This is a genomic window from Acidovorax sp., assembly GCF_027492855.1.
Taxonomy (GTDB): Bacteria; Pseudomonadota; Gammaproteobacteria; order Burkholderiales; family Burkholderiaceae_C; genus Acidovorax.
In genome coordinates, this window is record NZ_JAPUDY010000099.1 from 55,359 (window position 1) to 168,078 (window position 112,720).

Annotated in this window: 103 protein-coding genes (2 of these 103 only partly in view); 40 read left to right on the forward strand and 63 right to left on the reverse strand. The window is 64.3% G+C overall.

Features of this window, described 5'->3' with window-relative positions:
• Both Q0105_RS18575 and Q0105_RS18580 read right to left on the reverse strand, forming a co-directional pair.
• On the reverse strand, positions 1-172 hold the beginning of the coding sequence (locus Q0105_RS18575; protein WP_298213825.1) for a tripartite tricarboxylate transporter substrate binding protein. It extends 878 nt beyond the left edge of the window; only the first 172 of its 1,050 coding nucleotides appear in the window; its start codon is at positions 170-172; its stop codon lies off the left edge, out of view.
• A gap of 111 nt (positions 173-283) precedes the next feature.
• Positions 284-1,204, reverse strand: coding sequence for a LysR family transcriptional regulator (locus Q0105_RS18580; protein WP_298213827.1), 921 nt, complete (start codon positions 1,202-1,204; stop codon positions 284-286).
• Between the two features lie 82 nt (positions 1,205-1,286).
• Between Q0105_RS18580 and Q0105_RS18585 the strand changes: the two genes are divergently transcribed.
• From Q0105_RS18585 to Q0105_RS18610, 6 genes are read left to right on the forward strand one after another with little or no spacing between them, the layout of a single operon-like run.
• Entirely contained in the window at positions 1,287-3,413 is a 2,127-nt protein-coding gene (locus Q0105_RS18585) for a xanthine dehydrogenase family protein molybdopterin-binding subunit (protein WP_298213829.1), read from the forward strand.
• Between the two features lie 27 nt (positions 3,414-3,440).
• Entirely contained in the window at positions 3,441-4,421 is a 981-nt protein-coding gene (locus tag Q0105_RS18590) for a dihydrodipicolinate synthase family protein (RefSeq protein WP_298213832.1), read from the forward strand.
• Between the two features lie 25 nt (positions 4,422-4,446).
• Positions 4,447-4,941, forward strand: coding sequence for a (2Fe-2S)-binding protein (locus tag Q0105_RS18595; protein WP_298213834.1), 495 nt, complete (start codon positions 4,447-4,449; stop codon positions 4,939-4,941).
• Positions 4,938-6,398: an FAD binding domain-containing protein gene (locus Q0105_RS18600; protein WP_298213835.1), complete on the forward strand. Its 1,461-nt coding sequence runs from the start codon at positions 4,938-4,940 to the stop codon at positions 6,396-6,398. Before Q0105_RS18595 ends, Q0105_RS18600 begins: the two co-directional genes overlap by 4 nt.
• A gap of 20 nt (positions 6,399-6,418) precedes the next feature.
• On the forward strand, positions 6,419-7,027 hold the full coding sequence (locus tag Q0105_RS18605; protein WP_298213837.1) for a 3-hydroxyanthranilate 3,4-dioxygenase: 609 nt from the start codon (positions 6,419-6,421) through the stop codon (positions 7,025-7,027).
• Between the two features lie 5 nt (positions 7,028-7,032).
• The gene (locus Q0105_RS18610) at positions 7,033-7,857 is read left to right on the forward strand and encodes an aspartate dehydrogenase (RefSeq protein WP_298214442.1); all 825 of its coding nucleotides are present in this window, start codon (positions 7,033-7,035) and stop codon (positions 7,855-7,857) included.
• A gap of 15 nt (positions 7,858-7,872) precedes the next feature.
• Here Q0105_RS18610 and Q0105_RS18615 read toward each other — a convergent pair whose 3' ends face one another.
• On the reverse strand, positions 7,873-8,334 hold the full coding sequence (locus tag Q0105_RS18615) for an Lrp/AsnC family transcriptional regulator (protein WP_298213839.1): 462 nt from the start codon (positions 8,332-8,334) through the stop codon (positions 7,873-7,875).
• A gap of 97 nt (positions 8,335-8,431) precedes the next feature.
• Here Q0105_RS18615 and Q0105_RS18620 point away from each other — a divergent pair, with 97 nt between their 5' ends.
• Positions 8,432-9,400 carry an EamA family transporter gene (locus Q0105_RS18620; RefSeq protein ID WP_298213841.1) on the forward strand — a complete coding sequence of 323 codons (969 nt, stop codon included), beginning with the start codon at positions 8,432-8,434 and terminating at the stop codon, positions 9,398-9,400.
• Here the strand turns inward: Q0105_RS18620 and Q0105_RS18625 are convergent.
• The 6 genes from Q0105_RS18625 to Q0105_RS18650 all read right to left on the reverse strand — a co-directional run bounded on the left by Q0105_RS18625 (position 9,345) and on the right by Q0105_RS18650 (position 16,448).
• Positions 9,345-9,740, reverse strand: coding sequence for a RidA family protein (locus Q0105_RS18625; RefSeq protein ID WP_298213843.1), 396 nt, complete (start codon positions 9,738-9,740; stop codon positions 9,345-9,347). The two genes, Q0105_RS18620 and Q0105_RS18625, sit on opposite strands and share 56 nt — an antisense overlap.
• 2 nt (positions 9,741-9,742) lie before the next feature.
• Positions 9,743-11,383: an AMP-binding protein gene (locus Q0105_RS18630; RefSeq protein ID WP_298213845.1), complete on the reverse strand. Its 1,641-nt coding sequence runs from the start codon at positions 11,381-11,383 to the stop codon at positions 9,743-9,745.
• 4 nt (positions 11,384-11,387) lie between these two features.
• On the reverse strand, positions 11,388-12,593 hold the full coding sequence (locus Q0105_RS18635) for an acyl-CoA dehydrogenase family protein (RefSeq protein WP_298213847.1): 1,206 nt from the start codon (positions 12,591-12,593) through the stop codon (positions 11,388-11,390).
• Between the two features lie 161 nt (positions 12,594-12,754).
• Positions 12,755-13,609, reverse strand: a complete 855-nt coding sequence (locus Q0105_RS18640; protein WP_298213850.1) for an enoyl-CoA hydratase family protein — start codon at positions 13,607-13,609, stop codon at positions 12,755-12,757.
• Complete coding sequence (locus Q0105_RS18645; RefSeq protein ID WP_298213852.1) at positions 13,606-14,085, reverse strand: MarR family transcriptional regulator; 480 nt, start codon at positions 14,083-14,085, stop codon at positions 13,606-13,608. The genes Q0105_RS18640 and Q0105_RS18645 overlap by 4 nt, the downstream gene beginning before the upstream one ends.
• Positions 14,086-14,087: 2 nt before the next feature.
• The gene (locus tag Q0105_RS18650; RefSeq protein ID WP_298213854.1) at positions 14,088-16,448 is read right to left on the reverse strand and encodes a bifunctional salicylyl-CoA 5-hydroxylase/oxidoreductase; all 2,361 of its coding nucleotides are present in this window, start codon (positions 16,446-16,448) and stop codon (positions 14,088-14,090) included.
• A 240-nt stretch (positions 16,449-16,688) separates the two neighbouring features.
• Between Q0105_RS18650 and Q0105_RS18655 the strand changes: the two genes are divergently transcribed.
• Positions 16,689-17,027: a DUF1840 domain-containing protein gene (locus tag Q0105_RS18655; RefSeq protein ID WP_298213856.1), complete on the forward strand. Its 339-nt coding sequence runs from the start codon at positions 16,689-16,691 to the stop codon at positions 17,025-17,027.
• Positions 17,028-17,081: 54 nt separating this feature from the next.
• Here Q0105_RS18655 and Q0105_RS18660 read toward each other — a convergent pair whose 3' ends face one another.
• The 9 genes from Q0105_RS18660 to Q0105_RS18700 form a co-directional block, all read right to left on the reverse strand.
• Entirely contained in the window at positions 17,082-18,137 is a 1,056-nt protein-coding gene (locus tag Q0105_RS18660; protein ID WP_298213858.1) for a tripartite tricarboxylate transporter substrate binding protein, read from the reverse strand.
• A 213-nt stretch (positions 18,138-18,350) separates the two neighbouring features.
• Positions 18,351-19,337 carry a tripartite tricarboxylate transporter substrate-binding protein gene (locus Q0105_RS18665; RefSeq protein ID WP_298213860.1) on the reverse strand — a complete coding sequence of 329 codons (987 nt, stop codon included), beginning with the start codon at positions 19,335-19,337 and terminating at the stop codon, positions 18,351-18,353.
• 251 nt (positions 19,338-19,588) lie between these two features.
• On the reverse strand, positions 19,589-20,836 hold the full coding sequence (locus Q0105_RS18670; protein WP_298213861.1) for an AMP-binding protein: 1,248 nt from the start codon (positions 20,834-20,836) through the stop codon (positions 19,589-19,591).
• A gap of 163 nt (positions 20,837-20,999) precedes the next feature.
• Positions 21,000-21,812, reverse strand: coding sequence for an ABC transporter ATP-binding protein (locus Q0105_RS18675; RefSeq protein ID WP_298213863.1), 813 nt, complete (start codon positions 21,810-21,812; stop codon positions 21,000-21,002).
• A 221-nt stretch (positions 21,813-22,033) separates the two neighbouring features.
• The gene (locus tag Q0105_RS18680; RefSeq protein ID WP_298213865.1) at positions 22,034-23,362 is read right to left on the reverse strand and encodes an ABC transporter substrate-binding protein; all 1,329 of its coding nucleotides are present in this window, start codon (positions 23,360-23,362) and stop codon (positions 22,034-22,036) included.
• A gap of 126 nt (positions 23,363-23,488) precedes the next feature.
• Entirely contained in the window at positions 23,489-24,565 is a 1,077-nt protein-coding gene (locus Q0105_RS18685) for a branched-chain amino acid ABC transporter permease (protein ID WP_298213867.1), read from the reverse strand.
• Positions 24,566-24,715: 150 nt separating this feature from the next.
• Entirely contained in the window at positions 24,716-25,645 is a 930-nt protein-coding gene (locus tag Q0105_RS18690) for a branched-chain amino acid ABC transporter permease (protein WP_298213869.1), read from the reverse strand.
• A gap of 15 nt (positions 25,646-25,660) precedes the next feature.
• The gene (locus tag Q0105_RS18695) at positions 25,661-26,446 is read right to left on the reverse strand and encodes an ABC transporter ATP-binding protein (RefSeq protein ID WP_298213872.1); all 786 of its coding nucleotides are present in this window, start codon (positions 26,444-26,446) and stop codon (positions 25,661-25,663) included.
• A 6-nt stretch (positions 26,447-26,452) separates the two neighbouring features.
• Positions 26,453-28,399: an AMP-binding protein gene (locus Q0105_RS18700; protein ID WP_298213874.1), complete on the reverse strand. Its 1,947-nt coding sequence runs from the start codon at positions 28,397-28,399 to the stop codon at positions 26,453-26,455.
• Between the two features lie 245 nt (positions 28,400-28,644).
• On the opposite strand from Q0105_RS18700, the gene Q0105_RS18705 reads away from it, so the two are divergent.
• Both Q0105_RS18705 and Q0105_RS18710 read left to right on the forward strand, forming a co-directional pair.
• Positions 28,645-30,330: an AAA family ATPase gene (locus Q0105_RS18705; protein WP_298213876.1), complete on the forward strand. Its 1,686-nt coding sequence runs from the start codon at positions 28,645-28,647 to the stop codon at positions 30,328-30,330.
• Between the two features lie 5 nt (positions 30,331-30,335).
• Positions 30,336-31,079 (forward strand): general secretion pathway protein GspB, encoded by a 744-nt coding sequence (locus Q0105_RS18710; protein WP_298213878.1) that lies wholly within the window; start codon positions 30,336-30,338, stop codon positions 31,077-31,079.
• A 98-nt stretch (positions 31,080-31,177) separates the two neighbouring features.
• Here the strand turns inward: Q0105_RS18710 and Q0105_RS18715 are convergent, their stop codons facing one another.
• Complete coding sequence (locus Q0105_RS18715) at positions 31,178-32,371, reverse strand: ABC transporter substrate-binding protein (RefSeq protein WP_298213880.1); 1,194 nt, start codon at positions 32,369-32,371, stop codon at positions 31,178-31,180.
• A 197-nt stretch (positions 32,372-32,568) separates the two neighbouring features.
• On the opposite strand from Q0105_RS18715, the gene Q0105_RS18720 reads away from it, so the two are divergent.
• Positions 32,569-33,291 carry a Crp/Fnr family transcriptional regulator gene (locus Q0105_RS18720; RefSeq protein WP_298213882.1) on the forward strand — a complete coding sequence of 241 codons (723 nt, stop codon included), beginning with the start codon at positions 32,569-32,571 and terminating at the stop codon, positions 33,289-33,291.
• Here Q0105_RS18720 and Q0105_RS18725 read toward each other — a convergent pair.
• Complete coding sequence (locus Q0105_RS18725; protein ID WP_298213884.1) at positions 33,273-34,949, reverse strand: methyl-accepting chemotaxis protein; 1,677 nt, start codon at positions 34,947-34,949, stop codon at positions 33,273-33,275. The two genes, Q0105_RS18720 and Q0105_RS18725, sit on opposite strands and share 19 nt — an antisense overlap.
• Positions 34,950-35,342: 393 nt before the next feature.
• On the opposite strand from Q0105_RS18725, the gene Q0105_RS18730 reads away from it, so the two are divergent.
• The 6 genes from Q0105_RS18730 to Q0105_RS18755 all read left to right on the forward strand — a co-directional run bounded on the left by Q0105_RS18730 (position 35,343) and on the right by Q0105_RS18755 (position 42,773).
• The gene (locus tag Q0105_RS18730) at positions 35,343-36,239 is read left to right on the forward strand and encodes a DUF4394 domain-containing protein (RefSeq protein WP_298213886.1); all 897 of its coding nucleotides are present in this window, start codon (positions 35,343-35,345) and stop codon (positions 36,237-36,239) included.
• Positions 36,236-36,874, forward strand: a complete 639-nt coding sequence (locus tag Q0105_RS18735; protein WP_298213889.1) for a methylamine utilization protein — start codon at positions 36,236-36,238, stop codon at positions 36,872-36,874. Before Q0105_RS18730 ends, Q0105_RS18735 begins: the two co-directional genes overlap by 4 nt.
• A complete protein-coding gene (locus Q0105_RS18740) occupies positions 36,871-39,207 on the forward strand; it encodes an EAL domain-containing protein (RefSeq protein ID WP_298213891.1) in 2,337 nt (778 codons plus the stop codon). The genes Q0105_RS18735 and Q0105_RS18740 overlap by 4 nt, the downstream gene beginning before the upstream one ends.
• A gap of 94 nt (positions 39,208-39,301) precedes the next feature.
• Entirely contained in the window at positions 39,302-40,402 is a 1,101-nt protein-coding gene (locus Q0105_RS18745; RefSeq protein ID WP_298213892.1) for a pseudouridine synthase, read from the forward strand.
• 55 nt (positions 40,403-40,457) lie between these two features.
• Positions 40,458-41,735: an alpha/beta hydrolase gene (locus Q0105_RS18750; RefSeq protein WP_298213894.1), complete on the forward strand. Its 1,278-nt coding sequence runs from the start codon at positions 40,458-40,460 to the stop codon at positions 41,733-41,735.
• 102 nt (positions 41,736-41,837) lie between these two features.
• The gene (locus Q0105_RS18755) at positions 41,838-42,773 is read left to right on the forward strand and encodes an exopolyphosphatase (RefSeq protein WP_298213896.1); all 936 of its coding nucleotides are present in this window, start codon (positions 41,838-41,840) and stop codon (positions 42,771-42,773) included.
• A 26-nt stretch (positions 42,774-42,799) separates the two neighbouring features.
• Here the strand turns inward: Q0105_RS18755 and aqpZ are convergent, their stop codons facing one another.
• Entirely contained in the window at positions 42,800-43,495 is a 696-nt protein-coding gene (gene aqpZ / locus Q0105_RS18760; RefSeq protein WP_298213898.1) for an aquaporin Z, read from the reverse strand.
• 295 nt (positions 43,496-43,790) lie between these two features.
• Here aqpZ and htpG point away from each other — a divergent pair, with 295 nt between their 5' ends.
• The 4 genes from htpG (at position 43,791) to Q0105_RS18780 (ending at position 51,191) form a co-directional block, all read left to right on the forward strand.
• Complete coding sequence (gene htpG, locus Q0105_RS18765) at positions 43,791-45,761, forward strand: molecular chaperone HtpG (RefSeq protein ID WP_298213900.1); 1,971 nt, start codon at positions 43,791-43,793, stop codon at positions 45,759-45,761.
• Between the two features lie 695 nt (positions 45,762-46,456).
• The gene (locus Q0105_RS18770) at positions 46,457-49,849 is read left to right on the forward strand and encodes an IPTL-CTERM sorting domain-containing protein (RefSeq protein ID WP_298213902.1); all 3,393 of its coding nucleotides are present in this window, start codon (positions 46,457-46,459) and stop codon (positions 49,847-49,849) included.
• 168 nt (positions 49,850-50,017) lie between these two features.
• Positions 50,018-50,536, forward strand: coding sequence for an exosortase H (gene xrtH / locus Q0105_RS18775; protein WP_298213904.1), 519 nt, complete (start codon positions 50,018-50,020; stop codon positions 50,534-50,536).
• Positions 50,537-50,573: 37 nt separating this feature from the next.
• Positions 50,574-51,191 carry an exosortase H-associated membrane protein gene (locus Q0105_RS18780; protein ID WP_298213907.1) on the forward strand — a complete coding sequence of 206 codons (618 nt, stop codon included), beginning with the start codon at positions 50,574-50,576 and terminating at the stop codon, positions 51,189-51,191.
• A 78-nt stretch (positions 51,192-51,269) separates the two neighbouring features.
• On the opposite strand, the gene Q0105_RS18785 is transcribed toward Q0105_RS18780, so the two are convergent.
• The 4 genes from Q0105_RS18785 to Q0105_RS18800 form a co-directional block, all read right to left on the reverse strand.
• Positions 51,270-52,082: a response regulator transcription factor gene (locus Q0105_RS18785; protein WP_298213909.1), complete on the reverse strand. Its 813-nt coding sequence runs from the start codon at positions 52,080-52,082 to the stop codon at positions 51,270-51,272.
• A gap of 176 nt (positions 52,083-52,258) precedes the next feature.
• Positions 52,259-53,296, reverse strand: coding sequence for a serine/threonine protein kinase (locus Q0105_RS18790; protein ID WP_298213910.1), 1,038 nt, complete (start codon positions 53,294-53,296; stop codon positions 52,259-52,261).
• Positions 53,297-53,362: 66 nt separating this feature from the next.
• A complete protein-coding gene (locus Q0105_RS18795; RefSeq protein WP_298213912.1) occupies positions 53,363-54,694 on the reverse strand; it encodes an InlB B-repeat-containing protein in 1,332 nt (443 codons plus the stop codon).
• Between the two features lie 145 nt (positions 54,695-54,839).
• The gene (locus Q0105_RS18800; RefSeq protein WP_298213914.1) at positions 54,840-56,771 is read right to left on the reverse strand and encodes a sensor histidine kinase; all 1,932 of its coding nucleotides are present in this window, start codon (positions 56,769-56,771) and stop codon (positions 54,840-54,842) included.
• Between the two features lie 40 nt (positions 56,772-56,811).
• Between Q0105_RS18800 and Q0105_RS18805 the strand changes: the two genes are divergently transcribed.
• On the forward strand, positions 56,812-57,495 hold the full coding sequence (locus Q0105_RS18805; protein ID WP_298213916.1) for a response regulator transcription factor: 684 nt from the start codon (positions 56,812-56,814) through the stop codon (positions 57,493-57,495).
• A 198-nt stretch (positions 57,496-57,693) separates the two neighbouring features.
• On the opposite strand, the gene Q0105_RS18810 is transcribed toward Q0105_RS18805, so the two are convergent.
• Positions 57,694-59,145, reverse strand: coding sequence for a PLP-dependent aminotransferase family protein (locus Q0105_RS18810; protein WP_298213919.1), 1,452 nt, complete (start codon positions 59,143-59,145; stop codon positions 57,694-57,696).
• Positions 59,146-59,516: 371 nt separating this feature from the next.
• On the opposite strand from Q0105_RS18810, the gene Q0105_RS18815 reads away from it, so the two are divergent.
• Positions 59,517-59,996 (forward strand): cupin domain-containing protein, encoded by a 480-nt coding sequence (locus Q0105_RS18815; RefSeq protein WP_298213921.1) that lies wholly within the window; start codon positions 59,517-59,519, stop codon positions 59,994-59,996.
• 279 nt (positions 59,997-60,275) lie between these two features.
• Here the strand turns inward: Q0105_RS18815 and Q0105_RS18820 are convergent, their stop codons facing one another.
• From Q0105_RS18820 to Q0105_RS18840, 5 genes are all read right to left on the reverse strand, one after another.
• On the reverse strand, positions 60,276-61,082 hold the full coding sequence (locus tag Q0105_RS18820) for an outer membrane protein OmpK (RefSeq protein WP_298213923.1): 807 nt from the start codon (positions 61,080-61,082) through the stop codon (positions 60,276-60,278).
• A gap of 150 nt (positions 61,083-61,232) precedes the next feature.
• Entirely contained in the window at positions 61,233-62,276 is a 1,044-nt protein-coding gene (locus Q0105_RS18825) for a hypothetical protein (protein WP_298213925.1), read from the reverse strand.
• 492 nt (positions 62,277-62,768) lie between these two features.
• Positions 62,769-63,404 (reverse strand): molybdopterin-dependent oxidoreductase, encoded by a 636-nt coding sequence (locus Q0105_RS18830; protein WP_298213927.1) that lies wholly within the window; start codon positions 63,402-63,404, stop codon positions 62,769-62,771.
• Positions 63,405-63,487: 83 nt separating this feature from the next.
• Positions 63,488-63,985 (reverse strand): cytochrome b/b6 domain-containing protein, encoded by a 498-nt coding sequence (locus Q0105_RS18835; protein ID WP_298213929.1) that lies wholly within the window; start codon positions 63,983-63,985, stop codon positions 63,488-63,490.
• 52 nt (positions 63,986-64,037) lie between these two features.
• Positions 64,038-64,640 (reverse strand): hypothetical protein, encoded by a 603-nt coding sequence (locus Q0105_RS18840; RefSeq protein ID WP_298213931.1) that lies wholly within the window; start codon positions 64,638-64,640, stop codon positions 64,038-64,040.
• Between the two features lie 391 nt (positions 64,641-65,031).
• Here Q0105_RS18840 and Q0105_RS18845 point away from each other — a divergent pair, with 391 nt between their 5' ends.
• Positions 65,032-66,495, forward strand: a complete 1,464-nt coding sequence (locus Q0105_RS18845; RefSeq protein ID WP_298213933.1) for an HD domain-containing phosphohydrolase — start codon at positions 65,032-65,034, stop codon at positions 66,493-66,495.
• Positions 66,496-66,597: 102 nt separating this feature from the next.
• Here the strand turns inward: Q0105_RS18845 and Q0105_RS18850 are convergent, their stop codons facing one another.
• From Q0105_RS18850 to Q0105_RS18860, 3 genes are all read right to left on the reverse strand, one after another.
• The gene (locus Q0105_RS18850; protein ID WP_298213935.1) at positions 66,598-68,112 is read right to left on the reverse strand and encodes an FAD-binding oxidoreductase; all 1,515 of its coding nucleotides are present in this window, start codon (positions 68,110-68,112) and stop codon (positions 66,598-66,600) included.
• Positions 68,113-68,145: 33 nt separating this feature from the next.
• Positions 68,146-69,021 (reverse strand): alpha/beta hydrolase, encoded by an 876-nt coding sequence (locus tag Q0105_RS18855; protein ID WP_298213937.1) that lies wholly within the window; start codon positions 69,019-69,021, stop codon positions 68,146-68,148.
• A 202-nt stretch (positions 69,022-69,223) separates the two neighbouring features.
• Positions 69,224-69,688 carry a pyridoxamine 5'-phosphate oxidase family protein gene (locus Q0105_RS18860; RefSeq protein WP_298213939.1) on the reverse strand — a complete coding sequence of 155 codons (465 nt, stop codon included), beginning with the start codon at positions 69,686-69,688 and terminating at the stop codon, positions 69,224-69,226.
• 151 nt (positions 69,689-69,839) lie between these two features.
• Between Q0105_RS18860 and Q0105_RS18865 the strand changes: the two genes are divergently transcribed.
• Positions 69,840-69,962, forward strand: a complete 123-nt coding sequence (locus Q0105_RS18865; protein WP_298213941.1) for a hypothetical protein — start codon at positions 69,840-69,842, stop codon at positions 69,960-69,962.
• A gap of 42 nt (positions 69,963-70,004) precedes the next feature.
• Here Q0105_RS18865 and Q0105_RS18870 read toward each other — a convergent pair whose 3' ends face one another.
• The 5 genes from Q0105_RS18870 to Q0105_RS18890 all read right to left on the reverse strand — a co-directional run bounded on the left by Q0105_RS18870 (position 70,005) and on the right by Q0105_RS18890 (position 74,440).
• On the reverse strand, positions 70,005-71,459 hold the full coding sequence (locus tag Q0105_RS18870) for a bifunctional serine/threonine-protein kinase/universal stress protein (protein WP_298213943.1): 1,455 nt from the start codon (positions 71,457-71,459) through the stop codon (positions 70,005-70,007).
• On the reverse strand, positions 71,456-72,217 hold the full coding sequence (locus Q0105_RS18875) for a metallophosphoesterase family protein (RefSeq protein WP_298213945.1): 762 nt from the start codon (positions 72,215-72,217) through the stop codon (positions 71,456-71,458). The genes Q0105_RS18870 and Q0105_RS18875 overlap by 4 nt, the downstream gene beginning before the upstream one ends.
• 197 nt (positions 72,218-72,414) lie before the next feature.
• Positions 72,415-72,831 carry an organic hydroperoxide resistance protein gene (locus tag Q0105_RS18880; protein WP_298213947.1) on the reverse strand — a complete coding sequence of 139 codons (417 nt, stop codon included), beginning with the start codon at positions 72,829-72,831 and terminating at the stop codon, positions 72,415-72,417.
• Between the two features lie 76 nt (positions 72,832-72,907).
• Positions 72,908-73,369 carry a MarR family transcriptional regulator gene (locus Q0105_RS18885; protein ID WP_298213949.1) on the reverse strand — a complete coding sequence of 154 codons (462 nt, stop codon included), beginning with the start codon at positions 73,367-73,369 and terminating at the stop codon, positions 72,908-72,910.
• 222 nt (positions 73,370-73,591) lie between these two features.
• The gene (locus tag Q0105_RS18890) at positions 73,592-74,440 is read right to left on the reverse strand and encodes a 3-hydroxybutyryl-CoA dehydrogenase (protein ID WP_298213951.1); all 849 of its coding nucleotides are present in this window, start codon (positions 74,438-74,440) and stop codon (positions 73,592-73,594) included.
• 116 nt (positions 74,441-74,556) lie between these two features.
• Here Q0105_RS18890 and Q0105_RS18895 point away from each other — a divergent pair, with 116 nt between their 5' ends.
• Complete coding sequence (locus Q0105_RS18895) at positions 74,557-76,146, forward strand: GMC family oxidoreductase N-terminal domain-containing protein (RefSeq protein ID WP_298213953.1); 1,590 nt, start codon at positions 74,557-74,559, stop codon at positions 76,144-76,146.
• A gap of 15 nt (positions 76,147-76,161) precedes the next feature.
• Here Q0105_RS18895 and Q0105_RS18900 read toward each other — a convergent pair whose 3' ends face one another.
• Positions 76,162-77,010, reverse strand: coding sequence for an ABC transporter permease (locus Q0105_RS18900; protein ID WP_298213955.1), 849 nt, complete (start codon positions 77,008-77,010; stop codon positions 76,162-76,164).
• 101 nt (positions 77,011-77,111) lie between these two features.
• Here Q0105_RS18900 and purT point away from each other — a divergent pair, with 101 nt between their 5' ends.
• Complete coding sequence (gene purT / locus Q0105_RS18905; protein WP_298213957.1) at positions 77,112-78,314, forward strand: formate-dependent phosphoribosylglycinamide formyltransferase; 1,203 nt, start codon at positions 77,112-77,114, stop codon at positions 78,312-78,314.
• A gap of 69 nt (positions 78,315-78,383) precedes the next feature.
• On the opposite strand, the gene Q0105_RS18910 is transcribed toward purT, so the two are convergent.
• The 4 genes from Q0105_RS18910 to Q0105_RS18925 all read right to left on the reverse strand — a co-directional run bounded on the left by Q0105_RS18910 (position 78,384) and on the right by Q0105_RS18925 (position 84,142).
• On the reverse strand, positions 78,384-79,325 hold the full coding sequence (locus tag Q0105_RS18910; protein ID WP_298213959.1) for an ATP-binding cassette domain-containing protein: 942 nt from the start codon (positions 79,323-79,325) through the stop codon (positions 78,384-78,386).
• A 62-nt stretch (positions 79,326-79,387) separates the two neighbouring features.
• Positions 79,388-80,527, reverse strand: a complete 1,140-nt coding sequence (locus Q0105_RS18915) for a GGDEF domain-containing protein (protein WP_298213961.1) — start codon at positions 80,525-80,527, stop codon at positions 79,388-79,390.
• A gap of 23 nt (positions 80,528-80,550) precedes the next feature.
• Positions 80,551-82,032 (reverse strand): AMP nucleosidase, encoded by a 1,482-nt coding sequence (locus tag Q0105_RS18920; RefSeq protein ID WP_298213963.1) that lies wholly within the window; start codon positions 82,030-82,032, stop codon positions 80,551-80,553.
• 46 nt (positions 82,033-82,078) lie between these two features.
• Positions 82,079-84,142: a bifunctional diguanylate cyclase/phosphodiesterase gene (locus Q0105_RS18925; RefSeq protein WP_298213965.1), complete on the reverse strand. Its 2,064-nt coding sequence runs from the start codon at positions 84,140-84,142 to the stop codon at positions 82,079-82,081.
• Between the two features lie 94 nt (positions 84,143-84,236).
• On the opposite strand from Q0105_RS18925, the gene dbpA reads away from it, so the two are divergent.
• Positions 84,237-85,655, forward strand: a complete 1,419-nt coding sequence (gene dbpA, locus Q0105_RS18930; RefSeq protein ID WP_298213967.1) for an ATP-dependent RNA helicase DbpA — start codon at positions 84,237-84,239, stop codon at positions 85,653-85,655.
• Positions 85,656-85,725: 70 nt separating this feature from the next.
• Here dbpA and Q0105_RS18935 read toward each other — a convergent pair whose 3' ends face one another.
• The 4 genes from Q0105_RS18935 to Q0105_RS18950 all read right to left on the reverse strand — a co-directional run bounded on the left by Q0105_RS18935 (position 85,726) and on the right by Q0105_RS18950 (position 89,223).
• A complete protein-coding gene (locus Q0105_RS18935; RefSeq protein WP_298213969.1) occupies positions 85,726-86,415 on the reverse strand; it encodes an ankyrin repeat domain-containing protein in 690 nt (229 codons plus the stop codon).
• Between the two features lie 16 nt (positions 86,416-86,431).
• Positions 86,432-86,926 carry a heme-binding protein gene (locus tag Q0105_RS18940; RefSeq protein ID WP_298213972.1) on the reverse strand — a complete coding sequence of 165 codons (495 nt, stop codon included), beginning with the start codon at positions 86,924-86,926 and terminating at the stop codon, positions 86,432-86,434.
• 132 nt (positions 86,927-87,058) lie between these two features.
• A complete protein-coding gene (locus Q0105_RS18945; protein WP_298213974.1) occupies positions 87,059-87,688 on the reverse strand; it encodes a response regulator in 630 nt (209 codons plus the stop codon).
• Positions 87,685-89,223, reverse strand: a complete 1,539-nt coding sequence (locus Q0105_RS18950; RefSeq protein WP_298213976.1) for an ATP-binding protein — start codon at positions 89,221-89,223, stop codon at positions 87,685-87,687. Before Q0105_RS18950 ends, Q0105_RS18945 begins: the two co-directional genes overlap by 4 nt.
• Positions 89,224-89,331: 108 nt before the next feature.
• Between Q0105_RS18950 and Q0105_RS18955 the strand changes: the two genes are divergently transcribed.
• The 3 genes from Q0105_RS18955 (at position 89,332) to Q0105_RS18965 (ending at position 92,138) form a co-directional block, all read left to right on the forward strand.
• Positions 89,332-90,282 (forward strand): cation diffusion facilitator family transporter, encoded by a 951-nt coding sequence (locus Q0105_RS18955; RefSeq protein ID WP_298213978.1) that lies wholly within the window; start codon positions 89,332-89,334, stop codon positions 90,280-90,282.
• Complete coding sequence (dtd, locus tag Q0105_RS18960; RefSeq protein WP_298213980.1) at positions 90,279-90,734, forward strand: D-aminoacyl-tRNA deacylase; 456 nt, start codon at positions 90,279-90,281, stop codon at positions 90,732-90,734. The genes Q0105_RS18955 and dtd overlap by 4 nt, the downstream gene beginning before the upstream one ends.
• 207 nt (positions 90,735-90,941) lie before the next feature.
• Positions 90,942-92,138: an MFS transporter gene (locus tag Q0105_RS18965; protein WP_298214444.1), complete on the forward strand. Its 1,197-nt coding sequence runs from the start codon at positions 90,942-90,944 to the stop codon at positions 92,136-92,138.
• A 4-nt stretch (positions 92,139-92,142) separates the two neighbouring features.
• On the opposite strand, the gene Q0105_RS18970 is transcribed toward Q0105_RS18965, so the two are convergent.
• From Q0105_RS18970 to Q0105_RS18980, 3 genes are all read right to left on the reverse strand, one after another.
• A complete protein-coding gene (locus tag Q0105_RS18970) occupies positions 92,143-92,892 on the reverse strand; it encodes a sulfite exporter TauE/SafE family protein (RefSeq protein WP_298213982.1) in 750 nt (249 codons plus the stop codon).
• 151 nt (positions 92,893-93,043) lie between these two features.
• Complete coding sequence (locus tag Q0105_RS18975; RefSeq protein ID WP_298213983.1) at positions 93,044-93,460, reverse strand: DoxX family protein; 417 nt, start codon at positions 93,458-93,460, stop codon at positions 93,044-93,046.
• 67 nt (positions 93,461-93,527) lie between these two features.
• The gene (locus Q0105_RS18980; protein WP_298213985.1) at positions 93,528-94,520 is read right to left on the reverse strand and encodes a tripartite tricarboxylate transporter substrate binding protein; all 993 of its coding nucleotides are present in this window, start codon (positions 94,518-94,520) and stop codon (positions 93,528-93,530) included.
• Positions 94,521-94,638: 118 nt separating this feature from the next.
• Between Q0105_RS18980 and Q0105_RS18985 the strand changes: the two genes are divergently transcribed.
• Positions 94,639-95,541 (forward strand): LysR family transcriptional regulator, encoded by a 903-nt coding sequence (locus Q0105_RS18985; RefSeq protein WP_298213986.1) that lies wholly within the window; start codon positions 94,639-94,641, stop codon positions 95,539-95,541.
• Between the two features lie 30 nt (positions 95,542-95,571).
• Here Q0105_RS18985 and ybeY read toward each other — a convergent pair whose 3' ends face one another.
• Entirely contained in the window at positions 95,572-96,054 is a 483-nt protein-coding gene (gene ybeY / locus Q0105_RS18990) for an rRNA maturation RNase YbeY (protein ID WP_298213988.1), read from the reverse strand.
• 60 nt (positions 96,055-96,114) lie between these two features.
• A complete protein-coding gene (locus tag Q0105_RS18995; RefSeq protein WP_298213990.1) occupies positions 96,115-97,071 on the reverse strand; it encodes a PhoH family protein in 957 nt (318 codons plus the stop codon).
• 81 nt (positions 97,072-97,152) lie between these two features.
• Between Q0105_RS18995 and ruvA the strand changes: the two genes are divergently transcribed.
• A complete protein-coding gene (gene ruvA / locus Q0105_RS19000) occupies positions 97,153-97,728 on the forward strand; it encodes a Holliday junction branch migration protein RuvA (protein ID WP_298213992.1) in 576 nt (191 codons plus the stop codon).
• 22 nt (positions 97,729-97,750) lie between these two features.
• Here ruvA and Q0105_RS19005 read toward each other — a convergent pair whose 3' ends face one another.
• Positions 97,751-97,909, reverse strand: a complete 159-nt coding sequence (locus Q0105_RS19005; protein WP_298213995.1) for a hypothetical protein — start codon at positions 97,907-97,909, stop codon at positions 97,751-97,753.
• 152 nt (positions 97,910-98,061) lie between these two features.
• Between Q0105_RS19005 and Q0105_RS19010 the strand changes: the two genes are divergently transcribed.
• Together Q0105_RS19010 and ruvB are read left to right on the forward strand one after the other, a co-directional pair.
• Positions 98,062-99,249, forward strand: a complete 1,188-nt coding sequence (locus tag Q0105_RS19010) for a trypsin-like peptidase domain-containing protein (protein WP_298213997.1) — start codon at positions 98,062-98,064, stop codon at positions 99,247-99,249.
• 15 nt (positions 99,250-99,264) lie between these two features.
• Positions 99,265-100,326 carry a Holliday junction branch migration DNA helicase RuvB gene (gene ruvB / locus Q0105_RS19015; RefSeq protein ID WP_298213999.1) on the forward strand — a complete coding sequence of 354 codons (1,062 nt, stop codon included), beginning with the start codon at positions 99,265-99,267 and terminating at the stop codon, positions 100,324-100,326.
• Here the strand turns inward: ruvB and Q0105_RS19020 are convergent.
• From Q0105_RS19020 to ttcA, 4 genes are all read right to left on the reverse strand, one after another.
• Positions 100,283-102,085, reverse strand: coding sequence for a lysoplasmalogenase family protein (locus Q0105_RS19020; protein ID WP_298214001.1), 1,803 nt, complete (start codon positions 102,083-102,085; stop codon positions 100,283-100,285). The genes ruvB and Q0105_RS19020 overlap by 44 nt on opposite strands.
• A gap of 116 nt (positions 102,086-102,201) precedes the next feature.
• Positions 102,202-102,843, reverse strand: a complete 642-nt coding sequence (locus tag Q0105_RS19025) for a histidine phosphatase family protein (protein WP_298214003.1) — start codon at positions 102,841-102,843, stop codon at positions 102,202-102,204.
• Between the two features lie 40 nt (positions 102,844-102,883).
• Positions 102,884-103,495 carry a DUF4136 domain-containing protein gene (locus Q0105_RS19030; RefSeq protein WP_298214446.1) on the reverse strand — a complete coding sequence of 204 codons (612 nt, stop codon included), beginning with the start codon at positions 103,493-103,495 and terminating at the stop codon, positions 102,884-102,886.
• A gap of 61 nt (positions 103,496-103,556) precedes the next feature.
• Complete coding sequence (gene ttcA / locus Q0105_RS19035; protein ID WP_298214005.1) at positions 103,557-104,498, reverse strand: tRNA 2-thiocytidine(32) synthetase TtcA; 942 nt, start codon at positions 104,496-104,498, stop codon at positions 103,557-103,559.
• Positions 104,499-104,606: 108 nt separating this feature from the next.
• On the opposite strand from ttcA, the gene Q0105_RS19040 reads away from it, so the two are divergent.
• Positions 104,607-105,905: a TIGR03118 family protein gene (locus Q0105_RS19040; RefSeq protein WP_298214006.1), complete on the forward strand. Its 1,299-nt coding sequence runs from the start codon at positions 104,607-104,609 to the stop codon at positions 105,903-105,905.
• Positions 105,906-105,912: 7 nt separating this feature from the next.
• Here the strand turns inward: Q0105_RS19040 and Q0105_RS19045 are convergent, their stop codons facing one another.
• Positions 105,913-106,284: a dihydroneopterin aldolase gene (locus tag Q0105_RS19045; RefSeq protein ID WP_298214008.1), complete on the reverse strand. Its 372-nt coding sequence runs from the start codon at positions 106,282-106,284 to the stop codon at positions 105,913-105,915.
• Between the two features lie 38 nt (positions 106,285-106,322).
• Positions 106,323-107,117: an SDR family oxidoreductase gene (locus Q0105_RS19050; protein WP_298214010.1), complete on the reverse strand. Its 795-nt coding sequence runs from the start codon at positions 107,115-107,117 to the stop codon at positions 106,323-106,325.
• Between the two features lie 10 nt (positions 107,118-107,127).
• Here Q0105_RS19050 and Q0105_RS19055 point away from each other — a divergent pair, with 10 nt between their 5' ends.
• Positions 107,128-108,246, forward strand: a complete 1,119-nt coding sequence (locus Q0105_RS19055) for an SAM-dependent methyltransferase (RefSeq protein WP_298214012.1) — start codon at positions 107,128-107,130, stop codon at positions 108,244-108,246.
• A gap of 118 nt (positions 108,247-108,364) precedes the next feature.
• Here Q0105_RS19055 and Q0105_RS19060 read toward each other — a convergent pair whose 3' ends face one another.
• Positions 108,365-109,669, reverse strand: a complete 1,305-nt coding sequence (locus Q0105_RS19060; protein ID WP_298214014.1) for an aspartate aminotransferase family protein — start codon at positions 109,667-109,669, stop codon at positions 108,365-108,367.
• Between the two features lie 116 nt (positions 109,670-109,785).
• Between Q0105_RS19060 and Q0105_RS19065 the strand changes: the two genes are divergently transcribed.
• The 3 genes from Q0105_RS19065 (at position 109,786) to Q0105_RS19075 (ending at position 111,122) form a co-directional block, all read left to right on the forward strand.
• Entirely contained in the window at positions 109,786-110,655 is an 870-nt protein-coding gene (locus tag Q0105_RS19065; RefSeq protein ID WP_298214449.1) for a LysR family transcriptional regulator, read from the forward strand.
• Positions 110,656-110,773: 118 nt separating this feature from the next.
• The gene (locus Q0105_RS19070; RefSeq protein ID WP_298214016.1) at positions 110,774-110,926 is read left to right on the forward strand and encodes a hypothetical protein; all 153 of its coding nucleotides are present in this window, start codon (positions 110,774-110,776) and stop codon (positions 110,924-110,926) included.
• Between the two features lies 1 nt (position 110,927).
• A complete protein-coding gene (locus tag Q0105_RS19075) occupies positions 110,928-111,122 on the forward strand; it encodes a DUF2905 domain-containing protein (RefSeq protein WP_298214018.1) in 195 nt (64 codons plus the stop codon).
• A 27-nt stretch (positions 111,123-111,149) separates the two neighbouring features.
• Here the strand turns inward: Q0105_RS19075 and otsA are convergent, their stop codons facing one another.
• Positions 111,150-112,529, reverse strand: coding sequence for an alpha,alpha-trehalose-phosphate synthase (UDP-forming) (gene otsA / locus Q0105_RS19080; RefSeq protein ID WP_298214020.1), 1,380 nt, complete (start codon positions 112,527-112,529; stop codon positions 111,150-111,152).
• A gap of 49 nt (positions 112,530-112,578) precedes the next feature.
• Positions 112,579-112,720, reverse strand: the 3' end of a protein-coding gene (locus Q0105_RS19085; protein ID WP_298214022.1) for a glycoside hydrolase family 15 protein. Its footprint extends 1,664 nt past the window's final position; 142 of the gene's 1,806 nt are visible here — the last part of the coding sequence; its start codon lies beyond the right edge, outside the window; the stop codon is at positions 112,579-112,581.

The window sequence follows — 112,720 nt, forward strand, 5'->3', positions numbered from 1 at the left end:
TCTTGACCGGCTTGCTGGGCCAGGCCATGGCGGAAGTCGGCATGTGCAGCCAAGCGGCAGTGCTGGACAGGCCCAGCGCCAGAGCCTGGCGGCGGGACAGGGACAAAGAATGTGGTGGCTGCGCGTCTTGCGCTGAGGGCACCAGGCGGCAAGCGCCGAAGAGGGGTTTCATGGATCGGTTTCCTTGTAGCTGCGTCGGACATGGGGGAGATGCCTTACTTTTGTACTGACGCGCTACGGTCTTGACCAGAGGCAAGACCAGCAAGACCGATCGAAATAGCACTTAAACCGTGTTCTGGCCTGCGTATTTTGTGAACAGCTTCAAGAATGCTTCAGCCGCCATTGAAAATGGCCGTGCGCGGGTGCACAGCGCAACGATTTCGCGCGTCACCACAGGATCCGTCAGCGGCACCGAGGCCACGCGTTGTCCATCCACCCGTGCCAGGCTATAGGCTGGCAGCACCGAAACACCCAGGCCCGCCGCCACAAGGCCGACAGCGGTCTGTATGTTGGCCACCTCGAACGCGGGCTTGAGCCGCAAGGTGAGTTGGCCCAGCGACTGGTCGGCCAGGCGCCTGAGGCCCGTGCCCGAGGTCAGCAAAATCAGGTTCTGGTCCGTCAGGTCGCCCCAACGGATTTCGCGCCGCTCGGCCAGCGGGTGGTCGGGGCTGCAGGCCAGCACCAACGTGTCTTTGTAGAGCACCTGAGACACCAGGTCCGTGGAGGCCAGGTCGGCGGTGCAGATGCCGAAGTCCGACTTGCCTTCGCGCACGTGGGCCACGACCTGGTCCACAGGTGCATCCACCAAGGTCACGGTGACGTTTGGGAACTGCTCGCGAAACCGCGCAATGACCTCGGGAACGAGGCTGGCCGCCAGCAGTGGCGAGGTCACGACCGAGAGCCGCTCGCTCTTGCGCCGTTTGCTCTCCTGCAGCGTCTGCAGGCCCGAATCGAGTGCGAAGAATACGTCGCGCACCGTGGGTAAAAACTGGCGGCCCGCCTCCGTCAGCTCGATGCGGCGGGTGGTGCGCTCGAACAGGCGCACGCCGAGTTCTTCCTCCAGCGTGCGCACGAGCATCGACAGCGCCGAGATCGTGAGGTGCATGCGTGCTGCCGCACGGGTCATGGTGCCTTCATGCGCGACGAGCCAGAACGCGCGCAACTGGCGCAGGCTGAGGTTGGAGGGGTTGTCCAGGAGATCCATGGCGTGATTGTGTCGGCAAACTTCAAAGTCTTTCAAAATTATGCGATTGCCCGGCGAGGAGTGCGCCGGTCTAATCTGTTGCATGTTGAAACCGGCTTTTGCCCCCCTTCGCCGCGAAGACCCCGCACTGCTCACGGGCCGTGGGCAGTACACCGGCGACGTGGTGGCCGAGGGCGCGCTGCATGCGGTTTTCGTGCGCTCGCCCTTGCCGCATGGTCGGCTGCGCTCTATCGATGCGCATGCCGCCGGACTGATTGAGGGCGTGGCCGCGGTGCTGACGGCTACCAGTCTGTTGCCTGATTCGGAGGCGGATCGTGTGGTCTGCATGCCCCCACACAATTCCCTGTTGCCTGTGGCCGAGGTGCCGCGCATCGAACCGCTGGCGCGGGACGAGGTGGTTTATGTCGGCCAGCCTGTGGCGCTGGTGCTTGCCCACTCGTTGGCGCATGCGCAGCACGCCGCGTCGTGTGTGCAACTGGATATTGAACCGCTAGCGCCGGTGCTGGACTTCGATGGCACACAACCCGTGACCGAGGTGGCGCACCACTTCAAGTCCTCGGATGCTCTGCCCGCCGCCGCTTGCGAGGTGCAGGCCACGTTGGAGGTGCCGCGCGTGTTGGCTTTGTCGATGGAGCCACGCGGCATGGTGGTGCAGTGGCACGGCGATGCCGCGCAAGCCCGCATCACGGTCCATCTCGGCACGCAATCTCCCTCACGCGCGCAGACAGATATTGCAGCCGCGCTCGGTTGGGAAGCAGCACACGTGCGCGTCATCACCGGCAACGTAGGTGGCGCGTTCGGCGCCAAGTCTTCACTGTGTCCGGAGGACCTTGCCATCGTGTTGGCTGCGCGCCGCCTGGGTGCTTCGGTGCGCTGGATATCGACGCGCTCGGACGAGTTCACCTCCGGCATGCATGGCCGTGGTGCACGCTTGGGCGGCCGGTTGTCCGTCACGGCTGAAGGGCGCTTTGTCGCGCTGCAGGCCGGGTTGCACTTTACCCTCGGTGCCTGGCTGCCATTTTCAGCGGTGGTGCCGCTTCGCAATACGGCCCGCATCCTGCCGGGCCCGTACCACGTTGCACGGCTTGACGTGCAGGGCCGCGCTGGCCTGGCCCATACCGCGCCGGTCACGATCTACCGCGGCGCGGGCCGGCCCGAAGCGGCACTGCTGATGGAGACACTGGTCGAGCAGGCGGCGCGGGCTGCGGGCATCGACCCGGTGGAATTGCGCCAGCGCAATCTGGTGGAGGCGGCGGACATGCCCTACACCACGCCCACCGGCGAGGTGCTGGACAGCGGTGACTACCGGCGCGCGCTTCAGCTCGCTTGCGAGCGCTTCGGCTACGAAGAACAGCGGGCGTTGCAGCGTCAACGCCGCGCCGATGGTGAAGTGGTGGGCATAGGCCTCGCGCTCTACATCGAGCCCTGCGGCGTGGGCTGGGAATCAGCGCGGGTGGACTGGCATGAAGACGGCCGCGTGACCGTGGCCACCGGATCGCCTGCGCAGGGCCAGGGCCATGGGACCACCTATGCGCGCATTGCGGCCGAAGCGCTGGACCTTGCCGAAGACGCCATCACCGTGATCTATGGGGACACGGCCTTGTGTCCGCCGGGCGTGGGGGCACTTGCCAGCCGCAGCACGGCCATCGCGGGCAGTGCCATCGTGCAGGCCTGCCGCGACCTGGTGGCGCGGCGCGCGGCGGGCGACGTGCTGCCTCTGACTTCTGCAGGCCGCTTCACGGCGGGCGAAGCCTGGAGCTATGGCTGCGTGATCGCACGCATGGCCATCGACCGCGACACGGGCCGCCCGGCCATCGAACAGATCACCTGGGCCGACGATGCGGGTCATATCGTCCACCCTGAGCTGGCCAAGGGCCAATTGATTGGGGGGCTCGCCCAGGGCCTGGGCCAAGCCATGCTGGAGCGCCTGGTCTATGACGGTGCGGGCCAGCTCGTGACCGGATCGCTCATGGACTACGCCGCGCCGCGCGCCGACGACATGCCGCCCATCGATATCCAGAGTTTTTCCATACCCAGCCCGCACAACCTGCTGGGCGCCAAGGGCGTCGGCGAGGCCGGTTGTATTGGCGTACCGGCCGCCCTGATGAATGCGGCGCGCGATGCGCTGTCGCCGCTTGGCGAATGCCCACTGCAATTCCCGCTTACCTCCGAACAGCTCTGGCGCGCAATGAGCGGCCAGAGTTCCTGAAACCGTGTTTTGAAAAGGAAAAAAGTGATGGACTACAAAAGATCTGAAGCCAAAGAATACGCCCGCGAGCACTTTGTCGGAGTGTGGGCCGCCAACCTCACGCCTTTCGACGAGGCGCTGCGCATCGACGAGAAGGCCTTGCGCCAGAATCTGGACCACTGGATCCGCGACCTCCAATTGGGCGGCCTGTTCATCGCGGGCAAGCAGGCCGAGTTCTTCTCCATGTCGGTGGATGAGCGCAAGCGCCTGATCTCGCTGTCGGTCGAGGCCGCGCAGGCCGCTGGCGACCGTGGTGGCATTGGCCGCTGCGGCATCGTGGCATCGTGCTCGGACACCAATCTCGACCTGGTGATCGACCTCGCACGCCACTCGGCCAACGTCGGTGCGGACTACGTGATCGTGCACAGCCCGGTGCTGCATTTCGGCGCGGACACGGAAGAGACGATCTACGAGTACTACCGCTACCTCTCTGAGCAGTTGGACATTGGCATCGCCATGTGGAACCACCCCGACTGCGGCTACACCATGAGCCCTGAGCTGTGCAACCGCATCGCCGACCTGCCCAACATCGTGGCCATCAAGTACAGCGCCGACCGGGCCAGCTACAAACGCCTGACCGAGCTCGCAGGTCACAAAATTCAGGTCAGCAACCCCTCCGAAGAGGACTGGCTGGACAACATCATCGAGCTCAACTGGAAGCTCTACCTGTGCTCTACGCCGCCGTTCCTGCTGCAGACAAAGGTGGACCAGCGCATGAATGAATACACCCGGCTCGCATTCGCAGGCAAGCATGAAGAGGCGCGCAAGGTGCGCGACAGCCTGGAGCCCGTGCGTGCTGCCCTGCGCGCCAGCAAGCCCGTGGGCAAGCCGCAGGCACATGCCAAGGCCTGGCAGGATCTTCTGGGCCAGCATGGCGGCCGAGTGCGCCGGCCACTGCTCAACCTGACAGAGGCCGAACTGGCGGCCACGCGCGAAGCCTTTGCTGGCTGCGGTCTGCGCTTGTCCTGATCAACACCATAGGATGAAGCCGGGCATGCAGGAAGTGCAGATCCAAGTCAACGGCAGCGCGTGCAGCGTGCAGGTCGAACCGGGCACGTTGCTGGTGGACTGCCTGCGCGGGCCGCTGGGTCTGTGCGGCACCCACCAGGGTTGCGACACGGCCCAGTGTGGTGCCTGCACGGTACAGGTGGATGGCCGGGCCGTGAAGTCGTGCAACGTGCTGGCCGTGCAGGTGGCTGGTCGTGCGGTGCGCACCGTCGAAGGGCTGGCTCCGGCACAAGACCGGTTGCACCCCATGCAGCAGGCGTTCAGCAAGCACCATGCGCTGCAATGTGGCTTTTGCACGCCGGGTTTTCTGATGCGCGCGGTGTCGATGGCTGACGAGCCCGAGGCCTTGTGCGATCCCATCGATCCCCACTGGGTGCGCCATGCCCTGGGCGGCAACTTGTGCCGCTGCACGGGCTACGAGGGCATCGTCCACGCGGTCTGCGAAGGCCTGGTGGCAATGCGCCGGGCAGGGGCGGCATGAACCGGGTCGACTGCCTGCGCCCTGCCTCGCTGGCCGATGCGCTTGCGCTCATGGCCGCGCCTGGCGTTGGCGAGCACGATGGTAAGGGCGGCCATGTCTGGCTGGCAGGTGGGCAGTCGCTGCTCGCGGCCATGAAACTTGGCATGGCGGCGCCCTCGGTGCTGGTGGACCTGCAGGGCCTGTCGGAGCTGCGCGATATTCGCGTGGAGGTAGGGCCGGACGGTGTGCCTGCGCTCTGGGTGGGTGCCATGGCTACGCATGCCAGTGTGGCGGCCAGCGATACCGTGCGCGACTTTGCGCCCGGCCTTGCGGCACTGGCTGGCGGCATTGCCGACGCGCAGGTGCGCAACATGGGGACCATCGGTGGCGCCCTCGCGCACAATGACCCCGCAGCCTGCTGGCCAGCGGGCGTGCTGGCTGCTGGCGCAACCATCGTCACCTCGCAACGCGAGGTGGTGGCCGATGACTATTTTCAGGGCCTCTACACCACGGCGCTGGTACCCGGCGAGTTGATTGTTGGCGTGCGCTTTCCGCAGATGAAAAGTGGCCTGCGTTACCTCAAGTTCGAGCAACCGGCCTCACGATTCGCGCTGGTCGGCGTGGCCGTGGCTTGGGTGGGGCCGGGCCAGGTGCGCGTGGCCGCGACGGGACTGGGCATGGGCGTTGTGCGTTGGCATGGCGCCGAGCAGGCACTGGCAGAGCGGTTTGAATTGGCGGCCATGCAGTCACCCTCCATGGCCGCGGGCCTTGCAGCGCTGGGAGATATCCATGCCTCCGCCGAATACCGGCGCCACCTGGCCTGGGTGTTGGCGCGGCGCTGTGTGACTGCGTTGACGGGTGAGTCCTTTCCACGGTTGGCACCACTCGCTCCGACGGTGCGCGCGGAGCCAACATCCTTGCAAGCGCCTGTAGGCGAGACGCCCGCCGACGGCTTCGGCGGCCGCCAATTGCTCGCGGCACCGCCGGCCCAGGTCTGGCAGGCGATTCTTGATGCCCGGAACCTGCAGGCCAGCATCCCTGGCTGTGAAGCCCTGGCGCAGCGTAGTGCCACCGCCTACGAGGCCACGGTCAAGGTGGGGCTGGGGCCGTTGTCGGTACGTTTCAAGAGCGATGTGACGCTGAGCGACCTGCAGCCGCCCCAGTCGCTGACCATGGTCTTCGTCGGCCAGGCGGGCGCACTGGGCAGTGGCCAGGGCACGGCGCGCGTGCGCTTCGAGCCCACGGCCGATGGTGGCACCTTGCTGCATTGGTGGGTGCAGGTGCAGCTTAGCGGGCGCCTGGCGCAGTTTGGCAACCGGCTGGTCGAGGCCAGCTCGCGCAAACTCAGCGAAGAGTTTTTTCAGCGTTTCAGTGCGGTGCTGGGCGCACCCCTGGCGGGCACGCCGCCCGAAGAAGGCGGCCCGCGATTGTTTCGATGGGGGCGAAGGCTGCAACGCCTGATCGCCCGGTGGTTCTAACCGAGAAAGTGAGTCTCCCCATGCCTTATCAACCTGCCGAGCTGACCTATAACCATTACAGCAAGCCCCTGAACTTCCAGAACTGGCTGGATACCCACAGCGCGCGCCTCAAGCCCCCCGTGGGCAACCAGCAGATATGGCAGAACTCTGACCTGATCTGCACGGTGGTGGGCGGCCCCAACGAGCGTACCGACTTCCATGACGACCCCTACGAGGAGTACTTCCACCAGTTCAAGGGCAACGCCTCGCTGCTGATCGCTGATCGTGGCAAGTTCGAGCGTGTACACCTGCGCGAGGGCGATATTTTTCTGCTGCCCGCGCATGTGCGCCATTCACCCCAGCGGCCCGAGCCGGGCAGCCTGTGCACGGTGGTGGAGCGCAACCGGCCCGTAGGCTTCATCGATGCCTTCGAGTGGTACTGCGCCGCATGTGGCAGCCTGGTAGTGCGCAGCGAGTTGCAATTGCAGAGCATCGTCGAAGACCTGCCCCGGGCTTATTCCGCGTTCTACGACACACCGGCAGCCGAGCGCACCTGCGCGCACTGCGGCGAGGTGCATCCGGGCCGCGACTGGCGCAGTTGGCATGCCCGCTGTGCAGAGCGTTTTCCGAACACGGCGACTTCGGCATGACGGCGATGCGGCCCCGCGCACCGCTGCGGCTTGCCGTGATCGGCTTTGGCGCCATCGGCCAGGCCCTGGCCAGGGAACTGGCGGGCGACGCTGGCGTGCGGCTGGAGCAGGTCATCGTGTCACCCAGTTCGCGCGTGGCCGCGCAGGCGGCGTGCGCGGCGTTTGCACCGCAGGCGCGTGTGGAAAGCACCTTGGACCTGGGCCCCGGACAGTGCCCCGACCTTGTGGTCGAATGCGCGGGCCACGAGGCGGTGCTGGCCCATGTGGTGCCCGCGCTGCGGGCGGGGGTTCCCTGTGCGATGGCTTCGGTCGGCGCCTTGCATGACGCTGATTTGCTCGCCTGGCTGGAGGCGGCGGCGCGCGAGGGTGGCACGCGGCTGCAGCTGGTGGCTGGCGCCATTGGCGCCATCGACGCGCTGGCTGCGGCGCGTTTTGGCGGGCTTGACGAAGTGGCCTATGTGGGGCGCAAACCCCCGCTGAGCTGGGTAGGCACACCGGCCGAGCATGCTTTCGATTTGGCGCGGCTCACGGCGGCGCAGGTGATTTTTCGCGGCAGCGCGCGCGAGGCGGCGCGGCAGTTTCCCAAAAATGCCAATGTGGCGGCCACGGTCTCGCTGGCGGGGCTGGGGCTGGACCGCACCCAGGTAGAGCTGGTGGCCGACCCTGCGGTGGTGCGCAATGTGCACACGGTCATCGCGCGCGGTGCTTTTGGCCGGTTTGAACTGCAGATGGAAAACCTGCCGCTGGCCGCCAACCCCAAGACCTCGGCGCTGACGGTCTATAGCCTGGTGCGAGCGGTGCGCAATGCAGCGGTGGGCGTGGCCATCTGACGCAGAGGGTGTCGCTCAGTCGGTTTTGCCCGCGTTCACCCAGGCAAGGTCCAGCGGCCGGTCTTCGAACTCGGTGTTGAGCACCACGGTGCTGGTGGTGCGGGCCACGCCGTCGATGGCCTTGATCTCGTAGATCACGTCTTCCAGCGCGCGCGCGTGGGTGGTGCGGATCTTGGCCAAAAAGTCGTATTCGCCCGCCACGCTGTGCAGCTCTTCCACCTGGGGCATGGCGCGCAGGCGGGGGGCCACGTCGCGGCAGTGGATGCCGCCATCGTTGCGGATGGCCACGAAGGCGGTGAAATTCAAGCCCACGCGCTCCGGGTCCACGCTGATCGAAAAGCGGCGGATCACGCCCTTGTCCAGCAGCTTCTTCACGCGCTCATGCACGGCGGCAGTGGACAGCCCCACCTCCGCTCCCACGTCGGCATAGGAACGTCGGCCATCTGCCCCCAGTGCCGAAATAATTCTGGCGTCCATGTCATCTGTCTGAATATTTGCTTGCATAGTCGCCTGATTTTGGTAAAAATTCCGAAAACCTTGTGGTTTCCATAAATTATTCGGTGAAGTAAAGAATATGCCAGCGATTTTCAATGCGCAAGCCCGTGCAGCAAGCACCTGGGCGGTGGCCGTGGCCCTGCTGTTGGTCTATGTGGTGTGGGGCACCACGTACTTCGCCATCGGCATTGCGCTGCAGAGCATGCCGCCGCTGCTCATGAATGCCGTCCGCTTTTTGTGCGCGGGTGGGGTGATGCTGCTCATCGCGCTGTGGCAGGGGCATGCGTTGCCCACGGCCGTGCAGTGGCGCAACTCGGCCATCGTGGGCGGGCTGATGGTGTTTTTGGCGATGAACTTCATCGGCTTTGCGCAGAAGCTCGGCATTGGTTCGGGCCTGATGGCGACGGTGGTGACCACCATGCCCATGTGGCTGGCTTTGTGGTCGCGCTGGGGCGGCGAGCGTGTGCCTTTCACCAGCTGGATCGGCCTGGCGCTTGGTGTGGTGGGCGCGCTGTTGTTGGCGCTGGAGGGCGACTTTTCAGCTACCTGGCTCGGTGCGCTGCTGGCCTTTGGTGCGCCGCTGTGCTGGAGCATCGGCTCCTACGCGTCGCGCAAACTCTCGCTGCCCGCACCCGCCATGGCTTCGGCTGCACAATGGTTTGTGGGCGGTGCCATGGGGTTGGTGGTGGCGCTGTGGTTCGAGCCACTTTCCGCGCTGGGCCAGGTCAGCGCGAAGTCGTGGGCGGCATGGGTGTATTTGCTGGTGTTTGGCACGCTGGTCGCGCTCAATGCCTACCTGTGGCTGCTGCAGAACACCTCGGCCGCGCTGGCGGGCAGCTATTCGTTTGTGAACCCCGCCGTGGCCTTGCTGGTGGGGGTGGCGCTGGGTGGTGAGCTGCTCACGGGTTGGGTGTTTGCCGCGCTGCCGCTGATTGGCGCTGCGTTGGCGTTCATCCTGTACGGGCAGGTGTTGCAGCGGTGGATGGAAAAGCTCAGTCCGGGATTACGGCGGTTGCTTCAATCTCGATCTTCGCGCGCTCTTCCATGAGCCCCGCCACCTGCACGCAGGCCATCGCCGGAAAGTTCTTGCCCAGCACCTCGCGGTAGACCGCGCCCAGCTCCTTGAGGCGGCTGTTGTATTCGTTGCGGTCCACCACGTACCAGGTCAGGCGCACCAGGTGCTCGGGGCCTGCGCCACCGGCCTCGAGCACGGCGCGCACATTCAGCAGCGTTTGCCGGGTCTGGTCGATGAAGTCATCGCTCTCGAACTGCTGCTGTGCGTTCCAGCCGATCTGGCCGCCGGTGAAGACCATCGTGCCGCGCGCGGCCACGCCGTTGGCGTAGCCCTTGGGGGGCACCCAGCCGTCGGGTTGTAAAAGGGTGTGCATGGTCATGTTTTCTGAGCGCCCTGGCGCAGCTTGAAGCGCTGGAGCTTGCCGGTTTCGGTGCGGGGCAACGCGGTGGCGAACTCCACCACGCGCGGGTATTTGAATGGGGCGATGGTGGCCTTCACATGGTCCTGCAGCACCTTCACCATGGCGGCATCGCGGGTGTGGCCGGGTTTGAGCACACAGACAGCCTTGACCACCATGCCACGCTCTTCGTCGGGGATACCGATCACGCCGCACTCGGCCACGGCGGGGTGGCGCAGCAGGGCGTCTTCCACCTCGGGGCCGCCCACGTTGTAGCCGGCGGTGATGATCATGTCGTCGTCGCGCGCCTGGTAGAAGAAGTAGCCGTCGGCGTCTTGCACGAAGGCGTCGCCGGGGTAGTTCCAGCCGTTTTTCACATACCTGGCCTGGCGTGGGTCGTCCAGGTATTTGCAGCCCGTGGGGCCGATCACGGCGAGCCTGCCCACGGTGCCGCGCGGCACTTCGTGGCCATCATCGTTCACCACCTTGGCGGTGTAGCCGGGCACCACCTTGCCAACGGCGCCGGGGCGTGTTTCGCCGCCCGCCGATGAGATGAAGATGTGGAACATCTCGGTGGCGCCGATGCCGTCCGTCATGTCGATGCCGGTGGCGCTCTTCCAGAGCTGGCGTGTGGCGTCGGGCAGGCCCTCGCCCGCGCTCACGCAGGTGCGCAGCTGTGGCAGGCCGATCTGCCTGGCGAACGGCGCCATCTGGCGGTAGAACGTGGGCGCGGTGTAGCAGATGGTGACGCCCGCTTCGCGCATGAGGCGCACCATGGTCTCTGGCGTGTAGGGCTGGTCCGGAAAGTACACGCTGGCCCCGGCCCACATCGGAAACACGAGCAAGCCGCCCAGCCCGAAGGTGAAGGCCAGCGGTGGTGAGCCCGCCACGATGTCGTCGGGTGTGGCGCGCAGCACGTGGCGCGGCCAGGCCTCGCAGGCGGCCAGCACATCGCGGTGGGTGTGCACGGCGGCTTTGGGCGAGCCCGTGGTGCCAGACGTGAAGGCCATGAGGGCGATGTCATCCGCCGCCGTAGGGCAGGGCAGCGTGGCGCCGGGTTTGCCTTGCGTGCGCTGGAGCAGGTCAGCCGCATCGGGCGCGGTGTGGAAGGGCACGATGGTGGCCAGCACCGGGTGCTGCGCCTGCGCGGCCTGCAGCTCGGCCAGCAGGCGGCCGTCGCACAGGGCCAGCGTGGGCTGGGCGCGCTCGATGATGCTGGCGAGCTCGCCCGCGCGCAGCAGCGGCATGGTGGCCACTGCGATCAGCCCCGCGTAGACCGTGCCCAGCCAGGCCAGCGCCATCTCCACCGTGTTGCCGCCGCGCAGCAACACGCGGTTGCCGGGCACCAGGCCGTGGTCTTGTGTGAGCACTTCGGCAATGCGCGCGGCCTCGGTGCGCGCTTCCTGGTAGGTGACGATGCGGTGGGGGCCGCGCAGCAGCGGGCGGTGGGCATGGCCCGCGCGCTCGGCCTGGTCGAACAGGGCGTGCACCAGGTTGGCCTGGTCTGCGATCTGCAGCTCGGGCAGGTCGTAGCGCATGGTTGGCAAGGCGGATGCGGGCGGCAGCCGGTCGTGCACAAAATGGTCGGGTTGGGCGGATGGTTCGGAGGGGGCTTTCATGGGATCACTCCTGCAGGACGGCCTTGCCGATGATGAGTTTCTGCACTTCGGTGGCGCCTTCGTAGATGCGCAGCGAGCGGATGTCGCGGTACAGCGACTCGACCTTGCTGCCCACCTCCACGCCGCGCCCGCCGTGCAGTTGCAGCGCCATGTCGATCACGCGCTGGGCGTTTTCGGTGGCGGTCATCTTGGCCATTGCGGCCTCGGCGGTCACGCGCGGCTGGCCCTGGTCGCGCAACCAGGCCGCGCGGTAGGTGAGCAGCGCGGCGCTGTCCACCAGCGCGGCCATTTCGCCGATCTTGGCTTGTGTGAGCTGAAAGTCGGCCAGCGTCTGGCCGAACATGCGGCGCTGGCGTGCGTGGTGCACGGCCTCGGCCAGCGCGCGGCGCGCCATGCCCAGGGCTGCGGCAGCAACCGACGCACGGAAGATGTCGAGCGTGCGCATGGCCAGCTTGAAGCCGCCGTTCTCCTCGCCCAGCAGCGCTGCGGCGGGCACGGCGCAGTCAGTGAATTGCAGCGTAGCCAGCGGGTGCGGCGCCATCACGTGGATGTGGTGCGAGGTATCAAGCCCTGGCGTGTTCGCATCGACGACGAAAGCGCTGATGCCGCGTGTGCCGCCTGTGGGGTCGGTTTTGGCGAACACGCAGTAGAAGTCGGCGATGCCGCCGTTGCTGATCCAGGTCTTGGTGCCGGTCAGGGAATATGAATCATTTTTGCCGCTAGCGCTTGATTCATAAGCGCGAGCAGCTATTGTTTGCATAGCACCTACATCCGACCCCGCCTCGGGCTCGGACAGCGCAAACGCCGCGATCAGCTCACCCCGCGCCACACCCTGCAGGTAATGCGCCTGCTGCGCGGGGCTGCCTGCCAGCGTGATCGCACCGCTGCCCAAACCCTGCATCGCAAACGCGAAGTCTGCGAGTGGCGAGTGGTAGGCCAGCGTCTCGCGCAGCAGCACCAGCGCGCGCGAGTCGAGCGCGGGCAGAGCGCCGCCATGGGCGGCAGGCACGCAGTAGCGCAGCCAGCCGCCTGCGCCCAGGCGTTGCACCCAGTCGCGGCAGGCGGCGCGGTCATCGGTTTCATCGACCTCTTGCGCGGCGGCCCAGGGCAGCAGGCCCTCGGCCAACGTGCGGTGGGCATCGTCGAAAAAGGGCAGGGCCAGGTGCGCGGTAGAGGGCGGGCGGGGCGCGGGGGTCGTTGCAACGTGCATGGTGGGTGAGGGGCCTGTTTGAATTTCACACCCGTTCGGGCTGAGCCTGTCGAAGCCTTGCGCAGCGCTTCGACAGGCTCAGCCCGAACGGTTCGTGGGGTTGCATGTCGGATCAGCAGAAGATGGAGAGAAACCAAGGCGCTTTCGCATAAGCCTCTTTCCTAGTCCCCCTGGAACACCGGCTTTTGCTTGGCAGCGAAAGCCTCGTATGCGCGCCGGAAGTCTTCCGTCTGCATGCAGATCGCCTGGGCCTGCGCCTCGGCCTCAATGGCCTGCTCGATGGTCATGCTCCACTCCTGGCTGAGCATGGTCTTGGTCATGCCATGGGCGAAGGTGGGGCCGCTGGCCAGTGCGCGCGCCGTGGCCTGCACGTTGGCCAGCAGGTCGGTGCGCTCGTACAAATCGTTGAAGAAACCCCAGGCCAGGCCCTCGTGCGCGGTCATGGCGCGGCCGGTGAACAGCAGCTCGCTCGCGCGGCCCTGGCCGATCATGCGGGGCAGCAGGGCGCAGGCGCCCATGTCAGCACCGGCCAGGCCCACGCGGGTGAACAAAAAGGCTGTCTTGGTGGCCTCGGTGCCATAACGCATGTCGCAGGCCAGCGCCATCATGGCGCCCGCACCGGCGCAGATGCCGTCGATGGCGCCAAGCACGGGCTGTGGGCAGGCGCGCATGGCTTTCACCAGGTCGCCCGTCATGCGTGTGAACTCCAGAAGCTCGGGCATGCTCATGGTGGTGAGCGGGCCGATGATCTCGTGCACGTCGCCGCCCGAGCAGAAGTTGCCGCCCGCGCCGGTCACCACGATGGCCTTCACGTCGGTGGCAAAACGCAGCGCGTAAAAGAAGTCGCGCAGCTCGGCATAGCTCTGGAAGGTGAGCGGGTTCTTGCGGTCTGGCCGGTTGAGCGTGACGGTGCCAACGCCCGCATCAAAGCTCCAGGCGAAGTGTTCGGCCACGTAGCTGGCCTGTGGGTTGAATTGCTCGCGCATGGGGTTGTTTGCCCCGATGTAGTGCTTCATTCGGCGGTCTCCTGTGTGTGTTCTTTCACCTTGCCCAGCAGGCGGTACAAGGTGGCGATGTCGCGCTCGCCCAGCGTGGCGAAGGCCTCGACAATCCATTGCTCGTGTTGGCGCGCCATGCCGATAAATTGTTCGCGGCCCTGGGGCGTGAGGCGCACCAGGTAGGCGCGGCGGTCGCCCTCCACCTCCATGCGCTCCACCAGCCCTTCAGCCACGAGCTGGTCGGTGATTCCGGTGATGTTGCCGCTGGTCACCATCATGCGGCGCGAGAGCTCTTTCATCTTCATGCCGTCCGGCGCGCGCTCCAGTTGAGCCATCAGGTCGAAGCGCGGCAAGGTCGTGTCGAACTGCGCGCGCAGGCGGCTGCGCACCTGCTTTTCGATGAGCTGCGTGCAGGTGAGCATGCGCAACCACAGGCGCAGGGCCTCGGGGTGCTCGCTGGGGGCGGCGCCGTGCAGGCGGGCTTCGAGGTCCATGGCTAGCCTTCTTCCTCGGATGCTCTGTTTTTTGTAGCTGATTGCGCTTGATTGGCAAGCGCTAGCACCTGTTTTTGTTTGGATATCTCGCGCAGCATCTGGTCGCGGCCGCTGGTGTATTGCACCGGCCAGTCGGTGTGCGCGGCGGCCACGGGGCCCAGCTGTGCGGCGGCGTGCAGCGTCCAGGCCGGGTCGGCCAGGTGGGGGCGGGCAATGGCGCACAGGTCGGCACGGCCCGCGGCGATGATGCTGTTGGCATGGTCGGCCTCGGTGATGGCGCCCACGGCCATGGTGGCGATGCCGACCTCGTTGCGGATGCGATCGGCAAACGGTGTCTGGTACATGCGGCCATACACGGGGCGCGAGCCGCGCGTGGTCTGGCCGGACGAGACATCGATCAGGTCCGCGCCCGCCTGCTGGAACAGGCGCGCGATCTCGATGGCGTCGTCGGGTGTATTGCCATCGGGCAGCCAGTCGTGGGCCGAGATGCGCACGCTCATCGGCTTGTCCTGCGGCCACACGGCGCGCAGGGCGGTGAACACTTCGAGCGGGTAGCTGCAGCGGTTGGCGAGGCTGCCGCCGTATTCGTCGGTGCGCTGGTTGGTCGCAGGGCTGATGAAGCTGGCCAGCAGGTAGCCATGCGCACAGTGCAGCTCCAGCCAGTCAAAGCCGCAGGCCACGGCGCGCCGGGCGCTGGCGACGAAGGCAGCGGTCAAGGTGTCCATGTCGGCGCGGGTCATGGCCGCGGGTGTCTGGTTCTGCGCGCCATAGGCCAGTGGGCTGGCGGCCAGCAAGGGCCAGTTGCCTGCTTCCAATGGCTCGTCCGTGCCTTCCCAGCCCACGCGCGTGGAGCCTTTGGGGCCGCTGTGGCCCAGTTGCAGGCCGATTTTTGCAGTGCTGCTGCCGTGCACGAAGTTCACGATGCGGGCAAAGGCAGTTTGTTGCGCGTCGTTCCACAGGCCCGTGCAGGCAGGGGTGATGCGGCCTTCGGGCGTGGGGCTGGTCATCTCCACCATCACCAGCGCGGCACCACCCAGCGCGCGCGCGCCCAGGTGCACGAGGTGGAAGTCCTGCGGCACGCCATCGACCGCGCTGTAGGTGGCCATGGGCGAGACGACGATGCGGTTTTTGAGCGTCACGCCGCGCAGCGTGAACGGCGTGAGCATGGGAGGCACCGCCGCCTTGCCGCCCGCCAGCCAGGCCTCGTAGCCTTCGAGCCACGCGGCGTCGCGCAGCCGCAGGTTTTCGTGGCTGATGCGCTGGCTGCGGGTGAGCAGCGAATACGCGAACTGCTCGATGGGCATGCCGGTGTAGCGCGAAACGTTCTCGAACCACTCGGTGGAGTTGCGCGCCGCGTTCTGAATCTTGAGCACTTCCACACTGCGGCGCGCCTCGTAGTGCTGCAGAACGTCGTCGATGGGCAAGCCTGTGGCGAATTCGTTGGCCAGGTCGATCGCATCTTCGAGCGCGAGCTTGGTGCCGCTGCCGATGGAAAAATGCGCGGTGTGCGCCGCATCGCCCATCAGCACGATGGGCACGCGCTTGCCGCCAATGGTCTCGCGGTGCACCCAGGTGTTGCAGATCACGCGCGGAAAACGGATCCAGTTGGCCGAGCCGCGCAGGTGCGTGGCATTGCTGATGAGTGCGTTGCCATCGAGGTACTTCGCAAACAGCTTTTCGCAGAACGCAATGGCTTCGGGCTGTTCCATCTGATCGAGGCCGTGGGCCTTCCACACCGCCTCGGGCGTTTCGATGATGAAGGTGGAGGTGTCGGCATCGAACTGGTAGGCGTGGGCCTGGAACCAGCCGTGCTCGGTCTCTTCGAACGCAAACGTAAAAGCGTCGAGCTTTTTGTGTGTGCCCAGCCAGACAAAGCGGCATTCGCGCAGGTCGATGTCGGGCTGGTAGGTGGCTGTGTAGCGCGTGCGGATGCGGCTGTTGAGGCCGTCGCTGGCGATCACCAGGTCGGCGTTGTACTGCGCGGCGAGCGCCTGGTCGTCGGCCACATCGGTCTCGAACACCAGCTCCACGCCGACCGCCAGGCACCGGTCCTGCAGGATGTTGAGCAGGCGCTTGCGACCGATGCCGCAAAAACCGTGGCCGGTGGAGCGCACGCTGCGGCCCTTGAAGAACACCTCGATGTCGTCCCAGTGGTTGAACGCATCGCCGATGAGCGCTGCAGTGGGCGCATCGGCCGCGCGCAGGTTCTCGAGCGTCTGGTCTGACAGCACCACCCCCCAGCCGAAGGTGTCGAACGGCCGGTTGCGCTCCACCACCGTGACCCGGTGGGCTGGGTTTTGCTGCTTCATGAGCAGGGCGAAGTAGAGACCGGCGGGCCCGCCGCCAATGCAGAGGATGTTCATGCTGAAATAGTTTAGGTCTAAACAAAATGCTGTCAATGGGGTGTTCCCATCGCTGGGTGGAGGCCGACGGGCCTGCAGGCGGGTGTGGTCCAAGGCCGGTAGTTCGTGTTCAAAGTGCGGGGTTTTGCGTCCGGTGGGTTGGATGCGATGGCATCCCCGGCGCACAATAAGATGGGCTGTTCACGCAAGCCTGTTGGCGTGAACCACTGCATTCAATCCCTTGAAGAAAGCACTTTTCCCATGCTCTACAAGTTCAAATCCCGTTCCACCGCCGACCTGATCATGCTGGAGCCCGACGGCAAGCGCCTGCTGCAACTGATCGGCAAGGACCCCGGCCCGCGCGGCATCGTGACGGCCGAGCAGATTCCGGCCGCCGTGCAAGCCCTGGAGGCTGCGGTGTTGGATGAAGAGCGGCGCTTTGGCGAGGGCGGTCAGCCCGCCAACGCCGATGCTGCGGATGAGATGGAGCCCGATGACAAGGACCGCGACCCCGTGGGCCTGCGCCAGCGCGCCGCGCCCTTCATCGACATGCTGCGCCGCAGCGCCGCCGAAGGCAACGACGTGGTCTGGGGCGCGTAAAAGCCAGCCTGCCCCGCTTGGCCCGCCGGGTCTGCGGTGCGGGCGGCCGGGGTTTTAGTCCACCTTGGCGCCCGAGGCCTTGACCACCTGGGCCCACTTCTTGTGCTCATTGTCGATGTGCTTGGCAAACTCGGCAGGCGTGTTGCCGCCGGGGATGGCGCCTTGCGCCAGCAGCCGTTCCTTGATGGCAGGCGTGGCCAGTGATTTGGCCACCTCTTGCTGGATGCGGTTGACGATGTCGGGCGGTGTGCCTGCCGGTGCCAGCAGGCCAAACCAGGAGCTGGCCTCGTAGCCCTTGAGCATGGGGCCGCCCGCTTGCTCCACCGTGGGCACATCGGGCAGGGCGCTGGAGCGCTCCGCGCTGGTCACGGCCAGGGCGGTGAGCTTGCCTGCCTTGATCTGCGCCATGGACGAGGGCAGGTTGTCGAACATCACGTCGGCGTTGCCGCCCACCAGGTCCAGCAGCGCGGGGCCGGAACCCCGGTAGGGCAGGTGCAGCATGAAGGTGCCGGTCATGCTCTTGAACAGCTCGCCCGCCAGGTGGATGGAGGTGCCATTGCCGCTCGACGCCATGTTCAGCTTGCCGGGGTTGGCCTTGGCCGCGCGGATGAAATCCTGCACGTTGGTGATGCCCATGGACTTGGCCTTGTCGGCATTCATCACCATCACATTGGGCACGGCGGCCACCAGGGTGACGGGCACAAAGTCTTTGATGGGGTCGTAGGGCAGCTTGGCATAGAGCGCGCGGTTGATGCCGTGTGTGCCCACCGTGCCCATCAGCAGGGTGTAGCCGTCGCCCGGCGACTTGGCCACCACGTCGGCACCGACGTTGCCACCGGCGCCAGCGCGGTTGTCCACGATGAACTGCTGGCCGAAGGCACGCGAAAGCTCGGGGGCGATGGCGCGGGCCAGGATGTCGGTGGTGCCGCCGGGTGCGAAGGGCACCACAATGCGCACGGGCTTGTTGGGCCAGGCGCTCTGGGCCTGGGCGGTGGTGGGGGCCAGCAGCGTGGCGGCGCAGGCCAGTGCCACCACGCTGGCGGCGGCTGCAAGCGCACGGCGGCGCGAAGAAGAAAGGGCGAGGGGGTGGTGAAGAGCTTGTCGTGCCATGGCGTCCTTGAGGGTGCGGTTCTGTGTGCCCCTGTTCTACGCGGACCGGGGCCGCTCCGGCAGATGGATTACCCCAACCAGCACGCGATGCATGGCACAAGCGGCCCACAAAAAAACCGCCGACACCTTGCGGTGCGCGGCGGTTCGAGCAGCTGGAGTGCGCGACTGTTCGATCAGTCGATCAGTCGATCAGTCGATCAGTCGATCAGTCGATCAGTCAGCGTAAGTGCCGGCAGCCTTGATGACGGCGCCCCACTTGTCGATCTCGGCGGCCACGAACTTCTTGTGTTCGGCGCCATCCACGCGCTTGTCGGTCACGATCACAGCGCCCAGGCCTTCTTGCTTCTTGATGAAGTCGGCGTCCTTCAAGGCCACCTTGAGGGCTTCGTTGATCTTCTTGACCACGTCGGCGGGCGTGCCCTTGGGCGCGTACACGCCGTGCCAGATGCTCACGTTGAAGTCTTTCAGGCCGGATTCGGCCAGCGTGGGCAGGTCTTTGAGGGCGGGCGTGGTCAGGCGCTTGGCGGTGGTCACGGCGTATGCCTTGACCTTCTTGGCTTCGATCTGGCCCGTGGTGTTGGTGGTCTGGTCGCACAGCAGGTCGATCTGGCCGCCGATCAGGTCGGTGATGGCGGGAGCGGTGCCCTTGTAGGGGACATCCGTCATTTCCGTTTGCAGGGCCGACTTGAACATCAGGCCACACAGGTGCGACGCAGCGCCCAGGCCTGCGTTGCCCAGATTGATCTTGCCCTTGTTCTGCTGAATCCAGGCCGTCAACTCCTTGTAGTTGTTGGCGGGCATGCTGGGGCGCGCGATCAGCGTCATGGGCACTTCGTTGACCATGCCCAGGTACTCAAAGTCGTTGAGCACGTTGAACGGGAGCTTGCGGTACAGCGCGGGCATGGTGGACATGCCGATGTGGTTGAGCAGCAGCGTGTAGCCGTCGGGTGTGGCGCGTGCCACGCGGGCAGAGCCGATGGAGCTGCCAGCACCGGCCGTGTTGTCCACCACCACGTTCGCGCCCAGGGGCTTGCGCAGTGCCTCGGCCAAGTCGCGTGCCACGCGGTCGGTAGGGCCACCGGCGGAGAAAGGCACCACCAGGGTGACCGTCTTGTCCTTGGCGGGGAAGTCCTGGGCATTGGCGCCGAGGGCCGCAGCAGCGGCTGCGGCAATCAGTGTGACTTTCAGCATTGTTTTCATGGATGGATGCTCCTGTAAATGACGGGCCATGATAGCGAGGGGGGTCACGCGAGGCATTGCGGATAGTACGTAGCGCGCAGCCTGCGGTGAGTTTAAGGTGAATCAGGCTGTAGCGCTTGATTGTCAACGGATTGTTGCTATTAATTAGTGAGCAATCCTAGGGTAAACACTGCAATTTCCGTGCGACCAGAGTGGGCATGCTTTGCGCTGCCGCAAACTTCAGGATTCCCATCAAAGAGGGGCCGTTCCTTTTACTTGTAGCTGCGCGCGTCCTCGATCACCTTGCCATCGTTGGGCAGCGAACCAGGGGCCACCATCTGCACGTCGCCGCGCAGCTTGGTCACCTCGCGGATGGCATCGCCCAACTGGCGGGCCAGGCCTTCGGCCGTTTCGTTGGTCTCGACCTGCAGCACCATCTGGTCGTTGGCCATTTCGCCGCTGACTACCAGGCGTGCGCGCAGCACCTGCGGAAAACGTTTGGCGATAGAGGCCACCTGGCCGGGGTGCACGAACATGCCGCGCACCTTGGTGGTCTGGTCGGCGCGGCCCATCCAGCCCTTGATGCGGGTGTTGGTGCGGCCTGTGGGGCAGGCGCCGGGCAACACTGCCGAGAGGTCGCCAGTGCCAAAGCGGATCAGCGGGTAGTCGGGGTTGAGCGTGGTGACCACCAGCTCGCCCACCTCGCCCTCGGGCACCGGGTCGCCCGTGCCGGGGCGTACGATTTCGACGATCACGCCTTCGTCCAGCACCAGGCCTTCGCGCGCCGATGTTTCGTAGGCAATCAGCCCCAGGTCGGCCGTGGCGTAGCACTGGTAACCGGCAATGCCACGCGCGGCGAACCAGTCGCGCAGCGAGGGCGGAAAGGCCTCGCCCGAGACCAGGGCCTTGGTCACGCTGGGCAGCGCCACGCCCATCTCTGCGGCCTTTTCGACAATGATCTTGAGGAAGCTGGGCGTGCCGATGTAGCCCGCCGGGCGCAGCTCGGCCATGGCCTGCACCTGCTGCTCGGTTTGCCCCGTGCCGCCAGGGAACACGGTGCAGCCCAGCGCGTGGGCGCCTGTTTCCATCATCGAACCGGCAGGCACGAAGTGGTAGCTGAAGCTGTTGTGGATCAGCTCGCCGCCGCGAAAGCCCGCCGCATGAATGGCCCGCGCCATGCGCCAGTAGTCGCGCCGCGTGCCCTCGGGTTCGTAGAGGGTGCCGGGGCTGGCGAACACACGCGTCATGCCAGGCCCGAAGTCCAATGCACTGAAGCCGCCAAACACATTGGCCGCACGGCCTGCCTGCTGGCGCTCCAGCAACTCGTATTTGCGGGTGACGGGCAACCGGGCCAGCGCCTGGCGCGTGGTCACCGCCGCCGCATCCACGCCCGCCAGAATCCCGGCGAAGGCTGGTGAGGCTTTTTGGGCGTGGGCGATCTGTTGCGGCAACGCGGCCATCAGGGCCGCTTCGCGCTCCTGTGGACTGCGGGTTTCCAGGGCGTCATAGAACGTGCTCATGCCTGGGGTTCCTCTACGGTTTTATGAATGAAATAGGCCTTTTGCGCTTTCTGGTAAAGCGCGAATAGCTATGAGTTTGAGAGTGATTTCTTTGGCGAATCATTCTTTGCGTCCTCTTGAAAACGGCGTGGTCCGAACCAGCGCCACCGCGACAGGCGGCTTCTCAAGCCAGCCAGCGCTTGCGCCGCTTGTAGCTCTTCACATCCTTGAAGCTCTTGCGCTCGCCACCGCCCACGCCCAGGTAGAACTCCTTGACGTCCTCGTTGTTGGCCAGGTCGCTCGCAGCGCCGTCCATCACCACGCGGCCGCTTTCCATGATGTAGCCGTAGTCCGAATACTTGAGGGCCATGTTGGTGTTCTGCTCGGCCAGCAGGAAGGTGACCTTTTCCTTGGTGTTCAGGTCTTTCACGATGTTGAACACCTCTTCCACGATCTGCGGCGCCAGGCCCATGGAGGGCTCATCGAGCAGCACCATGCTGGGGTTGGCCATCAGCGCGCGGCCGATGGCGCACATCTGCTGTTCGCCGCCCGAGGTGTAGGCCGCCTGCGAGGTGCGGCGTGTCTTGAGGCGCGGAAAGTAGTTGTAGACCTTCTCCAGATTGGCCGCGATCTCGGCCTTGCTGGTGCGGGTGTAGGAGCCCGTCATCAGGTTCTCTTCAATCGTCAGGTGGGCAAAACAGTGCCGCCCCTCCATCACCTGCACCACGCCGCGCTGCACCAGGTCGGCGGGCGAGAGATTCTCGATGCGCTCGCCGCGCAGCTCAATGGAGCCCTTGGTGACCTCGCCGCGCTCACCCTTGAGCAGGTTGGAGATCGCGCGCAGCGTGGTCGTCTTGCCCGCGCCGTTGCCCCCCAAAATGGCCACGATGCTGCCCTCGCGCACCTGCAACGAGACGCCCTTGAGCACCAGGATCACGTGGTTGTAGATGACCTCGATGCCGTTGACGTTGAGAACGATATTGCTGTTGGAGTCCATGGTGTTGCCTTCCTGTACCAATCCAAAAAGCTGGCGCACAACTCTTTGGATTGGCGGCTGCCAAAAAAGCAACCGCTGTTCACTGGCCCGAGAAACTGTCGCTGCCCAAGCCAGTGCCACCGCGCAAGGGCCGCCCCGCCGCGCTGGTGGCGTCCCCCTTCCCGCAGCGCGTAGCGCTAAGAGAGAAGGGGGAAGCGGCAAAGCCGCTCAGGGGGATGTACTTAGCTCTGGCAATCCGCCGCATCCCGGCGCGTCATCTTCTTGTCGGCCAGGTACTTGTCGGCACCGGCCTTGACCATGGGCTTGAGGATCTGCTCATCGGCCTGGTACCAGTCAGATGGGGAGCCCCACTTGCTGCCGTCCCAGGTGTGTACGCGGGCCCAGGTAGAGCCCATGTGGTCGGCGCAGCTGGTGGAGATGGGGCGCATCAGGTCCTTGAAGCCCAGTGCGTCCAGCTTCTTCTGGTCAAGGGCCAGGTTTTCCATGCCCCAGCGCACTTGCTCGCCAGTCATGACCTTGCCCTTGCCAAAGCGCTCTTGCGCACGGCGCACGGCTTCCACGCTCAGCATCTGAATGATCACGCCGCGTGTGTACAGCACCGAGCCCACTTCATCCTTGGGGCCTGTGCCCTGGCCTGCGCCATGCACGTGCTTCATGATGTCCTGGATCACCTTGGACTGGGTGCCATAGCCGTTGAGCGTCAGGGCGTGGTAGCCCTTGGCGCCTTCGCCTACGTCACGCACATCGGGTTCCGCGCCCGCCCACCACACGCCATACATCTTGTCGCGGGGGTAGCCCGTGGCCTGTGCTTCCTTCACGGCGGTGGAGTTCATCACACCCCAGCCCCACAGCAGCACGTAGTCGGGGCGGCTTTGGCGCACCTGCAGCCAGGTGGCTTTCTGCTCCACGCCAGGCGCAGTCACAGGCAGCATCTGCAGCTCAAAGCCATGCATCTTGGAGCGTTCCTGCAGCAGCGGGATAGGCTCCTTGCCGAACGGGCTGTCGTGGTACACCAGCGCGATCTTCTTGCCCTTGAGCTTGTCCAGGCCGCCAGCGGCCTTGCCGATGTGCTGGATCAGGATGTCGGCGCCGGTCCAGTAGCTGCCCATGAAGGGGAAGTTCCACTTGAACGCCTGGCCGTCCTGCGCCACCGACAGGCCATAGCCCAGCGTCATCAGCGGAATCTTGTCCACGGGGGCCTTCTCGGTCAGCGCGAAGGTGATGCCGGTGGACTGGGGGTCGAACAGCGACACGCCGGGCTTGCCCTTCAGGCGCTCGTAGCACTCCACGCCGCGGTCGGTGGCGTAGCCGGTTTCGCATTCTTCAAAGGTGAGCTTCACACCGTTGATGCCGCCATCGCGGGCGTTGATCATCTTGATGTAGTCCTGCTTGCCGTTGGCCCATGGCACGCCGTTGGGTGCATAGGGGCCGGTGCGGTAGGACAGCAGCGGGAAGAACTGCTCCTTGGCTTGCGCAAAGGCGCTGGTGGTGACGGCCGAGGCGCCTGCGGCAACCACCGCAGCGGCGATCACGAGTTTCGAAAGCTTCATGGATGTCTCCTTTGAATGAATGTGTTGAAGCACGGGAAAAAACCAGAGGGACAGACAGTTAACGCGGCAATGCGGGCTGGCCGTATCAGGAATTGCGAGTAAGGGGTTTCCGCAAGGGCTCTTCGCTCAATGAGGGAAGGGCCACAGGCGCAGCTTCTGCTTGGCGGTGGACCACAGCTTGGCCAGGCCATGCGGCTCCACGATCAGGAACCACACGATCAGCGCGCCGAAGATCATCAGCTCGGCGTGCGAAACGCCTGCGGTGGACACCTCGATGCCGAACAGGCCCATGAACGCAGGCAAAAACTGGTTGAGCACGATGGGCAGCACCACGATGAAGGCCGCGCCAAAGAAGCCCCCCGAGATGGATCCGAGCCCGCCGATGATCACCATGAACAGCAGGCGAAACGAGATTTCCACCGAGAACGCAGCGGGCTCCCAGGCGCCCAGGTGCACGAAGGCCCACAGCGCACCGGCCATGCCCACGATGAAGGAGCTCACGGCAAACGCGCTGAGCTTGGCGTACATGGGGCGAATGCCAATCACGGCGGCGGCCACGTCCATGTCGCGGATGGCCATCCACTCGCGGCCAATCGCACCGCGCACCAGGTTCTTGGCCAGCAACGCCACAACCACCAGCAGCGCCAGGCAGAAGATGTATTTGCTGGTGGCGCTTTCGATGGGCATGCCCAGCACCTGCAGGTTGTTCACCGACACCGAGCCCGAGTCGGAGTTGTTGGTGAACCACTTGATGCGCAGGAACATCCAGTCGCTGAAGAACTGCGCGGCCAGCGTGGCCACGGCCAGGTACAGCCCCTTCACGCGCAGGCTGGGCAGCCCGAACAGGATGCCGAAGAAGGTGGCGCACAGCCCGCCCAGAATCAGCGCCGGGATCAACGGCATGCCCGGAAAACGCACGAAGAAGTTGTAGGCCCCGTAAGCGCCCACGGCCATGAAGGCGCCCGAGCCTAGCGAGATCTGGCCGCAGTAGCCCACCAGGATGTTCACGCCCAGGGCCGCCAGCGCCATGATGACGAAGGGGATCAGGATGGCGCGGAAGATGTAGTCGCTGGCCAGCATGGGCACAACAAGGAAGGCCACGGCCAGCAGCAGCGCAATGCCGATGCGGTCTTGCGCGATGGGAAAAATCTGCTGGTCGGCGCGGTAGCTGGTCTTGAACTGACCGTTTTCGCGGTAAAGCATAGGGGGCTCCTGTTCTTGTCGTTATGGGTTACACGCGGTCGATGATCTTGTGCACGGGGGCGCACCTGCGGTGCCCTGTGTGAACTTCGTTCCCGCAGTCAACGCGCTGCGCACGTTGTGCCTCCTTCGAAAAATCATGGCTCTCGTATTTCATACGCGATCAATGATTTTTTCGCCGAACAAGCCTTGGGGCCTGAACAAGAGGAACACCAGCGCCAGCACATACGCAAACCAGATCTCGATGCCCCCGCCCACGAATGGGCCCAGGTACACCTCCGAGAGCTTCTCGCCCACGCCAATGATCAGCCCGCCGATGATGGCGCCCGGCACGGATGTGAGGCCACCCAGGATCACCACCGGCAGCGCACGCAGCGCCACCGTGGTCAGCGAGAACTGCACGCCGAGCTTGCTGCCCCAGATCATCCCGGCCACCAGTGCCACCACACCCGCCACGCACCACACGATCACCCAGATGCGGTTGAGCGGAATGCCGATGGACTGGGCGGCCTGGTGGTCGTCGGCCACGGCGCGCAGCGCGCGGCCGGTGGATGTCTTCTGGAAGAACACGCTGAGCAGCGCCACCAGACCGGCCGCGATGGCGGCGGCGATCACGTCTTCCTTGTTGATCAGGATGCCGCCCTGGAAGATGCTGTCGAGCATGAAGATCGGCTCCTTGGGCATGCCGATGTCGATCTTGTAGATGTTGCTGCCGAACATCGTCTGGCCCAGGCCTTCCAGGAAGTAGGTGATGCCCAGCGTGGCCATGAGCAGCGTGGCGCCCTCCTGGTTCACGAGGTGGCGCAGCACCAGCTTTTCAATCAGCCAGGCCACCACGAACATGATGGCGCCCGCGATCACGAAGGCTGCGAGGTTGGCCACGATGGGGCTCTCGATGCCGGTCCACTTGGGGATCCACTCGGCAAAGCGGGCCATGGCCAGCGCGGCGAACAGCACCATCGCGCCCTGCGCGAAGTTGAAGACGCCCGAGGCCTTGTAGATCAGCACGAAGCCGAGCGCCACCAGCGAATACAGCATGCCGGCCATGAGGCCGCCAATCAGTGTTTCCAGAAAGAATGCCATGTGTTTTTCTCCCGATCAGTGCGATGTGCCCAGATAGGCACTGATCACGTCTTCGTTGCTGCGCACTTCATCGGGGCTGCCGTCGCCGATCTTCTTGCCGTAGTCGAGCACCACCACGCGGTCGCTGATGTCCATCACCACGCCCATGTCGTGCTCGATGAGCACGATGGTGGTGCCGAACTCGTCGTTCACGTCCAGGATGAAGCGGCACATGTCCTGCTTTTCTTCCACGTTCATGCCGGCCATGGGCTCGTCGAGCAGCAGCACCTGCGGCTCCATGGCCAGTGCCCGGCCCAGGTCCACGCGTTTTTGCAGGCCGTAGGGCAGTTGGCCCACGGGGGTCTTGCGGAAAGCCTGGATTTCGAGGAAGTCGATGATGTGTTCGACATATTCGCGGTGGCGAATCTCCTCGCGCTCGGCGGGGCCGATGCGCAGCGCCTGCAAGAGCAGGTTGCTTTTGATCTTGAGGTTGCGGCCGGTCATGATGTTGTCGATCACGCTCATGCCCTTGAACAGCGCCAGGTTCTGAAAGGTGCGCGCCACGCCCATCTCGGCCACCTGGCGCGAGTTCATGTGGTCAAACGTCTTGCCCCTGAACGTGATGGAGCCTTCGGACGGCGTGTACACGCCGTTGATGCAGTTGAGCATGGAGCTCTTGCCTGCGCCGTTGGGGCCGATGATGGCGCGGATCTCGTGCTCCTTGACGTTGAACGAGATGTCGGTCAGCGCCTTCACCCCGCCAAACCGCAGGCTGATGTTCTTGACGTCGAGGATGACGTCGCCGATCTTTTTCTTGGTCATGGCGGTTCAGGCTGCTTTCTTGACGGGGGCGAAGGTCTTGGTGTCGAGAATCTTGAGCGTGGCGCTCACGCTGCCGGTGCGGCCATCTTCGAACTTCACCTGTGTTTCGATGTATTGCTCGGCACGGCCCGCGTAGAGCGCGTCCACCAGCACGCCGTATTTCTCGGCGATGAAGCCACGGCGAACCTTGTTGGTGCGCGTGAGCTCGCCGTCGTCGGCATCAAGCTCCTTGTGCAGCACCAGGAAGCGGCTCACCTGGCTGCCAGCCAGCAGGGTGTCGCTGGCCAGGTCGGCGTTGACCTTCTCGATGCATTCGCGGATCAGTTCGTACACATCGGGCTTCTGGGCCAGGTCGGTGTAGCCCGCGTAGGGCAGGTTGCGGCGCTCGGCCCAGTTGCCCACGGCGTCGAAGTCGATGTTGACCATCACGCACACCTTCTCGCGACCATCGCCCAGGGCAACAACCTCTTTGATGTGCGGAAAGAACTTGAGCTTGTTCTCCACGTACTTGGGGGCAAACATGGCGCCGTCGTTGGCGCCGCCCTTGATGCGGCCCACGTCCTTCACCCGGTCGATGATCTTGAGGTGGCCGTGCGCATCGAGGAAGCCCGCGTCACTGGTGTGGTACCAGCCGTCTTCGGTCAGCACCTCGGCCGTGGCCTTGGGGTTCTTGTAGTACTCCTTGAGCAGGCCGGCCGACTTGACCATGATCTCGCCGTTGTCGGCCACCTTGATCTCCACGCCACGGATGGGCACGCCCACGGTGTCGGCGCGGGCCTGGTTGTCGGGTTGCAGGCAGACAAACACGGCGGTCTCGGTGGAGCCGTAGAGCTGCTTCAGGTTGATGCCGATGGAGCGGTAGAAGGTGAACAGGTCGGGGCCGATCGCCTCGCCCGCTGTGTAGGCCACGCGCACGCGGGAAAAACCCAGGGTGTTGCGCAGCGGTCCGTACACCAGCAGGTTACCGAGGGCGTACTTGATGCGGTCGAGCGTGCCCACGGGTTCGCCGTCCATCAGCGCCGGACCCACGCGCTGGGCCACGGCCATGCAGGCGTGGAACATCTTGCGCTTGATGGCGCCTGCGTCTTCCATGCGGATCATCACGCTGGTGAGCAGGCCTTCAAAGATGCGCGGGGGCGCAAAGTAATAGGTGGGGCCGACTTCCTTCAAGTCTATGGTCACGGTGCTGGCCGACTCGGGGCAATTGACCACGTAGCCGCAGGCCAGCCACTGCGCATAGCTGAAGATGTTCTGGCCGATCCAGGCCGGGGGCAGGTAGGCCAGCACTTCCTCGTTGCTGGTGAGCTTGTCGAACTCGGCGCCTGCCGAGGCGCGGTCGAGCAGCGTGCTGTGGGTGTGCACCACGCCCTTGGGGTTGCCCGTGGTGCCCGAGGTGAAGAACATTGCAGCCACGTCGTCCGGCTGGGCCTTGGCCACCTCGGTACGGAACCACTCGGGGTGCTTGGCCACATGGGCCTTGCCGGATTCGATCAGCGCGTCGAGCGACGCGAGGCCTTCTTCTTCGTAGTTGCGCAGGCCGCGCGGGTCGTCAAAGAAAATGTTCGAGATTTGTGGGCACTGCTCGCGGATCTCCAGCAGCTTGTCCACCTGCTCCTGGTCTTCCACCAGGCAAAAGCGCACCTCGGCGTTGTTGAGCGGGAAGATGCATTCGGCGCCCACGGCGTCCTGGTACAGCGGCACGGGGATGGCGCCCAGCGATTGGGCGGCCAGCATGGTGGCGTACAGGCGGGGGCGGTTGGCGCCGATCACTACCATGTGCTCATGGCGCTGCAGTCCGGCCACATGCAGGCCTGCGGCCACCTGTTCGACCAGGCGCACCAGATCGGCCCAGCTGTGGGTTTGCCAGATGCCATATTCTTTTTCACGCAGTGCCGGGGCCGTGGGGCGCTCGGCAGCATGCTTGAGCAGAAGTTGCGGGAACGTGGTCTTCATTCCGGTTCCTAAAAGTAAGGTGGTGTCAGCCCGGTGACTGCCGGGGACGCAAGCCTGTGGTTGCGCGATGGGGGAATGCTAGGGCTGACTTTGACGTTATCTTGTCTTGCCGACGACAATTTAGGGGAAACTACCCGCTGGGTGAAACCCTGCCTTTGCCTGTTGGAGGTGTTAGGCGGCAGTCAGCACCCCAGAACCGGGCTGGGCATCGGGGCGGCTTCATCCCAGGGCGGTATCCTCAAGGCATGTACGCCCCGTTTTTCGGTCTTCAGCATCCTCCGTTTTCTATTGCCCCGGACCCGCGCTATCTGTTCATGAGCGAGCGCCACCGCGAGGCGCTGGCGCATCTGCTCTATGGGCTGGATGCGGGTGGGGGCTTTGTGCTGCTCACCGGCGAGGTGGGGGCGGGCAAGACCACGGTGTGCCGTTGTTTTCTGGAGCAGATTCCGGCGCACTGCAACGTGGCCTACATCTTCAACCCCAAGCTCACGGTGGGCGAGCTTTTGCGCTCCATCTGCGATGAGTTCGGCGTGCCTCACCAGCCCACCACGGCGGGGGGGGAGACGATCAAGGACTACATCGACCCGCTCAACGCATCACTGCTGGCAGCGCATGGCGCGGGGCGGAACACCGTGCTCATCATCGACGAGGCGCAGAACCTCTCGGCCGATGTGCTGGAGCAGTTGCGGCTGTTGACCAACCTGGAGACCAGCGAGCGCAAGCTGCTGCAGATCATCCTGATCGGCCAGCCGGAGCTGCGCGCCATGGTGGCCAGCCCGTCGCTGGAGCAGTTGGCGCAGCGCGTGATTGCGCGCTTTCACCTGGATGCGCTGAGCCCGCAGGAGACCCAGCAATACATTGCCCACCGCCTGGCCGTGGCGGGTTTAAACGGCCCGCAGCCCTTCAGCCCGCGCGCCGTTCGGCGTGTGCACGCGTTGTCGCGCGGCATCCCACGGCGCATCAACCTGCTGTGCGACCGGGCGTTGCTCGGCGCCTACGCGGCGGGCGTGCGCGAGGTGCGCTCGGCCATCGTCAACCGCGCGGCGCGCGAAGTGTTCGATACCCCTGCCACGGCCGCCGCAGCGCGCGGCAGTGCGCGCAAGGCCTTGCCACGCTGGGCGGTGGCGGGCCTGGGGGCCGTTGCCGGTGCGGTGCTGGTGGCGGCCGGTGGCTGGGCGCTGGGCGGATGGCCGTTGCCACTGCAGCGCGTGGTGCAGGCGTCCCAGGGTGCTGCTGCGCCACGGTTGCCAGCCAGCGCGGCATCAGCGTCGGCGTCGGCTGCTCAGGCCGTTGCGCCGCTGTCCGATCTGCAGCAATTTTTGGCCGCACTGCCCGCCAGCGATGCCCCGGCATGGCAGGCCCTGGCGTCCAGCTGGGGGGCCAGCGTGCCCGATGGGGCGGACGCCTGCGCAGCGCTGCCGCGCGATGGGCTGCGCTGCTACCGCAACCGCCGTGCGGGCCTGAACCTGGTGCGTCAGCTTGACCGGCCGGTGCTGCTGGCACTGTTCCCCTCGGCCGACGGCGATGCGGCTGTGTCCGCCGTGCTGCGCAACCTGGATGCAGAGACGGCCACGCTGGAAGGCGCAGGCCGTACGCTGCGGGTGCCGGTGGCCGAGTTGGCCCAGGTGTGGCGCGGCGATATGGCCACCCTGTGGCGCACACCGCCTGACATGCCCGACAAGGGCGAGATCGTCGACACCCGTGCTGGAGCGGCCTGGCTCGACAAACAACTGGCCATGGCGGCTGCGGGTGGCGCCGGGGCCGGTGGTGCTGGTGCGCGGACCACAGCGCCGACCGCGCGCGAGGCCCGCATCCAGCAGTTCCAACTGGCCCAGGGCGTCACGCCCGACGGCCGCGCTGGCCCCCTGACCCTTATGTTGCTCAACCGTGCCAACGGCGTGAGCGAACCGCGTTTGCGCACTGGAAGCTGACCCCCATGTCCTACATCCTTGATGCGCTGCGGCGCGCGGAAGCCGAACGGGGCCGGGGCGCTGTGCCGGGCCTTCACACACAGGCCGTTCCCGTGCCTGGCGCGGCCCCTGTGGCCGGGCGCTCTGTCACTACTCCAGCGCTGGTGGCTGCTGCCGTGGTGGCGGTGGTGGCCGCGATTGCGGCGGGGGCCTGGTGGGCGATGCAGCGCTCGGCGCCTGCGGGCACGGTGGTGGCCGCTGCACCCGCTTCAGCCGCGCCTGCTGCTGCACCGGTGGCGCCCGCCGCGCCCATCACGCCAGCAGCCCCGGTGCCCGCAACCGAGCCTATGCGGGCGGCGGCACCGCCGCAGCCCGAACCTCGCCCCGCCGAGCGGCGCAAGGCGGAACCTGCACGTGAAAAGCCCGCCCCGGCGCCGAGTGCGCCCCGCGCCGTGCAGACCGAGCCCGCACGCACGCCAGCCGTGGCGCCCCTGCCGGCCCTCCCTAAGGAACCTGCAGCCGCGGCCGCACCCACCGGCACCGTCTTTGCGCAGACCGATCTGCCCGACGCGGTGCGCTCGCAGTTGCCCACGCTCAAGATCTCCGGGGTCACCTACTCCAGCAACCCGGCCTACCGCATGGCCATCGTTAACGGGCAGGTGCTGCACGAGGGCGACCCGGCCGGCCCGGGACTACTGCTGGAGAAGATCGAGCCCAGCCGGACGGTCTGGTCCTTCAAGGGCTACCGGTACGGGTTGGCGTCCCAATAGCGGTGCGTTTTGTGTGAAATTGGCCTCTAGCGCTTGATGAATAAGCGCTAATAGCTATAAATTTAATAGCAAATTGATGAATCGGGCGGCACATCCCGTCAGCGGATGAAGCGTCCATCGCGCGCCACCATGGTCAGCTCCACGAAGTGGGAGGCATTGCGCTCGGGCGTGCTGGCATGGATATCGAAGCCGCCCAGGTCCCACTTCTTGAGGTTCCAGGTGGCGTCGATGAAGGCCGCGCGTGTGGGGTTGCGGCCGGCGCGCTGCAGGGCCTCGGCGAACACACGGGCATTGATGTAGCCCTCCAGCGCCAGGTGCGAGGGCTCGGCCGTGGCGCCCGAAGCCTTCCAGGCGACCTGGAACTCGCGCACCACGGGCATCACCACGTTGGTGGGCAGCGGTACGACCTGCGAGATCGCCATGCCCGTGGCGTCCGCGCCCAGGGCCTTCACAGTGGCGGGCGTGCCCATGACGGACAGCGCATACAACGTCACGCCGCGCTGAAGGGCGCGGAAGGCCTTCACAAACTCCAGGGTGGGCTTGCCTGCCAGGCCGATCACGATGGCCTCCAGGTTCTCACCCGCCAGTTTGGCGGCTGCGGTGGCGGCATCCGAGGCGTTGTTTTCGACGGTCACGGTTTGCGCCTTGGGCAGCTTGAGCCGGTCCATGGACTGCTTGGCTGAGTTGAACACCTCTTTGCCGAAGGTGTTGTTCTGATAGACGATGCCGATGCGCTGGATGCCCAGGGTGGACAGGTGTTGCACCAGCTTGTCGGCCTCGTCGGCATAGCTGGCGCGGATGTTGAAGACGCTGCGCGCCTTGGTGCGGCTGAGCTGCGCGCCGGTAAAGGGCGCGAAAAACGGAATACCGCTCTCGATCACCTTGGGCAGCATGGCATCGATCATGGGCGTGCCCATGCAATTGAACAGGGCGAAGGTGTCCCGGTCGGCCAGGAACTGCTCCACATTGGCCAGCGCCTTGGGTACATCGTAGGCGTCGTCCTGTGTGACCAGCTCAATGGTTTTGCCGTGAATGCCGCCGCGCCCGTTGATGGCTGCAAAGGCCGCTTTGGCGCCCTGGTGCATGGCCGATCCGAGATCGGCCAACGGGCCGGTGAGGGCGGTGGACTGCGCGATCTTGAGCACGCTCTCTTGCGCACGGGCGTTGCCGCCCAGCCCCAGCCAGGGCAGGCTGACGGCAGCAGCGGCGAGGATCTGGCGGCGGGCCAGCGGGCGCGGGGCGGAAGGCGCCCGCTGGGTGGGCTCAGCGGGGTGTGGCGGTTTTTTGTGCATGGTGTTGGCCTCCTGAGGGATCCCGGCCCAGTGGCGGGTCTGTGTGGGCGAGGCGCCATCATCCCGGCCTAATTGACATTTTTTTGTCAATCTGACGACAATCCGGGCTATCGTATTCCCGGTATTTCCATGCTTTTCGCGCCTTTGTTGTGCGTTGTTTCTTGAGCTTTGATGCTGTTCCTGTCACGGTCTTTCGCATGAATCAGGATCTTTCACTGCACCAACGGCGCAGACCCCCTACGTCGGACGAACTCGACGGCATCCCCTGGCTGAGCTTGTTGTTACCCGCCGAGCGCGAGCGTGCCGTGGCCTCATTGCTGGTGGGCGATGCCAAGGCGGGCGATTACGTCTCCCGCGTGGGCCGGCCGGTGACTTACTGGTTTGGCGTGGTGGAAGGTTTGCTCAAGATGAGCAGCGATGACGAGCAGGGCAAGACCATGACCTATGCGGGCCTGCCGCCCGGTGGCTGGTTTGGCGAGGGCACGGCCCTCAAGCGCGAACCCTATCGCTACAACATCCAGGCGCTGCGCAAAAGTGTGGTGGCGGGGCTGCCGATCGACACCTTCCACTGGCTGCTGGACCATTCCATCGGCTTCAACCGCTTCGTGATGAACCAGCTCAACGAGCGCCTGGGCCAGTTCATTGCCGCGCGTGAGATCGACCGCCTGAACAACCCCGATGTGCGTGTGGCGCGCAGCCTGGCCGCGTTGTTCAACCCCGTGTTGTTTCCCGGCGTGGGCGAGGTGCTGCGCATCACGCAGCAGGAGCTGGCCTATCTGGTGGGGTTGTCGCGCCAGCGGGTGAACGAGGCGCTGACGGCGCTGGAGCAGCAGGGCGCGATCCGCGTCGAATATGGCGGCTTGCGCGTGCTGGACCTGGCCGCGCTGCGCTGCAGCATCTTTCAGTTGCGGGGGGCTTGAAGGCTGGCGCGCCGCGCAGGGGCTGGCAACGGCACTGCGGCCGGGCTTTGTGTGTTCCAGCTGTTGTCATCGCCGCCGTCGTTGCGTGTGAGGCGGAAGGTGCCCACCACATGCGTGAGGCGGCCCGCCTGGTCCTTGAGGCTGTCGGCCGCCGCTGCGCCTTCTTCCACCAGCGCGGCGTTCTGCTGCGTCATCTCTTCGAGTTCGCCCACCGACTGGCTCACGTGGCCGATGCGCTGGCTTTGCTCCTGCGCGGCGGCCGTGATCTCGCCCATGATGTCGGACACATGGCGCACTGACAGCACCAGCTCCTCGATGGTTTTGCCCGCATGGTTCACCAGGGTGCTACCCTCTTGCACCTGATCGACGCTGGCGCCGATCAGTGCCTTGATCTCGCGCGCGGCATTGGCCGAGCGGCCGGCCAGGTTGCGCACCTCGCCCGCCACCACGGCAAAGCCCCGGCCCTGCTCGCCCGCACGGGCGGCCTCCACGGCGGCGTTGAGCGCCAGGATGTTGGTCTGGAAGGCGATACCGTCGATCACGCTGATGATGTCGGCGATCTTGCGCGAGCTGGCGCTGATGGTGTCCATGGTGCGCACCACCTGCGACACCACCTCGCCGCCGCGCGTGGCGGCGTCCGAAGCCGTGGATGCGAGCTGATTGGCCTGGCGGGCCGAATCTGCGCTTTGCGACACGGTGCCGGTCAGGTCCACCAGCGCTGCGGCAGCGCTTTGCAGGTTGTGCGAGGTCTGCTCAGTGCGTTGGCTCAGGTCGAGGTTGCCCGAGGCGACCTCTGAGCTGGCCACGAGGATGGAGTCGGCGGTCTGGCCGATTTGGCCCACCAGGGTGCGAAGGCGCTCCTGCATGGCAGCGATGGCGTCGAGCAGGCGGCCGGTTTCGTCGTGGATGCGCACCTCCACCTGCGAGGTGAGGTCACCGCGCGCAATGCGCTCGGCCACCACCACGGCACGGCCCAGGGGCGCCGTGATGCTGCTGGTGATGCGCCATGCGATCAGCACGCCCAGGCCCATGGCTAGCAGCACCAGCAGGCCGCCCACCAGGCGGGCTCTTTTTTGGGTCTGTTCGCTGATGGCGGTGGCTTCGGCTTCCAAGGCGCTCTGCAGCTCGATCAGCTCGTGCAGCTTGGCGAGCCAGGCGGTTTCTTCGGGGGCCACGCGTGTCATCAGCGCCAGCGTGGCGCTCACGGTGTCGCCGTCGTCGGCGGCCTTGATGGCGTTGGCGAGTTCGGGGCGCGCTTTGCGTCCCAGCGCCTGCACTTCGGCCAGCAATTGGACCTCTGCCGGGGTGGCGCTGGCGGGCGTCAGCAGCGCGGCGAGGGCTGCCTCCTGGGCCGCGTAGTCCTTCAGCGTCTTGCCGACGGCGTTGATCTGCTCGCGCGCCTGCTTGGGGTCGATGTCGTTGAGCATGGCGGCCGACCGGCTCTGGATGCCGATGGCGCTCACGCTCTCCAGCATGCTGTTGACCAGCTTGGACTTGTTGGCGCCAGTGCCGGTGATCTGGCGCATCTGCTCATGTACCTGGCTCACCGACAACTGCCCCAGCGCAGCCACCGCGATGATCAACACCAGCATGCAGCCAAACCCCAGGCTGAGCCGGCTGGAGATTGACAGGGATTTGAAGAAGGAGGGGGCCGGCATGGGAATCCTTGTCTCTCGGGGTGTCTTGGTTTGAGTCAATCAGAACGGTGCGATCGGACCGGAAAAAGGCGGGGCAGAGTCCTCAGGAGGCCGGCGGAAGGTCGCAGCAGTGTAGGCAGAAATCATCGGGCCTGTCATGAAGGTTGAGGATGGCGCCATGCCTGGAATGCATGAGCGAATTGTTACAAATTAACCAGCCTTCGCCCACCATGGATACGCACAAATATGCAACAAAAAAATGAGAAGCTTATGTCGTCATAAATTGCCTTAGCGCTTTATCCTATTGCATTTTTTGCTATCATTTTTGACTATTTCGAAGGTCTTGAGGTTGCCCTTGAGACAGCGAAGCGGGAACCTATCAGGTATAAACCTGTAACAGCTGCGAGGTCTTTGATGCATTCCATTTTTCACTCTTCGGCGCTTCGTACCGCCGTGGCCGCACTCACGGTGGCTGTGTTGGCGGGTTGTGCAGCCGTGCCTGCTCCCGACAATGGCCTGCGCGAGACGGTGGTCGCCGTGACGGCGTCGCACGACATCATCACCTTCCGCGCTGGGGAGCCTGCCCGTGTCTTGGAGCGGCGACCGGTGACGGGCTTGCCCGCGGGCGAGCGGTTGGTGGGCATCGACTTTCGCGTGGCCAAGGGCGTGTTGTATGCGCTGACGCAGGCCGGGCGCCTGTACACGCTCGACATCCCGACAGGCGCGCTGCGCCCGGTGGGGGCGGCGCCCGCCGCGCTGCCACTCATCGGCACGGTGTTCGGCTTTGACTTCAACCCGGCGGCAGACCGCATCCGCGTGGTGTCCAACACCGGCCAAAACCTGCGCCTGCACCCGGACACCGGTGCGGCCGTGGACGGCGATCCCGCAGTGGATGGCGTGCAGCCCGACCCCGCCTTGCGCTATGCCTGGGGCGACGTGAATGCCCAACGCCAACCCGACATCGCCGGGGCAGCCTATACCTATCACCCGAGCGACAGCAAGCTCACCACCAACTACGCCATCGACCGCGCGTTGGGCGTGCTGGTCATGCAGGGCTCGCGCGAGGGCACCACGCCGGTGGTCTCGCCCAACTCGGGCCAACTGCGCACTGTGGGTTCGCTGGGCCTGGGGCCGCTCACCGATGCGGCTTTCGACATCGCCGACGTAGGCAACACGGCGTTGATTGCCGTGCGCACTGCGGCGGACAACAAGACCCGTTTGCACCAGGTGGACCTGGCCACCGGTGCCACACGGCCCCTGGGCGTTGTGGGCGATGGCGTTCCCTTGCTGGGAATGGCGATCGAGCCATGACATCTGGCGACGCGCGCCGTTGGTGCCTGGCCCCCGCGGCGCTGTGCGCGGCGGGCCTGGCGGGGTGGGGCCTTGCCGCCCAGGCGAGCACGTTGTTGGTGGACGTGTCGGAGGCGTCGGGCAAGCCGCTGGCGGACGCTGTGGTCTTTCTGGACTCCGCCGAGGCCCGCAAACAAGCCAAGCCGCTGGCCGGTGTGGAGATGGCGCAGGAGCAAAAGCAGTTCGTACCCGGCGTGCTGGTGGTGACGGCTGGAACTGAGGTCCGGTTTCCCAACCGGGACACGGTGCGGCACCATGTGTATTCGTTCTCAGCCGCCAAGAAGTTCGAGCTCAAGCTCTACACAGGCACCCCTTCCAACCCCGTGCTGTTCGATGTGCCTGGCGTGGTGACGCTGGGTTGCAATATCCATGACCAGATGGTGGGCTGGATCCTGGTGGTGAACACTCCCTACTACGCGCGCACATCCGTTGCCACCGGCAAAGTGCAACTCGACAATCTGCCGCCCGGTGTCTACACGCTGCGCACCTGGCATACGCGCTTGCCGGTGGGGGCTCCGGCCCTGGAGCAGACGGTGACTGTGCCCGCCACCGGTGCCGTCACGGCCTCGGTGCGCATGACGGGGCTGCAGCCTTGAAATGGCTGCGCCACGCCCGGCGCAGCTTGATCCTGCGGTTGGTGGGGCTTTCGCTGCTGCTGCTCCTCCTCGTGCAGGTGGCGGGTTTTGCCGTGGTGCGCGCGTCCATCGACCGCAATGCCCGGGCCCAGATCGCGCGTGCGCTGGACCTCGACGAAAACATCTGGCGCCGCCTGCTTGAACAAAAAGCCGACGGGTTGCGGCAGGGCTCGTCCCTGCTGGCGGCCGACTATGGTTTTCGTTCGGCGGTGAACTCGGGGGACGAGGAGACCATCCAGTCGGTACTGGAGAACCACGGCAGCCGCATCGGGGCTGCGGTGACGGCCCTGCTGGACACCGACATGACGCTGCGGTCCGTCAGCCTGTCTGGCCGCATGGAGCAGTTTCCCGCCACGCTGAGCCAGGTGGTGCCGCGCCTGGCCACCCGGCCCGAGGGTAGCCAGGTGGCCGTCATGGACGGCGTGCCCTACCAGTTTGTGATGGTGCCCATGCGGGCGCCCGTGGTCATCGGCTGGGTGCTGATGGGGTTTCCGATCGATCAGTCGCAGGCGGATGAAGTGCGCCAGTTGCTCGCGGTGCATGTGGCCCTGGTCGTCAAGGAGCCGGGCGGCATGGCGAAAGTGCCGGTGAGCACGCTGCCACCCGACGCCCTCGCGGTGCTGCAGCGCCAGGGCGGGGTGGCGGGCGAGATTCGGACTGCCGAAGGCACGCTCTTGGCGCGCTCCAGTCCGCTCAATAGCGTGGGCGGAGAGGTGCATTCGCTGTTGCTGCGTTCGGTGGACGAGGTGGTGGCGCCCTACCGCCAACTGCAGGTGTTGCTGGCCATCATCACTGCGGCAGGTGTGCTGCTGTTTGCCGTGGGCGCTGGGCTGATGGCCCAGTGGCTGACCACGCCGCTGCGCTCACTGCTGGCGGCCACACAGCGGCTCTCGCGCGGTGAATACGACACGCCGCTGGCGCACACCGACCGCACCGACGAGATTGGTAACCTCGCGCGCTCGTTCGACCACATGCGGGTGGGCATCGGCGCGCAGCAAACCGAGATCCGCCGCCTGGCCTATTGGGACCGCCTGACTGGTTTGCCCAACCGCGAGCGCTTTCGCGAAGCGGTGGTGCAGGCCATTGCAGGCCACACGGCCGCACCCCAGCCATTGGCGGTGCTCACCCTCGATCTGGACCGTTTCAAACATGTCAACGACGTGCTCGGCTATGGCTTTGGCGACCGCCTGCTGCAGGCGGTGGCCGATCGCCTGAGCCATCAGGTGCGTTCGTCCGATGGCATGGTGGCGCGCTTGGGGGGCAACGAGTTCGCCATCCTGCTGCTGAAAGCAGACGCTACCGCCGCGCACGACATGGCCCAGCGCATCAACCACTCGTTCGAGGAGCCTCTGGCTTTCGAGGACCAGACCGTGGATTTGAGCGCTGGCATCGGTTTTGCCTGCTGGCCAGGCGACGCCGACGATGCTGACACCTTGCTCAGCCGCTCGGAGATTGCGATGTACGCGGCCAAGCGCCAGCTCAGCGGGGCGCAGCAGTACGACGCCGCTTTTGACTCGGCCAGCGCGCAGACGCTGTCGCTGTTGACCGAGCTGCGCCGCGCGGTGGAACACGATGAGCTGCGCCTGTACCTGCAGCCCAAGGTGCCGCTGCACGGCCAGCCTGGCCTGTCGGCCGAAGCCCTGGTGCGCTGGCAGCACCCGCAGCGGGGGCTGGTGCCGCCCATGCAGTTCATTCCGTTTGCCGAGCAGACGGGTTTTGTGCGCCAGCTCACGCTGTGGATGTTTGAAGAGGTTGCGCGGCTGCTGGCCGACCCGCGCGTGCGCGGCCTCCCGCTCAGGGTGTCGGTCAATCTCTCCACCCGCGACCTGCTGGACCCGGAGCTCAGCAACCGGCTGGCCGACATCCTGGCGCGCCATGGCGTGGCGGCTGATGCCTTCTGCCTGGAGATCACCGAAAGCGCGATCATGGACGACCCCCAGCGCGCCGAGGCCATGCTTAACCGCTTGTCTGAGCAGGGCTTCAAGCTGTCCATCGACGACTTCGGCACGGGGTACTCGTCGCTGGCCTACCTCAAGCGGCTGCCGGTGGATGAGCTCAAGATCGACAAGTCTTTCGTGATGGGCATGGAGACGGGCGAAGACGACGCCATGATCGTGCGCTCGACCATCGACCTGGCGCACAACCTGGGGCTCACGGTGGTGGCCGAGGGCGTGGAAACCGCCGCCATCCTGGAGCAACTGCGCGCCCTGGCCTGTGATGAGGCGCAGGGTTACCACATCACGAGGCCTCTGCCCGTCGATGATTTCCTGTCCTGGCAGGCGCGCCAGGGGTAGAAATCTGCATTTTTTCCTGCCGCAACGGCGCTCAGGGCGCGGTCGGACGCATGGAATGTGGACCCCGGTCGGCCCGCAGGCGAAAATACGCGCAATGTCTTCTTCCTCTTCTCGCCCGCCAGCCGGTCCTGCTGCCGCCCCGGCCACCGATGCCGGCGGCCCCCCTTCTTCGGCGCCTGCGGCGCCACGCCCCGTGCTGCGCCGCCCCACCTTGGCGGCCAAGCCCGCGCCCGCGCGGCCTGCGCCGCCGCCCCGAGCCCCCCGGCCCGCCCGTTCACCCGCTCCGCCCAGCTACCGCACGGCGTCTGGTGCCTTTGTGGCGCCGGTGCGCCAGGTGCCAGCGCCAGCGACGGGGATGGTGGGAGGCTTGCTCACCTCGCGCCTGAACAAGCGTATGGCCGAGCTGGGCCTGTGCTCGCGGCGCGAGGCAGACGACTGGGTGGAGCAAGGGTGGGTCAAGGTCAACGGCCTGGTGGCGACCATGGGCCAGCAGGTCACGGCGGCCGACCGCATCGAGGTGGACAAGATCGCCCAGGGGTTCCAGGAGCAGCGTGTCACCATCCTGCTGAACAAACCCATCGGCTATGTGAGCGGCCAGGCCGAGGACGGCCACACGCCTGCCGTGGCGCTGATCAACCCCCGCACGCACTGGCGCGATGACCCCAGCCGCAACCGCTTCTCGCCGCCGCAGCTGCGGGGCCTCGCGCCTTGCGGGCGGCTGGACATCGACTCGGTGGGCCTCTTGGTGCTGACCCAGGACGGCCGCGTGGCCCGGCAGATCATTGGCGAGGACTCTGAGATGGAAAAGGAGTACCTGGTGCGCGTGGTCTACCCGGCACCGGGACAGGCGGTGGCTCGCCACCCCGGCGAGCGCTCTGCGCCGCTGCAGGAAATTGACGAGCGTGATCCGGTCAGCACCAACGTGCAGGCAGTGTTCCCCAAAGAGTTGCTGGAACGCCTGCGCCATGGCCTGAGCCTGGACGGCGAGGCGCTCAAGCCCGCCAAGGTCGATTGGCAAAACCCCGAGCAACTGCGTTTTGTGCTCACCGAGGGCAAAAAGCGCCAGATCCGCCGCATGTGCGAACTGGTGGGGCTCAAGGTGGTGGGGCTCAAGCGCATCCGCATCGGCCGCGTGACCCTGGGCAACCTGCCCGTGGGGCAATGGCGGTATCTATCACCCAACGAGCGCTTCTGAGAGCAGCCAGGCTCCGGACGTAACCCCCAACCCTTTTTGGATCGGAGCCTTTCACATGCCCTCTTCGCGGTCAGTACGCCCACGCAACGGCGCACCAGCGTCCAGAACCAACCCGCTGCGGCAGTTGCGTGCCTCGGACCTGCGCGGGGTGGCCCGTCTGGCGACGCAGGCCACCACCAGCATCAGCCGTGTGGCCGAGGGCGTGCACCAGTCGGTGCGCGGCACCATGGGGCTGCCGGGTGGGGCCCAGCCGGGCCGCGCCGGAGGGCTGACCGGCATGGTGTACCAAAGCATCCGCGGGGTAACGCAATGGGTGGATGCCGGCCTGCAGGCAGGGCTTGAACGGCTGGAACCGTTTTTCCCGGTCAGCGCGCCCGCCACCGAGGTGCTGTGGGAGCGCGAGGCGGTCATCGCCGCCCTCAACGGCGTGATGGGCGACCGGCTGCAGCAGGACAACAACCCGCTGTGCACACACATGGGCTGGTACCAGCAGGGCCTGCCGCTTGACGTGCATGCCCTGGGCGCCTCGGGCGCGGCCACGGGCAAATTGCTGGTGCTGGTCCACGGGCTGTGCATGAACGACCTGCAATGGCTGCAAGGCGGCCACGACCACGGTGCTTACCTGGCCCAGGCCCTGGGCTATACACCGGTGTACCTGCGCTACAACACGGGCCAGCACATATCGACCAATGGTGCTGAGTTGTCGTCCCTGCTTGAATCCCTGGTGGCCTCTTGGCCCGTGCCCGTGACAGAGCTGGCCGTGCTGGCCCACAGCATGGGCGGGCTGGTGGTGCGCAGCGCGTGTCAGCATGCGGCCACCCTGGCCAAGGGCTCCAGTGGCTGGTTACCCCGGCTGCGCCAGGTGGTCTTTTTGGGCACGCCGCACCATGGTGCGCCGCTGGAAAAGGCCGGGAACTGGGTGGACGTGCTGCTGGGCAGCACCCCTTATTCACGACCGTTTACTCGCCTGGCGCAGTTGCGCAGCGCGGGCATCACCGATCTGAGGTACGGCCATGTGCTCGATGCCGATTGGCAGGGCCGAGACCGTTTCCGCAGCCGCCCGGATCAGCGCACCCCCGTGCCTTTGCCCGCCGCAGCGGCCTGCTACGCTGTTGCTGCCACTTTGGCCGCGCGGCGCAGCCCCGTGGCCGAGCGGTTGGTGGGGGACGGGTTGGTTCCCTTGCACAGTGCGCTTGGCATCCATGATGATGCGAAACGAGGGCTGGGTTTTGCCAAGGACCGGCAGGCTGTTTTCTACCGCCTGGGCCATCTGGCGTTGCTGGGCGATGCTGGCGTGGCACAGCAGCTTGCGCAGTGGATGGCGCCGGACTGATGCCTCGGTGACTGTACGGCCCGCTTTTCTCTGCGGGCGGTGTGCGCCAGATGCCGGGGTGCGGCTACGATGTGGCCAAGGACATGTAACAAGGAGAAACTAGTGAGCGATGTGAAATACCGTCTGGTAACCCGCAGCGACTTTGACGGCCTGGTTTGTGCTGTGCTGCTCAATGAACTCAATCTCATTGACGAGATCACCTTTGTTCATCCGAAAGACATGCAGGATGGCAAGATCGCCATCACCAGCCGCGACATCACCACCAACCTGCCTTACGTGCCGGGGGCACACTTGGTTTTCGACCACCACGAGTCCGAAACCGTGCGCAACTCGGGCCGCCGGGATGAGAGCCACATCATCGAGGCGCATGCCCCCTCGGCAGCGCGGGTGGTTTACAACTACTACGGCGGCAAGGCGGCTTTCCCGCGCATTACCGACGACATGATGGTCGCCGTGGACCAGGCCGATTCGGCCCAGTATTCACGCGAGGACATTCTCGACCCCCAGGGCTGGGTGCTGCTGAACTACATGATGGATTCGCGAACGGGCCTGGGGCGCTTTCGGGAGTTTCGTATCAGCAACTACGCGCTGATGATGGATCTCATCCGGTATTGCCGCGACCACACCATCGAACAGATTCTTGCCCTGCCCGATGTTCAGGAGCGCGTGGCCTTGTACCGCGAGCATGCCGCCAAGGCCAAGGAGCAATTGCAGCGCTGTGCGATCTGCATCGGCAAACTGCTGGTGCTGGACCTGCGCGACGAAGACACCATCTGGGCCACCAACCGCTTCATGGTCTATGCATTGTTCCCCCAGTGCAATATCTCCATCCACGTGATGTGGGGGCTGCAAAAGCAGAACACGGTGTTTGCCACGGGCAAGTCCATCCTGGACCGCAGCAGCCAGGTGCATGTGGGCAATCTCATGCTGGAGTTTGGCGGTGGAGGCCATGCCGCTGCTGGCACTTGCCAGGTGCCCAACGACAAGGCCGACACCATGCTGCAGACGCTGGTCCAGCGGATCAGCCTCGAAAACTGAGGGGTCTGATCCGCCTTGGGGCCCGCTCAGTCTTCGCCGAACAGGACCCGGTAGATAGCGGCGCCCAGCAGCGCGCCTGCAATGGGTGCTGCCCAGAACACCCACAGTTCCGACAAGGCGTAGCTTGGACCAAACAACGCGGGGCCAGTGCTGCGCGCCGGGTTGACCGAGGTGTTGGTGACCGGAATCGAGATCAGGTGAATCAGCGTGAGGCACAGGCCGATGGCCATGCCGCCCATGCCGTCAGCGGCACGCCGCGAGGTCGCGCCCAGGATCACGATCAGGAACACCGCCGTGAGCACGACCTCGGTCACTACGGCGGCCATCAGTCCGTAGCCACCAGGGGAGTGTTCGCCGTAGCCGTTGGTGGCAAACCCGCCGATGTTCGCGCCGGGCTTGCCAGTGGCGATGAGGTAGAGCGCGCCCGCAGCGGCAATAGCGCCCAACACCTGTGCCACGACGTACCCTGGCACTTCAGACGCCTTGAAGCGCCCGCCCAGTGCCAGGCCCACAGAAACCGCAGGGTTGAAATGCCCGCCGGAGATGGGCCCCAGTGCATAGGCACCCGTCAGCACCGTCAGGCCAAACGCCAAGGCAACCCCCAGAAAACCAATACCCAGCTCCGGGAATGCCGCAGCCAACACCGCGCTGCCGCAGCCGCCAAAGGTGAGCCAGAAAGTGCCGATGAACTCGGCGGACCATTTTTGAAAAGAGGTGGGCATGGTGTTTGTCCAGGGGGCAAATGGGCCAGACTGACCCGTGCAGGCTGGCGGTGAAGGCGGCATCTTAGGTGGGCAAAATGCGCAAAACAATCGCTAAGTGAGTGCAAATTGTTAACAATGCTTCTCAACGCGCGGATTTGCCGAGCCGGTCGTGGGCGGGCTGTTGGCCTGCTGCGCGCCATGGGCCTTGAAATTGGCCAACCTGCCCCGAGGTGAACACGCGCAAACGTCTTTTGCACCGCAGGGTGCCCAAGAGCATTTCTTCTGACCGTATCTGCCTACCAAAACAAACACCATGAGCACCAAACAGACCCTGTCTTTCCAGGCCGAAGTAGCCCAGTTGCTGCATCTGGTCACCCACTCGCTGTACTCCAACCAGGAAATCTTCCTGCGCGAGCTGATCTCCAACGCCTCGGACGCGTGCGACAAGTTGCGCTTTGAAGGCCTGAACAACTCCGCGTTATTCGAGGACGTCCCCAACCTCGAAGTGCGCGTGAGCTTTGACAAGGACGCCAAGACACTCACCATCACCGACAACGGCATCGGCATGAGCCAGCAGGAGGCCATCGACCACCTGGGCACCATCGCCAAGAGCGGCACCAAAGACTTCATGGGCAAGCTCAGTGGTGACCAGAAGCAGGACGCCCAGCTCATCGGCCAGTTCGGCGTGGGCTTTTACTCCGGCTTCATCGTGGCCGACAAGATCACCGTGGAATCGCGCCGTGCGGGCCTGAAGGCCGACGAAGGCGTGCGCTGGGTGAGCGGTGGCGCGGGTGATTTCGAGGTCGAAACCATCACCCGCCCTGCGCGCGGCACCAGCATTACCCTGCACCTGCGCGACGATGCCGAGGAATACCTCAACGCCTGGAAACTCAAGCAGGTCATCGCCAAGTATTCCGACCACATCAGCCTGCCCATCCTGATGGAAAAGGAAGAGTGGAAAGACGGCGAGCTGATTAACCCCAGCGACGAAAACGGCGGCCGCCAGCCCGGCGGTATGGTCAAGACCGGCGAGTGGGAGACCATCAACAAGGCCAGCGCCCTGTGGACGCGTCCCAAGAAGGACATCACCGAAGAGCAGTACACCGAGTTCTACAAGGCCATCAGCCACGACCACGAGGCCCCGCTGACCTGGGCACATAACCGCGTGGAGGGCAACACCGAGTACACGCAGCTCTTGTACATCCCCGCCAAGGCGCCGTTCGACCTGTGGAACCGCGACAAAAAGGCCGGTGTGAAGCTGTACGTCAAGCGCGTGTTCATCATGGACGACGCCGAGGCGCTGATGCCCACTTACCTGCGCTTTGTGAAGGGCGTGATCGATTCGGCCGACCTGCCACTCAACGTGAGCCGCGAGCTGCTGCAGGAAAGCCGCGACGTGCGCGCGATTCGTGAAGGCTCCACCAAGCGGGTGCTGAGCATGCTGGAAGACCTGGCCAAGCATGACAAACACGACGCTGCCGCCGATGGCGTGACCGACATGGTCGATGCCGACGACAAGGCCAAGGAAGGCAAGTACACCGCGTTCTACAGCGAGTTTGGCTCCGTGCTGAAAGAGGGCCTGGGTGAAGACTTTGGCAACCGCGAACGCCTGGCCAAACTGCTGCGCTTTGCGTCCACCACCAGCGACGCCGTGACGGTAGGTTTTGCCGACTACAAGGCGCGCATGAAAGAAGGCCAGGAGGCGATTTACTACATCACCGCCGACACCCTGGCCGCCGCCAAGAACAGCCCGCAGCTCGAAGTCTTCAAGAAGAAGGGCATCGAAGTGCTCTTGATGACCGACCGCGTGGACGAATGGGCGCTAAACTACCTGCACGAGTTCGATGGCACCCCGCTGCAAAGCGTGGCCAAGGGCGCGGTCGATTTGGGCACGCTGCAGGACGAGGCTGAGAAAAAGGCTGCCGAAGAGGCGGCGGAAGCCTTCAAGCCCATGCTCGCCAAGCTCAAGGAAGCCTTGAAGGACAAGGCCGAGGATGTGCGCGTGACCACCCGCCTGGTCGATTCACCCGCCTGCCTGGTGGTGCAGGACGACGGCATGAGCACGCAGCTTGCGCGCATGCTCAAGCAGGCTGGCCAGCAGGCGCCGCAGGCCAAGCCCGTGCTGGAGGTGAATGCCGAACATGCGCTGGTGAAAAAGCTCGAAGGCAGCGTGCACTTCCATGATCTGGCCCACATCCTGTTCGATCAGGCTCTGCTGGCCGAAGGCGGCCTGCCCGAAGACCCCGCCGCGTATGTCAAGCGTGTGAACGCGTTGCTGACCTGACATTGAAGGCCTGAAAGGGTCCTGTTGCTGCAGAGCAGGGCCTTTATTCAGCGCATGTGCATGAAACCCGGACGCCTGCTCAGGCGGTCCGGGTCTTTTTTTGGGTAGCCCAAGGCGGGCTGTCCTCTCTGCATCAAAGATCCTCGGGCTGCGCCTCGTCTGCACCATGAGGCGAGCATGCGCCTGGTTGCGCTCCTGCGGGCGTCGTCGATCGGGGCTTTGAGGACCTCGCTCTATGAGAAAAAGACCGTGTAGCCCATTCCTTATGAATGGCTTTGCATAAGGGGTGTGAGGCGAGTTGCTCGTAACTTGTCTCTAATTGTTGTGATCTGTATCAATGTTGCTTTGATATGTGCACATATGTGGTGGGCGCAATACGGATTGCGTCAAGTGACAGTCAACGATTGTTGCAACGCGGCACGTGCAGCGCTTCGTCGGTAGATTGAAGTCTCGCCTCTGGTCGCTTGACTAGGCGGTTTTACGTACTCCCTCAAGCTTTTTTTTGCCAACCTCAAAAGGGGCTGGTGAAGTCGCGGCGTGGCCAAAAAAAGCTTGGGCTGTCCACTTCATAGGAGAGCTTTATGTTCAGCCGACTGTTGCGGTTCTGTGTCCGCGCCGGTTCTCTCGGTCAACCAGCACCAATGCACCCGAAATCATTGGTGTCCGATCATCACTTGTGCGCAGAACGCACGAACTTGGCCCCCCGTACTCAGGTCAGTGCGGTGCGCCGCTTTCGTTGGCTGTTCCTGGCGACAGGTTTGTTGGCGGGTGCTGCTCTCGCGCAGTCGGCCGATCTTGTGGTGAACCATTCGGACTCTCCGGACCCTGCTCCAGCGGGCGGCATCGTCACGTACACGCTGCGTATCGACAACAACGGGCCTAACACGGCCGTCGGCGCCACCTTGACGGACACGTTGCCGTCAGGCTCAGTTTTCATTGACGTGAGCACAACCGCAGGCACTTGTAATCAAGCTGGCGGTGTTGTCGATTGCGCCATAGGCGACATTCCCTTCAATGCCAATCAAACCGTGACCATCCGTGTGCGTTTGCCGTCCGCGGGGGTGTGGACCAACACGGCATCAGCGAGCAGCTCCACCCCAGACCCCAATACCAGCAACAACCTCAACAGCACCCAGGTCGGAACGACCACGCAAGCAGCCAATCTCTCGCTGACGGCAACGCCTTCAACTCCCAACGTGAATGCGGGTCAGCCCTACACCTACGCGCTGCAGGCCGCCAACCAGGGGCCAGACGCTGCAGATGGCAGTCAGAGAATCACCTTCACGGTGCCGAGTGGTGCGTCGATCACGGCGGTCCCTTCGGGCTCCGGGTGGTCGTGCAGCCCCTCCAGCGGCTATCCGATGAACAGCGGCAGCGTGACCTGCACACGCACCGGGACTCTGCCGGTTGGCGCCTCCACAACGGTGTTGACGGTGCCCGCAGTTTCCAACGTGAATGGCACGGTGGCAGCGGCATTCTCGGTGGCGGGCACCAAGCCCGACAACTCAGAGATGCCTGACAGTGACTTGAGCAACAACACGGCCACCGCAGACGTTGCATCCAGCGCAGGTGCCGACGTGTCGATCACCAAAACGGCAGCCAGCGCCAATGTGGCTCAGGGCGCCAACATGGTGTACACGCTTACACCGCGCCTCAATGGTGGGGTGTCGCTCGCTGGTGAGACCATCACAGTGACAGACACGTTGGGAGCTGGGCTGACGTTTGTGTCTGCCGCGGGAACCGGCTGGACCTGTGATGCCACCATTACTTGCACGCGGCCCGGCTACACCGGTGCCAATTTCAGCAACATGCCCCCTATCACGGTCACTGCTACCGCAACCACCACAGGCACATTGAGCAATACGGCAAGCGTCGGCACCGCGCTCACCGATTCGGCGCCTTCCAACAACAATGCCTCGGTGAACGTGAATTCCACCAACGAGGCGGACATGCGGATGATCAAGACGGCCAGCATCAATCCGGTGGTTCCGAATCAGCAGTTCAACTACACCCTGACAGCTAACAATCTGGGGCCCTTGGCCATCCCTGCAGGGCAGACCATCACCATCACCGACACGGTGCCTGCGGGCGTCACGCTGAGTGCCCCGCTCACGGCCACTGGCTGGAGTTGTGATCCGTTGCCCTTCACCGGGCCAGGGTCCTGGAGCTGTTCGCGTGCCACCGGCCTGGGGGCCAACAGCAATGCGCCTGCTGTTACGGTCTCGGCGGTGCTGACGGGAACGGGCTCTGCAACCAATAGCGCTTGCGTGGCGCTGAGCGGTGGCGCTGGTGGGCGGGCTGACAGCAATCCGGGCAACGACTGCACGACCGTCGTCGTCGCGTCCACCACAACCCGGGCCGATTTGCGCGTGGTGTCCAAGACTGCCACGCCCAGCTCCGTGGTCGCGGGCCAGAATCTGACCTACGTCATTACCGTGAAGAACGAGGTGGGGGGTGATACAGCCACCAATGTGGTGGTGTCAGACACCTTGAACAACCTGGTCAGTACGGGGGGATTCCAATCCGCAATGGCATCGCCGTCGGGCTCTTGTACGCCCAGCACTGTGCTCAATGTCACATCGGTGGACCTGAGTTGTAACTTGGGGTCTCTTGCCCCGGGTGCCCAGGCCACGGTCACGGTGGTGGTGCGCCCCAATGCGGCTGTCACCGGGCCGCGCACCAACACGGCCACCGTGCGCTCCACCGATGTGGGGGACCCTGACCAAACCAACAACAGCGGCAGTGTGACCAGCACGGTCACGGCCATCGTGGACATCACCACGGCCAAGACCGCGACCCCGGCCGCCGTCCCTGCAGGCGCACCCATCACCTATGTGGCGACGATTCGCAACACAGGCCCTTCTACTGCGCAGGCGGTACAGATGGTGGATACGTTGCCATCGAATGCTGCTTTCATCGATATCGTTTCAGTGGGTGGCGGCGGCACTTGCACGCCCATCACCGCAGGGACGGTGGGCGGCACGCTCACCTGTAATTGGACAAGCATCAACGCAGGTGTCCAGCAGACGGTGACCTACCGCATGCGCCCCTTGGCTTCAGCGGTGGGTGGCACGGTGGTCAACCGCGTGGCGGCGACCACGACCACGGCCGAGTCGGATGGAACCAACAACAGCGCCACCACCACCACCACGGCAGTCACTGCGCCGCGGCTCGATCTCCTGCTGAACAAGAGTGACAGCGCCGACCCGGTGAACCTGGGGCAGTCCACAACCTACACCATCACCGTCACCAACAGCGGCCCTTCGTATGGCACGAATGTGGTGATGACGGACGTGTTCCCAGCGCCAAGTTCATCGCCCACCGCCACGTTCAGTTACCAGGGGGCGCTGACGGTCAATGCCGGGGGCACGTGTACCCAGCCTTCGGTGGGCGCCACCAGCGGCACGCTGCGCTGCACCTTCCCGGGGCTCAGTAGCGGGCAGACGGCCACGGTGACCTATGCGATGCGGGCCGAGGCGCTGACCGTGGCTGGGGCCACGGGCGGCACCACCTTCAACCGGGCGAGCGTGACGGTGGACGAAACAGAGACCACGCTGACCAACAACGTGGTGACACACGATACTTCTGCCCGCCGCACCACTGTGGCGACGGACTTGGCATTGACCAAATCCGCGCCTGCAGGGCCGTTGGCGCCAGGGGCGGCCCTGGACTACACCCTCGTGGTGACCAACAACGGCCCCTTGGCAAGCGATGGCGCCCAGGTGGTGGACACATTGCCTGCGGGGTTGACCTTTGTCTCGGCCACGGGCTGCGTGAATGTGGCGGGGACGGTGCGTTGCTCGATCGGGGCGTTGGCGGTGGGCGCATCGCGGACCTTCACGATCCAGACGACGCTGAGCTCGCCCTACAGCGGTGCAAGTCCGCTGGTCAATTCCGCCACGCTGGATGCGCCGGGCGACACCAATGCCGCCAACAACACGGGCACAGCCAGCACCGCGGTGACGGTGCCGCCTGGTGGTGCCAACGGCATCCCCACCTTGTCGGAATGGGGACTGATTCTTTTGTCGTCCTTCCTGGGCCTGATGGCATGGGCGCAGTTGGGGCGGAATCAGCGTCGGCGCCGCTAGCCGGTGTTGTACGTAATTTTTACCCCGATACCCCGGTACCCGCGGAGATGATTGGGGAATGTCAGGCCGACCCGCGTGAGCGTGTCGGCCTTTCTTGTTTCCTCATAATGTCGGCTTGGCCTGCTTGCCCCTCTTGGTTGCAGGTGCCACCGCCATCCGGAACTTTTCATGCTGCGTTTTTTTCTGACTTTTTTGGTGCTTCAGCTCACTTTTTTTGGCATCAACATGCTGGGTGTGGTGCAGCAGCATGTGGTGCTGCCATGGACCGCGCTGCTGGCCCGCCTTTGTGTGACCTTGGTGACATTGTTTGATGAAACCGCTGCGGCGGCTGGCAAAGTGTTGTGGAACACCGTCACTGGATTTGGCGTCTCGATCGAGCCTGGGTGCAATGGCATCGAAGCCTGCATCGTGCTGTTTGCCGCCGTGATCGCGTTCCCCTCGTCCTGGCGCCACAAACTGGTAGGGCTGGTGGTTGGTTTTGTTGCAATCCAGGGGCTCAATGTGGTGCGGGTGATCAGCCTTTTTTACCTGGGGCAATGGAATACACAGGTCTTCAATTTTGCGCACGAGTACCTTTGGCAGGCGCTGATCATGCTCGATGTACTGATCGTGTGGCTGTTGTGGGTGCGCGCTGGTAGCAAGGCGGCGCAGAGCACGGTGGCGCCGCCGCCTGCTGCCGCAGCTTGATTCGATACTTACGGCTCGCTGTACTAGGAGTTTTTGCATGCGCCGCCTGTCCCCGTTGACGACTTTTGTGCTCTCCGCCTTCGGATGGATTCTGGTGCTCACTGTCCTGTGGTCGATGGTGTCTGCCTGGACTTCGTACCCTGTGGGGGTGCTCTCGCACATGGCGCTGGAGCAAGGTGCGCCTATATGGGTGCGGCAAGTGCATTTGTCGCCCGGCGCGATGGAAGTGGACACCACGATTTCTATCCCGGTGCCCGAGGCGGGGGGGCGCCGCGGAGAGATCACGATTGAGGCCAGCCCCGCGCGGTACGCCTACGGGTTGCCCATTTTTATTGCACTGGTACTCGCTGCCCGTGGGCGAGGCCGGTGGAGCCGCGTATTGGCGGGCTACGCGCTGTTGCTTCCCTTCCAGGCGTTCAGCCTGACGATGTATTCCCTGATGCAGATAGTGATGGCCACGCAGGCCAATATCCGGCTGCTGCGCGTCTCTCAATGGCAGATGGAGGCCATCGTGTACGGCTATCAGTTGGGGTCTTTGGTGTTGCCCACGCTGGTCCCCATCCTGTTGTGGCTGTGGATGGACAGGAAGTTTGTGAGCGACGTGTTGATACGGGGCTGGCGCGAGTCCTTGCCTCCTGCCGCGCCCCAGTCTTGAGCGCTCACGTCTTTGGCGCTTTTTTTCCATCGCGCTGGCCGCCACTTGCTGCTTGCCAGCAAGCAAGCCTGTCCTTGACTATGGGTTGCGCACCGAGCCTTGCGCCTCGTCCCGCAAAGGCCGTTGCACGGTATCCTTGAGATCGCGAACACGCTCTGTCGGACGCGCTTCGGCGATGGGCAGGCGCGGTGGCGCAGAGGCGGTTCCTGTGTTCAGGGGGTCCAGCCGATACCCCATGCCGTAGATCGCCGAAATGGTGTAGCCGTTGGCCTCGGTCAACTCCAGCTTGGTCCGCAGGCGCGACATGTGGGTGTCCAGCGACCGTGAAGAGGTTTCGCTGGCATCGCCCCACACGGCCTCGCGCAGGTGGGTGCGTGACAGCAGGCGCCCCGCGTTGCGGAACATGAACAGCGCCAGTTCGTATTCGCGGTTCTTGAGTTCGATGGGCTGGCCGTGTACGTACAACGCGCGTTTGTCGGCATCAAAGCTGTAAACGCCAAACGCCATGCGCGCCCCCATGCTCTCCGGAAAGGCGCGGCGCAGCAACGCAGCGGTGCGCGCGACGAGCTCTCCCATGCGCAGGGGCTTGCTCATGAAGTCATCCGCACCGCGCGACAGCGCTTCGATCACGTCGCGCTCCTCATTGCGGCGCGTGATGAACAGGATGGGCAATTGCATGCCGCTCATCTCGCGCACTGTTTGCACGATTTCAGGACCTTCTATGTCAGGAAGGTGCCAATCGGTGATCAGCAGGTCGAAGGTTTCGAGCCGCAGGGCTTTGAGCAGGCTGGTGCCGTCGGCATAGGTGTGGCACACATGGTGATGACATTCCAAGGTGCCCTTGATCTGCTCCAGCAGGAGAAGATCGTCGTCAAGGACTGCGATGCGCATGATGGTGTGCTTGCGGGCCGAGGCCCCGTGGGAATCAACAAAGCCTCCCCTTTGGAGGAGACGCTTTGATGTTGCCCCACATCGGCTTGCAGTGCGCATGGGTTGACAATCGTTTGCAATAGCTATCCGCCATAAACAAATTGGGTTGTCTTTTCGCAATTCCGAAGCGAGAGGAGTCAGGCCGCCAGCGGGTCTTCTTCCATGGCCTCGATCTGTTCGACAAGCATGTCCACCTGCCCACGCCAGTAGTCGCTGCTGCCGAACCAGGGGAAGTTGGCTGGAAAGATTGGGTCTTGCCAGCGACGTGCGAGCCAGGCGCTGTAGTGGATGAGGCGCAGCGTGCGCAGCGGCTCGATGAGCGCGAGCTCGCGGCGGTCAAAGCTGCGGAACTGTTCGTAGCCGTCGAGCAGGGCGCTCAACTGGTGCGTGCGCTGGCGCCTGTCGCCCGAGAGCAGCATCCACAAGTCTTGCACGGCTGGGCCCATGCGTGCGTCGTCCAGATCCACAAAATGGGGGCCGCCCCGGCCCCACTCATCCAGCGGAGTCCAGAGGATGTTGCCGGGGTGGCAGTCGCCATGCAGGCGGATGTTTGTGGCACTTTTTAGGCCAAAAGATGGCCTTGCGCTTGTACCTAAAGCGCTACCAGCTATCAAATCAATAGCTTTGTCGCACTGGGTTCTCCAGTCGGTCTGTACGTCCAGCGGAATGATGTCGTGTGTGAGCAGCCAGTCGCGTGATGCGATGCCAAAGGTCTGCACGTCCAGCGCGGGCCGCTGCGCGAAGGGCTGGGTGGCGCCCACGGTGTGGATGCGTGCGAGAAAGCGGCCAATCCATTCGAGCACATCGAAGTCATCCAGCTCCGGCTGGCGCCCACCGCGCCAGGGGCTGACCGAAAACGCAAAACCGTCGTGCTGGTGCAACGTGCGGTCGTTCAGCACCAAGGGGCCAACGGCGGGCACTTCGGCGGCCATCAGTTCGGCCGCAAAGGCGTGTTCTTCAAGGATCTGTGCCTCGCTCCAGCGGCCGGGGCGGTAGAACTTGGCCACCACGCGCTCGCCGTCTTCCAGCGTGACCTGGTACACCCGGTTTTCATATGACGACAGCGCCATGAGGCGCCCATCGCCATACAGCCCCACGCTGGCCAGCGCGTCGAGCACTTGGTCGGGAGTGAGGCGGGCGTAGGGGTGGAGGATGTCTTCGGGCGTGGTCGTCATGCCCGGCATTGTCGCCCGCCGGGTGTCGGCTCGCCGTTTATCGGTGCGCCTTCATTAATTGATTAATTAAACGCGGCGCCGCGTTGCGCGCATGCCCAGGGCGGCTGCGGCCAGCGAGAGCAGCACCAAGCCCCATTCGGAGAGGGTGGGAATAGATTGTGTCGCAGTCGCAGATACTGGTGCCAGCCATTGCGCGTATAGCGTAGTGCTGGCGGCGATGTTGAAGGTACCGCCAGCGGCATAGCTTGTGCCCGAGCCGTTGGCGGCGGTGTTCCAGCCGTTGAAGGTGTAGCCAGTGCGCTGCTGAAAGTTCTGCCCCAGCAAGGTCACCGTATCGCCAATACTGTAGGAGCCGCTGTCGGTGGGTGGCGCACCGTAGGTTTGGCCATTGCCGTCGTAGGTTACATACAGCGGATTGACGACGGCCACGGTGACCATATTGCTGGTCGTGGACGCGTAGGTGCCGTCCCCTGCCTTGGTGGCAGTGACTCGGCATGTACCTGCACTGGTTCCGGTCAATGTGTTCCCGCTCACCGTGCAGGGGCCGCTGAGCACGGTGTAGCTGGTGGCCCCTGTGCCCGAGCCGCCGCTGGTGCTGAGGGTGGATGTGTTGTTCGCGGCCAGGATGTGCGAGGTGCTGGCGGCCAGGGTCAATGGGGTTTGGCTGGTGAACGAGGCGGACGTCACACCCACGTTGAAGCCGCTATACACCTCGGCGACGGTCACCTCCCACGAAATGGAGGTGACGGTGCCGGTGAATTGCACCGTTCCTGCGCCCTCATTGCCGGTCAGCGTTCGTCCTTGGACCGACAGGCATTCCCAGGCCGGGTTGGTGCCAGAGGTTGGATTGGTGCATTTGGGGCTTTGGCTTAGAAGCGTGAAATCCTGGTCAAACCGGTATGCCGACAAACCAGCTCCACCGCCCAGAGAAAAGACCGGCATCACGATGTTCGTGACGGGCTGGCTGAATGTCAGCGTATGCCTGGCCACCGCTGGCACGTGCCCAGCCTGCGCGATCATGTTGGCATTCGTAGGCAGTGACGGTACGTTGGCGCTGGTGTACGTGCCGGCGGGAGCATAGGTGGTGCCACCCCAGCCTCCTATGTTTCTCCAGTACCCATTGGGACAGGCGGTGATGGTGGTGGTGAAGCAGCTGTACTGAGTCACTTCCCCGGTGAGCGTGACTGTTACCACGGTGTTGTCCGGCAACGTCAGGCTGCCGCTCGCGCTATTGGTGTAGTTGTAGTTCGGCGCGGGGTTGTTGGACGGATAGCTCCCCGGATTGGTCCAGGTCACCCAATTGACGGTTTGCGCGTGCGCGGCCACCTGAGCCGTCCACAAGAGCAGGAGGGCACAGGTCTGGAGCAGGGCGCGAAACATTCGGTGCGGCGTGGACATGGCAAGGGGCGAAGCAAGAAGGGGTACCACCCAATCTACCGGACGGCACCACCGCCAATCTGAGCGAATCTGAGCGCATCGAACAAATTGTTCGTCGTGAAAAAAACCTCTGGCGCTTGTACTGAAAGCGCTAGATGCTCTTTTTTTAAGAGCGATCCTCGATCGGAAGGTCCAACTGCAGGCACACAGGCTGGTCGCCTCCAGCGCTGACCAGTGTCACACTTCCGCCCAGCTTTTCAGCGATGCGCCGCACCAGATAGAGCCCTAGCCCGGCGCCAGTGCCGCGCTGGGTGCTGGCACCGCGCCAGTAGCGCTCGAACAGGTGGTTCTGCTCTTCGGGCGGGATGGCGGCTGCGGGGTTGGCCACGTCGATGTGCAGGCGCGGGCCGCTGCGGCGGGTGCGCACCTGCACGGCGCCGCCGGGGGGCGCGTGGCGGTTGGCGTTGGCGAGCAGGTTGCGCAGGGCGATGCGCAGCAGCTCGGCATCGGTCACGAGGTGCTGGGTGCCGTCGCCGTATTGGCAGGCGATGCGACCAGGGGAGAAGTCCGCGCACAGTTCCGCGAGCAGTGCGTGCAGGTCGCATGGCGCCTTGTGGGGCGCGGCGGCAGGCTCTGCCAGGCGGTCGTCTGCCAGGTAGTCGTCCACCAGGTGCATCAAGCGCCGCACAGCGGCCCGGATGTTGTGGCTGCGGGCCAGGGTTTTTTCGGGCGACGCTCCCAGGTTGCGCGCCAGTTGCTGGGCGCTGGTGCTGATGACGGCCAGCGGCGTGCGGAACTCGTGCGACACCATGGCGACGAAGTCGCGCTGCTCCTGGCGCACGCGCCGCTCCAACTCCAGCGCCCGCAGCAACTCGCCCTCGCGCTGCTGGCGCTGGGCCAGCTCTGCCTGCAGGTGCATCTGCTCGCGCTCGTGCGCGCGGCGCTGGCGCACGTAGCCGCCCACGATCCACAGGCTCAGCAGCACCATGTGCACCATGGTGCCCAGCAGCGAGATGTTTTCGGTGAAGGCGTTGATGGGCACCAGGTTCAGGTTGCGGGTAAAGGCGATGAACACGCTGGCGTGGAAGGGGCCGAAGGTGATGAGGAAAAAAAGCGCCGCACGGCTGCCGCCGCGCAGCAGCCATAGGGCTATGCCGGTCAGCAGCAGCAAGGTGGGAACGGCCACGACCTGTACCAGGATAAGACCCCAGGCGAAGTGCCCGGTGTGCACCAGTGCAATGCTGGCCAGCGCTGTAGCCTGCGTGGCGGTCAGCAGCCAGCGGTTCAGGCGTGGGTGGCTGTGGCGCAACTGCAGTTGGTGGGTGGCCATCCATGTGGCGATGGGGACGGCCAGCGGCAGGCTGGTGCCCAGCAGCCGGTCGCTCCACGTGCCGGGCATGCCCGTGATCTGCTGGAGCAGCCCCAGCGAGAGCACTTCATTGAGCACGCAGATGCCGATGTAGGCAAGGAACAGCCCGCTCAAGGGCGCACGCGTGGCGCACCAGAACAGGGCGTGCAGGCACACGAGCAGCGTGTAGAAACCCAGGTACATGCCGGTGAAAAGGCCCTGGCGCCGCGTCTGGTTGTCGAAGGCCAGGCGCTGCCATACATCGACCTGCGTCTTGATGGCATTGCGTGCGGTGATGCGGATCAGCACGGTGTGGGCACCCGCATGGCGCAGGTTGAGCCCGATGGCGGGGCTGCGGAAATCCACCGGCCATTGCGTGCGTGCAACGTCCTCGCCGCTGGCGCCCAGGGCTTCCCAGATGCCCGGTGGGCGATGGACGTACGTTTGGACACTGTCCAGCAGCGGGTTGCTGAGCAGCAGCATCCAGTAGCCGGGCTGCACCGCATCCAGTGGCAGGCGCAGCCAGATGGCGGCGTGGGTGTACCCCGCGTTCACGTTGGCGGGCAGGTCGGCCCAGGCTGCGGACTCGGCGGCCTGCATGGCAGACATTTCGCGCGTATCGTCCTGCAGCCACTGCAGGTGGCCGGCCGCGCGCAGCATGCGCTCGTTGGGCTCCAGCCGCAGGGGCGTCTGTGCCGCCACCAGCAGCGGGGCCAGCAGCCACAGCAGCAGCGCGGCGGCGATGAGCACACGATAATTTCGCGGTGATGAACCCCTGCAACCCCTGGCCATGAACGAAGTGATCCTCCTGGAAGATGAGCCCGTGCTGCGTGCCGAGCTGGGCGAGTTTCTGGAGCATATCGGCTACGCGCCCCAGTGCGTGGCCAGCATCGCAGAGTTCGACCTCCACTTCGACGCGCGGCGCCACCGGCTGGCCATCATCGACATTGGGCTGCCCGACGGCAGCGGCCTGGCGCTGATCCAGCGGTTGCGCCAGGGCGGGCAGCCTCTGGGTATTGTGGTGTTCAGCGCGCACAACACGGGGGCCGACCGCGTGGAGGGCCTGGCCCTGGGCGCCGATCACTACCTGGGCAAAGGCTGCGATCTGGAGGAGCTGGAGGCTACGCTGGCCGCGCTGTCACGGCGGCTGGGGCTGCAGCAGCGCGAGGCACGTTGGCTGCTGGAGTCGTTGGCGGGCCGGTTGCTGCCGCCCGGTGCACCGCCGGTGCATCTGTCGCCGCAGGACGTGCTGGTGCTGCAGTGCCTGATGCGTGCCGCAGGGGGCGCGGTGAGCCGTCGCCAGATCGTTCAAGCGATGGGGGCGGACTATGTGGATTACGACCAGCGGCGGCTGGATTCGCAGATGCTGCGATTGCGGCGCAATGTGCTGGCGGCCAGCGGCCAAAGCCTGCCGATTCGCACGCTGCGGGGCAGCGGGTACTGCTTTTATGAGAAAGCCGACGTCTCTGGCTGATTGGCGCGCCGCAATGGATCGAATGGCCGCGGCTGTCACACGCAGTGTAGGTATATCGCCGTTGCCGTTGTCGCGCGTGCTTTTGCTACGAACTGATCGCTGGGCCGCGCTCATGCGTTACCTCTGCCAGCGCATCGCCCCTCGAACACCCCTGCGTCACCCTTCGATGTGTTGCAGGCAATGGGGTAACTGCCGGATTTAGGCTGAATTCAGCAAATACGGAATTTGTTGAACCCCTCTGACTAGCGCTTGCGTCTCAACATTTCCAAAGCCCAGTATGAGTCCGTTCAGCTTTGCCTGCCGACAAAAGGTTTCAAGGCCATATAGGCCAATTCCAATGCTTGCAGCTCGGTGGATCAACGTGGGAACGTCGTATTGCGAAGGCAGCAGCAGTGTTGCGTGAAGGCCCGAATCAGAGCGCACCAAATGCGCCAGTGTTGGATCCATGTTCTTGAGCGTGGAAGAGAGCGCTGCGTGACGCTCTTCATACAGCGCGTTCATACGACGCAAGTGTTGGGCGAACGCGCCGGTAGACATAAATTCCGCCAGCACTGCTTGAGAGAAGGACGCCGTATGGCGGTCTGCTATCCGTTTGGCGTAAATCATCGACTCGGTCAGCTTCAATGGCAGTCCAACAAAACCAAGCCGAATGCTGGGAAGCAAAGTTTTGGAGAAACTTCCGACGTAAATGACTCGATCATTTCTGTCCAAAGCTTGTAACGCCTTGAGCCGTACGCCTCCAAACCTGTACTCACTGTCATAGTCATCTTCTACTACCCACGCATCCGACGCAGCCGCCCATTGAAGGAGAGCATGGCGACGCCGTGCGGACATTGCGACGCCGAGCGGAAATTGGTGGGCTGGAGTGGTGTAGATAAGCTTTGCGTCTTTGGGGATGGCATCGACCACCAGGCCTTCACGATCCACCGGGACGGGGGCTATGCGAGCGCCAGCCTGAGCGAACGGCTCTATGGCCGCAGGGTAACCTGGATCCTCAACAGCAACGACCATGCGGGGCCGAGCAATGACCTGTGCCAGCAAAGAGAACGCTTGTTGGGCTCCTGAGGTAACGAGAATCTGCTCGCACCCGTATGTGGCACCGCGGGATACGGAAATGTATTCTGAAATTGCTGCACGAAGGAGTGGAATTCCGAGCCCTTCGTCACTGTCTTTCTGGAACAGCAGGGTTTCCGCGCGAAGTTTGCGCAGGGCCGCTCTGCGCCATTCCGTCAAAGGGAATCGGCGCAAGTCGGGAAGTCCAGGTCGTAGGTCGCAGATCAACGTTCCGGGGGAGGCGGCGGCAGGAAGAATGAATCTTCGCTTTTGTCCTTTGACCATATCGGGCGGGTCGTTGACCACTTTGGGCCTGTCCAGCGTGTCGCCCACAAACGTACCCGATCCGCGCCGGGCAACCAAGCATGACTCAGCCAGCAAACGTTCAAACGCATCGATCACGGTGTTTCTCGACACGCCCAGCTGCTTTGCCAAGTCTCTGGTCGACGGCAGTTTAGAACCGCCGGGTATGCGCCCGGTGACAATCGCCTCGCGCAAGCGATGATGCAGTTGGTCCGCAAGACCGGGCCCATCGTCCCTGTCAAAATCTAGTGCCAATTCGTTGGCGAGTCGCTTGGCAGGGCGGTGCTCTAGCATGATGAAAACGGCCCTTCCGGCGGGAGTTGCGACTTGTAGCTTAGGGCCATTCAAGTCAATTTGACAATGGGTGCCTTGCGCACGAAAGACAAGCTCAAAGACGCTGCCAAGGCGCACGTGGACATGCTCGATAGCGCCCTGAGCGGGTCGTGTCCTACCCTCAAAACCCTCAGGTCAAATAAGCCGCTTGATGCTCAAACGTCTGTTGCCGGGTCAATGGCCATGGGGTCGCTACCGACCTCTTTGGAAGAACTCCGAGACGCCAGCGCGTTTGCTATTGAAGCCCTGAGTCTTGTTGCTGAGCGGTTTGACAGGTGGTTCTCCAATATTGTGAAAAGTGGTCCTTCCGGCAGAAGTGCAGGACTTCTAGCATGGAGCCAATCGAGCAAACGACGAGTGATGGTGCGGAAAGACGCAGCTCGAACATTGGAGTAATCATGACTTTTCAGAATAGTTTTCGTTGCCTTCTTGCTCTGCTTTCTATCGTGTCAGCTGGTGCCTCATTTGCTCAAGAGCCAACTCGCGCAAAGGTCTCACAGCTATTCTCTGAAAAATTGATGGAATGGCCAGGGAAGGTGGTCCGCTCGTTCCTTGTCGAGTTTCCACCTAAGGGCGAATCGGTGCCGCACACCCACGCTGGTCCAATCTTCGCCTACGTTTTGCGCGGTACCTGGGTCATGCAGATGGATGGCGGTAGTGAGCAAACCGTTCGCGCAGGCGAAGTGGCGTATGAACACGCGAACCACAAGCATCTGGTATCGCGCAACGCGAGCAGCACCGAGCCTCTCCAGCTCCTTGTTTTCTACATCTCGGATCCAGATGCGGCGGTCTCCATCCCTGTCACCGAGTAGCGGCATATCGGTTTTGCTGGGCTGTTTGAAGTCGGACCACGCGATCCTGCTCGTGGGCCAGGATATGGACGAAGTGTTCCGGGTCACCGCCATGGACAACTGCACGTTATTGCGAGCAGATAACTGGACGAGACCCGTAACAACGAAATTGTCCAGAGTGCGCTCCTCGGAGGTCATTGAGATGTCGACTTTGCTTGTGGTGCGGGAAGTCACGTCTGGTAAGGGCGATCACTCAGGCCAGAGGCCGAGGGCCTGGTTGTGAGTAAGCCTCCTGGTCCCTCAAAAAATCCACTTGCCAAGCAACTGAGGTGTCGTCCTGGAATAGTTGTTCCCCCCATTTTTGTATTGAGAGTACGTCACCCGCAGGCCAGCCTGGAACGTTGCTGATTGATCGACGTCCACGGTGAAGTCCGACTCGGCGTACCACTGGCGCCCATGTGTATCCGTCCGGGTCGTCCAGAGATAGCCGTCCGCATGGGCCTTTCGCGGCCCCACCAGTGCAAAGGAGCTGCTCCAGACCGTATGGAAGAAAGCCTGCGGTCGGTTGTAGTTGTTGTCGCGGCGATAGAGTCTCGTCGAAAGGTATGAGAAACCGGGAGCTTTCCAGTCGATTGCCAGGCCTATGCCCAGCGACCGGAAGCTGCCGTAGCTCGCGAATTCGCCTCGGGTAGCGAGATAGACATCTTGGACTGGACCGATGGACCATTTGGATCCGGTCAGCCTCGACAGGCTGAGGCGCGGGGTCCAGACGAGAAACTGCTGGTCCTTTGTGTCGCCCCCAAAGGAGCCTGCTCCGGAGCCTCCTACCTTGTTGCCGTGGTATTCGTCGATGAAGAAGTAGTTGTCGCCGTACTTGAACGTTCCGTAATGCTCGAGCCGGACCGCATGAAGACGTTGGTCACTGCTGCCGGTTCCAAGAACGAGGTCCTCCTTGGACCGTGAGGTATAGAAGTACTGCACGTTCGTGCTGGAGTAATCTTCTGCGCGGGCGTGTGTCCAGCAGGCCACTGCCGAAAGGCTGGCCATTGCGACAACGAAGGGCTGGATCCTGGAACGATGCGTCGCTTGGTGCGCTTGTTTCTTCATGGTCTTTGTCTCCATTGGAATGTTGTTGGAATGGCGCCCCGTGGGTAGCACTGAGGCGTCGCTTCGAGGCGGTAACCCCACGCGATCTAATAAGCTTCTTTGGGTGAATGCCGGGGGCTCTTCATGTCCCTGGGCGATAAGGCAGGGGCGTTAGGCGATGCGCAAGCCGCTCATGCCCGACAGAATGGCGACAGCGACGACTGCAGCCAACGCGATGCCCACGTTGGCGAGGCGATTCGCTTTCGCGGCGTCCATGCCATGAGCCAATGCAACGACACGGGCGCCGAGCACGAGGTGTGTGAGCACGAAGAAGACGCCCAGCAGGTAGTGCGGGAGCAGGCGAATGTTCCAGGCGTCCCTGATCAGCCCGGTCGGCGCGCCGGTCGCGAAGTTCCAGTCGGTCGGAATGTCCGCGAAGGTTCGCGCGTAGAAGAAGACGGAGTTCATGTGCCCCAGCACAAAGAAGATCAAGTAGGCGCCGCTCGCGATTTGCAACGTCCTGAACCAGTCCGCCTTCTGCCGGGTGTAGCCCCACAGGAGCGCGATTCCAGAGCCGACCTGGAAGAGGAAGAGAGCCACGACGATCGGCTCGAGCACCTTGGCGCGATACAGCACCCTGAAGATGTCCATGAGCCGACGGTGCTCGGCTTCGCCAATTAACCCAGCCATGTGATTGATCAAGTGGAGTGCCAAAAAGAGCAGCACAATGGCCATCGCGCCAATGCCGTGGGCCACCCTGAGCCGCGCCGAAACTGGTACAAATTCACCCGACGAGGCGACGCTGTTCGATAGCGACACCTTCACCATCAGGACGAACACGAGACTCCACAGAACTACCCAAAGAGTGATGTCGCTGATCGGGTCACCCGCCATGTACAGCAGCACGCCGCTGGCTGTGAAGAGCGGCGCGGCAGCCACGGTGAGCAAGGCCAGCCGCTTCGCCAGGATCGTGCTCGCGGACGGCATCTCTACCTGGCCAAGCTTGCTCGCGAGTAGGAGCCCGAGGATGGGGACGCCGATGGCGAGCAGCAACAGCACGCCGGCCGCGAACGAGGCTCGTCCGGCCGCCGCTGCTACGGCGGCGTGGAATGCCTTGAGCAGGAACGGGTAGGCAAACGCCGCAGCGACTGGCGCGAACAGAAGCAGTTTCGAGTCCCTCGATTGAACGTCCGGCGTTGCAATGACTGTGGTCATGGTGATGTCTCCTGGGGTCGGTTCCTGTCTCAATTTGGCAGCCTTGGGGTGTATTAATATTCATGCTCCTAACCGAATTTCATAGTGAATATGAAATTTAATGCATGTTCGGCAAATCATAGGAGTCCGTCCGGCCCAGTTAAAGAGCCACTTCTCCGAATCCTGGGGGGCCACTTCGCCAGCCTTTGGCCAGCTCTGCCGTACGCACATTCCTGAAGCCGAGCACCACGCAATTTGCGAACGGCGCCCTACGGCACAGAGTGAGGTCGTGGACATGGACACCCTCGGGGAGTGCGCACCCGCGACGAGTGCTTGTGCCTGCAGTGGATGTGATGCCCCATCCGGCGACGTGCCCAATACTGGATATGGAGAGAAGGCTGGCCTATGCGATGCGCTCGGCCATGAGAGCCATCCGAATTGGATCGACGGGCGCACGCCGCCAACCAATTCACCGCGATCGCGGGGGCACCTTAGACCGCCTTCGCCATACGTTCACAGGCCGGCGAACCAGTTGTAGCCATGCAGGTCTTCCCAGTAGCCGCTGGTGAACGTGTCGGACACGGTCAGTCCGGTGAGGTGTTTGGGATTCTTGAAGCCCAGCTTCGTGGGTATGCGCAGCCGTAGCGGGAACCCAAACTCTTCCGGAAGGCTTTCCTGGCCGTTGAAGCTGAATGCCAGCATGGTTTGCGGATGCAGTGCGCTCGCCATGTCGATACTGGTGTAGTAGCCGTCAGAACATGCGAAGGCGACATATTTCGCTCGGATGTCGGCTTCCATCAGCTGAAGGAAGTGCCATAACGGCACGCCGGTCCATTGGCCAATGGCACTCCATCCCTCGATGCAGATCAGGCGCGTGATTTCCGTTCTTGGGGGCAACGCCTTGATTTGGGACAGCGTCCAATCGCCTGGTTTTCTCACCAGGCCATCGACCTTGAGCCGCCAGCTTCTTTCGTCAATCTCGGGCACCGAGGCTTCTGAGTAAAACGCGTTGAAGCGGAATGGCACAGTCAGGTCGCTGGTTGAGAAGGTGGGCGCCAGCGTCTCGGGACGAAACAGCGCCGCCTGAGCGGCATCATTGAAGCGCGATACGCGCTTCAATGATGCCTGCACATAGTCGTTTTCGGTCACGCTGCACCCTGACACCAACGCCGCTACCGCACCGCCAAGCGATCGACGCAGAATGTCCCGGCGGTTGGTAAAGGTACCCCTTGTCACGATGTTTTCCGCAGAAATCCCAACATGGAGAGCAGCGATCGGGGCGACAGGAGGGCGAGGCAGATATGGCCGCAGGCGAAGCCCGTCAGTAGGGCCATGCAGAGAAAATGGACCTGGCGCGCCATTTGATAGCCGCCAAACATCTGTGTCAGCCATTGAAGCTGGACTGGTTTCCAAATGGCCAGGCCAGACAGGATGACAAACATCAGCAGGGTCAATACGCCCAGGTACACGACCTTCTGTACGTGGCTACGTTCGGCGTGCTCTCCTCTCGCGCCGAGCGACAGGTACAGGCGCCGAAGGCGACCCGTCGTAACAAGCAGCGACACAGCGACCAGCCCATTGGCGGCTAGCACCCACATGCCGGCGAAGTGCCACATCAGCGCGTTAGGCAAGCTCCCGCCTAAGGTAAGGTAGTCAGCAAATCCGCCGATCCAGAACGGATCGGCGTTGTAGATTTGCCAGCCGCTGGTCAGCATCACCAGGAAGGCCACTGCATTGGTCCAATGGCAAATCCTTACCCAAAGCGGCGGCATGCTGAATTTCTTAGATCGGCGGCAGAAACCCGTCTCGGCCAACCATTACCGTGTTGGCGTTGTTTACTCCATCAGCTCCTTGGTCGGCAATCACCATTACCTTGGCACCAAGGACGATCTGTTCACGTTGGCCCGGCACGAATTGGCCATACACAGTGGCTTTGTCTAGCACGACGCGCTGGGTCTTCTCGCCAAAGCGCATTTCAAGTTCCGTCGCGCTGGTCTTCTTGCTGACCTTTGCGACGGTAGCGTTCGTCATCGTGTTGCGCTTACCCGTGTCCCAAGGGAAGTGACCTTCGTACAAACCACGGGCCGCTTCGGGGAATACCATCACGCCGAGGGCACGCACCTTGCCTTGCGGCGCGGGCGCAGCGGCTATTCCTAAGTAGGAGTTCTCTTTGATGGCGCCAACAGTGGTGCGCGATACGTCCAGCACTGCTGCTGTCTCCGGCAGCTTGATGGTGGCCTTGGCGCCTTTGCGGTCGGTGACTGTGAATTCGGTGGCGCTGACAGCACTGATCTCACCGCGAACATGGATTTGACGGTCAGCGGCGAACGCGGTGATGGCGCCGAGTAGGGCGGCGCCGGAGATCAAGAGACGGAGTAGCTGCATGGCTTCGTTGAGTTAGTTGAGGAGAGCTCAAATAGTGCCGCCATGAACTGCGGACGACTATCGGTCGAATGACCGGTTCACCTGTTCAAACAGACCCTCAACGCACGGGCTCCGCGGGTGCTCGGGCGATTTTCTTGAGCCGTGCCAGAAGATGCTCTGCTACTGTTGGTGTGGTGTCTTCGGATCCCAAACATGCGCTAGCAGGCCGCGAGTTGCGTCCTCAGCGCATCAGCCCGGAGTGGGGTGCGGGTATGCAGGCTCTACGCCCGGCGCTCCGCGCATTCGCTACGCTGCCGGATATTTGACCGATGCCATCACTGTGAGAGCCAGAGGGACACTAAGGCAACCAGCTGGGTGCGTGCGCCCTGAGTGCACGGAGCCAAGAATAAATATGCCTTCCGACACATCGATAAATGCGGCCCTTGCAATTCGTGCCCTTGCATTCGTTGGCGACCTTAGCATGGGCCAGCCGACGGACCATTCCCTCCGGGTGGCGTGGCTCGCATCCAGGATCGCGGAATGCTTGGGGGCCAGCGCGGCAATACGCGTTGAGGTACAGCAGGCAGCCCTTTTGAGATGGTCAGGTTGTACGGCAAATGCGCCTGAGTTCAGTGGGCTGATCGACGACGATGTTTCTGGCCGGGCGATGATCCTGGCCGGCGACTCAGCCGACATCAGATTTCAGTTCATTGACAGTCAGATCCGCAGCGCTTTGCAGACGCTAGCGCAAATTCATTGTGAAGTTTCTGGCGAGGTGGCTGGCATGCTGTCCCTGGCGGGGAGCGTCGAAAGGACGCTGCGCTTGATTTTTGAAAAGTTTGACGGAAGCGGCCCCAATAGATTGAGTGGCGACGAGGTTCCAGTCGATGTTCTTATCCTCGGGCTGGCAAGTGATTTTGAAGTCATCAGCCGCATCCATGGTCTCACTCGTGCGATGTCGTTTGTTCGCTCGAGAGGGGAAGAGGCTTATCCAATCAGATTGATACGTTTCGTGATCGATCATGGAGATGATTGGTTGCAGACGCTGAATCGTGACGACGAATGGAAAAGTGATTTGGCTGCACTTTCGGAGGGAGGCATGACACGAGCTCCTTTGGAGTTAGTGGCAGACGTCATCGATCTAAAACTTCCATGGATGCGGGGGTACTCTCGCCGTGTTTCCGAGACCGCACGGCAGGTCTCGGCACTGATGGGCATGACTTCGTCGGGTCAGGCGCTTTGCAGTCGAGCTGCCTTGATCCATTGCATGGGACGTGCGGCGGTACCCAACTCAGTCTGGAACATTCCTGGGACGTTACCCGTATCGGCGCGGGAGCAGATTCGATTGACGCCGTACTGGGTATCAAGAGCAGCCTCGCAAATTGAGAGTCTGGCAGGGGAGGCAACCGTTGCGTCCTACGTCAGCGAGCGTATGGATGGCAGTGGAAGCTTCCGCGGCTGCAAGGGGGACAGGATACCGATAGAAGGTCAGGTGATTGCGGCTTCCGCTGCGTGGGTTGCGCTCAACTCCGCGAGACCATGGCGCGCGGCACTACCTGTGGAAACAGCGAAAACCACCTTGCTGAAGGAAGCCGCGGAGGGGCGCTTTAATTTAGAAGTCGCCAACATACTTTGCGGTTCATCCATTGCGGCGCAACGGCCTGTGCGCGCGGCAGCAAGCGTATTGTCGGAACGCGAGGTTCAGGTTTTGCAGGCTATTAGCCTGGGGCAAACCAACAAGGAAGTGGCTCGTTCACTCGAGATCAGCCCGAGCACGGTGCGCACCCACGTTGAAAGCGTTTTCCGCAAACTTGGGTGCACGACACGAGCAGCCGCAACGCTAAAGGCGTCGGCGCTGGGTTTGTTGAACTATTGACCCGGCACAAACGTTTGAGCATCAAGCCGCGTATTTGGCGCTTGAATCCGTGCGGATTGGCTACACCAGGCGACCAGAAATGGTGCATGTCTTTAACGGTGCTCACCGACAACGTATGCCAAATCGGCCGGGTGCAAGAATACCGTTTGGATCAAACACTTTCTTGATCTCGCGCGCAATTGTTGCGTGCATTCCCAGGCCATCCATGATCTCTTCCTGAAAAATCGTTGGAGGGCGAGAAACCAAATATCCTTTGGATTGAAACACCGAGTTCAGTTCAGAATAGCATGCCTTTGCTCGTGACCGCGATTCCGGGTCAACACTATCAAAGACAATGTGTTGGGTATTTCGCATGCTCCTCGGAGAGCAGAGAAATTGGTTGAGATAGGCAAATCCGTGAGCCGAACAGATCTCCCGTGAAAGATTGGCAGCCTCCAGTGCGTACGATCCACAAAATGGAACACTGGGTAAAAAGCTCAACGCAGCGCCGTTTGTGTGCATATTGTAGAGATCGACTTCCGTTGCGTTTGGGATTCCTTTGGCGATGTCGAATCTGTACGCAAAGGCACGCTTTTGCGAGGCATCCTCTTCCGTCAAGTATTTCATTCCCGGTATATCGGCAAACATTTGACGAATGTGCTCAATCTGAGGCGACAACCCGTCTTCGCGGCCGTAGACACAACCAATTACGTTCCAGGCACCTACACCATGGGCCTGTCTTAATTGGCCTAAATCCGCCTCTCCAAAAGGTGGTTGATTCGCCGTCCCATGCTGAATCGGGCGGGAAGCTTGAAGTCCAAGACAGAATTGATCGTTTGCGATACTGACCGTGCTGGGAATAGCGCCAAGCAACTTCAGCCGTCCTGCAATGTCAGCGATTCTTCCAATGTCATCCTGCCGCTCAAACGTGAACACGAAGCCGCGAGCAGCCGATGGAGCCGGCATGAGCCATAGCCCTGCTTTCACTACCACGCCATAGTTCGATTGCGCAAACAGTGCATCAAGCATTGGTCCGAAGCCACCCTTGTGAGTGAATTGACTCACAGAATTCTCTAGCGCCCCGTCGCCAGTCTTGAGCACACGGCCATCACCTAGAATAACTTCCAAACCAATAAGGTTTGCAAAATTATTACCAAAAGGGGTATAGCCGGCACCTTTATCGAGTGCATTGCCAAGAACGCTGGCTTCGACTGGGCCCGATGTTGGGCTAATCCAATAGGGAGCGTCTTCAGACTGAAGAAAATCGTACAGTTGTTGAAAGGTGACTCCTGGCTCGATGACGACGTAACCCAAGTAAGGGTCGTAGGAGATAATTTTGTTCAATCGACCCAGTGACATGGTCACCGAAGAGGGTTGAACCGCGGTTGCCATGCCCAGTCCGTGCTGAAGGCCCTTGCTGATTGGGTGAAGGGGAAACCTGTACCTGTTGGCGATCTCGATGACACGCCGCACCTCATCCGCGTTTGCTGGAGACACAACACCAGCAGGAAATACATCCCCTGAGGGATCCATATTCACGGCGTAGGGCAGTATGTCTTTCTCATTGGTCCATACCCATTCTTCTTCAACAACTTGACGAAGGTCTTGGAATGCGGTGTGGTAGTTGAACGTTGTCATGTGGGCTCGGTTCTGGTTAGGTGTCATTCGGTTTCAACGACCTCTTTGGACGAAATTCAGAATTTCTGCCCCCAACTGCTCATCCTCCGTATTGAACTGCAGCACCATCGAGACGTGATTATGATGCTCCATGCGGAGAAATCTGGGGCAGGCCCGATCGCGCTTGCATACCGCTGCATACAGTAAGGCGCCTTGCATATCCAGGTCTGGATTGTCGTATTCGGCAATGCCAATGAATAAAGGTATGCGTGGCGCTGTCGCAATATGGCTGATGGGCGACATTTGAGGGTACCGGGTGCGATCTGTCCCGAAATATGCCTGAAATGCCGCAAGGTTCGGGTCGTCAGCTTTTGGGTCAAATTCATAGCGGCCGCTAAGGAGGACCAAGCCCGCGACATCCGTGCCTGCCTGAGCTTGCAATTCCGGGTTGAATGCGTAAGTTGCTATGTGAGTCGCACCAGCCGAATGGCCGATTAGAAATATACGTTCCGGGTCACCCCCGTATTTTTCTGCATTAAGTTTCAGCCATCGAACTATTTCACCAACGTCTTGCGCAGCTGATGGCCATTTGGAGGCGGGTGCCAACTGGTATGTTGCATTGACCCCCAGCATTCCGTGTCGTGCAAAATAAGTCGGCACGTTGGCATAAATTTCGGCATTTAAATTTCGTTCGCCGCGCACATACGCCCCACCATGCAGAAAGACCACGATGGGTTGCTTGGTGCTGGTGGCAGAACGTGGTTGGTAAACATCGAGTAGATTCCGTACGCCGGGGCCGTATGGAATATCTTTGATGATTCTAATATCTCCCTTGGGAGACGTGGCAAGAAGTGGCGTGTACGCATCGATCGTTTTGCGGATGTTTCCTGGTACATCTTTACCCCATGTAGCGCCGACCTCGGCGAGCATGTTCCGCAGATCCTGAGGCATCTTGGAAACTTGAGCGTATCCTCCAGTGGGAAGGAGTGTGGTAAGAGTAGCAATAATCCATACGGCTGCGCCAAGAAAGTGATGACTAATTGCTTGAAACATGTAGATCACTTTCAGGTTGGGGGGGTATTTTTAGTTCAAAGTTAATTTGGGGGCAGGTATTGGACGGATAAACGGTCTCTCATCCAAGTTTTTGCACCCCGTATTTTTTCATGTTAATTTTCCGCAATTCTTCTGGCGTAGGCTTGTTGCCAAATTTGTATGCGGGAGACAGAAGCGGGCGCGCATCGGAAACGGTGATTTTTACAACGTGGTTTACTGGGTACTCTTCACCATTTACTTCGTGAACCCAGCTTGCGATGGCTTCAAAGTCCGGATCGCCTTGACTCAGTACCGCTGCAATTCCTGAAAATCGATATCCGCGTCGCTCGAAGATATCCACTACATTGACTGCAATCGCCGGATTGCGGAGCAGGTTGGAAATGGTTTGGGGAGAGCAGATGTTCGCAAAGAAAAGGCTATCGTCCTTCGCGATGAGAGAGGCCTTGGGCGAAAGGTTTGGCGTTCCGTCCGCGTTAACAGTGGCGACGAACGAAAGCATTGCGGCTTTGATCGTCCCAATCATGTCGGATGTCAGTTTGGCCATCACTGTCCTTTCTATGGTTTTCGCACCAGTACGAACAGACAGGGCGGTCTTTGTTTGTCCGTTCCTGTACTGGCACTATGGTGGGCCGAGTACGACGGTCAGTGAAGAGCCACTTTTTCGTTTTTCTTTGGTCCACATTTCATGTTGAGCCATGGACACTCCGGTCAGCAGCGGGGCCAGCCGTCTAGAAGGCCTGGCCCTGGTACTCCACTACCTGAAAAAAGGCTGCGACCTCGATGGGCTGGAGGCCAGGCTGGCCGCGCTGTCGCGATAGCTGGGGTTGCAATTGCGCGAAGCGTGCCAGCGCGTACTGCTTTTATGAAAAAGCCGACGTTTCTGGCTGATCGACGAACCGCAATTGCTCGAACGGCAGCGCCTGTTTGACCAGGATCACGGTGCAGGGCGCATCGCGCGCCACGCGCATGGGCACGGTGGCGATGAAGCGCTGGGTTTGCAGCCCGTGCGTGGCTGCGCCCAAAATCATCATGCCCACGTGGTTGCTGGCGGCGTAGCGCACCAGCGCCTGGGCCACGTCGCCCGCTTCGAGCACGTGGTAGCTCACGGCATGGCCGCTCAGGTCCAGCCCCTGGGTCCATTGGCGCAGGCGCGCCATGTGCTGGCGGTGCAGGGTGGTTTCGCTGCGGTTGCTGTCGCTGGTGCTGCTGGCGCCGGGCGAGATCACTGTCACGCAGGCCAGCCGCGCGCCGGGGCGTATGCCCAGCGAGCGGGCCACGGCCTGGCGCAGTGAGTACAGCGTGGCATCGCTCACGTCGGTGTGGGGCACGGCCACCATGAGGATGGGCGTGTCTTCGATCTGCTGCGAGGGCAGGGGGCTGGGTGTGTATTGCATGCCCGCTGCACGCAGCCAGCGCTTGAAATGGGTGCGCAGCGGTGTGCGTTCGGTGCGTTCGCCTCGGTCGGTGATGGGTACTTGCTCGGGGTGGGTCAGGTCAAACGCCAGGTGGGCGGCCGAGGGATAGCGGTGGGATGCCTCGGGCTCCAGGCAGCGCAGGATGATCTCTTGCAGCCAGGGCGGAATGTCGGCGCGGTGTTTGCGCGGTGGCGCGGGCGTCATCCACAGGCGCTGGCGCAGGCCGCCGCTGGTGGTGGGGGCGCCAAAGGGCAGCTCGCCCGTGGCCAGTTCGTACAGCATGACGCCGATGGCGAAGATGTCGCTGCGCGGGTCCCCGCGCACGCCCACCACCTGCTCGGGCGCGATCCACGCGGGCGAGCCCACGGCCTGGCGCATCTCCTCGGCCAGCAAGTCGGGGTAGTGCGCGTGGCATGACAGGCCGAAATCCAGCAGCACGGCGCTGCCGTCGGCCTTGATGAGCACGTTGGCGGGCTTGAGGTCGAGGTGGCACACGTTCTGCTGGTGCAGGCTGTGTGCGGCATGGGCGGTGGCGGCGCCCAGTTGCGCGATGGTGGCGGTGTCGGCGCGCACGGGCGCATCCAGCCAGTGCTGCAGCGTCTGGCCGGGGATGTATTCCATGACCAGATAGGGCAGGCGCATCAGGTCGCCTGCGGCCACGAAGCGCGGCACGTGCGGTCCGCTGAGCACGGGCAGGATCTGCAGCTCAACTTCGAAGCTCACGATGTTCTCGGCGCCGTCGCCCGCTGTCATGCGCGGGATTTTCATCGCCATCGGAAAGCCGGGATTGCGGCCCGCCTGGGCGTATTCCACCGCGTAGATGTGGGCCATGCCGCCCGCGTGGATGCAGTCCACCACGCGAAAGCCGTCGATCTCGGTGCCGGGCGTGAGCAGTTTCATTGGCCGTGTTCCAGGCGGTCGGCGTAGAAGGCGGGCAGGCCGCCTGTTGCGCGGATGGCGGCTGCGGCGGCCAGGTGGTCGTACGGCACGCGGTGAAAGGTGATCTGCTGCGCTGTATCGTCGAACAGCGCATACATGGCGCGTGCGTCGCCATCGCGCGGCTGGCCCACCGAACCCACGATGGCGAGCCACTGGCGGTGCGGCGGCACGGGCACGGGTACGCCGGGCTCGGGCGAAAAACGCATGAGCTTGGCGGTGGGTGTGAGGAAGTACAGCGAATGTTCGTGCACATGGCCGCTGAACACGTAGCGGATGGTGGGGTCGATGGCCTGGGCTGCCGTCATGCTGCGCTCGGCGGCGTCGGAGTCCATCACGTAGCGCCATTGCTCGGGCGCATCTGCACTGGCGTGCACCAGCAGCGCGCTTTGTCCCAGGCGGGCGGTGAGCGGCAGCGATTGCAAAAAGGCCAGGTGCGCCGCGCCCAGGTGGTCGTGTGTCCACTGCGCGCCCATTTCGCCACGGTTGCGCGGCGTGGCGGGCGGGGCCAGCGCCAGGGCATCGTGGTTGCCCAGCACGGCCAGGGCGCCCTGCTGCACCAGGGCCTCGACCTGCTCGACCACCGCCACGGGATCGCCGCCGTAGCCCACCAGGTCGCCCAGCAGAGCGAACTGCTCGGCGCCCTGGGCGCGGGCGTGCTGCAGGCAGGCGGCCAGGGCCTGGTGGTTGGCGTGAATATCGGAGAGGAGGGCGGTCTTCATGTTTTTGTCTCCGTGCCCATCATCGCGCCTGTGGCTGAACGCCAGCTTGCAATCGCGCCCGCCGCGATGGTGTAGTTATTTCATAAGAAAATAGCTGCTAGCGCTTATTCAATAAGCGCTAGCAGCTATGATTTTAATAGCAATTGTGCGCGGCAGGGCTACTGGGCCATGGCCCGCCAACCCCGAGGCGCCGTGGCTTACACCAGCGTGATGGTCACGTCGATGTTGCCGCGCGTGGCATTGGAGTAGGGGCAGACCTGGTGGGCGGCGTCCACGAGCTTCTGGGCCGTGGCCTTGTCCAGGCCGGGCAGGCTGATGGCCAGGCGGGCGGCGATGCCGTAGGCATTGGGGATGGGGCCAAGGTCGACTTCGGCGTCGATAGACACGTCTTGTGGCACGGGGATACCGATCTTGCCGCCCACGGCCTTCATGGCGCCGATGAAGCAGGCTGCGTAACCCGAGGCGAAGAGTTGCTCGGGGTTGGTGCCGGTGCCCGAGGTGCCGGGCGAGGACAGCTTGACGTCCAGGCGGCCGTCATCGGTCTTGGCGGCGCCATCGCGGCCACCGGTCACGTGGGACTTGGCGGTGTACAGAACTTTTTCGAGTTGCGTCATGGTGTCTTCCTTGGAGGTTGTTGCCCACAGGCGGGCGGTGGAGGGAATCGGTGTTGGGTGTGCTGCCAGGGCGCCGTCAGCGCTGGCTAAGGCGGTCGCGCAGTAGCCTGAGCTCGGTGGTCAGGGTGGTCAGCTCGGAGATGGAGCACTGGCTGCTTTCGAGCACGCAGGGCGGAATGCGCTCGGCCTGGTCGCGCAGCGCCCGGCCAGGCGCCGTGAGGCTGATGCGCACGCGGCGCTCGTCCTGTGCATCGCGCAGGCGGGTGATGAGGCCCGAGGCCTCCAGGCGCTTGAGCAGCGGCGTGAGCGTGCCCGAGTCGAGAAACAGGCGCTCGCCCAGCTCGGACACCGTGAGGCCGTCTTGTTCCCACAGCACCAGCATCACGATGTATTGGGGGTAGGTCAGGCCGACGGCATCAAGCAGCGGCTTGTAGAGCTTGGTCATCGCCAGCGAGGCGGAATACAGCGCAAAGCAGACCTGGTTGTCCAGCCACAGGGTGGGCGGGCTGGGGGTGTGGGCTGCTTGGGGGCTATGCATAGGGTGAATTGTGATTGGCAATTAAATTGTGTGCAATTGAATTGCCAAAACTGCTGTTTGCGAAAGGGGATTGGCGCCGGGGTGGGCGCCAATCCCCTGTCAGTGCTATCTGCGCGCGCTGCAGACACAGCCCTGGGGCTGCGCTGCTGAGCGTGGATTTGCTATCAATAGTGAAGCTTCTAGCGCTTATGTATCAAGCGCTAGAGCCCATTTTTTATCCAATCAATAGCTGTAAACGCCTTGGCCCGTCTTGCGGCCCAGGCGCCCGGCGGCCACCATTTCCTTGAGCAGCGGGCAGGGGCGGTATTTGCTGTCGCCGAACTCGGTGAGGTACACGTCCATCACGGCCAGGCACACGTCAAGGCCGATCATGTCGGCCAGCGCCAGCGGGCCGATGGGCTGGTTGCAGCCGAGCTTCATGCCTGCGTCGATGTCCTCGGGTGTGGCCAGACCCTCGGCCAGCACGAAGAAGGCCTCGTTGATCATGGGCACCAGGATGCGGTTGACCACAAAGCCGGGCGCGTTCTTCACGGTGATGGGGCTCTTGCCCAGGGCCTCGGCCAGCGCCTTCACGGCGTCGTGCGTCGCGTCGGAGGTCTGCAGGCCGCGGATGATCTCCACCAGTGCCATCATGGGCACGGGATTGAAGAAGTGCATGCCGATGAAGCGGTCGGCACGGCTGGTGGCGGCGGCCAGCTTGGTGATGGAGATGGACGAGGTGTTCGACGCCACGATGACCTCGGGCGGGACGATGGCATCCACCTGCTTCAGGATCTTGAGCTTGAGCTCGTAATTCTCGGTGGCGGCCTCGATCACGAGTTGCGCGGCCTTCAGGTCGTCGTAGCTGGTAGAGACCTTGATGCGGGCCAGGGCCGTGTCCTTGTCGGCGGCACTGATCTTCTCTTTCTTGATCAGGCGGTCCAGGCTGCCCGCCACGGTGGCCAGGCCTTTTTGCACTGCAGCATCGGAGATGTCCACCATCACCACGTTGATGCCTGACACCGCGCAAGCCTGCGCAATGCCGTTGCCCATGGTGCCGGCGCCGATGATGCCAACGGTTTGAATCGTCATATAGAGAGCTCTCTTCAAAGTGAAACAGACGGGCAACATGGTAAAGCGAATCGCACGCTCGTTCGGTTATCGTGCCCGCACACCGCCGTAATGAGCGGCACAGGAGACAAAACAGCATGTTCGATTACATCGTCGTAGGCGGCGGCTCGGCGGGCTCGGTGCTTGCAGGGCGCCTGACCGAGGACCCCGCCGTCCGGGTCTGCCTGCTGGAGGCAGGGCCTGCTGACAAAAGCGTGCTCATCCACTGCCCTGCGGGGCTGGCCGTGATGGCCAAGTTCGAGCTCAACGGCTGGGGCTTGCGCACCACGCCGCAGGCCGGGCTCAACAACCGCCAGGGCTACCAGCCGCGTGGCAAGGTGCTGGGCGGCTCCAGCTCCATCAACGCGATGGTTTACATCCGTGGCCAGCATGCCGACTACGACCACTGGGCTGCCCAGGGCAACCCCGGTTGGGACTGGGAGGGCGTGAAGCCCTATTTCCTGCGGTCAGAGCACAACGAGCGCGGCGCCGACGCCTGGCATGCCCAGGGCGGCCCCTTCAACGTTGCGGACCTGCGTGCGCCCAACCGTTTCAGCCACTATTTCACCGAAGCGGGCGTGCAGGCGGGGTATCCGCACAACCCCGACTTCAACGGCGCCACGCAAGAGGGCGTGGGCATGTACCAGGTCACGCACAAGAACGGCGAGCGCCACAGCGCCGCCAAGGGCTATCTCACGCCGCACCTCGCGCGGCCCAACCTGCAGGTCATCACCGGGGCGCAGGCCACGCGCGTGTTGTTCGACGGCAAGCGTGCGGTGGGCGTGGAATACCGCCAGGGCGGTGCGCTGCACCAGGTCAAGGCCAACCGCGAGGTGTTGCTGAGCGCGGGCGCACTGCTCTCGCCGCAGTTGCTGATGCTGTCGGGCGTGGGGCCGGGCGCGCAGTTGCAGCAGCACGGCATTCCCGTGCGGCACGACTTGCCGGGCGTGGGCCAGCATCTGCACGACCACCCGGACGTGGTGCAGGTTCTGGATGCGCCCAAGCTCAAGGATCTTTTCGGTCTGTCGCTCGCGGGCATGGCGCAGACGGTGCGCGGTATCTTTGAATGGCGCAAGCATCGCACCGGCATGCTCACCACCAACTTTGCCGAGGCCGGGGGCTTCATCAAGAGCGATCCGTCCGAGGCCGCACCCGACCTGCAGTTGCACTTCGTGATCGGCAAGCTGGTGGACCATGGGCGCAAGACCGTGTTCGGCCACGGCTACTCGGCCCACATGTGCCTGCTGCAGCCCAAGAGCCGTGGCACGGTGTCGCTGGCCAGCAGCGACCCCATGGCCCTGCCGCTGGTGGACCCGCAGTTCCTGGCCGACCCCGAAGACCTGCAGCGCATGGTGCGTGGCTTCAAGCTCACCCGCCAGATCCTGGATCAGCCCGCGCTAGCGAAGTTTGGTGCCAAGGAGCTGGCAGCCTCAGCCGGTGCCCGGACCGATGCGCAGATCGAGCAGTTCCTGCGCCAGTACACCGACACCATCTACCACCCCGTGGGCAGTTGCCGCATGGGCCCCGGCCCGCTGGATGTGGTGGACGCCGAGCTGCGTGTGCATGGCGTCCTGGGCCTGCGCGTGGTGGATGCGTCCATCATGCCGCGCATCGTGAGCGGCAACACCAATGCGCCCACGGTGATGATTGCCGAAAAGGCGGTGGACCTGCTGCGCGCGGCCGCGTAGGGACTTGCCGGTTTTTCAGGCCTTGAACCGCTTGCGCGTAAGCGCCAGCGCCACCCAGAACGCCACCACCGTGGTCACCACCAGCACCAGGCCGTGGCGCCAGGGCTGGGTGGGCCACTGGTCCATGAACAGCGGGCGCACCAGCTCCACCGCGTTGGTCAGCGGCAGCCAGTCGGAGATGGCGCGCACGATGGGCGGTAGTTGCTCGCGCGGAAAGAACACGCCCGAGAGGAACATCATCGGCGTGAGCACCAGCGTGAAGTAGTAGGTAAAAAAGTCGTAGCCCTTGGCCAGCGCGTTGAAGATGAGCGCGATGCTGGAGAACATCACCCCCACGCACAGGAGCACCGGCCAGGCCACCAGCAGCTTGGGGCTGTGGCTGATCGAGAGCGCCAGCATCACGCCCAGGATGGCGGTCACGGTGAACAGCGCCTTGAACGCCGCCCACAGCATCTCGGCCAGCACCACGTCGTCCAGGCTCACGGGCGCGTTCATGATGCCGTCCCAGGTCTTTTGCACATGCATGCGCGAGAAGGCCGAGTACAGCGCCTCGAAGCTCGCCGCATTCATCGCGCTCATGCAGATCGAGCCGCTGGCCAGGAACAGGATGTAAGGCACCTTCTGGCCACTGACCTCCAGGCTGCCCACCAGCGCCCCCATGCCGTACCCAAAGGCCACCAGCCACATCAGCGGCTCGGCGATGTTGCCCACCAGGCTGGGAATAGCCAGCTTGCGCCACACCAGCAGATTGCGCAGAAAAACGGGCCACCAGCGCGCCGACAGGTGGGGCGGGCGCCAGACGGACGGGGGCGACGGGGCCGCAGTGAGGGCTTGTGGCGGCTGGGATGAGGGTGCGGTCGGCATGCGCTTATTGTGCGGCGTCGGTGCGCAATCCATGTATTAAAGTTGGCCGATGGCCTTGGCCTTTCTTGCTGCCACATTTTCTTTTTTCTGGAAAACCTCCCATGACCACCCTCGGAACCCCTTTGTCCCCCCACGCCACCAAAGTCATGTTGTTGGGCTCGGGCGAGCTGGGCAAGGAAGTGCTGATCGCGCTGCAGCGCCTGGGCGTGGAAACCATCGCCGTGGACCGCTACGACAACGCCCCCGGCCAGCAGGTGGCCCACCATGCGCGCACCATCACCATGAGCGACCCGGCCCAGCTCAAGGCCCTGGTCGAAGCCGAAAGGCCCCACCTGGTGGTGCCTGAGATCGAGGCCATTGCCACCCCCATGCTCGAAGAGCTGGAGGCTGCGGGCACCGTGCGCGTGATCCCCACGGCCCGCGCTGCGCGCCTGACCATGGACCGCGAAGGCATCCGCGTGCTGGCCGCCGAAACCCTGGGGCTGCCCACCAGCCCCTATAAGTTCTGCGATTCGCTGGCAGAGTTGCAGGCGGCGATCGACACGGGCATCGGTTACCCCTGCATCGTCAAACCCGTGATGAGCAGCTCGGGCAAGGGCCAGAGCAAGATCGACGGCCCCGCCGACGTGCAAAAGGCCTGGGACTACGCCATGGCCGGTGGCCGCGTGAGCCACGGCCGCGTGATCGTCGAGGGCTTTATCGACTTCGACTATGAAATCACCCTGCTCACCGTGCGTTCGGTGGGGGCAGACGGCCAGATCGTCACCAGTTTCTGCGACCCCATCGGCCACGTGCAGGTGAGCGGCGACTATGTGGAAAGCTGGCAGCCCCAGCCCATGCACCCGGCCGCACTCGAAAAGTCGCGCCAGATCGCCAAGGCCGTGACGGACAACCTGGGCGGCCAGGGGCTTTTCGGTGTGGAACTGTTCGTGAAGGGCGAGAACGTCTGGTTCAGCGAAGTGAGCCCGCGCCCGCACGACACCGGCCTGGTCACCCTGTGCACCCAGCACCAGAGCGAGTTTGAGCTGCACGCCCGAGCCATCCTGGGCCTGCCCGTGGACACCCGCCTGCGCAACCCCGGCGCCAGCGCCGTGATCTATGGTGGCGTGGACGCCGTGGGCATCGTCTTCGACGGTGTGGAAGAAGCCTTGCGCGTGCCGGACACCGACCTGCGCCTGTTCGGCAAGCCCGAGAGCTTTGCCAAGCGCCGCATGGGCGTGGCGCTGGCGCGCGCCGAGGACGTGGACATCGCGCGTGGCAATGCCAAGCTGGCGGCCAGCAAAGTCAAGCCTCGTAAAGCGTAGATTTCAAGCAAAAATGGCTGCTAGCGATTTATAAATAAGCGCTGGCAGCTATGATTTTTATAGTATTTATTAGCCATCCTCGCGGATCTGCCGCCCCGTGAGCTTGAGGAACAGGTCCTCCAGGTTGGCGGGCCGGTGCAGGGTGCGCAGGTGGCCATGCTGGCCCAGCGCCTGCAGCAGCGGCTGGGCGTTCTGGGTGTAGAAAAACACGGTTTCGCCGCTGACCTCCACACGGGCGGCGAGGGCGCGCAGCGCGGGCTCTTCGGCCATCTTGACGGCGCCCACCCCAAACACCTCCACCACGTCGGGCTCCAGGTGCTCGGCGATCAGCGCGCGTGGGCGGCCTTCGGCGATTTTTCTGCCATGGTCCAGCACCAGAAGGCGCGAGCACAAGCGCTCGGCCTCGTCCATGAAGTGGGTGGTCAGCAAAATGGACTTGCCCTGCTGCAACAGCAACTGCAGCCGCTCCCACATCAGGTGGCGCGCCTGCGGGTCCAGGCCGGTGGTGGGCTCGTCCAGCAGCAGCAGGCGCGGGTCGTTGACGAGCGCGCGTGCCAGCGACAGCCGCCGCTTCATGCCCCCCGACAGCTCGCCGGGCTTGGCGTCGGCCTTGTGGGTGAGCGCGGCAAATTCGAGCAGGCGGGGCACGCGCTCCTCCATGGTGGGGCCCTTGATCCCGAAGTAGCGGCCGAACACGCGCAGGTTCTCGGCACAGGTGAAGTCCGGGTCCAGCGTGTCGAACTGCGTGACCACGCCCAACTGCGCCTTGATGGCCAGCGCATCGCGTGGCATGTGCAGCGGCGCGGCATCGGGTGTGGGCATGAAATGCACCGCCCCGCCATCGGGCGCGGTGAGGCCCAAGCACATGCGGATGGTGGTGGTCTTGCCCGCGCCGTTGGGTCCGATGACGCCCAGGCATTCGCCGGGGGCGATGGCGAACGAGACATCGTCGACCACCGTGGCGTTGCCATAGCGTTTGCGCAGGTTCAGGGCTTCAAAGAGTGCGGTCATGGGGGTGTTGGGTTGCGTGTGATGTGTGCGCAAGGCAGATTGGCGCAGGTACTTTTGGTTGTTCAGTCTGCTGCCGCCACCAGGCGGGCACGGCCCGCCGTCTTGGCTTCGTACAGCGCGCGGTCTGCCTGCGCCATCAATGCGGCCAGATCGGCTTCGCCGGATTGCCGCACGGCCATTCCAGCGCTGTAGTCCAGCGCAAAGCCCAGTTCCGTCATGCTGGCCGCGCGCAGGCGCCGCCGCAGGCGCTGGTCCAATGCCAGGCCCGCCGATGGATGGTTGTGCAGCAGCAGCACGCCAAACTCTTCGCCGCCGAGGCGGCCGACCAGGTCGCCGTTGCGGCAGGTGTCTGCAAGCAGGCGCGCAAAGAGCTGCAGGGCGCGGTCGCCAGCCTCGTGGCCACCGGTGTCGTTGATCTTCTTGAAGTGGTCGATGTCCAGCATCAGTGCCGTTACGGGCAATTGGTGGCGGGCAGCTTGGGCCAGCAGGCTGTCGCCTTGCTGGGTGAAGCTGCGCCGGTTGAGCAGGCCCGTGAGGCCATCGGTCATGGCCAGGGTGCGCAGCTTCTGGACGGTTTCCGAGCGCCAGGCCACCATCAGGGCTGCGGTGCCCAGCACCAGGCTCACATTGGTGGTCAAGGCGGCAGCCAGGTTGACGGGATGGGGTGCGCGAAAATTGGGGTACAGGTCGGTAAAGGCACCCAGCACGCCGCGTGCCAGTGTGAAGGCGGCGGATGTCAGCAGGCTGCCCATCAACAGGGTGCGCCAGCGCCAGTCCGATTCGGTCCGGGGCGTCATCGTCGCCCTTGCCACGATGCACAGGATGACGGTCAACAGCCCGTTGGACCACCCCACACGCCAGGCGTAGTGGTCAAACCTCAGCGTGTAGCCCAGTGGTGTCGCAATCACCAGCGCCAGCAACAGGCCGCGCAGCGGACGCGGACCCAGCCATTCTTCCAGCGCGCGGTACAGCACCCATTGCGCTGCTGCATAGAAGGCGATCGACAGGGTGGCGAGTGCCTGGGGCCACAGCGAGGGGGATACGATGATCGCGGCCCAGCCCACGGCTTGCAGCAGCAGGCTGGCCTGCACATAGCGCGCTGCACGGCTCACTTCGCTGCCCATGATGAAGGGCAAAACTGCCGCCAGCATGAACAGGTTGGCCACCATGACGGCGACCAGCGTGAGGAAGTCCAGCGACATGGGCTGAATCGCGCTGGTTTTGCCTATTGAAAGGCCACCTCGGCAAAACTGCGCAGCTTGCGGCTGTGCAGCCGATCCACGCCGCCGTTGCGCAGGATCTCGATGGCGCGCATGCCGATGCGCAGGTGCTGGTCCACCCGCTCGCGGTAGAAATGGTTGGCCATGCCGGGCAGCTTGATCTCGCCGTGCAGGGGCTTGTCGCTCACGCACAGCAAGGTGCCGTAGGGCACACGAAAGCGGAAACCGTTGGCCGCGATGGTGGCGCTTTCCATGTCCAGCGCCACAGCGCGGCTCTGGCTGAAGCGGCGCTGGGGCGTGTTGTCGGGCAGCAGTTCCCAGTTGCGGTTGTCGGTGCTGGCCACGGTGCCGGTGCGCATCACGCGCTTCAGGTCTGCGCCGCTGATCTGCGTGACATCGGCCACCGCCTGCTGCAGCGCGAGCTGGATCTCGGCCAGCGCCGGGATGGGCACCCACAGCGGCAGGTCTTCGTCAAGCACATGGTCCTCGCGCACGTAGGCATGGGCCAGCACGTAGTCGCCCAGTTGCTGGCTGTTGCGCAGGCCCGCGCAGTGGCCCAGCATCATCCAGGCATGAGGGCGCAGCACGGCGATGTGGTCGGTAATGGTCTTGGCATTGGCCGGGCCCACGCCGATGTTGACCATGGTGATGCCGCTCGCGTCCTTACGCACCAGGTGGTAGGCGGGCATTTGGGGCAGGCGCGGCGGGGCCACACCCAGCTCGTCGCCGGACTGGGCGATCAGCCCCACGCGGCGCGTGACCACGTTGCCGGGCTCGATAAAGGCGATGTACTCGCTGTCTGGCTTGGCCATCTCGGCATGGCCCAGACGAACGAACTCGTCGATGTAGAACTGATAGTTGGTGAACAGCACGAAGTTCTGGAACCACTCGGGCGCCGTGCCGGTGTAGTGGCGCAGGCGGTGCAGCGAGTAGTCCACGCGCGGCGCGGTGAACAGCGACAGCGGCTGCGCTTCGCCAGGAGCGGCCTGCCACGTGCCGTTGGCAATGCCGTCGTCCATGGCGGCCAGGTCGGGCAGGTCGAAGATGTCGCGCATCAGCATGCGGCGGGCCGGGGTCAGGGTGCCTTCGATGTGGTCGTGTTCGGCGAACGAGAAATGAATGGGAATGGGGTGGGTGCTGGTGCCCACCTCCAGCTCCACGTTGTGGCTGGCGCGCAGCAGGCGGAACTGCTCGGCGTAGTAGTGGGCAAACAGGTCGGGCCGGGTCAGCGTGGTTTCGTAGCGGCCGGGGCCTTCTACAAAGCCATAGGCCAGCTTGGTGTCCGCGCGCGCTACGGTGGTGGTGTGCACGCGCACAAAGGGGTAGAAGGCCCGCACCGGGCCTTCGGGTGTCTCGCCCGCCACAAAACGCTGCATGGCGTCGCGCAGATGGCCGATTTGCTGCTGGTAAATGCGTTGTACCTGGGCCAGCGCGTCGGCCGGATCGGTGTGGCGGGTGGGGGCGATGAAGTCGGGGATGAGGGGCATTTCCCTATTGTCCACAAGCCAGAAGGCAGCGCTTGCAAAAAGGCATTTATCGGCGCAGCCAGCCTTTCATGGCGTCGGCATCCAGGGGGGGCGACTGAATGAACCCCTGTATCAGGTCGCAGCCCAGCCTCGCCAGCAGCTCCTTCTGCGCCTGTGTCTCCACCCCTTCGGCCACGGTTCTGAGCTGTAGGCTGTGCCCCATCTGGATGATGGCGGTGACGATGGCCACGTCGTCGGCGTTGTCCGGGATGTCGGCCACGAAGGAGCGGTCGATCTTGAGCTTGTCGATGGGGTAGCGTTTGAGGTAGGCCAGAGACGAGTACCCCGTGCCGAAGTCGTCGATGGAAATGCCCACGCCCAGGGCCTTGAGCGCATTGAGGGTGTCCAGCACCTGGTCGGTCTGGTGCATGAGCACGGACTCGGTCAGTTCTATCTCCAGATACTGCGGTGCAAGGCCGGTTTCCTGCAGCACGGTGGCGATCTCGGCTGCCACGTCGCGCTGGCGGAACTCAAGGGCGGAGAAGTTCACTGCCATGGGCACCATGGCCAGCCCCTGGTCCTGCCAGGCCTTGAGCTGGCGGCAGGCTTCGCGCATCACCCAGCGGCCGATCGGGGTGATGAGTCCACGCGATTCGGAAAAGGTGATGAACTCGTCCGGACCCACCAAACCCCGGTCGGGGTGCCGCCAGCGCACCAGGGCTTCAAGGCCTTGCAGCGAGCCGTCTGCTAGGCGAATCTGGGGCTGGTAGTGCAAAACGAAATGGTTGTTGGCAATGGCCTCGCGCAGCAGGCGCTCCTGCTGTAGTACGTCGAAGGCGCTGGCCTTCATGCTGGAGGCATAAAGCTGGTGGTTGCCACGCCCGCTGTCCTTGGCGTGGTGCATGGCGGCATCGGCGCAGCGCAGCAGGGCGTCGGCGCTGGCGCCGTGTTCGGGGAACAGGCTGATCCCGATGGAGGGCGAGATGGTGATCGGCAACTGGTTGACCATGAACACGCCGTGCATCGCGGCCAGCAGCTTGTCGGCCACCTTGGCCACGTCGTCTGGGTGTTGCACTTCGGTGAGCACCACCACAAACTCGTCGCCGCCCAGCCGCGCCACCACGTCGGCATCGCGCACGCCCTGGCGCAGGCGCTCGGCCACGCTGCGCAGCAATTGGTCGCCCGCATGGTGGCCCAGCGAGTCATTCACGGTCTTGAAGTAGTCCAGGTTCACGAACAACACGGCCACACAGCCACGGCGCCTGCGCGCCAGCGACAGCACCTGCGAGAGTTGTTCCATCAGGAAATGCCGGTTGGGCAACTGCGTCAGCGTGTCGTGCAGGGCGATGAAGGCCTCGCGCTCCTGGGCCTGTTTGCGGGCCGTGATGTCGCGCACCACCACGATGCGGTAGTCCGCGCCGCGCAGGGGCATGGTTTTGCCCACCACCTCTACAGGAATGGTGTGGCCGTCCTTGTGGCGGATACTGATCTCGTAAGGGTCTTCGCGGCCGCTGCGTGTGTAGTCGAGCGCCGTGGCGCGCCATTCGGGGCTGATGAAGCTGAAGATGGACAGGCCCAGAACCTCATGCAGCGCGTAGCCGGTGAGCCGGTTCAAGGCCTCGTTGCCATCGGTGATGAGGCCGTCGCGGTGGAACACGATGGCTTCGTCGGTGGCTTCGGTGAACTTGCGCATGCGCTCTTCACTCTGCCGCACGGCCAATTCCGCACGCCAACGCTCGGTGATGTCGTTGATCAGCACGAACGAGCCGATCTGGTCACCGCCCTCGCCAAAGTGCGGAATCAAATTGACCTCGATCATGCGCACCTCGCCGTTCGGCAGGGTCTGCTCGCGCGTGTAGGTGACGTGCTGGCGGTTGGCCGAGCGCTCTACATACGGCAGGATGGCCTGCCAGGCCTTGTCGCCGATGGCCTCCTGCACGGTGAGGCCGATGATGGATTGGGTGTTGTGGCCGTTGTAGGCCGCGTAGCCCTGGTTGGCGAACTGGCAGCGCAGGCCGGGCACGTCGTAATAGGCCATCAAGGCCGGTACCGAATCGGCGATCAGGCGCAGCAGCGAGTCGCTGGTACCGCCTGGGCCAGGGGCATGGTCTGAATGGGGTGGTTCTGGCATGTCCCGCTCGGTGCTTGTGCCTTCGGTTATAGCCGATAGACCCCGTGTTTGATCAAGGTAGTTGTCCGGATATTCTGGGCTGGATAATCAGCCGATGACCACCCCATCCCAAAAAGCCAGCACTGATTTCAGCGCGCTGGCCCTGAGCCCCGCCATGCAGGCCAACCTGCAACAACTGGGCTATCTGCAAATGACACCCATTCAGGCGGCCAGCCTGCCGCCCGCGCTGCTGGGCAAGGACCTGATCGCCCAGGCCAGCACCGGCAGCGGCAAGACGGCTGCCTTTGCGCTGGCGCTGTTGGCCAACCTCAACCCGCGCCGCTTTGCGGTGCAGGCCCTGGTGCTGTGCCCCACGCGCGAACTGGCCGACCAGGTGAGCACTGAAATCCGCCGCCTGGCACGGGCCGAAGAGAACATCAAGGTCGTGACCCTGTGCGGCGGCGTGCCGCTGCGCGGCCAGATGCTGAGCCTGGAGCATGGCGCGCACATCGTGGTGGGCACGCCCGGCCGCGTGATGGACCACCTCACGCGCCAGCACCTCACGCTGGAGGCGCTGAACACCCTGGTGCTCGACGAGGCCGACCGCATGCTCGACATGGGTTTCTTCGACGACATCGCCACCGTGGCGCGCCAGTGCCCCAAAGAGCGGCAAACGCTGCTGTTCTCGGCCACTTACCCCGAGGGCATTGCCAAGCTCAGCGCCCAGTTCATGAAGGCGCCCGAGCAGATCACGGTGCAGGCCCAGCATGCCGAGGGCAAGATCGAGCAGCGCTGGTACGAGGTGAAAAACAGCGAGCGCCTGCACGCGGTGTCGCAGTTGCTCAACCACTTCCGGCCCGAGTCGTCCATCGCCTTTTGCAACACCAAGCAGCAGTGCCGCGACCTGGTGGGTGTGTTGCAGGCCCAGGGCTTCAGCGCGATGGCGCTGTTTGGCGAGCTGGAGCAGCGCGAGCGCGACCAGGTGCTGGTGCAGTTTGCCAACCGCAGTTGCTCGGTGCTCGTGGCGACTGACGTGGCCGCGCGCGGCCTCGACATCGCCAACCTGGCCGCCGTGATCAACGCGGACGTGACACCCGACCCCGAGGTGCACATCCACCGCATCGGCCGCACGGGCCGGGGCGACGCCGAAGGCCTGGCGCTGAACCTGGCCAGCATGGACGAGATGGGCAGCGTGGGCAAGATCGAACAACTGCAGGGCCGCGAATCGCGCTGGTTCCCGCTGACCGACCTCACGCCCACCGGCAGCGGGCCGCTGGTGCCACCCATGGCCACCATCCAGATCATTGGCGGGCGCAAGGAGAAGATCCGCGCGGGCGACGTGCTGGGCGCGCTGACCGGCGACATGGGCTACACCCGCGAGCAGGTTGGCAAGATCAACGTGAACGACTTCTCGACCTACGTGGCGGTGGACCGCGCGATCGGCGCACAGGCCGTGGCACGGCTCAACAGCGGCCGGGTCAAGGGCAAGAGCGTCAAGGCGCGGTTGGTACCGGCAACACAAGAGTTTGAGTGAAATTGGCTGCTAGCGCTTATTGATCAAGCGCTGGTAGCTATACTTTTGATAGTGATTCGGCAAAGCGCGCTCAGCGCCGTGCCGCTTGCTCCAGCATCTGCACCATGGCCGTGTAGCCCCGCTGGCGCGCCAGTTGCAGCGGCGTGTTGCCCTGCCGGTCGGTGAGGGCCTGGCTGGCGCCCGCTTGCAACAAGGCCTGCAGGGTGGCCTGGTGGCGTGGGCCGCCGTTGCCCAACACGATGGATTCGATGAGCGCTGTCCAGTGCAGGTTGTTCACGTGGTCCAGCGGCGCGCTGGCGGCGATCAACTGACGCACCACACCGTCGTGCCCCAAGTGGGCGGCGGCGATGAGGGCCGTGCCGTCGTAGCGGCTGGTCACCTGTGTGGCGCTGGCGCCCAGTTGCAGCAGCAGGCGCAGCGTGGCCTCGTCGTCGGCCACGGCGGCAATGGTCACCGCGTCGTAGCGGTCGCTTTCCAGCGCGTTCAGATCGGCCCCGGCCTGCGCCAGCAGGCGAATCACGCCGTGCTGGCGGGCAAAGGTGGCCACATGCAGCGGCGTGCGGCCGTAGGCATCGCGGGCGTTCACTTCGGCCCGCGCGGCCAGCAGCTTGGCGAGCGCTGGCTGGTTGCCCTGGGCCGCCGCCGCATGCAGGCCCTGGTAAGCCGCAGTTTCCGAGGCCGTGGGAGGCACCTGTGCTGGGGCGGGCGCGGCGCAGGCCAGGGCGGCCGCCAGTGCGATGGCAAGGTTCCAGTGCGTCATGGGGCCTCCCGTGGGCTTACTTGAGCAGATCTTGCACCTTGGCGATGCCCGCCAGGGCGCATTGCTCGTCCAGGTGGCCGCCGGGTGCACCGCCCACGCCCACGGCGCCGATCACTTCGTTGCCCACCTTCACCGGCACGCCGCCGCCCAGCAGCAGGTAGCCGGGGATCTGGCCCAGGTTGGCGGCGGCGGGGTTCTTTTGCGAGCCTTCCATGATGGCCAGCGTGGTGTTCTTGGCCGATGCCGAGGTGTAGGCCTTCAGGCGGCTGGCTTCCAGCGTGTGGGGACCGGCATTGTCGGCACGCTGCACGGCGCGCACGGTGCCTGCGCGGTCCACCACGGTGGCGGTCACGTTGTAGCCGTTGGCGGTGCAGGTGGCCACGGTCTGGGCGGCGATCTGCGTGGCCAGGTCCAACGACATGTTCTTTTCGGTGCGCACGCCTTCGGCGCTGGCGGCGGTGGCGATCAGGGACAGGGTGAGGGCGGCGGCTTTGACGAGGGTGCTTTGCATGGTGTTCTCCGGTGTTTCTGGGCCAGCGCCACTGCTTGTGGCGCCGTGGGAGAACTGTAGAAATCGCCGCCGTTTTCAGCCATTCGGGCGGCTACGCGCAAGGCTCCGTAGAAATACGCAGTCCCGGTCGATTCAATGTGCATCCACCAGCGCCGCATACCGCCGTATCAATTGCGCCAGCGACTCCGCCCCCAGCTTGCCAAACAGGTTCGCGCGGTGTGTTTCCACCGTGCGGGGCGAGAGCTCCAGCGCCCGGCCGATCTCCTTGTTGGTCAGGCCCTCGACGATAAGGCCCAGCACTTCGCGCTCGCGGGCCGAGAGCTGTGCAAAGCGTTCACGCGCTTGCTGGTCGGCCTGGTGGCGTTCGCGCGAGCGCACATGCTGGCGCACGGCGTTCTGCAGGGCCTCGATCAGCACCTCGTCATCCACCGGTTTTTCCAGAAACTCCGCTGCCCCGGTCTTGAAGGCGCGGCGGCACATCTCCACCGTGCCGTGGCCGGTGAGCAGGATCACGGGCTGGTCCACGCCCTGTGCCAGCAACTGCTCCAGCACGGTGAGGCCGCTGATGCCCGGCATGCGCACGTCGAGCACGATGGCGCCGATGCTGGCGCGGTCAAACCCGGCCATGAAGGCTTGCGGATCGGCCCAGGCCTGCACGCGCAGGCCCACGGTGCTGATGAGCAGGCCGAGGCCTTCGCGCACGGCGGCGTCGTCGTCCACCAGGTGAATCAGGGGCGAGAGGGAAGGGGCGCTTTCAATCATTGGGGGCGGGCAGGCGGTGCGGTGGGCAGGGTCAGCACAAACTCGGCGCCCCGGTTTTCTGCGGAGGGCGCCTCGGGCGCCAGGGCCAGTTGGGCACCCATGGCCTGGGCCAGGCTTTCGCACAGCGTGAGGCCCAGCCCCAGCCCGCCGCTGCGTGTGGTGAAGAAGGGCTCGAACAGGTGTTGGCGCGCCTCGGGCGGAATGCCGGGGCCGTGGTCGCGCACCGACAGGGCCACATGCCCTGCGTCTGCCGGTTGCAGGGTGATGCGCAGGCGGCGTTCGGCGGGCGGCACTTGCTCCAGCGCCTGCAGGGCGTTCATGAGCAGGTTGTGCACGATCTGCTGCAGCGCCACGGGCTCGGCCAGCACCATCGGCAGGTCAGCGGTGGTGTTGACCTCGGGCACCACACCGCGTTGGGCCAGCTCGGGCTCCAGCAGGTGCAGCACGTCGTGCACGGCGGCGGGCAGGGCCAGCGGCTGGGCCTGGGCCGCCAGGTCGGGGCGCTCTACCAGGCGGCGCAGGCGGCCCACCACAGTGGAGGCGCGGCGGGCCTGCTCCACCGCGCGGGCCATGGCGGTTTGGGCAGTAGAGAGGTCGGGGGGCTCATCGGCCAGCAGGCGCTGCGCCGCCTGGGTGCTAGAGAGCAAGGCGGTCAGCGGCTGGTTCAACTCGTGCGCCATGCCTGCGGCCAGCTCGCCCAGCGTGTTCAGGCGCGCCACCTGGCCCAGGCGCAGCAGTTCCTCGGCCCGCTGGCGTGCCACGCGCTGGCGCCGCAGTGCGCGGCCTGCGGCCCACAGCGCGGCGGTCAGCGCGCACCAGCCCAGCATGCCCCACCAGGGAAGCTCGTGCAGGCCCACACTGCGCTGCGCCACCACGGTGAGGGGTTGGCTGGGGGAGGCCAGGAGCTTGTGAAAGTCATCGCTGCGGCTCCATGCCATGGGGGAGGTGCGGCCGTTTTGCACCACAAAGGCCTGGCCATCCCGTTCCAGCGTCACGCGCACGGGGCTGGTGGCCAGGTCCATCGGCCATTCGTCGGCCGGAATGGTGGTGCGCAGGTCGATGTGCAGCGCATAGCTGGCAGGCAGGCCGGCCAGCACCAGGTAGTAGCGCCCCGCTTCCAGGTCCAGCGCCGCCATGGCGGCATGGCCGGTGCGGCGCGACGTGGCCTCGGCGGCCGACAGGTCGGCCTGCAGCGCGGCAGGCCAGCCGCCCTCGGCCGTGCGCTGGAGCACCGCCAGGATTTGTGGGTACACCGAGGGCAAGCGGGGCAACGAGGAGGTTGCTGTGCTGTTTTCATGGCCTGCCGCAGCGGCCGGTTGCAGCAGCACCAGCGTGGCCATGATGGCGTCGTGCTGCACCACGCGCTGGCTCAGCAGGCGGTGCACGATGCGCGCATCGGTCTCAAAAGCCGCCTGCAGCTGCTGCAGGCGCGCGGCCACCAGCCAACCCGCACCAGCGCAGGCCACCAGGGCCCAGAGCCACAGGCCGGGGATGCGTGGTGGAGAGAAAATGCGGCGGCGCCATGCCTGGGACATGCGCGGATTCTGGCATGGGGCCCGGGCGGTAGCTGCCGGGTAGGCAGCGCTTGGGCTCTGGTGTAATTCCGGATCCGCCTTTGTTTCGGTTTTCTTCACACTCGGCCCATGTTGTCACCCCCGTCCGCATCCCACCCCTGGCTCACGCCCCGCAACCTGCTGTGGGCTTCGGTGGCCGTGGCGGTGGTCACCATCACGCTCAAGACGCTGGCCTGGGTGGTCACGGGCTCGGTGGGGCTGTTGTCCGATGCGATGGAATCGTTCGTGAACCTGGCCAGTGCCATGTTTGCGCTGGCCATGGTGACGGTGGCGGCGCGCCCTGCCGACGAAGACCACCCCTACGGCCACCACAAGGCCGAGTATTTTTCGTCGGGGTTTGAGGGCATCCTTATCGTGGGTGTGTCGGGGGGCATTCTGTGGGCGGGCGTGCACCGACTGATGGCACCTCAGCCCATCGAGCAGGTGGGTTGGGGCCTGGGCCTGTCAGTGCTCAGCTCGGCCCTCAATGGTGTGCTGGCATGGGTGATGTTCCGCTCGGCGCGTGAGCACCGCTCCATCGCGCTGGAGGCCGATGCCCGCCACCTGCTCACCGACGTGTGGACATCGGCCGGGGTGCTGGTGGGCATTGCCGCCGCAGCCCTCACCGGCTGGCTGTGGCTGGACGCGGTGGCGGCGATTGCCGTGGCCCTCAACATCCTGAAAGAGGGCGTGGCGCTGGTCTGGCGCTCGTCCCAGGGGCTCATGGATTCGGCCGTGGAACCCGAGGTGCAGGCCACCATCGACGCCACGCTGCAGCAGTTTGTGCAAACCCAGGCCCCCGGCGCCGTGCGGTTCGACCATGTATCGACCCGCCGCGCAGGCCAGCGCCAGTTTGTGGACATGCACCTGCACATGCCCGCCCACTGGACTTTGCGCCACGCCGCCGAGCTGCGTGGCCAGGTCGAGCGTGCGCTGATGGCCGCCGTGCCCGGCCTGCGTGCCACCATCGAGCTGCTGCCCACCGATGTGGAGGCGCATTTTGATGACCCCCGTGACGACCCAAAGGATGAAGTGAAGTGATCAGTGTCTTGCAACGTGTGCGCGAAGCACGTGTCGATGTGGAAGGGCAGACCGTGGGCGCCATCGGCGCAGGCCTTCTGGTGCTGGTGTGTGCCGAGCGCGGCGACACCGAGGCCGAGGCCGACAAGCTGTTGGCCAAGATCCTCAAGCTGCGCATCTTCTCGGACGATGCGGGCAAGATGAACAAAAGCGTGCAGGACGTGGCGGGCGGCCTGCTGCTGGTCAGCCAGTTCACCCTGGCCGCCGACACCTCGGGCGGCAACCGCCCCGGCTTCAGCCAGGCCGCTGCGCCCGACGAGGGACGCCGGCTGTTCGATTACTTCGTGGCCCGTGCGCGCGCCACGCACCCCGTGGTACAGACGGGCCAGTTCGCCGCCGACATGCAGGTGCACCTGGTCAACGACGGGCCGGTGACGATACCGCTGCGCATCGCGCCTGCCGCGGTGGCATGAGACTGGCCAGCCGCTGCGTTCTTGCAGCCCGCATATCCCTCGTTAGAGGGCACATGTTCCGGGCTGCGCGGGTGAGTCCTGCGCAATGTCTGTAGGCTCGGACAGCCGCTTTTCTTATCCTCTGAGCCATCTCCCTGCCCAGCCGTGACTGAATCCACCACTGACCTGTCTGCCGGGCCTCTGTCGCCTCCTCGGACCTTGTGGGTCATGTACCTGTGCCTGCTGTCGGCCTTTGCGCTGAGCCAGGCTTACCGCACCGTGACCAGCATCATCGCCACGGGTCTGCAGGCAAGCTTTGGCATTTCACCGGACTCTTTGGGCGTGTTCGCAGCTTTGTTTGGCCTCTCCTTCGGCGTGGCCCAACTCCTCATGGGTATCGGTATGGACCTGTATGGCCTGCGCCGCACTGTGCTGGTGGCTTTTCCGCTGGCTGTGCTGGGGGCCACCATGTCGGCCATGGCGCCCAGCTACGGCTGGCTGATGTTGGGGCAACTGCTGATTGGTGTGGGCTGTTCTCCCGCGTTCCTGGCCTGCACCGTTTTCATCTCGCGCCACTTTCCCGCGCAGCGCTTCGCATTTTTCTCGGGTGTGGGCATGGGCGTGGGCGGGTTGGGGCTGCTCTTTACCGGCACCCCGCTGGCCTGGATGGTTCAGCATTGGGGCTGGCGCACTGGCTTTGCGGTGCTGGCGGTGCTTTCGCTGCTGTCGTGGCTGCTGATTTTTCTGCGTGTGCATGAGCCTGCAATGGCTCAGGCGCCGGAGCGCCCCCGCGAGTCATGGGCGCAGGCAGCGGGCCGATTCGGCAGCTTGTTCAAGGTGCCTCACACCTGGGGCATCCTGGTTCTGGGCATGTCCTGCTACGCGGCCTTCCTGACTTTGCGGGGTTTGTGGCTGGGGCCTTTGCTGATGGGGCGTTACGGTTTTTCGCTCATCGAAAGCGGCAACGTTGCCCTGGTGCTGTCGTTGATCGCGCTGTTCGTGCCTGCCGCGTTCGGCCGCATCGATCCGGGGCCTGCCCGGCGGCGGCGCTGGATCACCAACTTCTCGCTGCTCATGGGTAGCCTGTTCTTGCTGATGGCCTTTCTGCACCATGCCACCGCCAATGTGGCGCTCATCTTCCTCATGGGGCTGCTGTCTGGCTATGGCGTGTTGCAGTATGCGGACGTGCGCTCCTCGTATCCCGCTGAAATGACGGGGCGTGCGCTGTCGCTGTACACCATGTCCATGTTCCTGGGCGTGGCTCTGATGCAGTGGCTCACTGGCCTGCTGGCCGCCTGGGCGCAGCGCCATGGACATGAGCCCTATCAAGCCGTCATGATCGGCATCGCCTGCATGTTGGCCGCCGCCTCCACCGCTTTTCGCTTCTTGCCACGCTCGCCGTTGCTGCAGCGCGCCGCCGTGTAGTTCCTCAGCCGCGCAGGAAAAACAGCCCCGCCATTACCAGCCCCGTGGCCACAATCCCCCAGCGCAGCCACTGCGCCGGAATGCGCCGCGCCAACCGCGCGCCGCCGTAGCCGCCAGCGGTTGCGGCCACCATCATCATCAGCGCCTGCGGCCACAGCACCACGTCACCTGCGGCGTAGATCGCCACGGCAATGGCGGTGAGCAGGGCCGACACCCAGTTCTTGAGGCCGTTCATGGCGTTGAGGTTGGTCTGGCCGAGCAGGCCAAACAGCGCCAGCAGCAAGATGCCCAGCCCGCCGTTGAAATAACCGCCATAGGCCGCCACCGCCAGCACGCCCACGGTGGCCTTGGCGGTGGATGGATGGCCGCCTGCCATGGCCTTGCGCAACTGCGGTCCGAACGCAAACAGCGCCGTGGCCGCCAGCAGCAGCCAGGGCACCACGCGGCGGAAGGTGGCGTCGGGCGTGACCAGCAGCAGCGCAGCACCGGCGGCTCCGCCGATCAGCGACAAGACCACCAGTAGCCGCATCGACAGCCCCGGCGGCGGTGCCGAGTCCTCCCGAAACCCCCAGGCCCCCGCCATGTAGCCCGGCAGCAGCGCCACCGTGCCCGTGGCATTGGCCACCACGGGGGGCACGCCGGTGAAGACGAGGGCAGGCAGCGTCAGAAAGCTGCCACCGCCCGCCACGGCATTGAGCGTGCCGGCCAGAAAGGCCGCCGCCAAGAGCAGGGCCGTGTGGCCGAGGTTGTCCATGCGTTGTTTTCCTTTTTGTTTGATGCATCGTGCAGGGCGACTGGCCCTGCTTTGGTGCAGCTGATCTTAGGAGATGCAACGCGGCGCAGTGTGGTGGGTGGCGCAAAGCAGTTTTGCCCTGCGGGTTGGGATCTTTGCCCCCGCTGATTGGCTATCGGTGCTTGGCCGCCTTGGCCCCCACGCTCCAGGCCCCTGCCCCTGTCGACGCGACCAGCAGCAGGCCGCCCATGACGGCGATGTTCTTGAGAAAGTGGTTGAGCTGGTTTTGGTAGGCAGATGCCTCTGCGGCCCAGAATGCGTGAAAGACCACGGTGGCCAGCGCGGTGAACGTGGCGAGCGCCCAGGCGGCGTAGCGCACATGCCAGCCTGCAATCAATGCCAGGCCCGCGCCGATTTCGAGCGCGATGGTGGCGGCGAGCAAGAGTTCTGCAGCCGGAAGGCCTTTGGATGCCATGAATCCGGCAACGCCTGCAAAACGCCCGATCTTGGCGATTCCGGAGACGAAGAAGAGGGCGCCCAGCGCCATGCGGCCCAGCATCAGGCTGAGTGCTGTTTGTGAAGAGGTCACGGGTGTTTCCTGGTGATATTTGGTGAAGGAAGGTGCGAGCGTGCGGCGAGCGCTGTGGTTGTGTTGGTTACTGCTCCAGGCTGATCCCGCGTTCGCGGATCAAGGCATGCCACTTCTTCGTCTCGGCCATGGTGTAGGTGGCCATCAGAGCCGCATCGCTGGGGACGGCCTCCCATGAGGCTTCTGCGATCTTCTTGCGCACACTGGGGTGGTTGATGGCAGTCTGCATTTCCTGCGAAAGCTTCTGCCGGATGTCGGGGGGCGTGCTGGCGGGCACCACGAGGCCTTGCCAGGCATAGGCCTCTATGTCCTTGAAGCCCAGTTCGGCCATCGTGGGCACATCGGGCAGCAGCGCGGAGCGCTTGGCCGAGAAATTAGCCAAAGGCACCAGCTTGCCCGCCTTGATGGCGCTGATGCTCGTGGAGGTGTCGGCCACCATCAGGGGAATCTGTCCGCCCATGGTGTCCTGCAGGGCAGGGGCGGCGCCGCGATAGGGCACGTGGACGATAAAAGACGCAGTGCGGGCCTTGAAAAGCTCCATCGCCAGGTGGTGCGGACTGCCGTTGCCTGGCGAACCGTAGCTCAGCTTGCCCGGCTCATTTTTCAGCTTTTCCAGCAACTCCTTGGCATTGTGGATACCGGCGTTGGGCGCGGCCACGATGAGCAACGGTGTCCGGGCCATCAGGCCCAGGGGCGCGAAATCGCGCGCCTGGTCATAGGGCAGCTTCTTGTAGAGCGCCGGGTTGTAGACCAGCACGCCGTTGTCGGCGGTGAAGACGGTGTAGCCATCCCCCTGCGAGCGGGCCGCCGTTTCGGCCCCCACGATGGCCGCCGCACCGGCCTTGTTGTCGATGACGATGGGCTGGCCGAGTTGCGCCGACATCTGGGCCGAAATCGTGCGCGCCAGAAAGTCGGACCCACCGCCCGCCGGGTAGCCGACGATCCATCTCACCGGCTTGCTGGGAAAGTTCTGCGTGGGTGTTTGGGCCTGGCTACCTGCCGCCAGGGCCAGCGCCGCGAGCAGCAAACCTGCGCGCAGAGGTATCCGAAAGTTGAACATGTTTGTCTCCTTCAAATCGTCGGGGATGCCGTGTAACTGAAGCGTTACAGAAACGATTGGAGGACAATTCGATTTATTATTCAATCAACTTTTATAGATGAAATCATAAGGTTTTCAGATGAATGTAACCCTGCGCCAACTGCGTGCGTTTGTGGCGGTGGCCCAATCCGCCAGCTTCACCGAAGCAGCACGCCAACTGCACGTTACGCAGTCGGCGCTCAGTGGTTTGATCAAGGAGCTGGAGTATGTGCTGGGCATGCAGGTGGTGTACCGCAGCACGCGCAAGGTGCAGTTGTCCGACATCGGGAGCGAATTTTTGCCGCTGGCCGAGCGCATCCTGCAGGATCTGGACGAGGCCTTTCACACCATGCACGACCTCAAGGCCCTGCGCAGCGGCGTGGTGCGGATCGCCGCACCGCAGCTGATGGCCTGCACCTTGATGCCTGCTGTCATTGCCGCCTTCCGCAAGCAACACCCCGGTGTTCAGATTCGCTTTTCGGACTGTGCCGTGGAGACCGTGCCATCCAAGGTACTCAGCGGTGAAGTGGACTTTGCGATTGGGCCTGAGCGCGAGGTGCCTGAGGAGCTGTCGATGCACCTCCTGTTCGAGCAGCCGTTTGTCGCCGTGTTTCCGCAGGACCATCCGCTGGGCCAGCTTCGGCGGGTGACTTGGGCCGACCTGTCCCGCCACCCGGTCATCTCCCTCGAAGGCGAATACACGCAGCGGCTCAACGCCGACCTGTTGTCGGCGCCGGGCTCGCAAACCTTCAGCCCCGCAGTGGAGGTCACCTTCATGACCACGGCACTCAGCATGGTGAACGAGGGGCTGGGCGTGACGACCTGCCTTCCCTATGCCGCTGCGCTGCTGCAGCGTTACGGGCTCCAAACCCGCGAGCTGCAGGCGCCCACGATCCGCCGCCGGTTCTTTCTGCTGACCAAAAAGGCGCGCCCTTTGACGCCTGCCGCGCAGGGGATGTTTGACTTCATGCGGCAGTACATCGCGCAGCAGTCCTGGGCATAGGGCGTCAGCGGTAGCGCAGAGAGCTGCGCGTCAGGCGGGGTCCCCGCCGCTCACGCCCGTGGCATAAGGGTCTGCAAACCCCAGCTCTTGCATGATGGCCGTCTCGTATTCTTCCATCTCGTCCGCATCGGCCTCGCTGGTTTCGTGGTCCCAGCCCTGGGCGTGCAGCGTGCCGTGCACCAGCATGTGGGCGTAGTGCTCTTCCAGGCTTTTGTTCTGCTCTTTCGCCTCGCGCTCGATCACGGGGGCGCAGAGCACCAGGTCGGCGGTCACCAGGGGCTCTTGCGTGTAGTCAAACGTGAGCACGTTGGTGGCGTAGTCCTTGTGGCGGTACTCACGGTTGAGCTGCTGGCCTTCGTCCGCGCCCACGATGCGCACGGTGATCTCGGCGTCGGTGGCCAGGGCGTGGCGTATCCAGCGCGTGACCTTGTGGCGCGGCAGCACAGCGCGGTGTGCGGCCACTCCGTCAAAGGGGCCGAACTGCAGCGACAAGGAGAGTTGATTCAAGGGCATTGCATTAATTTGCCACTAGCGCTTGATGGATAAACGCTAATAGCTATCAAAATAGGAGTGTTAGTTTTTGCTGCGTGCAGCCGCTGCGCGCCGAGGGGCGTCGTAGGCGTCCACGATGCGGGCCACCAGCGGGTGACGCACCACGTCGGCGCTGGTGAAGCGGGTGACGGCGATGCCCTTGACGCGCTTGAGCACACGCTCGGCGTCGATCAGGCCGCTCATCGCGCCCTTGGGCAGGTCGATCTGGCTCACGTCGCCCGTGACCACGGCGCGCGCGCCGAAGCCGATGCGGGTGAGGAACATCTTCATCTGCTCGGGCGTGGTGTTCTGGGCTTCGTCCAGGATCACAAAGGCGTTGTTCAGCGTGCGCCCGCGCATGAAGGCCAGCGGCGCGATCTCGATGGCGTTGCGCTCGAAGGCCTTTTGCACCTTGTCGTGCCCCATCAGCTCGTACAGCGCGTCGTACAGCGGGCGCAGGTAGGGGTCCACCTTTTGGGCCAGGTCGCCAGGCAGGAAGCCCAGGCGCTCGCCAGCCTCCACCGCAGGGCGGGTCAGCACGATGCGCTGCACGCTGCTGCGCTCCAGCGCATCCACGGCGCAGGCCACGGCCAGGTAGGTCTTGCCGGTGCCAGCCGGGCCAATGCCGAAGGTGATGTCGTGTGTGGCGATGTTCTGCAGGTACAGGTTCTGCGTGGGCGTGCGCCCGCGCAGGTCGGCGCGGCGGGTGTTGAGCACGATGGCGTCGTCTGGTGTTTCCAGCAGTTCGCTGTCGCTTGCCAGCATGAGCTGGATGTGGTCTTCGGAGATGGGGCGCTCGGCCATCTCGTACAGGGCCTGCAAAAGCTCCATCGCCTGGGTGGCACGGGCTTTGGGGCCATCGACCTTGAACTGCTCGTGGCGGTGCGCGATGCTTACCTGCAGCGCCACCTCGATGGTGCGCAGATGCGCATCGGCCGGTCCGCACAGGTTTGTGAGCCGGGTGTTGTTGTGGGGGGTGAAGGTGTGGCGCAGGATCACGCTGATAATTCCAGTCAGGCAACGGAAAAACGGCAAGAACGACGGCGCCGCTTGTAATGCCCGCGCCGTCAAAGGACATCAATGATAGGCAAATTGACCGGCACCTTGCTGGAGAAGAACCCCCCCGAGGTGCTGCTGGACTGCCACGGGGTGGGCTACGAGGTGAATGTGCCCATGAGCACCTTCTACAACCTGCCCTCCGTGGGCGAGCGCGTGAGCCTGCTCACGCAGTTCATCGTGCGCGAGGATGCACAGCTTTTGTACGGCTTTGGCACACCCGAGGAGCGCCAGGCTTTCCGTGAGCTGATCAAGATTTCGGGCGTAGGCCCGCGCACCGCGCTGTCCATCCTGAGCGGCATGGGTGTGGGCGACCTGGCCCAGGCGGTGACGCTGCAGGAGGCCGGACGCCTGGTGAAAGTGCCCGGCATCGGCAAGAAGACGGCCGAGCGATTGCTGCTGGAGCTCAAGGGCAAGCTAGGGGCAGACATGGGCGCCGTGCGCGGCGCGGCCACCAGCGATGCACAGGCGGATATCCTTCAGGCGTTGCTGGCGCTGGGCTACAACGACAAGGAGGCCGCCGCGGCGCTCAAGGCGCTGCCAGCGGAGGTGGGGGTGAGCGAGGGGATCAAGCTGGCGTTGAAGGCGCTGGCGAAGTAACTGTACTTGTAACAAGGGTGATTTATGTCAAAAAATGCGAATCAAATTGCGCGAATGACTTGGTTGGTGGCTGCCACGGCCGCTGTCGTATTGGCGGCGGGCTGCGGCGGCGGGGGAGGTGGAACGGATGCACCAGCACCAGCACCAGCACCAGCACCAGCACCAGCACCAGCACCAGCACCAGCAATTGATCGGATTGAACCCTACGATACGGGAGCGTTGGCGGCCAAGAGTACCGTTGCTGCGGCGCGCGCAGTTCCCGCCGGACGAGGTGTCGCGCGGATAGCGCTTGGGCCGATAGTCCATGGCGGTTTTCCCGCGAAGACGGCGACGATGGGCTCTACCGAGTTGCAGATTGGCGTGGCGCGTGATGTACCGGCGTTGGCCGGGGTTTCCGACCTGTCGACCTTGCTTCGTTGGACTGACACCGCGCGTGGCAAACGCGCTGCGGCCTTCAGTGTGAGCTCCGAAGGTGCCAAGGGCGTGCGCTTGGGGTTGCTCGTTCGAGGTTTGCCTGCTGGCGCAGTGCTGCGTTTTTATGCGCAAACGGGCGGTCCGGTGGTGGAAGTGTCTGGCCAGGATGTGATGGCAACCATTGACCGCAATCTGCAGGCTGGAACGCCGGACGAGGATGCGCATACCTACTGGACGCCAGACTTCGGTGGCCCTGAAACCACGGTGGAGGTGGAAATCCCCGCTGCAACGGCCATGGCGAGTGTGAAGCTGGCGGTTCCACGTCTATCGCACTATGTGGTGTCTCCCGATGAGGCTGCGACGCAGGGCGTTGCCAAGGTGGGTGAGTCCGGAAGTTGTGAAGTGGATGCCATGTGCAAACCGGAGTTTTCAAGCCAGAGTCGCTCCGTTGTGCGCATGCTGTTTGTGCGTGACGCCAAGACCTACCTTTGCACCGGTACGCTGCTCAATGATGCTCGCTCTAGCGGAACACCGTATTTGCTGAGCGCGAACCACTGCATCTCCGGCCAGGCAGAGGCGTCGTCTTTGATGACCGACTGGTTCTATCGCTCTTCGGCCTGCAATTCTGGCGTTGCCAGCACTGACACGCAGCGCCGTATTGGTGGCGCCACTTTGCTGCATGCCGCGGCGGCCACCGACACATCCTTCATGCGCCTGAACGATGCACCGCCAGCGGGCGTCGTCTATGCTGGTTCGTACTTTGGCTCCCTGGATGCGGGTCATACACTGGTCGGTGTTCACCACCCCAAGGGTGATTTGCAGAAGTTCAGCTCTGGAATCATGGCGCGCTTCAGTACCTGCTCGAATGAGCTGTGTTACTCAAGCGACGCCACCAACGGAACCTTCTTAAGTATGGGGTGGCAGCAAGGCGTGACCGAAGGCGGCAGCAGCGGCTCGGGGCTGTTTCACACGCTGGGCGGCAAACGTTATGTGGTGGGCCAGCTGTACGGCGGTGCCTCAAGCTGTCAGACGCCCGCAGGGCTGGACCACTATGGGCGCTTTGACGTGGCCTATCGCAGTGCCCTGAAACAGTGGTTGAATCCCTGAGATATCGATGCCCGCATGACCATCCAGACCGACGACTTCACCCCCGCCCCCGCCAAGCGCGTGATCTCTGCTGCGCCTGCTTCCCCGCAGGAAGAGGCCATTGAGCGCGCGCTGCGGCCCAAGCTGCTGCAGGAGTACGTGGGTCAGGCCAAGGCGCGCGAGCAGTTGGAGATCTTTATCGGCGCGGCGAAGAAGCGCGAGGAGGCGCTGGACCATGTGCTGCTGTTCGGGCCGCCCGGCCTGGGCAAGACCACGCTCAGCCACATCATTGCGGCCGAGCTCGGTGTGAACCTGCGCCAGACCAGCGGCCCTGTGCTCGAAAAGCCCAAGGACCTGGCGGCGCTGCTTACCAACCTCGAAAAGAACGACGTTCTTTTCATCGACGAGATCCACCGCCTCTCGCCCGTGGTTGAGGAAATCCTCTACCCCGCGCTGGAGGACTACCAGATCGACATCATGATCGGCGAGGGGCCCGCGGCGCGCAGCATCAAGCTTGATCTGCAGCCCTTCACGCTGGTGGGCGCCACCACGCGCGCGGGCATGCTGACCAATCCGCTGCGCGACCGCTTTGGCATCGTGGCGCGGCTGGAGTTCTACACGCCGGAGGAGTTGGCGCGCATCGTCAAGCGCAGCGCGGGCTTGCTCCATGCGCCCATGGATGATGAGGGCGGCTTCGAGATCGCCCGCCGTTCGCGTGGTACGCCGCGCATCGCCAACCGGCTGCTGCGCCGCGTGCGCGACTACGCCGAGGTCAAGGGCGACGGCCGCATCACCAAAACCATTGCCGACAAGGCGCTGGCCATGCTGGACGTGGACCCGCAGGGCTTCGACGTGATGGACCGCAAGCTGCTTGAAGCCGTGATCCACCGCTTTGACGGCGGCCCGGTGGGGCTGGACAACATCGCCGCCAGCATCGGTGAAGAGGCCGGCACCATCGAGGACGTGATCGAGCCCTACCTCATTCAACAGGGCTTTTTGCAGCGCACGCCACGCGGGCGCATCGCCACGCTGGCGGCGTTCCGCCACCTGGGGGTCACGCCGCCGAAGGCGAGTGGACAGGATCTGTTTGGGGTGTGATGGTGGCGGGCTGAGGCTGCTCCGTACCGAGCATGCCCCGCAGCATCCCCGCCACGATCAGCGCCTGCGCTGCGTAGTACGTGGCCAGCACCCACACCTGTGACCAGGGCAGGGGCTGCACGAAGCGGTTGGTGGCCAAGAGCGAATCGCTGACCATAAAAACCCCCGCACCGACGGCGACCAGCAGCGAAGCCTGGTCGCGCAGCACTGCGGCCCGGCCCATGGCCTGGGCGGCCATCAGCGCGATCACCAACACGTAGGTGGCCACGGGTGCGCGCAGGGCGGGGGGCAGCCCGCCTGCCCACAGAAAGGCGTACATCGCCGCGCCAATGCCCAGCGTGGCGGCCAGTGCGCCGCGGTGCGGAAACCAGCGCTGGCCGTTTTTGAACAACGCTACGTAAAACAGATGCGCCACCAGAAAACTCACCAGGCCGGGGATGAAGAAGCCCTCGAACATCAGGAAGGCATCCCCCGCCAGCGAACCTGCCAGCGCTGCAGCCAACAACAGCCAGCGGGGTTTTGAATCAAATAGGCCTCTAGCGCTTGATGAATAAGCGCAAGCAGCTACCAAAATAAGAGCAATCACCATGGTCAATGGCTTGAACAGCCAATGCCATTGCGTGAGTCCCAGCGCGCTGGTCACGGTGGCCAGCGCGCCGCTTTGCAGCATCAGCGCCATCAGCATGCCGATGCGCCCCTGCATCACCGCGCCCAGTGCCCACTGGCTGAGCAGCAGCACACAAAACCACAGGGCGTTCTCGGCCAGCGGCGCGCTGTCGGCCCGCCACAGGAATGCGGCCACCCCTGCCAGCAGCAGGCCAAACTGCGCCAGCGCAAACCACTGCACGGTGCGCGACATGGGCGGGTGGTAGAGCTGCATCTGCGCCATGTTGAAGGTGGGCTTGGGAAAACGCTCGGCCACATCGGCAGGCCGCCAGCCGGGGGGCTTGAGCCACACGCGCAGTTTGTCGAGCCAATTGCGGGCAAACCAGCTGTCGTGCGCCAGGCCTGCATAGATCTGGGCGTTGGCCCACAGCGGGTCCCAGCTGTTGAGCAGGCCGCGCGTGCCGTACACACATTTCTCCTGAGCGTCCTCGTCCTTGAAGCTGCCGAAGATGCGGTCCCACACGATGAGGATGCCGCCGTAGTTCTTGTCCAGATAGGCGTCATTCACTGCGTGGTGCACGCGGTGGTTGCTGGGGCTGCAGAACCAGCGGTCGAACCACCCCAGGCGCCCCACCTGCTCGGTGTGCACCCAAAACTGATAGAGCAGGTCGATGAGCGCGACCACCGCAAACACCAGCGGTGGCACGCCCGCCAGCGCCATGGGCACATAAAACACCCAGCCCAGCAGTGCGCCCGAGCTGGTCTGGCGCAGGGCGGTGCTGAGGTTGTAGTCCTGGCTTTGGTGATGCACCGCATGCGCGGCCCACAGCACGGCCGATTCATGGCCCATGCGGTGCAGCCAGTAGTAGCACAGGTCGTAGAACACCAGCGCCAGCAGCCAGCCGGGCAGGCTGGTCCAGAACGTGTCGTTGCGCCACAGCGCCACATGTTCGAACAGGGCGGTGTAGATGCCGATGCGCAAAAGCCGCGTGAACACGGCGCTGGTCTGGCTCAGCATGCCAAGGCTGATGCTGCTGACCGCGTCGGCGAGCCGGTAGGTGTTGCGCTGGCGTTTATAGCCAATCGCCAGCTCGATGGCGATCAGCAGGAAGAAGACGGGGGTGGCAAGAACGATGATCTGGTTGGGGCTCATGGGCGGGGCAAAAAATGTCCGCCGATTCTTGCCCCAATCAGGTCAGTGCGTCTCTGGCATCAACCCTGATGGTGGGCTTGGCCATGCGCTGGCCGAGCGTGCCCTGCAGCGCCGCGTCAGGAGTGGATTTCATCGCGCGCGGAGCGGTCGTCCAGGTGCTGGGTGTCGGCCCAGCCGACCAGGCTCAGGCCGTCGGGCGTCCACAGCAGGCGGTTGATGGCGGCGTTGGCAAGCTGCCAGGTGCGCGGTGCCTGGATGTCCTGGCGTGTGGCCAGGCGGTAAAGCACATCGAGCACGCCGCCGTGGGCCACCATCACCACTTGTTGGCCCACGTGTTGTTGTGCCAGTGCGGTCACCGTGCGCTCGATGCGATCGCGCAGCGTGACCAGCGACTCGCCGCCCTCGGGGGTGTAGTGCGGGTCGCGCTTGCGCCAGCGCCGTGCGTCTTCGGGCAGCTCGGCCTCGATCTCGGCAAAGGTCCGGCCCTGGAAGTGGCCGAAGCTGCGCTCGCGCAGGCCGGTGTCTGTGGTGAGTGGCGCGCCGGTGGTGCGGGCCACGGCCTGGGCGGTAGCGAGTGCGCGCAGCAAATCGCTGGTGTAGATGGCGGCGATTGGTTCGTCCGCGAGGGCACGGGCGGCCTGATCGGCTTGCCACAGGCCGGTGTCGTTGAGCGGAATGTCCAGGTGGCCCTGGATGCGGGTGTCCACGTTCCAGGCGGTCTCGCCGTGGCGGATGGCAATGATGCGAGTGGCGTGCATGCAGGTGATGTGCTGGAGGAAAGAGGGCAGAAAGGCGGATTCAGGGCTTTGGGGGCGCCAGCGGCAGGCGCACCTGCCGAGGCCCCTGGGGCGGCTTGGGAAAGCCGCTGAGCGCTGCATCAAACAGCACACCATAGACGGCCGGGTCGCTCACCCACACGTCCTCATGCACGGCAGAAGTTTCGTACACCACGGCCTGGTTGGTTGCGTCGCGCAGCATGATGCTCACCGCGCGGCGGTACAGCGGTGTGGGCGTGTAAAAGCCCCAGGTGCCATGCATGCCCCAGCCCCGCCCGTACCAGCCGCCAAACCCCCAAGGGCCAGGGCCGTAGGGACCATACGAAAGAAAGGGGTCATTGCGTGGAACGGAGTCGACCTGCACGCCCAGTTGCACCAGCAGCCTGGGGGCGGCATCGTCGCGCTGCAGGCCCACGCGTGCGAGGGACTGCTCGGCCAGCGCGGCAATGGCGTCGAACGCGGGCGTTTGCTGCGACGGCAGGCGCTCGATGCGGTAGGTGGCAGGCGCGGGCATGGCCGCCAGAGTCGAGAAGCTCTGCACCTGGCCATCGACCAGGCGTGTGGTGCTGCAGCCTGCAAGCAGGGCGGTCGCAAGGGCTAGCAAAAGGGCGGGAATCCATCGGCGCGGTGCCATGGTCATAGTCTGGGTCTCCTGAAAAGGGATGTCCGTGAGAGTGCCGCAGCCCGCCCAGGGTTCACGACAGTTGCACCACCTGCAGGCCTGGCAGTGTGGGCGAGGGCGCCACGAACTCTTCCTTGTCGAACGCCTTGTCGCCATCCTCGCTGGCAATGCCCGTGGCCTTGGCGTTCTTGAAGTCGTACAGGCCGCCGTCCAGCAGGTGCGAGGGCACCACGTTTTGCAGCGCGGTGAACATGTTTTCCACGCGGCCGGGGAATTTTTTCTCCCACTCGCGCAGCATCTCGCCCACCTGCTTGCGCTGCAGGTTCTCCTGGCTGCCGCACAGGTTGCAGGGGATGATGGGGAAGTCGCGGTGCGCGGACCAACGCGCGGTGTCCTTTTCGGCCACATAGGCCAGCGGGCGGATCACCACGTGTTTGCCGTCGTCGCTCACCAGCTTCGGGGGCATGCTTTTCATCTTGCCGCCAAAAAACATGTTGAGCAGCAGCGTTTGCAAGATGTCGTCGCGATGGTGGCCCAGCGCGATCTTGGTGCAGCCCAGTTCGTCGGCCACGCGGTACAGAATGCCCCGGCGCAGGCGGCTGCACAGGCTGCAGGTGGTCTTGCCCTCGGGCACCAGCTTCTTGACGATGCTGTAGGTGTCCTCGTTCTCGATGTGAAACGGCACGCCGGTGCTGGCCAGGTATTCGGGCAGCACATGCTCGGGAAAGCCGGGCTGCTTCTGGTCGAGGTTCACGGCCACCAGATCAAAGTGAATAGGCGCGCGGGCCTTGAGCTTGAGCAGGATGTCAAGCAGGGTGTAGCTGTCCTTGCCGCCGGACATGCACACCATCACCTTGTCGCCTTCTTCGATCATGTTGAAGTCGACGATGGCCTTGCCGACCTCGCGGCACAGGCGTTTTTCGAGCTTGTGGGTTTCACGCTCGATCTTGAGGGCGGGGGCTGCAACCGCCACGGGCACTGCGGCGGGTTCTTGCAAAAGGGATGCGGAATTCATGCCCTGAATTGTCCTATGGAACGTGGCAGAGGGTTAGGCGCCATGGTAAATGTGATAATGATAATTGTTTTCATTCTCATCTATATTTTACAAAGAGGGAGTCTTCCGATGTCTGCAACCGAATCCACATTCAGCCCTTGGGGGCGTCGCCAGTTTTTGGCCATGGCTGCCGCTTGGGGCGCGGTACCGCTGGCGTTGCCTGGCTGCGGCGGCAGCGATGGGTCCGACAACCGCTACACGCTGACCCACCTGGTGGCCAACAAGCCCGAGTACAAGGCTTTGTTCACCGAGCCCGCATTCGTCAATGCCTGGGGCATCGCCATCCGTCCTGCGGGCGCGGGCGGGCACTTCTGGGTGGGTGCGGGTGGTGCCAGCTGGCAGTATGTGGGCGACGTGCAGGCATCGTCCAATCCGTCGCTGCGCAAGCTGTTCCAGGACGGGCTCAAGGTGGTGACGGTGGCGGGCGCGGATTCAGACACCAGCGACAAGAGCGCGGGCAAGGTGACGGGCGTGGTGTACAACGGCGCGCCTATCGACAGCGCGCTGTTCCGCGTCAAGGGCCAGATGGCGGCGGGCCAGCCGCTGGATGGTTCGGCGCGCTTCATCTTCGTGACCGATTCGGGCCATGTGGCGGGCTGGACTGAGCAGGCGCTCGACAAGCGCATCGTGCGTGTGGACGGCCCCACCATGGACATGTATGACGGCTCCGCGCGCGGCGAGCAGTTCTTTGGTGTGGCCATCAACGCCAACACCTGGGACCGCCTGTGGCTGGCCGACTTTGGCGCCAACCCGCAGATCCGCACCCTCAACGCCCAGTGGCAGCCCGTGCCCACGGTGGGTTTTGCCAACCCCTTTGCCACGGGCACGGGCGGCAAGGCGCGGCCAGGCGATCCGGTGCCGTTCAACATCCAGATGCTGGGCGACAAGGTGTATGTGGCCTACGCCATCAGCCGCGCCAAAGAGGGCGAGCCGCAGGCGTTTGATGCGGGCGAGGAAGACACCTTGGACGCCGCCGCCGAAGCCAAGGCCAAGAACCGCCCCGCCAAAGGCAAGGTGGCAGAGTTCGCCCCCGACGGCCGTCTGCTGCGCGTGCTGGACGACCAGGGCGCGCTCAACGCCCCCTGGGGCCTGGCGATTGCGCCCGCCAACTTTGGCCGCTTTTCGGGCATGCTGCTTGTGGGCAGCTTTGGCGGCGCGGGGCGCATCAGCGCGTTTGACCTGGCCACCGGCCGTTATGTGGATGACCTGCGCGACGCGGCGGACAAACCCGTGGCCGTGGAAGGCATGTGGGGGCTGCAGTTTGGCAATGGCGCGTCGCTGGGCGACAGCAATGCGCTGTACTACGCGGCGGGGCCCAAGGACGAGGTGGACGGCGTGTTCGGGGCGATTCGCGCGGCAACCCCCTGAAGCATTTTTACCAGCGCCCGCACTCCACCCGGATCGCCACTTCGCAGTCGTCAAAAATTTCCAATTTGGCGATCTTCACCCGCACGCCCAACACACCGGGCAACTGCATCAGGCGGTTGGCCAGCTTGCCGATCAGGCTCTCCAGCAGGTTCACATGCTCGGCCGTGCACTCGTCGATGATGATCTGGCGCACCTTGCGGTAGTCCAGCACATGCAGGATGTCGTCGTCGCGCGGGCTCAAGGGCTGCACGCCCAGGCTCAGTTCGGCATCGACCTGGATGGGCTGGGGAGCGGTCTTCTCGTGGTCGAGGATGCCCAGGTTGGCGTCAAAGCGCAAGCCGGTGAGCGTGAGGATCTGGGTGCCTGCGGCGTTGGTCATGAATTGGTCCTGGATTGAGTGGACGGGTGTGCGTGCGCTCACATCAACGAGAAATCGCGGTCAAACTTCATCAGGTGCTGGCCGCCGTCGATCAGCAGCGTGGTGCCGGTGATCGAGCGGTTCTCCAGCGCAAACTTCACTGCGCTCGCCACGTCCTCAGCGGTGGACGAGCGGCCCAGCGGGCTCATGGCGTGTAACTGGGCAAACTTGTCGTCGCTGAGCATGTGGCTGGTGAGTGTGAGGCCCGGCGCCACGCCCACCACGCGCACGCGCGGCGCGAGTGCCAGGGCCAGCATGGTGCCAGCGGCTTCCAGCGCGGCCTTGGAGAGCGTGTAGCTCAGAAAATCGGGGTTCTGGTTCCAGAGCTTCTGGTCCAGCAGGTTGACCACGGCGCCCTGCGCGTCGGCCTCGCCCTGTGCGGCGCGGCTGGCCACATGCTGGTGCAGCGCCTGGGCCAGCAGCACGGGGGCGGCGGTGTTGCTGCGCAGGTGTTTTTCCAGCGCGGCAAAGCCGAAGGTCTCGGCGGTGTCGTGCTCGAACAGCGAGGCGCTGTTGACCACCGCATCCACAGCGCCATAGTGCGCCACCACGCGGGGCAGCAGGGCACGCACGGCTGCTTCGTCTTCAAAATCTGCATCAAAATGAGCGCTGCCGCCTGTTAATAAAGCGCAAGCAGCTACTGTTTCGATAGCATCCTGCTCTGATGATCGGTAGTGCACGGCCACCTGCCAGCCGCCCGCCGCCAGCGCCAGCGCAATGCTGCGGCCCAGGCGCTTGGCGGCGCCGGTTACCAGCACGGTGCGGGGGCGGGGTGGGTGCGAAGGGGTGGACATGTGGGGGACAATGCGGGCCGTGACCCAAAGACCCGACAGTTTAACGACCGCCCTGCACCAGCACATCACCCAGGCCATCGCCTCCGAGGGCGGCTGGCTGGGTTTTGACCGCTTCATGGCCCTGGCGCTCTACACCCCCGGCCTCGGCTACTACGCCAACGACTCCACCAAATTCGGCGCCATGCCCGAGTCCGGTAGCGATTTTGTGACCGCACCCGAGCTGACTCCGCTGTTCGGCCAGACGCTGGCCGTGCAGGTGCGCGAGGCGCTGGCGCAGACCGGCACCGATGAGGTGTGGGAGTTTGGCGCGGGCTCCGGCGCGCTGGCGCTGCAGTTGCTCGATGCGCTGGGCGACCAGGTGCAGCGTTACACCATCGTCGATTTGTCGGGCAGCCTGCGCGCACGCCAGCAGGCCAAACTGGCGGCGCATGCGCACAAGCTGCGCTGGGTGGATGCGCTGCCCGCGCAATTCAGTGGCGTCGTGGTGGGCAACGAGGTGCTCGATGCCATGCCCGTGCAACTGCTGGCGCGCCACGGCGGCCAGCAAGGCGGTGTGTGGCATGAGCGCGGCGTGGTGGTGGATGGCGACGGCCGTTTTGCCTGGGCCGACCGCCCCACCGGCCTGCGCCCGCCCATCGACATCGAAGGCCCACAGGACTACCTGACCGAGATCCACGCCCAGGGCGAGGGCTTCGTCCGCATGCTGGCCGACCGGCTCACACGCGGCGCGGCCTTTTTGCTGGACTACGGCTTTGGCGAAAGCGAGTACTACCATCCCCAGCGCCACATGGGCACCGTGATGTGCCACCAGGGCCACCTGGCCGATGGCGACCCGTTGGTGGCGGTGGGTTTGAAGGACATCACCGCCCACGTCAACTTCACCGCCATGGCGCTGGCAGCGCAGGACGCGGGCCTGCACGTGCTGGGCTACACCACCCAGGCACATTTCCTCATCAATTGCGGTTTGCTATTAAAAATGGAGCTGCTTGCGCAATCAGGTCGGGCGACAGCGGCCAAATTGATCATGGAACACGAGATGGGCGAGCTGTTCAAGGTGCTCGCGCTGGGCGCGGGCGAGCCGTGGGAGCCGGTGGGCTTCAGCCACGGCGACCGCAGCCACCGGCTGTAGCGCGCCCATTCAGACAATCAAATCAACCCATTCACGCTGAGCTGGTCGAAGCGCCGAGCGAGGCGTCGACAGGCTCAGCCCGAACGGGTTTGACGGGTCAAGCGCGAATCCGTATTAGTTACACACAGCGCGCAATCGCCTGCCCCAGCAGGTCCAGCCCCTGGTCGATCTCGGCGTCGCTCACCGTGAGCGGCGGCGCAATACGGAACACGCCGCCCATGCCTGGCAACTGCACTACGTTCATCGACAGGCCGAGCGCCATGCATTCGCGCGTGATGGCGGCGCCCAGGCCGTCGGCGGGCTCCTTGGTGGCGCGGTTCTTCACGATCTCCATGCCCAGCAGCAGGCCGCGCCCGCGCACGTCGCCAATGCAGTCGTAGCGCTGCTGCAGCGCGCGCAGGCCCGCTTCGAGCCGCGCACCGGCCACCTGGGCGCGTTCGGCCAAGCGGTCGCGCTGCACGATCTCCAGCACCTTGAGGCCGATGGCGGCGGGCAGCGGGTCGCTCACATGCGTGGTGTAGAACAGGTAGCCACGCTCGTGCGCACGCTCCTCAATAGCGGCCGTGGTCACGATGGCCGCGAGCGGCAGGCCCGCGCCCAGGGTTTTGGAGAGCGTGAGGATGTCTGGCACCACGCCGTCGCGCTCGCAGGCGAACATCGTGCCGGTGCGGCCCACGCCGGTCTGTGCTTCGTCCAGGATCAGCAGCATGCCGCGCTCCTCGCACTTTTGCTTGAGCGCGGCCATGTAGCCCGGCGGCAGGTCGATGATGCCGCCCGAGCTGAGGATGGGTTCGGCGATGAAGGCCGCCAGGCTGCCGCTCGATTGGCGGTCCACCAGGTCGAAGCCGTAGTCCAACTCGCCCCGCCAGTCGTAGGCGCCGCTGGCGTCAAAAAAGCGCGGCCGGTAGCCAAACGGCGCATTGATGGCGAGCGAACCCGCCGCCGCCGGCCCCACGCCGCGCCGCCCGGCGCTGTAGGTGGCCGATGCCGCTCCACCCGTCATGCCGTGCCACGACTGCGCAAACCCCACCACCTCGAACTTGCCCGTCACCAGCTTGGCCATGCGCAGCGCGGCCTCGTTGGACTCGGCCCCCGTGGTCAGCAGCAGGCTGCGTTCCAACTGGCCGGGCGCCACCTCGGCCAGGCGCTCGGCCAGGTCCACCACGGGGCGCGAGAGCATGCCGCTGAACAAATGCTCCAGCCGGTGCGCGTAGTCGGCCACCACGGCACTGATCTCGGGGTGGCAGTGGCCCAGCACAGCGCTCATCTGGCCCGAGGTGAAGTCGAGAATGGGGCGGTCGTCCGCGTCATACACATAGCTGCCTGCCGCGCGCTCGATGACCATGGGCGCAAAGCTGCCGCCATAGCGGATCAGGTGCTGGCGGGCGCGGTTCCAGAAGGCGGGGTCGTCGTTGCGAGACATAAGAGAAGGCTCCAGAAGAGGAAAAAGGCAGGCGGATCGCGCTCACTCTAGGTACTTGCGCGGTTTCAGTAAAACGAATAGTTTTCAAGGCTGAAATCAAAACGGTTGATATTTTGATCACTCCCACCCTCGACATCGACCTGCTGCGCAGCTTTGCCGCCGTGGCCCAGGGCGGCACCCTGGGCGCCGCCGCCGCGCGCGTGGGCCGCACACAGTCGGCGCTGAGCATGCAGATGCAGCGCCTGGAAAGCGCTTGCGGCCAAACCCTGCTGCACCGCACGGGCCGGGGCGTGCGCCTGACCCACCAAGGCGAGCGCCTGCTGGTGCATGCCCGGCGCATCCTGCTGGACCACGACGAGGCGCTGGCCGACCTGGCGGGCACGGGCCTGGCGGGCGCGCTGGCCGTGGGCTGCCCCGACGACTACGCCGCCGCGTTCTTGCCGCACCTGCTGCGCGGCTTTGCGCGGCTGCATCCGCTGGCGCGGGTGGACGTGGTCTGCGCCAGCACCCCGCGCCTGCGCGAGCGGCTGGCCACACGCGCACTCGACGTGGCCCTGGTGTCCGCCCCTTGGGGCGACGCGCCCGAGCCCGGCACGCTGCCTGCGCTGCGGCGCGAGCCGCTGGTGTGGGTGGCCAGCCCCGGCGTGGACCCGCGCGATTGGGAGCCGCTGCCCCTGGCCCTGTCCGACCCCGACGTGATCGACCACCGGGCCGCGCGCGAGAGCCTGGACGCGCAGGGCCGCCGCTACCGCGTGGCCTACGCCAGCGGCAGCCTCACCGGGCTGGTGGCGGTGGTGCGCTCAGGCTCGGCCGTGGCCGTGCTCACACGCTGCGCGGTGCCGCCCGACCTGCAGGTGCTCGCGCCCGACGCGGGCCTGCCCGAGTTGCCGATGCTGGCCATCGGCCTCGCATTCGCAGGCGGCCAGCCCACGCCGCTGGCCGCAGCGCTTGCCGAGCATGTGCGTGACATGCTTCCATCTTTGTGATTACTATCAAAAACATAGCGTATTGCGCTTGATGGATAAGCGCTAGAGGGCATTTTCTTGGAAACTCTGCGAGGCGCATCTGCGCCCCGCAGGTGCCAGCCCCTACACTCGGCGCACCATGATCCTAGAAACCGCCATGCACCCGCCAGCACCACACTCGGCGCACCATGCGGCGTTGCTCGTCCTTGTGGGCATGAGCCCGCTGCATCGTCGCGCCTTGCCTGGCACGTCGATCGCGGCGCTGGCGGGCGCATCCAACGGCGGCGTCTAGGATGATCCGCTGGTTTCTTGTCATCTTCCTGGCCCTGATGCTGCTGAGCTGGCTGCAGCCGTTGCTGCGGCGCCTGGGGTTTGGCCGGTTGCCGGGGGACCTGCGTTTTCGCTGGCTGGGCCGGGACTGGGATGTGCCGCTGGCATCCACGCTGCTCTTGAGCTTTGTGGTCAGCCTGCTCGTGAAGTGGCTGTGATGCGGGCCGGTGCTCAGCCGCCTGCCGTCAGCTGCCGGTCGCCTGGAGCGATTCCAGGAACGACTTGCGCCACCAGTGCACATCAAACTCCTTGACGTTCGCCATCAGTTTCTGGTGCCGTAGCTGCCGCTCCTGCAGTGGCATCTGCAGCGCCTGCTGAATGGTGTCGGCCATGGCTTGGGTGTCGTAGGGGTTCACGAGCAGGGCCTCCTTGAGCTGCTCGGCCGCCCCGGCAAAGCGCGATAGCACGAGCACGCCGGGGTCTTCGGGGTCTTGCGCCGCCACGTACTCCTTGGCCACCAGGTTCATGCCGTCGCGCAGCGGTGTGACCAGCCCCACGGCCGCCGCGCGGCACAGGCCCGGCACGCGTTTGCGCGCCACCATGCGGTGGATGTAGCGCACCGGCATCCAGTCGAGCTCGCCGTAGTTGCCGTTCACCGCGCCGCACAGGCCTTCGAGTTCCTGCCGCAAGTCAGTGTAGGCATTCACGCTGTCGCGCGTGGGCGAGGCAATCATGACCAGCGTGGCGCTGCCGCGGTTTTCTGGGTAGCGGTCCAGCAGCTCGCGGAACGCGCGCACGCGGTGCGGAATGCCTTTGGAATAGTCCAGCCGGTCGATGCCCACAAGCAGCCGCCTGCGTGAGTATTCGCCGCGCATGCGCTCATAGGTTTCCATCGCTTCGGGCGCATGCGTGAGGCGCGTGAATTCCTGAACGTCGATGCCGATGGGAAAGGCCTTGACCTGCACGGTGGCCCCAAAGGCGCGCAGGTGCTGGGCATCCACCTCCTCGGCGCTGCCCTCGTTGCGCACGTAGCGGGTGAAGTGCGACACGTCGGCCTCGCTTTGCAGGCCCACCAGGTCGTAGGCGAACAGCGAGCGCATCAGCCATTCGTGCTGCGGAATGGCCGCCATGATGAGGGGCGGTGGAATGGGAATGTGCAGGAAGAAGCCGATGCGCTGCTTGCAACCCATGGCGCGCAGCTCGGCAGCCAGCGGAATCAAGTGGTAGTCGTGCACCCAGATGATGTCGTCGTCGCGCAAGAGCGGCATCAGCTTGCGCGCGAACATCTGGTTCACCCGGCGGTAGCCCGCGATGAAGCTGGTGTTGAAGTCCGCAAGATCGAGCCGGTAGTGAAACACGGGCCACAGCACGCTGTTGCTGTAGCCGTGGTAATAGCTCTCGTAGTCTTCGCGGCACAGGTCCACGGCGGCCAGGGTGACGCCGCCGGCCTGGCGGGTGTGCAGCTCGCCCTCGCCGGGCGTGCCTTCTTCCACGATGGTGCCGCTCCAGCCGAACCACAGGCCCCCGGTTTTGTTGAGCGCCTCGCCCAGTGCCACAGCCAGGCCGCCCGCGGCAGGTTTGCGAGGGTCCGCGAGGCGGTTGGAGATCACGACGAGTCGGCTCATTGTTCGATGGTTCCTTCGACAAAAGAGGCGCGGCCCGGCGGGAGTCGCGTCATATGACGCTGTCCCAGGGCCGCGAGAGGCGCACGGCGGCGTTGATCACGCCCACCATGGAGTAGGTTTGCGGGAAGTTGCCCCACATCTCGCCCGTGGCGGCATGGGTGTCTTCGGACAGCAGCCCCAGCGGGTTGCGT

Excerpts from the sequence above, each read along its gene's own strand:
- Q0105_RS19070 (WP_298214016.1), top strand. The coding sequence starts at position 110,774 with ATGATCCTAGAAACCGCCATGCACCCGCCAGCACCACACTCGGCGCAC.
- Q0105_RS18910 (WP_298213959.1), bottom strand. The coding sequence starts at position 79,325 with ATGACCGCACTCTTTGAAGCCCTGAACCTGCGCAAACGCTATGGCAAC.
- dbpA (WP_298213967.1), top strand. The coding sequence starts at position 84,237 with ATGACCACCCCATCCCAAAAAGCCAGCACTGATTTCAGCGCGCTGGCC.
- Q0105_RS18790 (WP_298213910.1), bottom strand. The coding sequence starts at position 53,296 with ATGACGACCACGCCCGAAGACATCCTCCACCCCTACGCCCGCCTCACT.
- Q0105_RS18715 (WP_298213880.1), bottom strand. The coding sequence starts at position 32,371 with ATGCACAAAAAACCGCCACACCCCGCTGAGCCCACCCAGCGGGCGCCT.
- Q0105_RS18935 (WP_298213969.1), bottom strand. The coding sequence starts at position 86,415 with ATGACGCACTGGAACCTTGCCATCGCACTGGCGGCCGCCCTGGCCTGC.
- Q0105_RS18860 (WP_298213939.1), bottom strand. The coding sequence starts at position 69,688 with ATGGCCAAACTGACATCCGACATGATTGGGACGATCAAAGCCGCAATG.
- Q0105_RS18730 (WP_298213886.1), top strand. The coding sequence starts at position 35,343 with ATGCATTCCATTTTTCACTCTTCGGCGCTTCGTACCGCCGTGGCCGCA.
- Q0105_RS18710 (WP_298213878.1), top strand. The coding sequence starts at position 30,336 with ATGTCCTACATCCTTGATGCGCTGCGGCGCGCGGAAGCCGAACGGGGC.
- Q0105_RS18940 (WP_298213972.1), bottom strand. The coding sequence starts at position 86,926 with ATGCAAAGCACCCTCGTCAAAGCCGCCGCCCTCACCCTGTCCCTGATC.
- Q0105_RS18880 (WP_298213947.1), bottom strand. The coding sequence starts at position 72,831 with ATGACGCAACTCGAAAAAGTTCTGTACACCGCCAAGTCCCACGTGACC.
- Q0105_RS19050 (WP_298214010.1), bottom strand. The coding sequence starts at position 107,117 with ATGTCCACCCCTTCGCACCCACCCCGCCCCCGCACCGTGCTGGTAACC.
- ybeY (WP_298213988.1), bottom strand. The coding sequence starts at position 96,054 with ATGCCCTTGAATCAACTCTCCTTGTCGCTGCAGTTCGGCCCCTTTGAC.
- Q0105_RS18865 (WP_298213941.1), top strand. The coding sequence starts at position 69,840 with ATGGACACTCCGGTCAGCAGCGGGGCCAGCCGTCTAGAAGGCCTGGCC.
- Q0105_RS18780 (WP_298213907.1), top strand. The coding sequence starts at position 50,574 with ATGCGCCGCCTGTCCCCGTTGACGACTTTTGTGCTCTCCGCCTTCGGA.
- Q0105_RS18690 (WP_298213869.1), bottom strand. The coding sequence starts at position 25,645 with ATGGCATTCTTTCTGGAAACACTGATTGGCGGCCTCATGGCCGGCATG.
- Q0105_RS18870 (WP_298213943.1), bottom strand. The coding sequence starts at position 71,459 with ATGAAACTGCTCACGCCCGGCACCGAGATCGACGGCTTTCGCGTGGTG.
- Q0105_RS18820 (WP_298213923.1), bottom strand. The coding sequence starts at position 61,082 with ATGAAGAAACAAGCGCACCAAGCGACGCATCGTTCCAGGATCCAGCCC.
- Q0105_RS18725 (WP_298213884.1), bottom strand. The coding sequence starts at position 34,949 with ATGCCGGCCCCCTCCTTCTTCAAATCCCTGTCAATCTCCAGCCGGCTC.
- Q0105_RS19060 (WP_298214014.1), bottom strand. The coding sequence starts at position 109,669 with ATGTCTCGCAACGACGACCCCGCCTTCTGGAACCGCGCCCGCCAGCAC.
- Q0105_RS18605 (WP_298213837.1), top strand. The coding sequence starts at position 6,419 with ATGCCTTATCAACCTGCCGAGCTGACCTATAACCATTACAGCAAGCCC.
- Q0105_RS18825 (WP_298213925.1), bottom strand. The coding sequence starts at position 62,276 with ATGACCACAGTCATTGCAACGCCGGACGTTCAATCGAGGGACTCGAAA.
- Q0105_RS19045 (WP_298214008.1), bottom strand. The coding sequence starts at position 106,284 with ATGACCAACGCCGCAGGCACCCAGATCCTCACGCTCACCGGCTTGCGC.
- Q0105_RS18895 (WP_298213953.1), top strand. The coding sequence starts at position 74,557 with ATGTTCGATTACATCGTCGTAGGCGGCGGCTCGGCGGGCTCGGTGCTT.
- Q0105_RS18630 (WP_298213845.1), bottom strand. The coding sequence starts at position 11,383 with ATGAAAGCCCCCTCCGAACCATCCGCCCAACCCGACCATTTTGTGCAC.
- Q0105_RS19010 (WP_298213997.1), top strand. The coding sequence starts at position 98,062 with ATGGGCTCTACCGAGTTGCAGATTGGCGTGGCGCGTGATGTACCGGCG.
- Q0105_RS18660 (WP_298213858.1), bottom strand. The coding sequence starts at position 18,137 with ATGGCACGACAAGCTCTTCACCACCCCCTCGCCCTTTCTTCTTCGCGC.
- Q0105_RS18700 (WP_298213874.1), bottom strand. The coding sequence starts at position 28,399 with ATGAAGACCACGTTCCCGCAACTTCTGCTCAAGCATGCTGCCGAGCGC.
- ttcA (WP_298214005.1), bottom strand. The coding sequence starts at position 104,498 with ATGAATTCCGCATCCCTTTTGCAAGAACCCGCCGCAGTGCCCGTGGCG.
- Q0105_RS18610 (WP_298214442.1), top strand. The coding sequence starts at position 7,033 with ATGCGGCCCCGCGCACCGCTGCGGCTTGCCGTGATCGGCTTTGGCGCC.
- Q0105_RS18650 (WP_298213854.1), bottom strand. The coding sequence starts at position 16,448 with ATGAACATCCTCTGCATTGGCGGCGGGCCCGCCGGTCTCTACTTCGCC.
- Q0105_RS18845 (WP_298213933.1), top strand. The coding sequence starts at position 65,032 with ATGCCTTCCGACACATCGATAAATGCGGCCCTTGCAATTCGTGCCCTT.
- Q0105_RS18670 (WP_298213861.1), bottom strand. The coding sequence starts at position 20,836 with ATGAGCACGTTCTATGACGCCCTGGAAACCCGCAGTCCACAGGAGCGC.
- Q0105_RS18945 (WP_298213974.1), bottom strand. The coding sequence starts at position 87,688 with ATGATTGAAAGCGCCCCTTCCCTCTCGCCCCTGATTCACCTGGTGGAC.
- Q0105_RS18805 (WP_298213916.1), top strand. The coding sequence starts at position 56,812 with ATGAACGAAGTGATCCTCCTGGAAGATGAGCCCGTGCTGCGTGCCGAG.
- Q0105_RS18885 (WP_298213949.1), bottom strand. The coding sequence starts at position 73,369 with ATGCATAGCCCCCAAGCAGCCCACACCCCCAGCCCGCCCACCCTGTGG.
- Q0105_RS18970 (WP_298213982.1), bottom strand. The coding sequence starts at position 92,892 with ATGGACAACCTCGGCCACACGGCCCTGCTCTTGGCGGCGGCCTTTCTG.
- Q0105_RS18925 (WP_298213965.1), bottom strand. The coding sequence starts at position 84,142 with ATGCCAGAACCACCCCATTCAGACCATGCCCCTGGCCCAGGCGGTACC.
- Q0105_RS18900 (WP_298213955.1), bottom strand. The coding sequence starts at position 77,010 with ATGCCGACCGCACCCTCATCCCAGCCGCCACAAGCCCTCACTGCGGCC.
- Q0105_RS19025 (WP_298214003.1), bottom strand. The coding sequence starts at position 102,843 with ATGCACGCCACTCGCATCATTGCCATCCGCCACGGCGAGACCGCCTGG.
- Q0105_RS18600 (WP_298213835.1), top strand. The coding sequence starts at position 4,938 with ATGAACCGGGTCGACTGCCTGCGCCCTGCCTCGCTGGCCGATGCGCTT.
- Q0105_RS18985 (WP_298213986.1), top strand. The coding sequence starts at position 94,639 with ATGAATGTAACCCTGCGCCAACTGCGTGCGTTTGTGGCGGTGGCCCAA.
- Q0105_RS18655 (WP_298213856.1), top strand. The coding sequence starts at position 16,689 with ATGCTCTACAAGTTCAAATCCCGTTCCACCGCCGACCTGATCATGCTG.
- Q0105_RS18875 (WP_298213945.1), bottom strand. The coding sequence starts at position 72,217 with ATGAAGACCGCCCTCCTCTCCGATATTCACGCCAACCACCAGGCCCTG.
- htpG (WP_298213900.1), top strand. The coding sequence starts at position 43,791 with ATGAGCACCAAACAGACCCTGTCTTTCCAGGCCGAAGTAGCCCAGTTG.
- Q0105_RS18720 (WP_298213882.1), top strand. The coding sequence starts at position 32,569 with ATGAATCAGGATCTTTCACTGCACCAACGGCGCAGACCCCCTACGTCG.
- Q0105_RS18950 (WP_298213976.1), bottom strand. The coding sequence starts at position 89,223 with ATGTCCCAGGCATGGCGCCGCCGCATTTTCTCTCCACCACGCATCCCC.
- Q0105_RS18645 (WP_298213852.1), bottom strand. The coding sequence starts at position 14,085 with ATGGACCTCGAAGCCCGCCTGCACGGCGCCGCCCCCAGCGAGCACCCC.
- Q0105_RS18785 (WP_298213909.1), bottom strand. The coding sequence starts at position 52,082 with ATGCGCATCGCAGTCCTTGACGACGATCTTCTCCTGCTGGAGCAGATC.
- Q0105_RS18580 (WP_298213827.1), bottom strand. The coding sequence starts at position 1,204 with ATGGATCTCCTGGACAACCCCTCCAACCTCAGCCTGCGCCAGTTGCGC.
- ruvB (WP_298213999.1), top strand. The coding sequence starts at position 99,265 with ATGACCATCCAGACCGACGACTTCACCCCCGCCCCCGCCAAGCGCGTG.
- Q0105_RS18640 (WP_298213850.1), bottom strand. The coding sequence starts at position 13,609 with ATGAAGCACTACATCGGGGCAAACAACCCCATGCGCGAGCAATTCAAC.
- Q0105_RS18680 (WP_298213865.1), bottom strand. The coding sequence starts at position 23,362 with ATGAAGCTTTCGAAACTCGTGATCGCCGCTGCGGTGGTTGCCGCAGGC.
- aqpZ (WP_298213898.1), bottom strand. The coding sequence starts at position 43,495 with ATGCCCACCTCTTTTCAAAAATGGTCCGCCGAGTTCATCGGCACTTTC.
- Q0105_RS18815 (WP_298213921.1), top strand. The coding sequence starts at position 59,517 with ATGGAGCCAATCGAGCAAACGACGAGTGATGGTGCGGAAAGACGCAGC.
- Q0105_RS18915 (WP_298213961.1), bottom strand. The coding sequence starts at position 80,527 with ATGTCGCTGGACTTCCTCACGCTGGTCGCCGTCATGGTGGCCAACCTG.
- Q0105_RS19030 (WP_298214446.1), bottom strand. The coding sequence starts at position 103,495 with ATGGCACCGCGCCGATGGATTCCCGCCCTTTTGCTAGCCCTTGCGACC.
- Q0105_RS18615 (WP_298213839.1), bottom strand. The coding sequence starts at position 8,334 with ATGGACGCCAGAATTATTTCGGCACTGGGGGCAGATGGCCGACGTTCC.
- Q0105_RS18920 (WP_298213963.1), bottom strand. The coding sequence starts at position 82,032 with ATGCCCCTCATCCCCGACTTCATCGCCCCCACCCGCCACACCGATCCG.
- Q0105_RS18675 (WP_298213863.1), bottom strand. The coding sequence starts at position 21,812 with ATGGACTCCAACAGCAATATCGTTCTCAACGTCAACGGCATCGAGGTC.
- Q0105_RS19075 (WP_298214018.1), top strand. The coding sequence starts at position 110,928 with ATGATCCGCTGGTTTCTTGTCATCTTCCTGGCCCTGATGCTGCTGAGC.
- Q0105_RS19020 (WP_298214001.1), bottom strand. The coding sequence starts at position 102,085 with ATGAGCCCCAACCAGATCATCGTTCTTGCCACCCCCGTCTTCTTCCTG.
- Q0105_RS18705 (WP_298213876.1), top strand. The coding sequence starts at position 28,645 with ATGTACGCCCCGTTTTTCGGTCTTCAGCATCCTCCGTTTTCTATTGCC.
- purT (WP_298213957.1), top strand. The coding sequence starts at position 77,112 with ATGACCACCCTCGGAACCCCTTTGTCCCCCCACGCCACCAAAGTCATG.
- xrtH (WP_298213904.1), top strand. The coding sequence starts at position 50,018 with ATGCTGCGTTTTTTTCTGACTTTTTTGGTGCTTCAGCTCACTTTTTTT.
- Q0105_RS18980 (WP_298213985.1), bottom strand. The coding sequence starts at position 94,520 with ATGTTCAACTTTCGGATACCTCTGCGCGCAGGTTTGCTGCTCGCGGCG.
- Q0105_RS18955 (WP_298213978.1), top strand. The coding sequence starts at position 89,332 with ATGTTGTCACCCCCGTCCGCATCCCACCCCTGGCTCACGCCCCGCAAC.
- Q0105_RS19055 (WP_298214012.1), top strand. The coding sequence starts at position 107,128 with ATGCGGGCCGTGACCCAAAGACCCGACAGTTTAACGACCGCCCTGCAC.
- Q0105_RS18595 (WP_298213834.1), top strand. The coding sequence starts at position 4,447 with ATGCAGGAAGTGCAGATCCAAGTCAACGGCAGCGCGTGCAGCGTGCAG.
- Q0105_RS18585 (WP_298213829.1), top strand. The coding sequence starts at position 1,287 with ATGTTGAAACCGGCTTTTGCCCCCCTTCGCCGCGAAGACCCCGCACTG.
- Q0105_RS18965 (WP_298214444.1), top strand. The coding sequence starts at position 90,942 with ATGTACCTGTGCCTGCTGTCGGCCTTTGCGCTGAGCCAGGCTTACCGC.
- Q0105_RS18620 (WP_298213841.1), top strand. The coding sequence starts at position 8,432 with ATGCCAGCGATTTTCAATGCGCAAGCCCGTGCAGCAAGCACCTGGGCG.
- Q0105_RS18890 (WP_298213951.1), bottom strand. The coding sequence starts at position 74,440 with ATGACGATTCAAACCGTTGGCATCATCGGCGCCGGCACCATGGGCAAC.
- Q0105_RS18695 (WP_298213872.1), bottom strand. The coding sequence starts at position 26,446 with ATGACCAAGAAAAAGATCGGCGACGTCATCCTCGACGTCAAGAACATC.
- Q0105_RS18810 (WP_298213919.1), bottom strand. The coding sequence starts at position 59,145 with ATGCTAGAGCACCGCCCTGCCAAGCGACTCGCCAACGAATTGGCACTA.
- Q0105_RS18735 (WP_298213889.1), top strand. The coding sequence starts at position 36,236 with ATGACATCTGGCGACGCGCGCCGTTGGTGCCTGGCCCCCGCGGCGCTG.
- Q0105_RS18665 (WP_298213860.1), bottom strand. The coding sequence starts at position 19,337 with ATGAAAACAATGCTGAAAGTCACACTGATTGCCGCAGCCGCTGCTGCG.
- otsA (WP_298214020.1), bottom strand. The coding sequence starts at position 112,529 with ATGAGCCGACTCGTCGTGATCTCCAACCGCCTCGCGGACCCTCGCAAA.
- Q0105_RS18840 (WP_298213931.1), bottom strand. The coding sequence starts at position 64,640 with ATGCAGCTACTCCGTCTCTTGATCTCCGGCGCCGCCCTACTCGGCGCC.
- ruvA (WP_298213992.1), top strand. The coding sequence starts at position 97,153 with ATGATAGGCAAATTGACCGGCACCTTGCTGGAGAAGAACCCCCCCGAG.
- Q0105_RS18795 (WP_298213912.1), bottom strand. The coding sequence starts at position 54,694 with ATGTCCACGCCGCACCGAATGTTTCGCGCCCTGCTCCAGACCTGTGCC.
- Q0105_RS18625 (WP_298213843.1), bottom strand. The coding sequence starts at position 9,740 with ATGCACACCCTTTTACAACCCGACGGCTGGGTGCCCCCCAAGGGCTAC.
- Q0105_RS18745 (WP_298213892.1), top strand. The coding sequence starts at position 39,302 with ATGTCTTCTTCCTCTTCTCGCCCGCCAGCCGGTCCTGCTGCCGCCCCG.
- Q0105_RS18590 (WP_298213832.1), top strand. The coding sequence starts at position 3,441 with ATGGACTACAAAAGATCTGAAGCCAAAGAATACGCCCGCGAGCACTTT.
- Q0105_RS18635 (WP_298213847.1), bottom strand. The coding sequence starts at position 12,593 with ATGCACGTTGCAACGACCCCCGCGCCCCGCCCGCCCTCTACCGCGCAC.
- Q0105_RS19040 (WP_298214006.1), top strand. The coding sequence starts at position 104,607 with ATGTCTGCAACCGAATCCACATTCAGCCCTTGGGGGCGTCGCCAGTTT.
- Q0105_RS18685 (WP_298213867.1), bottom strand. The coding sequence starts at position 24,565 with ATGCTTTACCGCGAAAACGGTCAGTTCAAGACCAGCTACCGCGCCGAC.
- Q0105_RS18750 (WP_298213894.1), top strand. The coding sequence starts at position 40,458 with ATGCCCTCTTCGCGGTCAGTACGCCCACGCAACGGCGCACCAGCGTCC.
- Q0105_RS18850 (WP_298213935.1), bottom strand. The coding sequence starts at position 68,112 with ATGACAACGTTCAACTACCACACCGCATTCCAAGACCTTCGTCAAGTT.
- Q0105_RS18855 (WP_298213937.1), bottom strand. The coding sequence starts at position 69,021 with ATGCTCGCCGAGGTCGGCGCTACATGGGGTAAAGATGTACCAGGAAAC.